The sequence below is a fragment of the Halomonas ramblicola genome (genome assembly GCF_030409215.1).
Lineage (GTDB): Bacteria > Pseudomonadota > Gammaproteobacteria > Pseudomonadales > Halomonadaceae > Halomonas > Halomonas ramblicola.
Genome location: NZ_JAUFPL010000032.1, coordinates 209097 through 315461, shown reverse-complemented (window position 1 = coordinate 315461; position 106365 = coordinate 209097). Strand labels below are relative to the sequence as shown.

At 68.9% G+C, this 106365-nt stretch carries 96 protein-coding genes, 1 other RNA gene and 1 pseudogene (1 of these 98 cut by a window edge); 59 read left to right on the top strand and 39 right to left on the bottom strand.

Annotation, left to right across the window (positions count from 1 at the left end):
* Positions 1–58: 58 nt before the first annotated feature.
* Positions 59–586 (bottom strand): protein-export chaperone SecB, encoded by a 528-nt coding sequence (secB, locus tag QWY80_RS15505; protein ID WP_290233355.1) that lies wholly within the window; start codon positions 584–586, stop codon positions 59–61.
* Between the two features lie 31 nt (positions 587–617).
* Complete coding sequence (locus QWY80_RS15500) at positions 618–1040, bottom strand: rhodanese-like domain-containing protein (protein ID WP_290233352.1); 423 nt, start codon at positions 1038–1040, stop codon at positions 618–620.
* Positions 1041–1325: 285 nt separating this feature from the next.
* On the opposite strand from QWY80_RS15500, the gene gpmI reads away from it, so the two are divergent.
* The 3 genes from gpmI to QWY80_RS15485 all read left to right on the top strand — a co-directional run bounded on the left by gpmI (position 1326) and on the right by QWY80_RS15485 (position 5464).
* Positions 1326–2900: a 2,3-bisphosphoglycerate-independent phosphoglycerate mutase gene (gene gpmI, locus QWY80_RS15495; RefSeq protein WP_290233349.1), complete on the top strand. Its 1575-nt coding sequence runs from the start codon at positions 1326–1328 to the stop codon at positions 2898–2900.
* 8 nt (positions 2901–2908) lie between these two features.
* Complete coding sequence (locus QWY80_RS15490; protein ID WP_290233346.1) at positions 2909–4069, top strand: murein hydrolase activator EnvC family protein; 1161 nt, start codon at positions 2909–2911, stop codon at positions 4067–4069.
* Positions 4070–4153: 84 nt separating this feature from the next.
* Positions 4154–5464, top strand: coding sequence for a S41 family peptidase (locus QWY80_RS15485; RefSeq protein WP_290233344.1), 1311 nt, complete (start codon positions 4154–4156; stop codon positions 5462–5464).
* A 12-nt stretch (positions 5465–5476) separates the two neighbouring features.
* Here QWY80_RS15485 and QWY80_RS15480 read toward each other — a convergent pair whose 3' ends face one another.
* The 4 genes from QWY80_RS15480 to QWY80_RS15465 form a co-directional block, all read right to left on the bottom strand.
* Positions 5477–6769: a UbiH/UbiF/VisC/COQ6 family ubiquinone biosynthesis hydroxylase gene (locus QWY80_RS15480; RefSeq protein WP_290233342.1), complete on the bottom strand. Its 1293-nt coding sequence runs from the start codon at positions 6767–6769 to the stop codon at positions 5477–5479.
* Positions 6770–6807: 38 nt separating this feature from the next.
* Positions 6808–8049, bottom strand: a complete 1242-nt coding sequence (ubiH, locus tag QWY80_RS15475; RefSeq protein ID WP_290233339.1) for a 2-octaprenyl-6-methoxyphenyl hydroxylase — start codon at positions 8047–8049, stop codon at positions 6808–6810.
* Between the two features lie 68 nt (positions 8050–8117).
* Positions 8118–9455: a Xaa-Pro aminopeptidase gene (gene pepP / locus QWY80_RS15470; protein ID WP_290233337.1), complete on the bottom strand. Its 1338-nt coding sequence runs from the start codon at positions 9453–9455 to the stop codon at positions 8118–8120.
* A 34-nt stretch (positions 9456–9489) separates the two neighbouring features.
* Positions 9490–10068: a UPF0149 family protein gene (locus tag QWY80_RS15465; RefSeq protein ID WP_290233335.1), complete on the bottom strand. Its 579-nt coding sequence runs from the start codon at positions 10066–10068 to the stop codon at positions 9490–9492.
* 176 nt (positions 10069–10244) lie between these two features.
* On the opposite strand from QWY80_RS15465, the gene QWY80_RS15460 reads away from it, so the two are divergent.
* The 3 genes from QWY80_RS15460 to QWY80_RS15450 all read left to right on the top strand — a co-directional run bounded on the left by QWY80_RS15460 (position 10245) and on the right by QWY80_RS15450 (position 11436).
* Entirely contained in the window at positions 10245–10544 is a 300-nt protein-coding gene (locus QWY80_RS15460) for a cell division protein ZapA (RefSeq protein WP_290233332.1), read from the top strand.
* A gap of 56 nt (positions 10545–10600) precedes the next feature.
* Positions 10601–10784, top strand: a non-coding RNA gene (gene ssrS, locus QWY80_RS15455) — 6S RNA.
* Positions 10785–10791: 7 nt separating this feature from the next.
* Complete coding sequence (locus QWY80_RS15450) at positions 10792–11436, top strand: 5-formyltetrahydrofolate cyclo-ligase (protein ID WP_290233329.1); 645 nt, start codon at positions 10792–10794, stop codon at positions 11434–11436.
* Positions 11437–11785: 349 nt separating this feature from the next.
* On the opposite strand, the gene ilvA is transcribed toward QWY80_RS15450, so the two are convergent.
* Complete coding sequence (gene ilvA / locus QWY80_RS15445) at positions 11786–13300, bottom strand: threonine ammonia-lyase, biosynthetic (protein WP_290233325.1); 1515 nt, start codon at positions 13298–13300, stop codon at positions 11786–11788.
* Between the two features lie 182 nt (positions 13301–13482).
* On the opposite strand from ilvA, the gene rpiA reads away from it, so the two are divergent.
* Entirely contained in the window at positions 13483–14157 is a 675-nt protein-coding gene (gene rpiA, locus QWY80_RS15440) for a ribose-5-phosphate isomerase RpiA (protein ID WP_290233322.1), read from the top strand.
* Here the strand turns inward: rpiA and waaA are convergent.
* The 3 genes from waaA to QWY80_RS15425 are packed head-to-tail and all read right to left on the bottom strand — an operon-like array spanning position 14146 to position 18030.
* The gene (waaA, locus tag QWY80_RS15435; RefSeq protein WP_290233318.1) at positions 14146–15447 is read right to left on the bottom strand and encodes a lipid IV(A) 3-deoxy-D-manno-octulosonic acid transferase; all 1302 of its coding nucleotides are present in this window, start codon (positions 15445–15447) and stop codon (positions 14146–14148) included. The two genes, rpiA and waaA, sit on opposite strands and share 12 nt — an antisense overlap.
* A 59-nt stretch (positions 15448–15506) precedes the next feature.
* A complete protein-coding gene (gene hldE / locus QWY80_RS15430; RefSeq protein WP_290233316.1) occupies positions 15507–16937 on the bottom strand; it encodes a bifunctional D-glycero-beta-D-manno-heptose-7-phosphate kinase/D-glycero-beta-D-manno-heptose 1-phosphate adenylyltransferase HldE in 1431 nt (476 codons plus the stop codon).
* Complete coding sequence (locus QWY80_RS15425) at positions 16927–18030, bottom strand: glycosyltransferase family 9 protein (RefSeq protein WP_290233314.1); 1104 nt, start codon at positions 18028–18030, stop codon at positions 16927–16929. The genes hldE and QWY80_RS15425 overlap by 11 nt, the downstream gene beginning before the upstream one ends.
* Between QWY80_RS15425 and QWY80_RS15420 the strand changes: the two genes are divergently transcribed.
* Positions 18029–18766, top strand: a complete 738-nt coding sequence (locus QWY80_RS15420; protein WP_290233312.1) for a 3-deoxy-D-manno-octulosonic acid kinase — start codon at positions 18029–18031, stop codon at positions 18764–18766. The genes QWY80_RS15425 and QWY80_RS15420 overlap by 2 nt on opposite strands.
* Here the strand turns inward: QWY80_RS15420 and QWY80_RS15415 are convergent.
* Positions 18751–19884, bottom strand: a complete 1134-nt coding sequence (locus QWY80_RS15415) for a glycosyltransferase family 4 protein (RefSeq protein WP_290233309.1) — start codon at positions 19882–19884, stop codon at positions 18751–18753. The genes QWY80_RS15420 and QWY80_RS15415 overlap by 16 nt on opposite strands.
* Positions 19885–19920: 36 nt before the next feature.
* Here QWY80_RS15415 and QWY80_RS15410 point away from each other — a divergent pair, with 36 nt between their 5' ends.
* Genes QWY80_RS15410 through QWY80_RS15400 form a run of 3 tightly spaced genes read left to right on the top strand, consistent with a single transcriptional unit; the run spans position 19921 to position 23452 of the window.
* Positions 19921–21012, top strand: coding sequence for a glycosyltransferase family 9 protein (locus QWY80_RS15410; RefSeq protein WP_290233307.1), 1092 nt, complete (start codon positions 19921–19923; stop codon positions 21010–21012).
* Positions 21009–21773: a glycosyltransferase family 2 protein gene (locus tag QWY80_RS15405; RefSeq protein ID WP_290233306.1), complete on the top strand. Its 765-nt coding sequence runs from the start codon at positions 21009–21011 to the stop codon at positions 21771–21773. Before QWY80_RS15410 ends, QWY80_RS15405 begins: the two co-directional genes overlap by 4 nt.
* Complete coding sequence (locus QWY80_RS15400) at positions 21770–23452, top strand: sulfatase-like hydrolase/transferase (protein ID WP_290233302.1); 1683 nt, start codon at positions 21770–21772, stop codon at positions 23450–23452. Before QWY80_RS15405 ends, QWY80_RS15400 begins: the two co-directional genes overlap by 4 nt.
* Positions 23453–23461: 9 nt before the next feature.
* Here the strand turns inward: QWY80_RS15400 and waaF are convergent, their stop codons facing one another.
* Both waaF and rfaD read right to left on the bottom strand, forming a co-directional pair.
* Positions 23462–24517 carry a lipopolysaccharide heptosyltransferase II gene (gene waaF, locus QWY80_RS15395; protein WP_290233299.1) on the bottom strand — a complete coding sequence of 352 codons (1056 nt, stop codon included), beginning with the start codon at positions 24515–24517 and terminating at the stop codon, positions 23462–23464.
* Positions 24510–25466 carry an ADP-glyceromanno-heptose 6-epimerase gene (rfaD, locus tag QWY80_RS15390; protein WP_290233297.1) on the bottom strand — a complete coding sequence of 319 codons (957 nt, stop codon included), beginning with the start codon at positions 25464–25466 and terminating at the stop codon, positions 24510–24512. The genes waaF and rfaD overlap by 8 nt, the downstream gene beginning before the upstream one ends.
* Positions 25467–25563: 97 nt before the next feature.
* Between rfaD and glyQ the strand changes: the two genes are divergently transcribed.
* The 3 genes from glyQ to gmhB all read left to right on the top strand — a co-directional run bounded on the left by glyQ (position 25564) and on the right by gmhB (position 30848).
* Complete coding sequence (glyQ, locus tag QWY80_RS15385; RefSeq protein WP_290233295.1) at positions 25564–26508, top strand: glycine--tRNA ligase subunit alpha; 945 nt, start codon at positions 25564–25566, stop codon at positions 26506–26508.
* A gap of 2 nt (positions 26509–26510) precedes the next feature.
* Entirely contained in the window at positions 26511–28577 is a 2067-nt protein-coding gene (gene glyS / locus QWY80_RS15380) for a glycine--tRNA ligase subunit beta (RefSeq protein ID WP_290233292.1), read from the top strand.
* 1704 nt (positions 28578–30281) lie between these two features.
* Entirely contained in the window at positions 30282–30848 is a 567-nt protein-coding gene (gene gmhB, locus QWY80_RS15375) for a D-glycero-beta-D-manno-heptose 1,7-bisphosphate 7-phosphatase (protein WP_290233289.1), read from the top strand.
* 208 nt (positions 30849–31056) lie between these two features.
* Here gmhB and gyrB read toward each other — a convergent pair whose 3' ends face one another.
* The 4 genes from gyrB to dnaA form a co-directional block, all read right to left on the bottom strand.
* The gene (gene gyrB, locus QWY80_RS15370; RefSeq protein ID WP_290234180.1) at positions 31057–33477 is read right to left on the bottom strand and encodes a DNA topoisomerase (ATP-hydrolyzing) subunit B; all 2421 of its coding nucleotides are present in this window, start codon (positions 33475–33477) and stop codon (positions 31057–31059) included.
* Positions 33478–33488: 11 nt separating this feature from the next.
* Positions 33489–34604, bottom strand: coding sequence for a DNA replication/repair protein RecF (gene recF / locus QWY80_RS15365; RefSeq protein ID WP_290233286.1), 1116 nt, complete (start codon positions 34602–34604; stop codon positions 33489–33491).
* 44 nt (positions 34605–34648) lie between these two features.
* A complete protein-coding gene (gene dnaN / locus QWY80_RS15360; RefSeq protein WP_290233283.1) occupies positions 34649–35752 on the bottom strand; it encodes a DNA polymerase III subunit beta in 1104 nt (367 codons plus the stop codon).
* Between the two features lie 111 nt (positions 35753–35863).
* Complete coding sequence (dnaA, locus tag QWY80_RS15355; RefSeq protein ID WP_290233281.1) at positions 35864–37333, bottom strand: chromosomal replication initiator protein DnaA; 1470 nt, start codon at positions 37331–37333, stop codon at positions 35864–35866.
* A gap of 521 nt (positions 37334–37854) precedes the next feature.
* On the opposite strand from dnaA, the gene rpmH reads away from it, so the two are divergent.
* The 4 genes and pseudogenes from rpmH to mnmE all read left to right on the top strand — a co-directional run bounded on the left by rpmH (position 37855) and on the right by mnmE (position 41762).
* On the top strand, positions 37855–37989 hold the full coding sequence (gene rpmH, locus QWY80_RS15350; protein WP_290233279.1) for a 50S ribosomal protein L34: 135 nt from the start codon (positions 37855–37857) through the stop codon (positions 37987–37989).
* 13 nt (positions 37990–38002) lie between these two features.
* Positions 38003–38374, top strand: a pseudogene (rnpA, locus tag QWY80_RS15345) (ribonuclease P protein component); the annotation flags it as partial.
* A 231-nt stretch (positions 38375–38605) separates the two neighbouring features.
* Positions 38606–40294, top strand: a complete 1689-nt coding sequence (gene yidC, locus QWY80_RS15340) for a membrane protein insertase YidC (RefSeq protein WP_290233277.1) — start codon at positions 38606–38608, stop codon at positions 40292–40294.
* Between the two features lie 100 nt (positions 40295–40394).
* The gene (gene mnmE / locus QWY80_RS15335; RefSeq protein WP_290233274.1) at positions 40395–41762 is read left to right on the top strand and encodes a tRNA uridine-5-carboxymethylaminomethyl(34) synthesis GTPase MnmE; all 1368 of its coding nucleotides are present in this window, start codon (positions 40395–40397) and stop codon (positions 41760–41762) included.
* A gap of 83 nt (positions 41763–41845) precedes the next feature.
* Here the strand turns inward: mnmE and QWY80_RS15330 are convergent, their stop codons facing one another.
* From QWY80_RS15330 to rdgB, 4 genes are all read right to left on the bottom strand, one after another.
* Positions 41846–42697, bottom strand: a complete 852-nt coding sequence (locus tag QWY80_RS15330; protein WP_290233271.1) for a 23S rRNA (adenine(2030)-N(6))-methyltransferase RlmJ — start codon at positions 42695–42697, stop codon at positions 41846–41848.
* A 78-nt stretch (positions 42698–42775) separates the two neighbouring features.
* Positions 42776–43468, bottom strand: a complete 693-nt coding sequence (locus QWY80_RS15325) for a YiaD family glycine zipper/OmpA-like lipoprotein (RefSeq protein WP_290233268.1) — start codon at positions 43466–43468, stop codon at positions 42776–42778.
* Between the two features lie 82 nt (positions 43469–43550).
* Positions 43551–44720, bottom strand: coding sequence for a radical SAM family heme chaperone HemW (hemW, locus tag QWY80_RS15320; protein WP_290233266.1), 1170 nt, complete (start codon positions 44718–44720; stop codon positions 43551–43553).
* The gene (gene rdgB, locus QWY80_RS15315; RefSeq protein WP_290233263.1) at positions 44720–45328 is read right to left on the bottom strand and encodes an RdgB/HAM1 family non-canonical purine NTP pyrophosphatase; all 609 of its coding nucleotides are present in this window, start codon (positions 45326–45328) and stop codon (positions 44720–44722) included. Before rdgB ends, hemW begins: the two co-directional genes overlap by 1 nt.
* A gap of 324 nt (positions 45329–45652) precedes the next feature.
* On the opposite strand from rdgB, the gene QWY80_RS15310 reads away from it, so the two are divergent.
* A complete protein-coding gene (locus QWY80_RS15310) occupies positions 45653–46351 on the top strand; it encodes a LuxR C-terminal-related transcriptional regulator (protein WP_290233260.1) in 699 nt (232 codons plus the stop codon).
* Positions 46352–46370: 19 nt separating this feature from the next.
* On the opposite strand, the gene QWY80_RS15305 is transcribed toward QWY80_RS15310, so the two are convergent.
* The 5 genes from QWY80_RS15305 to QWY80_RS15285 all read right to left on the bottom strand — a co-directional run bounded on the left by QWY80_RS15305 (position 46371) and on the right by QWY80_RS15285 (position 52212).
* Positions 46371–47624, bottom strand: coding sequence for a P-loop nucleotide/nucleoside kinase family protein (locus tag QWY80_RS15305; RefSeq protein WP_290233256.1), 1254 nt, complete (start codon positions 47622–47624; stop codon positions 46371–46373).
* Between the two features lie 36 nt (positions 47625–47660).
* Complete coding sequence (gene hemL, locus QWY80_RS15300; protein WP_290233253.1) at positions 47661–48950, bottom strand: glutamate-1-semialdehyde 2,1-aminomutase; 1290 nt, start codon at positions 48948–48950, stop codon at positions 47661–47663.
* A gap of 155 nt (positions 48951–49105) precedes the next feature.
* On the bottom strand, positions 49106–49954 hold the full coding sequence (gene thiD / locus QWY80_RS15295) for a bifunctional hydroxymethylpyrimidine kinase/phosphomethylpyrimidine kinase (protein ID WP_290233250.1): 849 nt from the start codon (positions 49952–49954) through the stop codon (positions 49106–49108).
* A complete protein-coding gene (gene hemJ / locus QWY80_RS15290) occupies positions 49954–50385 on the bottom strand; it encodes a protoporphyrinogen oxidase HemJ (protein ID WP_290233248.1) in 432 nt (143 codons plus the stop codon). Before hemJ ends, thiD begins: the two co-directional genes overlap by 1 nt.
* A gap of 39 nt (positions 50386–50424) precedes the next feature.
* Entirely contained in the window at positions 50425–52212 is a 1788-nt protein-coding gene (locus QWY80_RS15285) for a chloride channel protein (protein WP_290233246.1), read from the bottom strand.
* 118 nt (positions 52213–52330) lie between these two features.
* On the opposite strand from QWY80_RS15285, the gene argC reads away from it, so the two are divergent.
* From argC to QWY80_RS15160, 25 genes are all read left to right on the top strand, one after another.
* Positions 52331–53365 carry an N-acetyl-gamma-glutamyl-phosphate reductase gene (argC, locus tag QWY80_RS15280; RefSeq protein WP_290233244.1) on the top strand — a complete coding sequence of 345 codons (1035 nt, stop codon included), beginning with the start codon at positions 52331–52333 and terminating at the stop codon, positions 53363–53365.
* 129 nt (positions 53366–53494) lie between these two features.
* The gene (gene erpA, locus QWY80_RS15275; protein ID WP_290233242.1) at positions 53495–53848 is read left to right on the top strand and encodes an iron-sulfur cluster insertion protein ErpA; all 354 of its coding nucleotides are present in this window, start codon (positions 53495–53497) and stop codon (positions 53846–53848) included.
* A 115-nt stretch (positions 53849–53963) separates the two neighbouring features.
* The gene (locus QWY80_RS15270) at positions 53964–54752 is read left to right on the top strand and encodes a transporter substrate-binding domain-containing protein (protein ID WP_290233241.1); all 789 of its coding nucleotides are present in this window, start codon (positions 53964–53966) and stop codon (positions 54750–54752) included.
* A gap of 109 nt (positions 54753–54861) precedes the next feature.
* Positions 54862–55533 carry an amino acid ABC transporter permease gene (locus tag QWY80_RS15265; RefSeq protein WP_290233239.1) on the top strand — a complete coding sequence of 224 codons (672 nt, stop codon included), beginning with the start codon at positions 54862–54864 and terminating at the stop codon, positions 55531–55533.
* Between the two features lie 11 nt (positions 55534–55544).
* Positions 55545–56318, top strand: a complete 774-nt coding sequence (locus QWY80_RS15260) for an amino acid ABC transporter ATP-binding protein (RefSeq protein WP_290233236.1) — start codon at positions 55545–55547, stop codon at positions 56316–56318.
* Positions 56319–56853: 535 nt separating this feature from the next.
* Positions 56854–58749: a tRNA uridine-5-carboxymethylaminomethyl(34) synthesis enzyme MnmG gene (gene mnmG, locus QWY80_RS15255; RefSeq protein ID WP_290233234.1), complete on the top strand. Its 1896-nt coding sequence runs from the start codon at positions 56854–56856 to the stop codon at positions 58747–58749.
* Positions 58746–59396, top strand: coding sequence for a 16S rRNA (guanine(527)-N(7))-methyltransferase RsmG (rsmG, locus tag QWY80_RS15250; protein WP_290233233.1), 651 nt, complete (start codon positions 58746–58748; stop codon positions 59394–59396). The genes mnmG and rsmG overlap by 4 nt, the downstream gene beginning before the upstream one ends.
* A gap of 31 nt (positions 59397–59427) precedes the next feature.
* The gene (locus QWY80_RS15245; RefSeq protein WP_290233230.1) at positions 59428–60198 is read left to right on the top strand and encodes a ParA family protein; all 771 of its coding nucleotides are present in this window, start codon (positions 59428–59430) and stop codon (positions 60196–60198) included.
* A 22-nt stretch (positions 60199–60220) separates the two neighbouring features.
* Positions 60221–61132, top strand: coding sequence for a ParB/RepB/Spo0J family partition protein (locus QWY80_RS15240; RefSeq protein WP_290233228.1), 912 nt, complete (start codon positions 60221–60223; stop codon positions 61130–61132).
* A gap of 179 nt (positions 61133–61311) precedes the next feature.
* Positions 61312–61716, top strand: a complete 405-nt coding sequence (locus QWY80_RS15235; protein WP_290233225.1) for an ATP synthase subunit I — start codon at positions 61312–61314, stop codon at positions 61714–61716.
* A 7-nt stretch (positions 61717–61723) separates the two neighbouring features.
* Entirely contained in the window at positions 61724–62551 is an 828-nt protein-coding gene (gene atpB, locus QWY80_RS15230; RefSeq protein WP_290233222.1) for a F0F1 ATP synthase subunit A, read from the top strand.
* A 79-nt stretch (positions 62552–62630) separates the two neighbouring features.
* Entirely contained in the window at positions 62631–62858 is a 228-nt protein-coding gene (gene atpE, locus QWY80_RS15225) for a F0F1 ATP synthase subunit C (RefSeq protein ID WP_290233219.1), read from the top strand.
* A gap of 76 nt (positions 62859–62934) precedes the next feature.
* On the top strand, positions 62935–63405 hold the full coding sequence (locus tag QWY80_RS15220) for a F0F1 ATP synthase subunit B (RefSeq protein ID WP_290233216.1): 471 nt from the start codon (positions 62935–62937) through the stop codon (positions 63403–63405).
* A gap of 11 nt (positions 63406–63416) precedes the next feature.
* A complete protein-coding gene (locus QWY80_RS15215) occupies positions 63417–63953 on the top strand; it encodes a F0F1 ATP synthase subunit delta (protein ID WP_290233212.1) in 537 nt (178 codons plus the stop codon).
* A 16-nt stretch (positions 63954–63969) separates the two neighbouring features.
* Positions 63970–65514, top strand: coding sequence for a F0F1 ATP synthase subunit alpha (gene atpA, locus QWY80_RS15210; RefSeq protein ID WP_290233208.1), 1545 nt, complete (start codon positions 63970–63972; stop codon positions 65512–65514).
* Between the two features lie 68 nt (positions 65515–65582).
* A complete protein-coding gene (atpG, locus tag QWY80_RS15205) occupies positions 65583–66467 on the top strand; it encodes a F0F1 ATP synthase subunit gamma (RefSeq protein ID WP_290233207.1) in 885 nt (294 codons plus the stop codon).
* Between the two features lie 100 nt (positions 66468–66567).
* A complete protein-coding gene (gene atpD / locus QWY80_RS15200; protein WP_290233205.1) occupies positions 66568–67944 on the top strand; it encodes a F0F1 ATP synthase subunit beta in 1377 nt (458 codons plus the stop codon).
* 27 nt (positions 67945–67971) lie between these two features.
* Positions 67972–68400 (top strand): F0F1 ATP synthase subunit epsilon, encoded by a 429-nt coding sequence (locus QWY80_RS15195; RefSeq protein ID WP_290233202.1) that lies wholly within the window; start codon positions 67972–67974, stop codon positions 68398–68400.
* A 138-nt stretch (positions 68401–68538) separates the two neighbouring features.
* Positions 68539–69912, top strand: a complete 1374-nt coding sequence (gene mgtE / locus QWY80_RS15190; protein WP_290233199.1) for a magnesium transporter — start codon at positions 68539–68541, stop codon at positions 69910–69912.
* A 104-nt stretch (positions 69913–70016) separates the two neighbouring features.
* A complete protein-coding gene (locus tag QWY80_RS15185; protein ID WP_290233196.1) occupies positions 70017–70814 on the top strand; it encodes an undecaprenyl-diphosphate phosphatase in 798 nt (265 codons plus the stop codon).
* Positions 70815–70841: 27 nt separating this feature from the next.
* Entirely contained in the window at positions 70842–71963 is a 1122-nt protein-coding gene (locus QWY80_RS15180) for an FAD:protein FMN transferase (protein WP_435389378.1), read from the top strand.
* Positions 71964–73328 carry a bifunctional UDP-N-acetylglucosamine diphosphorylase/glucosamine-1-phosphate N-acetyltransferase GlmU gene (glmU, locus tag QWY80_RS15175; protein ID WP_290233190.1) on the top strand — a complete coding sequence of 455 codons (1365 nt, stop codon included), beginning with the start codon at positions 71964–71966 and terminating at the stop codon, positions 73326–73328.
* An 11-nt stretch (positions 73329–73339) separates the two neighbouring features.
* Positions 73340–75175 carry a glutamine--fructose-6-phosphate transaminase (isomerizing) gene (gene glmS, locus QWY80_RS15170; protein ID WP_290233188.1) on the top strand — a complete coding sequence of 612 codons (1836 nt, stop codon included), beginning with the start codon at positions 73340–73342 and terminating at the stop codon, positions 75173–75175.
* Between the two features lie 9 nt (positions 75176–75184).
* Positions 75185–76057, top strand: a complete 873-nt coding sequence (locus tag QWY80_RS15165) for a DUF72 domain-containing protein (protein ID WP_494337377.1) — start codon at positions 75185–75187, stop codon at positions 76055–76057.
* A gap of 342 nt (positions 76058–76399) precedes the next feature.
* Positions 76400–77743, top strand: a complete 1344-nt coding sequence (locus QWY80_RS15160; protein ID WP_290233186.1) for a sodium-dependent transporter — start codon at positions 76400–76402, stop codon at positions 77741–77743.
* A gap of 94 nt (positions 77744–77837) precedes the next feature.
* On the opposite strand, the gene QWY80_RS15155 is transcribed toward QWY80_RS15160, so the two are convergent.
* On the bottom strand, positions 77838–78053 hold the full coding sequence (locus tag QWY80_RS15155) for a PA3496 family putative envelope integrity protein (RefSeq protein ID WP_290233185.1): 216 nt from the start codon (positions 78051–78053) through the stop codon (positions 77838–77840).
* 264 nt (positions 78054–78317) lie between these two features.
* Here QWY80_RS15155 and hexR point away from each other — a divergent pair, with 264 nt between their 5' ends.
* From hexR to QWY80_RS15140, 3 genes are all read left to right on the top strand, one after another.
* Entirely contained in the window at positions 78318–79175 is an 858-nt protein-coding gene (hexR, locus tag QWY80_RS15150; RefSeq protein WP_290233182.1) for a transcriptional regulator HexR, read from the top strand.
* 278 nt (positions 79176–79453) lie between these two features.
* Positions 79454–81655, top strand: a complete 2202-nt coding sequence (uvrD, locus tag QWY80_RS15145) for a DNA helicase II (RefSeq protein ID WP_290233179.1) — start codon at positions 79454–79456, stop codon at positions 81653–81655.
* Positions 81656–81857: 202 nt separating this feature from the next.
* Positions 81858–82958 (top strand): TRAP transporter substrate-binding protein, encoded by a 1101-nt coding sequence (locus tag QWY80_RS15140; RefSeq protein WP_290233175.1) that lies wholly within the window; start codon positions 81858–81860, stop codon positions 82956–82958.
* Between the two features lie 28 nt (positions 82959–82986).
* Here the strand turns inward: QWY80_RS15140 and QWY80_RS15135 are convergent, their stop codons facing one another.
* Positions 82987–83388: an acyl-CoA thioesterase gene (locus tag QWY80_RS15135; RefSeq protein ID WP_290233172.1), complete on the bottom strand. Its 402-nt coding sequence runs from the start codon at positions 83386–83388 to the stop codon at positions 82987–82989.
* 128 nt (positions 83389–83516) lie between these two features.
* Here QWY80_RS15135 and QWY80_RS15130 point away from each other — a divergent pair, with 128 nt between their 5' ends.
* From QWY80_RS15130 to QWY80_RS15100, 7 genes are all read left to right on the top strand, one after another.
* On the top strand, positions 83517–84476 hold the full coding sequence (locus tag QWY80_RS15130) for a PstS family phosphate ABC transporter substrate-binding protein (RefSeq protein ID WP_290233170.1): 960 nt from the start codon (positions 83517–83519) through the stop codon (positions 84474–84476).
* A 44-nt stretch (positions 84477–84520) separates the two neighbouring features.
* Positions 84521–85744 carry an ABC transporter permease subunit gene (locus tag QWY80_RS15125; RefSeq protein ID WP_290233165.1) on the top strand — a complete coding sequence of 408 codons (1224 nt, stop codon included), beginning with the start codon at positions 84521–84523 and terminating at the stop codon, positions 85742–85744.
* Between the two features lie 5 nt (positions 85745–85749).
* A complete protein-coding gene (pstA, locus tag QWY80_RS15120) occupies positions 85750–87282 on the top strand; it encodes a phosphate ABC transporter permease PstA (protein ID WP_290234175.1) in 1533 nt (510 codons plus the stop codon).
* 68 nt (positions 87283–87350) lie between these two features.
* Complete coding sequence (pstB, locus tag QWY80_RS15115) at positions 87351–88124, top strand: phosphate ABC transporter ATP-binding protein PstB (protein ID WP_290234172.1); 774 nt, start codon at positions 87351–87353, stop codon at positions 88122–88124.
* Positions 88125–88149: 25 nt separating this feature from the next.
* The gene (gene phoU / locus QWY80_RS15110) at positions 88150–88878 is read left to right on the top strand and encodes a phosphate signaling complex protein PhoU (protein ID WP_290233162.1); all 729 of its coding nucleotides are present in this window, start codon (positions 88150–88152) and stop codon (positions 88876–88878) included.
* Positions 88879–89121: 243 nt separating this feature from the next.
* Complete coding sequence (gene cysZ, locus QWY80_RS15105; RefSeq protein WP_290233159.1) at positions 89122–89853, top strand: sulfate transporter CysZ; 732 nt, start codon at positions 89122–89124, stop codon at positions 89851–89853.
* Positions 89854–89914: 61 nt separating this feature from the next.
* Positions 89915–90400, top strand: a complete 486-nt coding sequence (locus tag QWY80_RS15100) for a copper chaperone PCu(A)C (protein WP_290233156.1) — start codon at positions 89915–89917, stop codon at positions 90398–90400.
* 12 nt (positions 90401–90412) lie between these two features.
* Here QWY80_RS15100 and phoR read toward each other — a convergent pair whose 3' ends face one another.
* The 4 genes from phoR to QWY80_RS15080 form a co-directional block, all read right to left on the bottom strand.
* A complete protein-coding gene (gene phoR, locus QWY80_RS15095) occupies positions 90413–91741 on the bottom strand; it encodes a phosphate regulon sensor histidine kinase PhoR (protein WP_290233154.1) in 1329 nt (442 codons plus the stop codon).
* A gap of 1 nt (position 91742) precedes the next feature.
* Entirely contained in the window at positions 91743–92432 is a 690-nt protein-coding gene (gene phoB / locus QWY80_RS15090) for a phosphate regulon transcriptional regulator PhoB (protein WP_290233150.1), read from the bottom strand.
* 147 nt (positions 92433–92579) lie between these two features.
* Positions 92580–93473 carry a 4-hydroxybenzoate octaprenyltransferase gene (gene ubiA / locus QWY80_RS15085; RefSeq protein WP_290233147.1) on the bottom strand — a complete coding sequence of 298 codons (894 nt, stop codon included), beginning with the start codon at positions 93471–93473 and terminating at the stop codon, positions 92580–92582.
* Between the two features lie 258 nt (positions 93474–93731).
* Positions 93732–94298 carry a chorismate--pyruvate lyase family protein gene (locus QWY80_RS15080; RefSeq protein ID WP_290234168.1) on the bottom strand — a complete coding sequence of 189 codons (567 nt, stop codon included), beginning with the start codon at positions 94296–94298 and terminating at the stop codon, positions 93732–93734.
* A gap of 58 nt (positions 94299–94356) precedes the next feature.
* Between QWY80_RS15080 and QWY80_RS15075 the strand changes: the two genes are divergently transcribed.
* From QWY80_RS15075 to yccS, 4 genes are all read left to right on the top strand, one after another.
* Entirely contained in the window at positions 94357–95517 is a 1161-nt protein-coding gene (locus QWY80_RS15075; protein ID WP_290233144.1) for an NAD(P)/FAD-dependent oxidoreductase, read from the top strand.
* 165 nt (positions 95518–95682) lie between these two features.
* A complete protein-coding gene (locus tag QWY80_RS15070) occupies positions 95683–95958 on the top strand; it encodes an HU family DNA-binding protein (protein WP_290233143.1) in 276 nt (91 codons plus the stop codon).
* Positions 95959–96037: 79 nt separating this feature from the next.
* Complete coding sequence (locus QWY80_RS15065; protein WP_290233140.1) at positions 96038–96394, top strand: hypothetical protein; 357 nt, start codon at positions 96038–96040, stop codon at positions 96392–96394.
* 15 nt (positions 96395–96409) lie between these two features.
* Positions 96410–98575, top strand: a complete 2166-nt coding sequence (gene yccS, locus QWY80_RS15060) for a YccS family putative transporter (protein WP_290233138.1) — start codon at positions 96410–96412, stop codon at positions 98573–98575.
* 19 nt (positions 98576–98594) lie between these two features.
* Here the strand turns inward: yccS and recG are convergent, their stop codons facing one another.
* Both recG and QWY80_RS15050 read right to left on the bottom strand, forming a co-directional pair.
* Complete coding sequence (recG, locus tag QWY80_RS15055) at positions 98595–100688, bottom strand: ATP-dependent DNA helicase RecG (RefSeq protein ID WP_435389374.1); 2094 nt, start codon at positions 100686–100688, stop codon at positions 98595–98597.
* Complete coding sequence (locus tag QWY80_RS15050) at positions 100685–101605, bottom strand: hydrogen peroxide-inducible genes activator (RefSeq protein WP_290233136.1); 921 nt, start codon at positions 101603–101605, stop codon at positions 100685–100687. The genes recG and QWY80_RS15050 overlap by 4 nt, the downstream gene beginning before the upstream one ends.
* Positions 101606–101672: 67 nt before the next feature.
* Here QWY80_RS15050 and QWY80_RS15045 point away from each other — a divergent pair, with 67 nt between their 5' ends.
* Entirely contained in the window at positions 101673–102545 is an 873-nt protein-coding gene (locus QWY80_RS15045) for an SDR family oxidoreductase (RefSeq protein WP_290233133.1), read from the top strand.
* On the opposite strand, the gene thpR is transcribed toward QWY80_RS15045, so the two are convergent.
* The 5 genes from thpR to gmk all read right to left on the bottom strand — a co-directional run.
* The gene (gene thpR / locus QWY80_RS15040) at positions 102546–103055 is read right to left on the bottom strand and encodes an RNA 2',3'-cyclic phosphodiesterase (RefSeq protein WP_290233131.1); all 510 of its coding nucleotides are present in this window, start codon (positions 103053–103055) and stop codon (positions 102546–102548) included.
* Between the two features lie 142 nt (positions 103056–103197).
* Positions 103198–103587 (bottom strand): RidA family protein, encoded by a 390-nt coding sequence (locus QWY80_RS15035; protein WP_290233127.1) that lies wholly within the window; start codon positions 103585–103587, stop codon positions 103198–103200.
* Positions 103588–103668: 81 nt separating this feature from the next.
* The gene (locus QWY80_RS15030; protein ID WP_290233124.1) at positions 103669–105804 is read right to left on the bottom strand and encodes a RelA/SpoT family protein; all 2136 of its coding nucleotides are present in this window, start codon (positions 105802–105804) and stop codon (positions 103669–103671) included.
* A gap of 66 nt (positions 105805–105870) precedes the next feature.
* Positions 105871–106128: a DNA-directed RNA polymerase subunit omega gene (gene rpoZ / locus QWY80_RS15025; protein WP_290233122.1), complete on the bottom strand. Its 258-nt coding sequence runs from the start codon at positions 106126–106128 to the stop codon at positions 105871–105873.
* 88 nt (positions 106129–106216) lie between these two features.
* A protein-coding gene (gmk, locus tag QWY80_RS15020; protein WP_290233118.1) for a guanylate kinase crosses the window boundary here: on the bottom strand, positions 106217–106365 show its end. Its footprint extends 484 nt past the window's final position; 149 of the gene's 633 nt are visible here — the last part of the coding sequence; the start codon falls outside the window, past its right edge; it ends in the stop codon at positions 106217–106219.

The window sequence follows — 106365 nt, the reverse complement described above, 5'->3', positions numbered from 1 at the left end:
GAGGGGGAGGCCGGCGGCGACGTGGATACGGGGTGCCTTCACGGCCACGGGGTCGGCCTCACTGGGTGGTCTGGGCGCCCGGCTGCTGCTGGGCCTGCTCGGCCTGGCGCTTCTTCTTCTGGGCGTAGATCGCCTCGAAGTTGACCGGCGCCAGCATCAGGGGCGGGAAGCCGCCGCGGTTGACCAGGTTGTCGATGCACTCGCGGGCGTAGGGAAAGAGCACGTTGGGGCAGAAGGCGCCCAGGGTGTGGTCGAGCTGCTCCCCCTCGATGCCGGCGATACGGAACAGCCCGGCCTGCTCGATCTCGGCCAGGAAGGAGGTGGTGCCCTCCTCGCTGTGGGTCACCTGGGCGGTGACCTTGATCACCACCTCGTAGAGGTCGTCGCCCACCTTCTCGCTGGAGGTGTCGAGGTTCAGGCCCACCTTGGGCTTGAAGGGCTGCTGGAATACCCCCGGCGAATTGGGCGCCTCGAAGGAGATGTCCTTCACGTAGATGCGCTGCAGGGCGAACTGCAGCTGCGGCTTGTCCTGCTGCCCGGCCGCCTGGTTGCCGGCGCCGGCGTTCTGGTTGTTGTCTTCCGCCATGGGAAAGATCCTTTGAAACGATGAACGATACTTACTTCTTGACGACGGGCAGGCCATCGGTCTGCCACTGCATCATGCCGCCCCTGAGCTTGAGCACCCGAGGGTAGCCGGCCTTGGCCAGTTTGGCCACGGTCGCGCCGGACGACTGGCCGTGCTTGCAGACCACGATGATCGGCTTGTCCTTGACCTTCTCGAGCTCGCCCAGGCGCTCGTCGATGCGGCTCTGGGGAATGTTGCGGGCACCGGCGATATGGCCGGCCTTGAAGTCGCCGGCCTCACGGGTATCCACCACCACCGCGTCCTCGCGGTTGATCAGCTGGGTCGCCTCGCCGGCGGTCACGCCGCTGGCGGTGCTGTTGCGCACCTCGTAGGCGATCCAGGCGGCCAGCACCAGGAGGAAGGCGCCCACCAGCAGCGGGTGGTTCTGCACGAATTCAAACAGCTGATCGGTCATGGGTGCGAATAACTCTTGTCTCGGTGCACGAAATGGGAGGCCGGCGCCGCGAGGCGCGGCCCGGAGCACGGCGCCCAGTATACACGACGTCGCACCGTCCGCGGCCGAACCATGACGCGCCAGGGCGCCTTGCGATATGATGCCGCAAGACGTTTCCCGCCGCGACCCCGGACGCCCCGTCGTCGACAACCTCGCCGACCGAGCAGGGTTCGACACGATTCAGCGATGCAGAGTGCCGCCTTCCTGCGTCATGGTCGCGCCATCAACGCCTCGAGGACACACCCCATGACCGAGACAGCCAACAAGGCCCCGCGCCCCGTCGCCCTGATCATCCTGGACGGCTACGGCCACAACCCCGATGCTGCCCACAACGCCGTCCATGCCGCCCGCACCCCGGTGATGGACCGCCTGCAGCAGGCGCATCCCACCACCCTGATCCATACCGACGGCCGCTACGTGGGCCTGCCGGACGGCCAGATGGGCAACTCCGAGGTGGGCCACATGAACCTGGGCGCCGGTCGCATCGTCTACCAGGACTTCACCCGCATCACCAAGGCGATCGAGGACGGCGAGCTGGACGCCATCGCGGCCCTGACCACCCCCATCGACGCCGCCGTGGCGGCGGGCAAGGCGGTACACCTGCTGGGCCTGCTGTCGCCAGGCGGCGTGCACAGCCACGAGGACCACCTGCTGGCCATGGCCGAGCTGGCCGTCCGCCGCGGCGCCCGCCGGATCTACCTCCACGCCTTCCTCGACGGCCGCGACATGCCGCCCAAGAGCGCCCTGGCCTCCATCGAGCGCGCCAACGCCCGCCTGGCCGAACTGGTGGGCGCCGACAACGGCTTCGTCGCCTCGATCATCGGCCGCTACTTCGCCATGGACCGCGACAACCGCTGGGATCGCGTGGAGAAGGCCTACCGCCTGATCACCGAGGGTGAGGGCGAGTTCGAGGCGGCCAGCGCCGAGGAGGGGCTCGCGCGCGCCTACGAGCGTGACGAGACCGACGAGTTCGTCGCCGCCACCAGCATCCGCCCCGCCGGCACCCCGGCGGTCACGGCGGATGGCGATGCCGCCATCTTCATGAACTTCCGTGCCGACCGCGCCCGCGAGCTGACCCGCGCCTTCGTCGAGGATGGCTTCGATGGCTTCGCACGCCGCGTGCGCCCGACCCTCGCCGCCGACGGCCTGGTGACGCTGACCCAGTACGCCGCCAACATCCCGGCCCCGGCCGCCTTCCCCCCAGTGGAGCTCTCCAACACCTTGGGCGAGGTGATGGAGAACCGCGGCCTGACCCAGCTGCGCATCGCCGAGACCGAGAAGTACCCCCACGTCACCTTCTTCTTCTCCGGCGGCCGCGAGGCCGAGTACGCCGGCGAGGAGCGGATCCTGATACCCTCGCCGCGTGACGTGAAGACCTACGACGAGAAGCCGGAGATGAGCGCCGTCGAGGTCACCGACAAGCTGGTGGCGGCCATCGATTCCGGCGAGTTCGACCTGGTCGTCTGCAACTACGCCAATGGTGACATGGTCGGCCACTCCGGCGACTTCGACGCCGCCGTCAAGGCCATCGAGGCGGTGGACGCCTGCCTCGGTCGCGTGGTGGAGGCCATCGAGCGCGCCGGGGGCGAGTGCCTGGTCACCGCCGACCACGGCAACGCCGAGCAGATGGTCAACCCCGAGACCGGCGCCCCCCAGACCGCCCACACCACCTTCGAGGTGCCGCTGGTCTACGTCGGCTCGCGGCCTGCCCGGCTCCACGACGACGGCAGCCTGTGCGACATCGCCCCGACCCTGCTGACCCTGATGAACCAGTCCATCCCCGAGGAGATGACCGGTCGCCCGCTGATCGACTTCGGCTGAGGCCGGGCATGGCGGAGCGGCGTCGCCCGGGAAGGCGCATCGCGGGGGCCGGCACCCTGCTGCTGGCCCTGTGCCTGGCCCCCCCGCTGGCCGCCCAGCCCGACGAGCGGGAGGCCCGCGAACGGCTGGACGCCATCGGCGAGGCGATCCAGGACGTCTCGGGCCGGCTGTCGGCCACCCGCGAGGCGCGGGACACGGCCGAGCGCCGCCTGGAGGAGGTCGAGACCGCCCTGGCGGCGACCCACCGCCGCCTCGACGCCCTGCAGGCCAAGCGGCGCGAGCTCGGCGACGAGATCGCCGAACTCGAGGCGCGGCGCGACGACCTGGAGGCCGAACGCGCCGACCAGGTGGCGGCCCTGGAGACCCAGCTCGATGCCCTCTATCGCCTGGGCGAGAGCCCCCAGCTCAAGCTGCTGCTCAACCAGGACGATCCGGCCCGCCTCGACCGCCTGCAGCATTACCTGAACCACCTGGCCCGGGCACGCAATGCCCGCCTCGACGAGCTGGCCCGCCTCGACGCAGCGCTGGCCGAGACCCGCGGCGAGCTGGCCCGCCGCGGCGAGCGCCTCGACGCCCTGGCCGCCGAGCTCGCCGCGCGCAGCAGCGAGCTGGCCGAGCGGATGCGCGAGCGTGGCGAACTGGTGGCCCAACTGGATGCCCGCCACGAAGACGAGGCGGCCCGGCTGGCATCCCTGGAGCAGGACCGCGAGCACGCCGAACGGGTGCTGCGCGAGGTCCAGGAGCAGCTGGCCCGCCTGCAGCGGCCGCCGCCCTCCACCGCCATCGAGCAGACCCGCGGCGAGCTGCCCTGGCCGGTGCAGGGCCGCATCGCCTCGCGCTTCCACGCCGGCGACGGCGTGCACCGCAACGGCATGCTGATCCAGGCCGCGGAGGGCACCCCGGTGAACGCCGTGCACGCCGGCCGCGTGGTGTTCGCCGACTGGATGCGCGGCTTCGGCAACCTGCTGATCGTCGACCACGGCGACCAGGTGATGACCCTGCACGCCCACCTCCAGCACTTCGCCGCCGAGGTGGGTCAGGCGGTGTCGCGGGGCGACACCCTGGGCGCGGTGGGCATGAGCGGTGGCCAGGACGGTCCGGCGCTCTACTTCGAGGTACGCCGCGGCGGGGAACCCATCGATCCCGACGCCTGGATCGCCGCCCGCTGAGCGCCGGCCGGCAGGCGCCGCTATTCCCATGCCCGCCACCGCCGGGCTATGCTGACCCATCACGTTGCGAACAGCGGAGATCGCATGACCCCACGTTCCGCCGGCCCCCGTTTCCTGCCTCGTCGCCTGCTGGCAAGGCTGTTGTCCGTCACCCTGCTCGCCCTGCCCCTGGCGGCCGTGGCGCAGACGCCCGACGACCTGCCGGCGACGCCCGACGACGACCTGCCGGTGGAGGAGATCCAGACCTTCGCCGAGGTCTTCGAGCGCATCAAGCGCGCCTACGTGGAAGAGGTCGACGACGCCACCCTGCTGCGCAACGCCATGCGCGGCATGCTCAGCGAGCTCGATCCCCACTCCGCCTACCTCGACCGCGAGGAGTTCGAGAGCCTGCGCGAGTCCACCCAGGGCGAGTTCGGCGGCATCGGCATCGAGGTGGGCCTGGAGGATGGCCAACTGACGGTGATCACCCCCATCGACGACACCCCGGCCTCCCGCGCCGGCCTGCAGGCTCGTGACCGGATCCTGCGCATCGACGACACCCCCACCGAACGCATGTCGCTGCAGGAGGCGGTCGACCTGATGCGCGGCGAGCCGGGCAGCGAGGTGGAGCTGACCATCCTGCGCCAGGGCGAGAGTTCGCCGCGCAGCCTCACCCTGACCCGCGAGAAGATCCGCACCGAGAGCGTCAAGAGCGAGCTGCTGGAGGAGGGCTACGGCTACCTGCGCGTCAGCCAGTTCCAGACCCGCACCGGCGACCAGGTCGGCGAGCAGATCCGCCGCCTGGAGCGCGACGGCCCCCTGAACGGCCTGGTGCTGGACCTGCGCAACAACCCCGGTGGGGTACTGCAGGCCGCAGTGGCGGTGGCCGACGCCTTCCTGGAGGAGGGCCTGGTGGTCTACACCGAGGGGCGCCTGCCGGACACCGAGATGCGCTTCTCCGCCGGGGCCGAGACCGCCGCCCCCGAGGTCCCCCTGGTGGTGCTGATCAACGGCGGCAGCGCCTCGGCGGCGGAGATCGTCGCCGGCGCCCTCCAGGACCAGCGCCGCGGCGTGGTGATGGGCACCGAGAGCTTCGGCAAGGGCTCGGTGCAGCAGGTCATGCCGCTGGGCAACGGCGAGGGCCTCAAGCTGACCACGGCGCTCTACTTCACCCCCGGCGGCCGCTCGATCCAGGCCCAGGGAATCGAGCCGGACGTGCGGGTGGTGCGCGGCCGGGTCGAGGTCACCGAGAACGGCCGCAACCTGCGCGAGGCGGACCTGGAGGGCCACCTGGAGTCCCGCGAGGCGCCCCGCGAGCGCACCGAGCTCAATGAACGCCTGCGCGAGGACTACCAGCTCGGCGAGGCGCTCAACCTGCTCAAGGCGCTGAACGTGATCAGTCAGCGCCAGCCCTGAGCCGCGGCCTCGCTACCGGCAGGAGGCCGGCAGCCGCCCGCGATGGCCGGTGGCCTGGCGCATCAGCAGGCGCTTGAGCGGCGCCAGGCGATCGACGCCGCCCATGCCCAGGTTGCGGGCCAGCACCGGCAGCGGGCGGCGAGTCGCGAACAGCAGCCGGAAGCCATCCATCAGCGCCAGCATCGCCGCGTTGTCGCCGCGCCGCCGCCGGGCGTAGCGGGCCAGCACCCGCTCGTCGCCCAGGGACAGGCCACGGCGGCGCGCCGCCAGCAGCTCCTCGGCGAGTACCGCCGCATCCATCAACCCCAGGTTGACCCCTTGGCCCGCCAGGGGGTGGATGCCGTGGGCGGCGTCGCCCACCAGGGCCAGGCCGGGCCGGACATAGCGGCTCGCATGGCGCTGGGCGAGGGGCACGCTCAGCACCCGGTCGACCACCGTCACCTCGCCCAGACGCCCGGCGAAGGCCGCGGCCAGCTCGTGGCCCAGCGCCTCGGCCGGCAGCGCCGCCAGGCGTTCGGCCTCCGCCGGCGAGGTGGACCAGACGATGGAGCAGTGGTGCCGCCGGCCATCGACGGCCAGCGGCAGGAAGGCCAGGGGCCCGTGGGGCAGGAAGGCCTGGCGCGCCACCTCGCCGTGATCCCGCTCGACGCGCACCGTGGTCACCAGGGCCAGATGGCCGGTGTCGTGCTCGCGGGTGGCGATGCCGGCCATCTCGCGCAACGGCGAGCGGGCGCCGTCGGCGGCCACCACCAGCGGGGCGGCCAGGCGCCGGCCATCCGCCAGACACACCCGGTACCCGTCCGGGGTCGCCTCCAGGTCGGCGACCCGCGTGCCCAGGCGCCAGGTGACACCGGGCAGGGTCGCCAGGCGGCGCTCCAGGGCCGCCAGGGTCACGTCGTTCTCGACGATATGGCCGAGTACCGGCAGCCCCGCCTGGTCGGCCGAGAAGCCCACCTCGCCGCTGCCTTCGGCGTCCCATACCGCCATGCCCCGGTAGGGACTGACCCGGCGCGCCGCCATCCACGCCCAGGCGCCCAGGTGCTCCAGCAACCGCTGGGAGACCGGCGTCAGGGCGCTGACCCGCAGCGCCGGACGGCCGCGCCCCACCGCATCCGCCTCGAGCGGCGCCGGGCGGGCGTCGACCAGGGCCACCTCCAGGCCCGCCTCGCCCAGCAGGCCGGCCAGGGCGGCGCCCACCAGCCCCGCCCCCACGATCACCGCCTGGTGGTGCTCCACCGCCTCGTCGCCCGGACCGGGCCCCGGGGCCGAATCCGTCGTGACATCCGCTGCCGGCGTCTCCGTCATGGGTTGCGCTTCCTCGCTCGTCGGCCGTTCATGTCGCCTCATCGCTCCAGCCCCATGGCCCGCCGCGCCAGGCCACGGCGCAGCGGGCCGGCCAGGTTGAGGCCCACCAGGCCCGCCGCCCGGGCGTGGGAGAGCAGGGCGCTGTCGATGCCGAACAACCGTACCAGGCCGTCGCTGAAGCGGACCACGTTGTGGCGGTCGGCGGCGCGCCGCGCCTCGAAGTCGGCCAGCACCCGGCTGCTGCCGGGCGACTCGTCCGCCCCCAGGCCCGCCTCCAGTGCCGCTACCAGGTCCATCACCCCGCGCAGCGCCAGGTTGAAGCCCTGGCCGGCCACCGGATGCAGGGCGTGGGCAGCGTTGCCCAGCACCGCCAGCCCCGGGCGCACCGTCTCCCTGGCGGTGACCAGGCTCAGCGGATAGGCGTGGCGGCTACCGACTCGCCGGAAACGCCCGGCGCGATCGCCGAAGGCGCGCTGCAGCTCGGCCAGGAAGTCGCCGTCGGGGAGCGCCAGCCGGCGCTTCTCCCGGCCGGCGGCGTGGGTCCAGATCAGCTCCATGGCCTGGCCACGCAGCGGCAGCAGGGCGATGGGCCCCTCGGCGGTGAAGCGCTCCCAGGCCACCCCGCGATGGGGTTCGCTCATTTCCACGCTGGCGATCAGCGCCACCTGGTCGTAGGGGCGGTGGTCACTGTCGATCCCCAGGCGCTCCTTGAGCCCCGAGCGACCGCCGTCGGCCAGCACGGTGAGGCGGGCCCGCAGCCGTCCGCCGTCGGAGAGGCGCAGCCGATAGCCCGTCGGCGAGGGATCGATCGCCGCGACCCGGGCGGGGCAGTGCCACCCCAGGGGCAGTTCGGCGAGGCGGCGATGCAGCACCCGCCCCATCCAGGCGTTGGGGATGACGTGCCCCAGCGCCTCGACCCCCAGCTCCTCGCCGCGCAGCCGGGTGACCCCGAAGCGCCCCCGCTCGCTGACATGGATGCAGCGGATGGGGGCGGCCTGTTCGGCCATGGCCGGCCACAGGCCCAGGTCGGCGAAATGGCGCGCCGAGCCCTGGGCGATGGCGCTGGCCCGGGCGTCGAAGCTCGGCTGCCAGGGTTCGGCCGCCCGTTCACGCACCGCGGCGGCCTCGATCACCGCCACCGACAGGCCCTCGCGCTGGATCAGCGGCGCCAGGGCAGCGCCCAGGCTGGCCCCCACCAGGCCCCCGCCGACGATGGCGATATCCACCTCATGTTCTGCCTCGGGGCCATCGGCGGCCGACGCGGCGTGTCTCTCATCCATGGGCATTCTCGCCATACAGTACCGTAACGTACATTACATAAACCCTTCAGACAGAGCGAGCCACCTGCTCACTCCTTGGCCATCAGCGCTTCGATACCGGCCACCCGCTTGGGCACGCCGGCGGTCAGCACCTCATGCCCCTCGGCGGTGACCGCCACGTCGTCCTCGATGCGAATGCCGATGCCACGGAAGGCCTCGGGAATGTCGTCGTCGGCGGGCACGTAGAGGCCGGGCTCTACGGTCAACACCATGCCCGGCACCAGGGGGCGCGGCTCCCCGTCGCGGCGGTAACCGCCCACGTCGTGGACGTCCAGCCCCAGCCAGTGGGAGGTGGAGTGCAGGTAGAAGCGCTTGTAGCTCTCGTCGTCGATGCGCGCCTGCACCTCGCCCTCGAGCAGGCCCAGGCCGATCAGTCCCTCGGTGAGGCCGCGTACCACCCCAGCGTGGATCTCGGCGAGTGTCATGCCCGGCGCCACCGCGGCCACGGCCCGCTCCTGGACGCCCAGCACCACCTCGTAGAGCGCCCGCTGGGGGTCGGTGAAACGGCCGTCGACCGGGAAGGTGCGGGTGATGTCGCCGGCGTAGAGGTCGAACTCGGCACCGGCGTCGATCAGCACCAGCTCCCCCTGCTTGAGGGGATCCCGATTCTCGATGTAGTGCAGCACACAGGCGTTGGGCCCGCCACCGACGATGCTGGCGTAGGCCGGGCCACTGCCGCCCTGCCAGCGGAACTCGTGCTCCAGCTCGGCCTGGAGGTGGTACTCGGCGAGGCCGGGGCGGGCGGCGCGCATGGCGCGCACATGGGCGCGGGCGGAGATCTCGGCGGCGTGGCGCAGCAGCGCCAGTTCGGCCTCGCTCTTGACCAGGCGTGCCTCGTGGAGCAGCGACGCCACGTCGGCGAAGGCCTCCGGCGGCCGTGCCCCGCGCCGCACCCTGGCCCCCAGGGTGGCGCGCACCGATTCGGCGAGGGTCATGGCCTCGGCGCTGTCCAGCGGCAGGTAGAGGGTCCGGCGGCCGTCGAGCAGTTCCGCGAGGCGCGCGTCGCGCTCGGCGTTCTCGAAGGCCTGGTCCACGCCATGCTCGCGCACCGCCCCCTCGGCGCCCAGCCGGATGCCGGTCCAGGCCTCCAGGGCGGGATCGCGATCCTGACAGAACAGCACCGCCTCGCCCTCGGCCCGGCCCGGCAGCAACAGCAGCAGGGCATCGGGCTCGGGAAAGCCGGTGAGATAGTGGAAGTCGCTGTCCTGGCGAAAGGGAAATTCGCTGTCGCGGGAGCGGGTCACCAGGGCGGCACCGGGCAACAGCACGGCGCCGTCGGCGGGCAGGGCCTCCATCAGCGCCCGGCGCCGGGCGCGGTACTCCGCGTTGGCGATCGGGGCCGGGCGGGGCAGGATCTCGGGCAACATGGCGTCTCCTGGGGTCTGGTGGGCGGAACGGAATTCAGTGGTGGGTCGGGTCGTCGGTGCTCTCGACCTGGGGCTTGCCGGGATGCTGCTCGGTGTAGAGCAGCATGGCGGCCATGCGCACGTGCTCGGCCAGGGCGAAGAGATCCCCTTCGTTCTCCGGGCTCTCCTCCAGATCGACTTCCATGGCGGCGATCCCCTCCAGGTCATCGAGGGCCTCGCGCAGCGCCGGGGACCACGCCTCGCGCGGGGTCTCGCCGGCGTCCCGGAGCACCTCCAGGAAACCCTGGGTCCACTCCTTGAGCCCCTGGGCCCGCTCGGCGAGCGAGAAGAGGTCGTCCGGCAGCAAGGGCTCGTAGCCGAGTTCGCTGCCGGAGAGGGCCTCCAGGGTCTGGCGGCGCCAGGCCAGGAAGCGCTCGGCCGAGGCCTCGTCGTGGGGCTGCTCGACGCCGAGCGTCAGGCACACCTGCTCGAGCCACGCCTCGGCGGAGAGGTCGTGCAGGGCCAGCCCGGCACACAGGCGGCCGTCGAGGAAGGTCGGCGACTGCATGCTGCCGTGAAGCAGGAAGAGGTCGGCGATGGTGGAGAAATCCTGGCGTTCGTTGATCAATGACATGGGGAAACCCGTGATGGACGCTGGTAGTGGGCGAGCCCCCGGGCACGGCGCGCGTTGACCGCCCGAGAAGGGCTCTCTTATAGTGGACTGGCAAACCTTTCTTGACTGAATGTTAACGCATCGGCCCCCAGGGACGCGCGGCCACGCCGTCCGGCCGGGTCGAGCCGGAGCCCCCGATGAGCGACGCCACACGGCCGACCACCGACATCACCCTGCTGGGACGCAGCTACGTCATCGCCTGCGAGCCCGACGAGCAGGACAAGCTGGAACGCGCCGCGCGCTACCTGGACCGCGCCATGAGCGGCATTCACGCCCAGAACAACCTGCTGGGCACCGAGCGCATCGCCATCATGGCGGCGCTGAACATCACCCACGAGCTGCTCGAGGCCCTGGAGGCTCGGCGCGACGGGGAGCGCAGCCTCGACGAGCTCAGCGAGCGCCTGGAACGGGCCCTGACCGACGTCCCGCATCGCTGATGCCATTCCGAGCGGAATGGCGTTGGCCCGCTCCCGCGGCTCTGTTAGGATGAAGGTGTTCCCTGGGATGTTTGCCAGTCGTTATCGTCCCTCGAGCCTATGCGCAGTACCCAGGGGGCCAAATGCTAGCCGGACCCGTGTGCATGTCCGTGCGACGGAAAGCCTGACGGTTCGGCTGCGGCCACCCACCTTGAACCACCGGTTCAAGGGCCAGAACGACAGCGGCATTCTGGGGAACCTCGTCCACATGACCCGCCTCATGCCGACATCCGCCGCCCCCCTGTCCCTCGAGGCCTGCGACGGCTCCCGACGTGAGCTGCGTCGTGCATTGCGCCGCCGCCGCCGCATCCTGACGCCCGAGCAACGGCGGGATGCCAGCCAGCGCCTGTGTCGTCGTTTGCGCCGGCTGCCCGAGCTGCAGCGCGCCCGGCGCGTGGCGCTCTACCTGCCCAATGACGGCGAGATCGATCCCACCCCGCTGATCGCCTGGCTGGAATGGCGCAACGCCCGTGTCTACCTACCGGTGCTCCGGCCGCTCACCCATAATTCCCTGTGGTTCGTCCACTACCATCGCGGCACGCCCATGGTGACCAACCGCTTCGGCATCCCCGAACCCACGACCCGTCACGGGGCGCATCGCGCCCGCCGACGCCCGGCCTGGGCCCTGGACCTGATCCTGCTGCCGCTGGTGGGCTTCGATGATGCCGGCCAGCGGCTGGGCATGGGCGGCGGCTTCTACGACCGCACCCTGGCCTTCACCCGTCGCCCCGGGCCCAGGCCACGCCTGATCGGCCTGGCCCACGACTGCCAGCGGGTCGAACGGTTACCCGCCGCCCCTTGGGACGTGCCACTGGACGCCATCGTCAGCGACGCCCGGGTGGTGCGGCCCTGAGTGAAGCGGTGCCCCCGCGACCGGACGACAACGAAAGGGGCCGATGCCTGCAGGCATCGGCCCCTTTCGCTGATCATTTCCGAGCCCTGGCAGCGTCGACGCCATCTCGACTCAGCTGCCCACCAGCGCCTGGGCATAGCCGGTCGCCACGACGCCGATACCGAACAGCAGCACCAGGGCCATGACCAGATCGGGCTTGCGCTTCATCGTCGTCGACTCCATGCGAGGTTGGAAGGCTACGGCGGTGACTATAGGGCCAAGGCCGGTGGTATGACAACTGCCATGCTTCAACGCTTACACAATGAAACACACGGCTGGCCAGGCCTTCACGGCGAGTCAGCGCTTACCCTCAGGCCATGAAGAGGCGATAGGCGGCGTTGTCCGATTCCTTCCAGTAGCGGTAGCCGATGGCATCGAAGTACTGCTCCACGTGGGAACGGTCGCCGTTGGGCACCTGCATGCCCACCAGCACCCGGCCATAGGCGGCGCCATGGTTGCGGTAGTGGAAGAGCGAGATGTTCCAGTCCGCGGGCAGGTGGGTGAGGAAGTTCATCAGCGCCCCCGGGCGCTCCGGGAACTCGAAGCGATAGACCTCCTCGGCGAACTGCTCCTTGGGTCGGCCACCGCCCAGATGGCGGATGTGCAGCTTGGCCAGCTCGTTGTCGGTGAGGTCCTCCACCGGATAGCCGGCATCGCGCAGCTTGTCGAGCACTACCTGGCGATCCTCGCCACCCGGCTTGACTTGGACGCCGACGAAGATATGCGCCTGCTCCGGGTCGGCGTAGCGGTAGTTGAACTCGGTGACCATGCGCTTGCCGATGGTCTTGCAGAACTTCTTGAAGCTGCCGGGGCGCTCGGGGATGGTCACCGCCAGGATCGCCTCGCGCTGTTCGCCGAGTTCGGTGCGTTCGGCGATGTGCTGCAGGCGGTCGAAGTTGGTATTGGCCCCGGAGTTGATGCACAGCAGGGTCTGGCCCTCGGCACCAGTCTGCTGGACGTACTTCTTGAGCCCCGCCAGGGAGAGGGCGCCGGAGGTCTCGGAGACCGCCCGGGTATCCTCGAAGATGTCCTTGACTGCGGCGCACATCTCGTCGGCGTTGACGGTGATGACGTCGTCCACCAGATCGCGCAGGATGGAGAAGGGCACCTTGCCGATCTGGGCCACGGCGACCCCCTCGGCGAAGACGCCGACCTGATCCAGGGTGACCCGCCGGCCGGCCCCCAGGGCCGCCTTGAGGCAGGCGCTGTCCTCCGACTCGACGCCGATCACCTTGATCTCGGGACGCAGGTACTTGACGTAGGCCGCCACCCCGGCGATCAGGCCGCCGCCGCCCACCGGCACGAAGATGGCGTCCAGGCGCCCGGCATGCTGGTGCAGGATCTCCATGGCCACGGTGCCCTGGCCGGCGATGACGTCGATGTCGTCGAAGGGCGGGATATAGGTGTAGCCGTGCTCCTTGATCAGCGCCTGGGCATGCTCCGCGGCGGCGGCGAAGGCGTCGCCCTTGAGCACCACCTTGGCACCCCGGGCGCGCACCGCGGCGACCTTGATCTCCGGGGTGATGCGCGGCATCACGATCACCGCCTTGACGCCCATCTGCCTGGCCGCCATGGCCAGTCCCTGGGCGTGGTTGCCCGCGGAGGCGGCGATCACCCCCTTGGCCTTCTGGGCATCGCTGAGCTGGGCCATCTTGTTGTAGGCACCGCGGATCTTGAAGGAGTGGACCGGCTGCAGGTCCTCGCGCTTGATCAGGATGGTGTTGCGGAAGCGGCGGGAGAGGAGGGGGGCCGGGGAGATCGGCGTTTCCCGGGCGGCTTCGTAGACCCGGGCCTGGAGAATCTTCTTGACGGTGGCTTCTAGCATTCCGGTATCCCAGAAGGGTGGCGCGAGAGGATGCAGCGCGCGTGCTGCGGTGCAGGGAACCCCTATTGGTAGCATTCCCGCGGCCCCGGCGTCCAGCGTACGGCATCGGCAGGCGGGGCCCGGCTGGCCTATAATGGCGCCCGATTTCCCGCTCCATTCATCCCGTCACCGGAGAGCGACCCATGACCCAGGACGAACTGAAGGATGCCGTGGCCGCGGCCGCCATCGACGAGGTCCGCCCCCATCTCCACCGCGACACCGTGCTCGGCATCGGCACCGGCTCCACGGCCAACCGCTTCATTGACCGCCTGGCCGCGCTGCGCCACGACTTCGCCGGCGCCGTGGCCAGCTCCGAGGCCAGCGCCGAGCGGCTGCGCGGCCACGGCATCGAGGTCTTCGAGCTCAATTCCGTGGGCACCGTGCCCGTCTACGTCGACGGTGCCGACGAAGTGAACGCTCACTTGTATATGATCAAGGGCGGCGGTGCGGCGCTGACCCGAGAGAAGATCGTCGCCGCCTGCGCCGAGCGCTTCGTGTGCATCGCCGACGCCTCCAAGAAGGTGGAATGCCTGGGCGGCTTCCCGCTGCCGGTGGAGGTGATCCCCATGGCGCGCTCCTACGTGGCCCGGGAGCTGGTCAGGCTGGGCGCCGACCCGGTCTATCGCCAGGGCGTGACCACCGACAACGGCAACCAGATCCTCGACTGCTTCGACTTCATGATCGACGACCCGCAGGCCATGGAGGCGCGCCTCAACGCCATCGTCGGGGTGGTGACCAACGGCCTGTTCGCCGCCCGCGGCGCCGATGTCCTGCTGCTCGGCACCGAGCGCGGCGTGGAGCGCCTGCTACCGGCCTGACGCCGATAGTGAGCACTCACTCGGCAGGAGGTAATCCAGCCCGGCCAGGGTGCGCGCCAGGGCGCCCCGCCGGGTCGCCACCAGCGCCCGGCCCGCCTCGCCCAGGCGGCGCCGCTCCGCGGGGTCGTCGAACAGCCGTCCCAGGGCCGCGGCCAGGGCCGCCTCGTCGGCCACCTCCACCAAGGCATCGGCCTCGCGTAGCGCCTCGGCCACGTCCTCGAAGTTGGCCAGCGCGGGGCCGCTGAGCACCGGCACCCCCAGGGCGGCCGGTTCCAGCAGGTTGTGCCCGCCCACCGGCACCAGGCTGCCGCCCACGAAGGCGAGATCCGCCGCGCCATAGAGGGCCAGCAGCTCGCCCATGGTGTCGCCGAGGTAGACGGCCGCCTCGTCCCCCGGCCACTCGTTCCGGGAGCGTCGCGCCGCCGCCAGCCCCGCCTCCGCACAGAGTTCGGCGACGGCATCGAAGCGCTGGGGATGGCGCGGCACCAGCACCAGCAGTGCCTCGGGATGGCGCTCGCGCAGCCGGGCATGGGCGGCCAGCAGGCGTGCCTCCTCGCCCTCATGGGTGGAGCCCGCCACCCAGACGGAGCGCCGCCCCAGGTGGGTGCGCAAGCGCTCACTCACCCCCGAGGCCTCGTCATCCGGGGCGATATCGAACTTCAGCGAGCCCACCACCGTGGTGCGCGCCGGTGCCATGCCGAGCGCCCGGAAGCGCTCGGCATCGGCCGGCGACTTGGCGGCCAGCCAGTCGACCTCGGCCAGGGCCTCGCGCATCAGCGGCCGCAGCCGCCGGTAGCCGCGGAAGGCGCGTGGCGAGAGGCGACCGTTGATCACCGCCACCGGCACGCCGCCGGCGGCACAGGCGTGGAGCAGGTTGGGCCACAGCTCGGTCTCGAAGAACAGCGCCAGCTCGGGCCGCAGCCGCACCACGAAGCGCCGCGCCGCGGCGGGAAAATCGAGCGGCACGAAGCGATGCGCCAGGCGTTCGTCGCGGCGCCCCTCGGCCAGGGCCCGGACGCGTTCCGCCCCGGTGGCGGTCATGGTGGTGACGGTGAGCCGGTGGGCGGGATGGCGCTCAAGCAGGGCGGCGATCAAGGGACGGGCCGCCTGCACCTCACCCACCGAGGCGCAGTGCAGCCAGAGCATCCGCTCGCCGGCCGGCGTGGCGGGGATGCGTCCCAGGCGCAGCGGCCGGGGGTCGGTGAGCCCATGCTCACGACGCAGCCGGCGCCATGCCAGGGGCGCCAGCAGCTGCAACGCCGCCGAATAGAGGCCGCGGGCCCAGCCCATCAGCCCGCCCCTCCCGAGGGCGGGTCGACACGCTGCATCACAAGCGGGCGCGGCAAGGCTCAGGCCTCGCGATCGAGGATGGTGGAGATCATCGCCGTGGTGGAGACGCCGTCCTCGAAGCCGAGCACCCGCACCTCGCCGCCTGCCTCGCGCACTGCCTCGCCGCCGGCGATCTGTTCGGGACGGTAGTCGCCGCCCTTGACCAGGACGTCGGGCAGCACCGCCTCGATCAACCGCTGGGGGGTGTCCTCGGCGAAGGGCACCACCCAGTCCACGGCCCCCAGGCCGGCCAGCACCTGCATGCGCCGCATCAGGGGGTTGATCGGACGCTTGGGGCCCTTGAGGCGGGCGATGGAGGCGTCGTCGTTGACCGCCACGATCAGCCGATCGCCCAACTGGTGGGCGTGCTCCAGATAGGCCACATGGCCGGCGTGGAGGATGTCGAAGCAGCCGTTGGTCATCACCACGCGCTCGCCGCGGGCCTGGGCGGCACGCACCGCCTCGATCAGCGGCGCCTCCTTGATCACCCCGAACTCGGCCAGCTTGTCGCCGTGCAGGGCGGTGTAGAGTTCGGCGATGGAGAGCGTCGCGGTGCCCGGCTTGGCCACCACCAGGCCGGCGGCCAGGTTGGCCAGGGTCATCGCCTCGGCGAAGCCGTGGCCGGCGGCCAGCGCCAGGCCCAGCACGCCGATCACGGTGTCGCCGGCGCCGGTGACGTCGAAGACCTCCCGGGCCCGGGTCGGCAGGTGCAGCGGCTCGTGCCCCTCGCGGATCAGGGTCATGCCCTTCTCGCTGCGGGTGATCAGCAGCGCCTCCAGCTCCAGCTCGACGCGCAGCGCCTCGCCCCGGGTGGCCAGTTCGACGTCGTCGCGGCAGTGCCCCATCACCGCCTCGAACTCGGTCAGGTTGGGGGTGATGACGCTGGCTCCGCGATACTTGCGGAAGTCGCCGCCCTTGGGGTCGACCAGGACCCGCTTGCCGGCGCCACGCACCAGGCGGATCAGTTCGGGCACACGGTTCAGGGTGCCCTTGCCATAGTCGGAGAGGATCACCAGGTCGCAGTCGGGCAGGGCCGATTCGACCCTCGCCAGCAGGCCGCTGGTGTCCAGTTCGCCGAGCCCCTCCTCGAAGTCCAGGCGAATCAGCTGCTGGTTGCGACTCATCACCCTGAGCTTGGTGATGGTGGGCAGGCCGGGGTTTCGCTGGAAGTGAGTGCTCACTCCGGCGTCTTCCAGGCGGGTCACCAGGCGGTCGGCGTTGGCGTCGTCACCCACCACGCCGGCCAGGGCGGCCTGGGCCCCCAGGGAGGCGATGTTGAGCGCCACGTTGGCGGCGCCACCGGGGCGATCCTCGCTCTCCTCGACACGCACCACCGGCACCGGCGCCTCGGGGGAGATCCGCGAGGTGCCGCCGTGCCAGTAGCGGTCGAGCATGACGTCGCCCACCACCAGCAGGCGCGAGCGTTCCAGGGCGGTCAGGTCAAGTTTCATCGTCGGGAAGCTCCCTTTCCGGAATGGGGCCGGTGGCGTGGGCCAGCACCGCCTCGAGGCGTTCGATCACGTCCTCGGCGCGGATCAGCGACATGGCATCGGGGTGGCGCACCCGCTGCCCCCAGGGGATCTCGTCGGGCGCCTGGTGCAGGAAGGTGCGCACCGCGTCCGGGTAGCGGTCGACCACGAAGTCCCGCCACAGGTAGGGGGCGGCGCGATCCGGGTTGGTGGTGGCATAGAGGCCCACCACGGGGACGCCCAGGGCGTTGGCCATGTGCACCGGACCGGAGTCGGGGGCGATCACCCCCTGGGCCCCCGCGATCAACGCCAGCAGCCCCTTCAGGGAGGTATCGCCGATGGCGTCGACCACCGCCGCGGGCTCGCACAGGCGACGGATGCGTTCGCCCATCTCGCGCTCCTGGGTGCTGCCGCCGCCGGTGAGCACCGTCTTCAGGCCGCGCTGCCGCCAGGCGTGCTCGATCACCGCCGCATAGCCCTCGGCGGACCAGTTGCGGAAGTTGCGCAGCCGCGGGTTCGAACAGGGGCTCACCAGCAGATAGGGGGACTCGCCGACAAGGCCATGCGCCTCTTCCCGGGCCGCAACGGGTACCGGCAGGTCCCACTCGAGGGAGAGATCCGCCACCCCCAGCAGGCGGGCGAAGTCGAGGAAGGACTCCAGCACGTGGGCATGTGGATGGGGCGCCAGCCGGCGATGGGTGAACCAGTGCTGGGCGTCCTTGGCACGGGCCTTGTCGTAGCCCACCCGCACATCGGCCTTGAGGCCCAGGGAGAGCACGCTGGCGCGCAGCGCCTGTTGCATGTGCAACAGGACGTCGAAGCGGGTGTCGGCCAGCTCGCGCCACAGGGCCCGCATGCCGGCCAGGCCCGAGGCCTTGTCGTAGACCACGAACTCGACCCCGGAGAGGCCTGCCAGTAGACTGTGCTCGCCCCTGCCGATGATCCAGGTGATGCGCGCCTCGGGCCACTGGCGCTGCAGGGCGCGGACGGTCGGCACCAGGTTACACACATCGCCCAGGGCGGAGAGTCGCAGCACGCCGATATGGCGCGGTTGGGCGGGCAGAGGATGCTTCATGCGCTTGGCAACGTTTCGAGCGGGAAAGGCCCATATTCTATATGATGCGGACAGTTTATGTGACGCCGATGCGGCGCCACAAATCGGCCCGCACAGCTTCGATCCAGCCCACTGGCAGCGGGCCGCTCGCGTGACCGGCGAGGCACCGGGACGCGGCGCCAGCCTCTTCCTCGATGCCGGCGACGCGGAGTGGGTGCTGCGCCCCTACCGCCGCGGCGGCCTGATCGCCCGGTTCTGTGAGCGCCGCTACCTGTGGACCGGCCTGGAGCGCACCCGCGCCTTCCGCGAACTGCGCCTCACCGCCGAACTGCATGCCCGCGGCCTGCCGGTACCCCGCCCGGTGGCCGCCGCCGTGACGCGCCACGGTCTCACCTACGAGGCCGCCCTGATCACCGTGCGCCTCCCCGCTACCCGCGCCCTGGCCGGCCTGCTGGAGGGCGGCGGGGCCGACGACGGCCTGCTGGAGGGCGGCGGGGCCGACGACGGCCTGCTGGAGCGCGTCGGCCACACCCTGCGCCGCTTCCACGACGCCGGCCTCGACCACGTCGACCTCAATGCTCGCAACCTGCTGGTGGACGCCGAGGGGCGGGTCTGGCTGATCGACCTGGATCGTTGTCGACTGCGCCGTGACGGGGCCTGGAAGCGCGCCAACCTCGAGCGCCTGGCCCGCTCGCTGGCGAAGTTCGCGGCGCCCGAGGCCATGGACCCCATCCGCCGCGGCTACGGCGCCGCCTGACCGGCGTACTCCGCGACCAGCGCCGCGACGTGCGCGTCCAGGGTGAAACGCTCCACGACACGCGCCCGTGCCGCTTTCCCCAGCCTCTCGCGCAGGCCGGCATCCTCCACCAGCTCGGCCAGGCGCTCGGCCCAGTCTTCCGGGTCCTCCGCCGCCGGCAGTCGGCCGGTATCGGCATCGAGCAGCTCGGGGAGCGCCCCGCTGGCGCTGCCCACTACCGCCTTGCCGGCGGCCATGGCCTCGATCACCGTCAGGCCGAAGGCCTCGTTGCGCGAGGGCACGCAGACCACGTCCAGGGCTTCGAAGAGCCGCGGCAGGTCGCGGCGGAAGCCGGCGAAGGTGATCCGGGAATCGAGCCCATGCTCGGCGACGCGGTCGCGCAGCTCGGCCACGAAGGCCGGGGCGCTGCCCTCCTCGGCCGTCAGGCCGCCGATCAGCACCCCGTGCCAGGCGAGGCGCGGATAGCGCCGCGCCAGCCCGGCCAGGGCTTCCACCCACACCGCCTGCCCCTTGCCGGGCGTCAGGCGCCCCGGCAGGCCGATGGCCACGGCAGCGTCGGGGATACCCAGCTCGTGGCGCAGCCCGGCGACCGCCTCCGGCGCCAGCCGCGGCGCATAGGGCGCCGGGTCGATGCCCAGGTAGAGCCGCCGGATGCGCTCGGCGGGCAGCGGGAAGGCCGCCAGGTTGCGCGCCCGGGTCGCCTCGCTGATGGAGAACAGCCGGGTCACCCGGCCATAGGCCCAGCGATGGTAGGGATCCTTCTTGGGCCGGGTCACGCCCATATGGTCGGTGAAGAACAGCTTGAGCGACGGCCTCAGGGTGGCCAGCAGCGCCCCCAGCCGCAGGTCGCTGGACTTGTGGCAGTGGAGGACCTCGATACCCTGGGCCTTCAGGTAGGCCAACAGGCGGCGTGCGGCCAGGGGCGCCCGGCCCTTCGAGGACAGGGTGAGCGGCTCGACCCCGGCCTCCCGGAAGCTCTGTGCCACCCGCGACCCGGCCAGCGCCAGGCCATGGACATCCCACCCCTGGCGGGCGAGCTCGGGTATAATCCGTGACGGATACATTTCCAGTCCGCCCCAGCCGGTCGAGAGGCAGATGTGCAGGACCTTGCGCGTCAAGGCTGACTCCTTCGGTAACGGGGCTCGGGAGCCCGGATGACGTTCGATTCCACGGCCTCGAGCACGGCGCCGCGCCTGCTGGTGGTCCGCAACGACAAGCTCGGCGACTTCATGCTCGCCTGGCCGGCCCTGGCGCGGCTCAAGGCGGCGACCCCTGTGCCACGCATCAGCGTGCTGGTGCCGGCCTATACGGCCCCCATGGCGCACCTCTGCCCCTGGATCGACGAGGTGTTGATCGACCCGGGGGAGGGTGCCGACCGTGAAGCCCACCAAGCGCTGCTGGCCACCGTGCGCGAACGGCGCTTCGATGCCCTGCTGACGCTGTTCTCCACGCCACGCATCGGCTGGCTCGGCTGGCGGGCCGGCATTCCGCTGCGCCTGGCCCCGGCCACCAAGTGGGCGCAGCTATTCTACAACCGTCGGGTCACCCAGCGCAGGTCTCGCTCGCGACGCCCCGAGTACCGCTACAACCAGGAGCTGGCCGAGGCCTTGCTGGACGCCTTGGGCCTGACACCGAACGGCTCTCCGGCGCCGCCATACTGGCCGCTCGCCGAGGCGGAGCGACGGACCCAGCGCCGTCGAATCGCCACCGAGCTGGACCTCGACCCGGCCACCCCCTGGTGTTTCCTGCACGGCGGCAGCGGCGGCTCGGCAGTCAACCTGTCGCCCGAGCGCTACGCCGAGCTGGCCCGGGCCATCGACCGTCGCCTGGAGGACGAGCAGCGCCCGACCTGGATCCTCACCGCCGGTCCCGGCGAAGAGGCTACTGCCGAGGCGATCCGCGCTTCCCTCGCCGCGGCCGGCGTCCCGGTCCACCGGCTGCCGCCACGCGATGGCCTGGACGACTTCGCCCTGTCGCTGGCGGCGGCCGACCTCTTCGTCGCCGGCTCCACCGGGCCACTGCATATCGCCGGCTGCCTGGACATCGCCACCGCGGGCTTCTATCCGGCGCGACGCTCCGCCACGCCGCTGCGCTGGCAGACCTGCAACCGTCAGGAGCGCCGCCTGGCCTTCCGCCCACCGTCCGATGCCGGCCAGCAGGACATGTCGCGCATCGACCTCGAGGACGCCGCCGACGCGATCGGCGACCTGCTGCTGTCGTTCACCCATCTAGGCACCCCGTCATGAAGCCCATCACCGGTATCGTCATCACCCTCAACGAGCAGGAAGGCATCGCCGACTGCATCGACTCCCTGAAGGCGGTTTGCGCCGAGGTGATCGTGGTCGATTCACTCAGTCAGGACGACACCGTCGAGATCGCGATCCGCCAGGGGGCACGGGTCCTTCACCAGGAATACCTGGGGGACGGGCCACAGAAGGCCTTCGGCGTCCCCTATGCCAGCCATGACTGGATCCTGTCGCTGGATGCCGACGAACGGCTGGACGAGGATGCCATCCGGGAGATCGGCAAGCTTCCCCTGGATGACGCCTCGATCGCCTACCGCTTCAACCGGCGTAATTTCTGCGGCAACCACTGGATCAGGGCGGCGGGCTTCTACCCGGACAGGGTCGTGCGCTTATATAACCGCACCACTTCGGGCTATCTTCCCAAGAAGGCCCACTCATCGGTCCAGGCGCCCAGGACGGTGGATACCGGCGCCCACATCCGCCACTTCACCTACGACAACCTGTCGCACTGGATGCAGCGCATCGACCAGTTGTCGACGCGGGACGCCTGGGCCATGAAGGAACGCGGCATCGCGCCATCCCCCTACCGGCCGGCGATACACGCCCTCAGCGCCACCTTGCGCAAATTGCTCCTCAAGGGGGGACTCTTCCAGGGCAGCGATGGCCTCACCGTTGCCATGACCACCGCCTTCCATGCCTACATGAAGTACGCCAAGCTCAACGAACTCCACGAAGACGAGCGGCCAAGCGAGCGCCCATGATTCGCCACCTGCTCCCCCTGCTGCGCCAACCCCGCTGGTGGGCCCTGCTCGTGATGGGGCTCTGCCTGGGGCATGCCGTCACCACGGTGGCCCTGCTGTCCGACTGGGGCATCGTACCCATCGCCGCCGCCTGGCTGGGGCTCGGCTGGCTGCTGCGCTGGGGTGCCCCCGCCGACCACCCCCCACCGCCGGGCCGGGTCTGGCCCTGGTCGCTGATTCCGCTCATTCTCTGGGGAGTCTACGTCTATCTGGCGGAGAGCTTCGGCATCGTCGAACTCGGGGCGATCTTCTTTCACCTCCAGGCCGGCATGCAGGGACATGGCGGCATCAGCCGCAGCCTGGCGGCCATCGCCTACACCCTGTCCATGCTGGCCTTCCTCGTCGCCTTCATCTGGCTGGTGCGTCACGACCACCGCTGGCGCCGCTTCGAATGGCTGCTGGCGGTCGTCCTGCTGGCCAGCAACCCGCTGTTCTACGGCGTCGGCCAGCGCGGCGCCGCCATCGTCACCGATGACGGCGCCTGGCTCGACCGCCGCTACGTGGAACCGACCATCCGCCGGGCCCCCGAGCGCCCTCCCAACCTGCTGCTGCTCTATCTGGAGAGCATCGAGCGGACCTACGCGGACCGCGAGCGCTTCGGCGATGCCTACGCCTTCCTCGACGCCATCGGGCGACGCGGCCATGTCTTCGAGGGCGTGCGTCAACTCGAGAACACCGGCTGGACCATGGCGGGGATGATCGCCAGCCAGTGCGGCGCCCCGCTGATGCCCGCCGGCCTGCTGCACGACACCCAGTTCGAGCCGCTGGGCCGCGTGGTGCCCGGCGTCGAATGCCTGGGCGACCTGCTCGCCGACCAGGGCTACCGACTCACCTTCATGGGCGGGGCCAGCACCGACTTCGCCGGCAAGGGCATCTTCTACGAGGACCACGGCTTCCAGGCCGTGCTGGGCCGCGACGACCTGGAGCCACGCCTGGAGGATCCCGACTACGTCAACAACTGGGGCCTGTTCGACGACTCGCTCTACGACATGACGGTGGAGAGGATCCGCCGCCTCGAGGCCGCGGGCGACGCCCCCTGGGGCCTGGTGAGCCTGAGCCTGGCCGGCCACGCCCCCAACGGCTACCCGGCGCGCGCCTGCGAGGAGCGCCAGGGCGAGTTCGACGGCGAGGACATCCTCTACGCGGTGGAGTGTTCGGCCTGGCTCACCCACAATCTCCTCGAGCGTCTCGAAGCCGAGGGGCTGCTGGCGAACACCCTGGTAGTGATCGCCAGCGATCACCTGTCGATGAAGGTATCGGCCTGGGAGGATCTGGTCGCCGGGGAGCGTGCCAACACCTTCATGCTGCTGGGTCCCGGCATCGAGGCCGGACGACGCACTCGCCGCGAAGCGTCTACCATCGACCTCTTCCCCACCATTCTGGAGGCCATGGGCTTCACCATCGGTGGCCACCGTGCCGGCCTCGGCGTCTCACTGCTCTCCGACGAGCGAACCCTGGTGGAGCGCCACGGCACCGCCGACATCGCCGCGCGCATGCACGAGGAGACGGCCCTGCAGCAGCGCCTCTGGGAGGGCCTGGTGCCGGAGAGCCGGCGCAAGGAACTGGAGCCCTCGCCCCCCGAGCAGGTCGTGGAAACGCCCGAGGACGAGGCCGATGAACTCGAGCCGGGCATGCAATGAACGTCGCCGTCAGCCCTTGGCGATGAGCGGCCGGGAGGCGAGAACCGCCGCCAATATCCGCTGGGGCGTCAGCTCGTTGAGGCAATTGGTATGGCCCAGCGGGCAGGTGCGCTGGAAGCAGGGGGAGCAGTCGAGGGCGAGATAGTGGATCTCGGCCTCGTCGGTCAGCGGCGGGGTATAGGCGGGCGAGGAGGAGCCGTAGATGCCATGCACCCGGGTGCCCACTGCCGCCGCCACGTGCATCAGCCCCGAGTCGTTGGTGACCACCTGCTCGCAGTCCGCCAGCAGGTCCACGGCGTCGGCCAGCCGGGTCCTGCCGCAGAGGTTGTGGACGTGATCCAGTCCCGCGGCGATCGTCTCGCCGGCCTCGACGTCCTTGGGGCCGCCCAGCACCCGCACCTCGTACCCCTCGACTTCCAGGGCGCGGGCCAGGGCGCGGAAGTACGCCAGGGGCCACTGCTTGGCGGGGCCGTACTCGGCGCCGGGCATCATGCCGATGGCCGGCCGCCCGGAAAGGTCGAGGGCGTCACGCAGCACCGCCTGATTGGCGGCATCCACCGAGAGCCGTGGATGCGGTATGGCGAAGTCACCGTCGGCGGCCTCCTCGGCGGCCAGCCCCAAGGCCACGAAGCGCTTCACCGTCTGGTCGAGCCGCGTCTTGTCGAGACGGCGGCGGTCATTGAGAAGCCAGAGACGCTGCTCGCCGGTGAAGCCAGTACGCCGCGGGATGCGCGCCAGGAAGGGCACCAGGGCCGACTTCCAGGAGCGCGGCAGCACGATGGCACGATCGAAGCGGCCGTGCAGCCCGCCGGCCAGCGCCCGCCGCGGGGTCCAGCCGAACTCGCCATGTCCCACGTCCAGGGGCACCACCTCGTCGACCTCGGCCATGCGCTCGAGGATCGGCTGCGACCAGGCCGGCGCCACCACGGCGATACGACAGCCGGGGTGACGCGCCTTGAGGGTCATCAGCAGGCTCTGGGCCATGACCATGTCGCCGACCCAGGAGGGGCCGACCACCAGGATCCGCTCGCCGCCATCCGCCGGCGCGGGCGCCGGTTCAGCCATTCAGCCGCTCCAGGTAGTCGCGTACCCCCTCGGCCACGGTGCGGAACTCGCGGTCGTAGCCCGCCGCGCGAAGCCGCGAGATATCGGCGCGGGTGTAGCTCTGGTAGCGCCCCTTGAGCTCTTCGGGAAATTCGATGTACTCGATGGCACCGCGGCCGTAGTAGTCGATCACCGCCTCGCCGATCGCCTTGAAGGGCTCGGCACGCCCGGTGCCCAGGTTGAAGATGCCGGAGCGCTCGGGGTGGTCCAGGAACCAGAGGTTGACGTCCACCACGTCGCCCACGTAGACGAAGTCGCGGCTCTGCATGCCCGCCTCATAGCCGTCCCAGGCGCCGAATAGCTTGAGATCCGCCCCGGCGCTGATCTGGGTGTGGTGGTGGTAGGCGACGCTGGCCATCTTGCCCTTGTGCTGCTCGCGGGGGCCGTAGACGTTGAAGTAGCGAAAGCCCACCACCTGGCTCCGGAATTCGCTCCAGCGAGCGCGCACGTACTGGTCGAAGAGCAGCTTGGAGTAGCCGTAGACGTTGAGCGGCTTCTCGTGCTGCGGCGCCTCCACGAACACCTCGCTGCCACCATAGGTGGCCGCCGAGGAGGCATAGAGGAAGGGAATTCCCCTGCGCTGGCAGAAGTGCAGCAACACCTTGGAGTACTCGAAGTTGTTGTCGAGCATGAAGCGACCATCCCACTCGGTGGTGTCGGAGCAGGCTCCTTCATGGAAGATCGCCTCGATCTCGGGAAGCCCCGAGACCTCGCCGCGCAGCTCGGCCTCGACACGACGACGGAAGTCGTCCTTGTCCAGGTAGTCGCCGAGGGCACAGTCGGCCAGGTTGACGAACTTGGTGCCATCGCGCAGGTCGTCGACCACCATTACGTCCCGGTGGCCGCTGTCGTTGAGTGCCTTGACCAGATTGGAGCCGATGAAGCCGGCCCCGCCCGTCACTACGATCATGGAAGAATCCTCTGTCTCTGGGCGTGCGCCTATAACCGATCTGCCTGTGATTGTATACTTGACGGCCTGTGAATTCATGGCCAACGGTGCTTCCGCAATGACTGAGTCGACGCCACACGTGGCAACCTTCCAGGGGCTGATCCTGGCCCTGCAGCAGTACTGGGCCGAACAGGGCTGCGTGATCCTGCAGCCCCTGGACATGGAGGTCGGCGCCGGTACCTTTCACCCGGCCACCTTCCTGCGCTCCATCGGCCCCGAGACCTGGAACGCTGCCTACGTGCAGCCCTCCCGCCGCCCCACCGATGGTCGCTACGGCGAGAACCCCAACCGCCTGCAGCACTACTACCAGTTCCAGGTGGTGATGAAGCCCTCCCCCGCCGAGCTCCAGGAACTCTACCTCGGCTCATTGAAGTGTCTTGGCCTCGATCCCCTGGTGCACGACATCCGCTTCGTCGAGGACAACTGGGAATCCCCCACCCTGGGCGCCTGGGGCCTCGGCTGGGAGGTGTGGCTCAACGGCATGGAGGTGACCCAGTTCACCTACTTCCAGCAGGCCGGTGGCCTGGAGTGCTATCCCGTGACCGGCGAGCTCACCTACGGCCTGGAACGCATCGCCATGTACCTGCAGGACGTGGACAGCGTCTACGACCTGGTGTGGACCGTTGCCCCGGACGGCTCGAAGGTCACCTACGGCGACGTCTACCTGCAGAACGAGCGCGAGCAGTCCGCCTACAACTTCGAGTACGCCGACGTCGACTTCCTGTTCGGCGCCTTCGACCAGCAGGAGCGCGACTGCACCCGGCTGCTCGAGGCCGGCCTGCCACTGCCCGCCTACGAGCAGGTGCTCAAGGCCTCGCATACCTTCAACCTGCTCGACGCCCGCCACGCCATCTCGGTTACCGAGCGCCAGCGCTACATCCTGCGCGTGCGCACCATGGCCCGAGACGTGGCTCACGCCTACTACGAGTCCCGCAAGGCCGCCGGCTTCCCGCTGGCCCCCGAGGCCCTGCGCCGCGAACTGCTTGACGAGGGAGACGCTTGAGCATGGCTGCCAACACCCTACTGGTTGAACTGGGCGTCGAGGAACTGCCACCGGGCGCCATCGACACCCTCTCCGACGCCCTGGCCGACGGCATCCGCCGCGGCCTCGCCGAGGCCGACGTGGCCCACGGCGAGGTTAGCGCCTACGCCACGCCACGCCGCCTGGCGGTACGCATCGAAGGCCTGGCCGACAAGCAGCCCGACCGCGAGGTGGAGCGCCGTGGCCCGGCGCTGGCCGCGGCCTTCAAGGATGGCCGGCCCACCAAGGCCGCCGAGGGCTTCGCCCGCTCCTGCGGCGTCGGCGTGGACGAGCTGATCCATCTGGAGACCGACAAGGGTACCTGGCTGGGCTACCGCGAGCAGCAGCGGGGCGAGTCGACCACCGCCCTGCTGCCGGCGATCGTCGAGAAAGCCATCGCCGCGCTGCCGGTGCCCAAGAACATGCGCTGGGGCGCCTCCCGGGTGGAGTTCTCCCGCCCCGCCCACTGGTTGGTGATGCTCTACGGCAGCGAGGTCGTCGAGGCGCAGGCACTGGGCCTGAAGGCCGGCCGCACCACGCGCGGCCATCGCTTCCACGCCCCCGAGACCATCGAACTCAGCCATGCCGACGACTATCTCGCCGCCCTCGAGAACGCCTGGGTGCTGGCGGATCGTGACGCCCGTCGTGAGCGCATCCGCGAGCAGGTGCTGGCCGAGGCCGAGGTCCAGGAGGCCACCGCGGTGATCGACGAGGACCTGCTGGTCGAAGTGAGCGGCCTGGTGGAGTGGCCGGTGGCCCTCACCGGCAGCTTCGACGAACGCTTCCTCGAGGTGCCCGCCGAGTGCCTGATCTCCTCCATGAAGGCCAACCAGAAATACTTCCACCTGCTGGACGATGCCGGCCATCTCAAGCCGCTGTTCATCACCATCTCCAACATCGACAGCGCCGACCCGCAACGGGTGATCGAGGGCAACGAGAAGGTGATCCGCCCGCGCCTGGCCGACGCCGCCTTCTTCTACGACACCGATCGCAAGCGCCCCCTCGCCTCGCGCATCGACGAACTCTCCGGCGTGGTGTTCCAGCAGCGGCTGGGCACCCTGGCCGACAAGGCTCACCGCAGTGCCGCCGTGGCCGCCTTCATCGCCGGGCGCATCGATGGCGACGTGGGCCAGGCACGACGTGCCGCCGAGCTCGCCAAGTGTGACCTGGTCACCGAGATGGTGCTGGAGTTCCCCGAACTGCAGGGCATCATGGGCCGCTACTATGCCCGGCACGACGGCGAGCCTGCCGAGGTGGCCCAGGCTCTGGAGGAGCAGTACCTGCCCCGCTTCGCCAGCGACGCCATCCCCCAGAGCCGCACCGGCCTGGCCCTGGCGCTGGCCGATCGCCTCGACACCCTGACCGGCATCTTCGGCATCGGTGCCCGCCCCACCGGCACCAAGGACCCCTTCGCCCTGCGTCGCGCCGCCATCGGCGTGCTCAACATCCTGATCAAGGGCGAGCTGGACCTGGACCTGCGCGAACTGCTCGAGCTGGCCAGCGCCCAGCACCAGGAACTGCCCTACGCCGAGGGGCTGGTGGACGAGGTCCTCGGCTACATGCTCGACCGCTTCCGTGCCTGGGGGCAGGAGGAAGGCATCGACACCGAGGTTTACCTGGCGGTACGCGCGCGCCCGGTCACCAAGCCACTGGACTTCGCCCGCCGCCTGCGCGCCGTCCAGGCCTTCGCCGGCCGCGAGGAGGCCATCGCCCTGGCAGCCGCCAACAAGCGCGTCTCCAACATCCTGGCCAAGCAGGACGACGCGCTGGGAAGCGGGATCGACTCCGGTCTGCTCCAGGAAGCCGCCGAGAAGGCCCTGCATGACGCCGTAAGCACCCAGCGAGACCGCGTCATGCCGCTGTTCGCCGAGAATCGCTATCCGGAGGCCCTGGACGCCCTGGCCGGCCTGCGCGAACCCGTGGACACCTTCTTCGACGAGGTGATGGTCATGGCCGAGGACGAGGCGGTCCGCCGCAATCGCCTGGCCCTGCTGGCCGACCTCCGCGCGCTCTTCCTCGAGGTGGCGGATATCGCCCAGCTCCAGCAGTAAGCTCGGCTCGGGTAGCGTCCGCGGTCGGAGAGGCCGGCAGCACAGGCTGCCGGCCTTTTTCATGCCGGGAGGACGGCCCTCCGTCGAGACGCCGGATGTTTCATGTGGAACAACGCCCGACGCTACATCCGCTGTTGACCGGTATCGGGCACACCGGCCTCCCTTTTCGCCAGCGGCAATGCCCGCGATGTTCCACGTGAAACGCCCCCTCTCCCCTCTGGACTGCCCCTGAACTCGTAGATGCCTTGCCGGCAAACCTGGCAGGAAGGTGCAGGGCTATCGCAGTTGCCCAAAGCGAGAGGCGCCGGGGACAGGTCGAAGAGGAGGTCCTACGCCAGGGGTGAGGAGCATTGCTCCGAACGGGCTGGCCATGGATGGCCAGCACCGGTCCTGCAAGCGAAGCGGGACGCGAGAGCGAAGCAGGGCGTCGGTAGCGTCCAGGGAGGGGTTCACAGCGGCCCCCTCGCAGACCTGTCGACGGAACAGCCTCGAGCGGTACCGTCATCTGCCATAGCCCTACAGGAAGGTGCTATGCGCTTGAAAGGCACGACGCCAGTACTCCGAGTTCAAACACCATGTCGTCCGCCACCCTTCTCCGGCGCCCCCCACATCCTGTCAAACGAGGCGGAGGAGGTTCGGGCTGAACCGGGCGATGTTGAGTCGATGGCGGCGAGAGGTCGTGACCACTGACGACCGCCGGCCCACAGGGGGGCCGAAAGCGCTCCCCCATAAGGGCCTGAGTGAGCTGGAGGTGGAAATCTTAGGAAAGCCAACGAGTACTTCGCCAAGACACCGAAGTTAAATTTGTGTTCGGTGGCCTAGATGCTCGACGTGCTCGGTCGACCCTATGGATGACTCGACCGCCCATCGTCGCCTCGGGCGACGGAGCACGGACTTCTGTTGCGCTCCCTGCTGTCCGAGACGGAGCGACAGTCGGGGGTGCCCGGCTATCGGCGGGCAGCTGTCAATCTGAGCGTTGCCTGCACCCGGGAATCGCGTGCAGCGCCTGCTCTGCCGCACGCGGGCTTCGTTCGATGCGGGCTCTGGTCCCGGCTAACGTTGCCCTAAGCGGGGCTACCTGCGCCATCCACACCGGTTGGACCGGGAGTTCGACGTGGCCGAGCCCAATCGGGTCTGGGTCTCCGGTACCATCCAAGCGCTGTCAGGAGGTGTGGTGGTACCTGGCTATCCTCATGGGCCTGTATTCTCGACGGCTCGTGGGCCCTCCACGACGCGACTGCCGTATCGTGCAACGGGCGCCGAACACGATCTGGGAGGCGCGGCAGACTTCAGGCAAAGGCATGCGCTTTCACTCCGACCGGGGCGCTCAGTAGCGTAACGAAAGCGGGAATGCGGTGGCTGTGACAGGGCGAGAGAGCCACTGAGCATGTCCTGCCGTGGCAATTGCCGGGACAACGCCGTGCAGAGAGTTTCTGTGCCTAACGGAAGGAGGAATGGCTCCGGCCACCGGGGCGGCAGAGCCGAGACGAGCTGCAAGCTGAGGCGCAGTACTACATCGAAGAGTATTACGATAAGGTGCGGCTCCATGGCGCCGTGTATAGACTGCCGCCCGAAGCGTTTGAAGCCGCTGCCCAACGAAGGTGTCTACTTCTTCAGGGCGCCACCTCACGCTTGGCGCTTGGCAAGCGATGTTCCACATGAAACACTCCCTGGCAATGAACCGAGCAGCAGGAGCGCCCCCACATGCCTTCACCCGACCGCCTGGTGATCCTCGACCGCGACGGTGTCATCAACCGGGATTCCGACGCCTATGTGAAGTCCCTTGAGGAGTGGCTCCCCTACCCTTCCGCCCTCCAGGCCATCGCCCGGCTAACACAAGCTGGCTGGACGGTGGCGGTGGCCACCAACCAGTCGGGCATCGCCCGCGGCTACTATGACGAGGCCAGCCTGGCAGAGATGCACGCCGAGCTGCGGCGTCTGGTCGCCGAGGCGGGGGGCGAAATCGCCCATATCGCCCACTGCCCCCACGGCCCGGACGACGACTGCGACTGCCGCAAGCCGCTTCCCGGACTTCTCGTGGAGATCCGCGATGCACTGGGAATGACCAGCCTCGAAGGAAGCTGGATGGTGGGTGACAGCCAGCGTGACCTCCAGGCCGGCGAGCCCATGGGCTGTCGACCGGTGCTGGTACGCACCGGCAAGGGAGAACGCACCCTCGCCAAGCACCCCGAGCTGGCAGCGCCCGACCGCCGGACGCATCTCTTCGATGACCTGGCCGCCTTCGTGGACTGGTTGCTCGCTACGCAGTAGCTCGAAGCTCGAAGCCAGTAGCCAGTAGCCAGTAGCCAGTAGCCAGTAGCCAGTAGCCAGTAGCCAGTATGATCACTATCTGTTGCGGTCGGCGGGGAACATTCTTTTCCCCCGAAAAGCGAAACCCCGCGGGTCTCACCTTCGCGGGGTTTCACTTTTTCTAGGCGCTCAGTAGTGTTTCACATGAAACACGTCACGGCGGCATTGATCATACGTCCAGATTGGCAACCAGGGCATTCTGTTCGATGAAGTCGCGCCGTGGCTCCACCTCGTCGCCCATCAGGGTGTTGAACATCATGTCCGCGGCCACGGCATCCTCGATGGAGACCCGCAGCATGCGGCGGGTCTCGGGGTTCATGGTGGTCTCCCAGAGCTGTTCCGGATTCATCTCGCCCAACCCCTTGTAGCGCTGGATCGACAGGCCGCGCTGGGCCTCGGCCATCAGCCACTCCAGGGCGTCGTAGAAGCTGGCCACCGGCCGCTGGCGTTCACCACGAGCCACGAAGGCGCCCTCCTCCAGGAGGCCGTCGAGCGTCTCGCCGAGTCCGGCGATGGCGCGGTAATCGGCGCTTGTGAAGAAGTCCATGCCCCAGACGTAGTCGGTGGTCACGCCGTGAGCGGCGAGGGTCACCGCCGGCAGGAAGAGGTTGCGTTCGGTGTCCTCCTCGAGACGGAAGGTATAGCGCGGCCCTCCCTCGTAGGCGACCAGGGCATCCATCTCCGCCTGCAGATAGTCGATCCATTTCTGCATGGTCACCCGATCACGCAGGCTCTCTTCGCCGTGCAAGTGAGCGGCATGCACGATCTTGCGCAACACCTCGTTGGGATAGACGCGCGACAGCCGGTCGATGCGCCGCATGACGTCGCGATACTCGTTGACCAGCGCCTCCAGCTGGGAACCGCTGATGGCCGGGGCATCGGCATTGACGTAGAGGCGCGCCCCATCCAGGGCACTGCTGGTCAGGTAATCGGTCATCGCCTGCTCGTCCTTGAGGTAGAGCTCCTGCTTGCCGCGCTTGACCTTGTAGAGCGGCGGCTGGGCGATGAAGACGTGACCGCGTTCGATCAGCTGCGACATCTGGCGGAAGAAGAAGGTCAGCAGCAGGGTGCGGATGTGAGAGCCGTCGACGTCGGCGTCGGTCATGATGATGATGGAGTGATAGCGCAGCTTGTCGGGGTTGAACTCCTCCCGGCCGATGCCGCATCCCAGGGCGGTGATCAGGGTGCCCACCTCCGCCGAGGAGAGCATCTTGTCGAAGCGTGCCTTCTCCACGTTGAGGATCTTGCCCTTGAGCGGCAGGATCGCCTGGGTGCGGCGATCACGCCCCTGCTTGGCACTGCCGCCCGCCGAGTCGCCCTCCACCAGGAACAGCTCGGAAAGGCTGGGATCCTTCTCCTGACAGTCGGCCAGCTTGCCCGGCAGGCCGGCGATGTCCAGGGCGCCCTTGCGCCGCGTCATATCGCGGGCCTTGCGTGCCGCCTCGCGGGCCCGGGCGGCCTCCAGCATCTTGTTGACGATCGACTTGGCCTCGTTGGGCTTCTCGATCAGGTAGTCCGAGAACAGGCGGCCCACCTCCTGCTCCACCGCCGTCTTCACCTCCGAGGAAACCAGCTTGTCCTTGGTCTGGGAGGAGAACTTGGGATCCGGCACCTTGACCGAGATGATCGCGGTCAACCCCTCCCGGGCGTCATCACCGGAGGTATTCACCTTGGCCTTCTTCAACAGGCCTTCGGACTCGATATAGCCGTTCAGGGAGCGCGTCAGCGCCGCCCGGAAGCCCGCCAGGTGGGCTCCGCCATCGCGCTGGGGGATGTTGTTGGTGTAGCAGAAGATATTCTCCGAGAAGGAGTCGCTCCACTGCATCGCCACCTCGACACCGACGCCATCCTCACGCTCGATGTTGAAGTGGAACACCGGATTGAGCACCGTCTTGTTGGTGTTCAGGTGATCGACGAAGGCCATGAGGCCCCCCTCGTAATGGAACAGTTCCTCCTTGCCGCTGCGCTCGTCGATCAGGCGAATGGCGACGCCGGAGTTGAGGAAGGAGAGCTCGCGCAGGCGCTTGGCCAGGATGTCGTAGTGGAACTCGATGTTGGCGAAGGTCTTCGGCGAGGGCCGGAAGTGCACACGAGTGCCGGACTGCTCGGTCTTGCCGACCACCGACAGGGGGGCGTCGGCTACCCCGTGGTGGTAGACCTGTTCATACACATCGCCGGCCCGCCAGATGGTCAGCTTGAGCTCCTCGGAAAGGGCATTGACCACCGAGACGCCGACACCGTGCAGGCCGCCGGAGACCTTGTAGGAGTTGTCGTCGAACTTGCCGCCGGCGTGCAGCACGGTCATGATCACCTCGGCCGCCGACACGCCCTCCCCCTCGTGGATATCGGTAGGGATGCCGCGACCGTTGTCGCTGACCGTGATCGACTCGTCGGGATGGATGATGACGCGGATCTCGCTGCAGTAACCGGCAAGCGCCTCGTCGATGGAGTTGTCCACCAGCTCGAACACCATGTGGTGCAGGCCCGTGCCGTCATCGGTATCACCGATGTACATGCCGGGACGCTTGCGTACGGCATCCAGCCCCTTGAGTACCTTGATGCTCGATGAGTCGTAGGCCTGTTCGCTCATTGACTGCTCCGTCATGAAGTCTGTCGTTCCAGTGGCACCAGCTCGCCGTCTCCCGATCTCGCACGTTTCACGTGAAACATGGAGACCGGCGTATCGGCCTGCCACAGATCTGCCAGGGGATCGTGATCGATACTGGTGATGAACACCTGGCAGTGCATGTTTTCCAGCCAGCGGCAGAACAGCCGCCGATGGGCGCTGTCAAGCTCGGCCGGGAGGTCGTCGATCAGGTAAATGCAGCGTCGTCCCGTGCTGGCCTCCAGCAGGCGGCCCTGGGCCAGCTTGAGGGCGCTGACGACCAGCTTCTGCTGACCGCGGGACAACACCTCGACGGCCGGCCGGCGTCCCATTCGAATCGCCAGGTCCGCCCGCTGGGGTCCCTGTTGGGTGAACCCCATCTGCCGATCCACATCCCTCCCCTGGCGCAGCAACTCGCCCAGCGCGCGACGCCGGTCCCAGCCACGGGAGTAGCGAAGCCGAAGTCCCTCCAGCGGCAGCAATCCGGCCAGCGTCTCCTCGAACACCGGGAGGAAGGCCTCGACCCAGGCGCTGCGCAAGGCATCGATGCGCTCGCCCCAGTGCGCCAGCTCGAGCTCCCAGGCCGACAGGGAAATGTCATCCATTCTACCATGCCTGAGTAGCGCATTCCGATGTTTCAGGGCGCGTCGAGCGCGTTGCCAGGCCTCGAGGAAATCGTGTTTCACGTGAAACACGCCCCAGTCGAGGAACTCGCGACGCCCGGCAGGAGGACCTTCCAGCAAGCGGAAGGCATCGGGATTGATGAGCTGGAGGGGAAGATTCTCGACCAGCCGGGACAGGCGACCGACACGCTCGCCGGCCAGGCGAATCTCGAGCTCCGACTCGCTGCGCAAGCGCCTGACGCCAAAGGGAATCGGGGGATCGCCGACCAGCCGGCCATGCAGAACCAGGCCATCCGCCTCATGGGCGATGGCATGGCGCATGTTGCGGGTGCGAAAGGAGCGCCCCATGCCGAGGATATGGATCCCCTCGAGCAGGCTGGTCTTGCCGCTACCATTCTCGCCGACGAGCAGGTTTACCCGGGAACATGGTTTAAAATCAACGGGTTGAAGATTTCTTAACCCATTGAAGACGAGGCGATCGAGAGGCATGACAGGCAAGGGGCGGGCGGCCCGCTGAAGGCCGCCGGCCGCTATCAGAGACGCATGGGCATGACGACGTAGAGGGCATCGCCACCACCCGGCTCCTCCATCAGCGCACTGCTGTTGGGATCGGCCAGGGTCATCTGGACGCGGTCCTCGTCCAGGGCGTTGAGCACGTCGACCAGGTAACCGACGTTGAAGCCGATCTCCAGGGCGGGGCCGCTGTACTCGATGGCGATGTTCTCCTCGGCCTCCTCCTGCTCGGGGTTGTTGGCCATGACCCGCAGGTTACCCTCCTCGAGGTGGAGGCGAACACCGCGATACTTCTCGTTGGAGAGGATGGCGGTACGCGAGAGCACCTGGCGAAGTTCGGCTCGATCGGCGATGAACACCTTGTCGCCGCCCTTCGGCACGACCCGATCGTAGTCGGGGAACTTGCCGTCCACCAGCTTGGAGGTGAAGGTGAAGTCCCCGGTATGGGCGCGGATATGACTGGCCCCCAGGGTCAGGCTCACCGGGTCGTCGCCATCGTCGAGAAGGCGCACCAGCTCCAGGATGCCCTTGCGTGGCACGATCAGCTTCTGGGCCGGCTCGACCGGCACCTCTGCCGGCCGGGAACAGACGGCCAGGCGGTGGCCATCGGTGGCCACTGCACGCACCAGGTTGGACCGCATCTCCAGCAGCATGCCGTTGAGGTAGTAGCGGACGTCCTGCTGGGCCATGGCGAAGGAGGTGGCATCGATCAACTGCTTGAGCACCCCGCGCGGCAGGCTCAGCTCGGTGCTGCCCTGGCTGTCCTCGATGCTCGGGAACTCCGCGACCGGCAGGGTCGAGAGCGTGAAACGCGAGCGCCCGCTGCGCAGCACCGCCCTGCCCTCCTCCAGGGAGAGCTGGATCTCCGCCTGGTCGGGCAGGGACTTGCAGATGTCCATCAGCTTGCGCGCCGGCATGGTGGCGGCCCCGGGGGCCTCCACCTGGCTGGCCACGGTGCGTCCGATCAGTTCCACTTCCAGGTCGGTGCCGGTCAGCGCCACCTCGTCCTGGTCGACCTGGATCAGCACGTTGGAGAGCACCGGCAGGGTCTGGCGTCGCTCCACCACGCCGGCCACCAGCGTCAGCGGTCGCAGCAGCGCTTCACGGGAGATGGAAAATTTCATGTCGGCTCCACGTCTTGTCCTGAAGGGTTGCAGCCGGCGCGGCACGGGCCGAACGGCATGGCGGTCATTAAACCACAAGCTGACGATGGGTCAGAGGGTGGGCGAAGCCGATCAGCTCGTCAGCAGCCGCAGCAGGTTCTTGTAATCCTCGCGGATATCGGCGTTCTCCTCCTGCAATGCCTGCACCTTGCGGCAGGCATGCAGCACCGTGGTGTGATCCCGACCACCGAAGGCGTCGCCGATCTCCGGCAGGCTGTGGTTGGTCAGTTCCTTGGCCAGCGCCATGGCCACCTGGCGGGGCCGGGCCACCGAGCGGGAACGCCGCTTGGAGAGCAGGTCGGCGAGCTTGATCTTGTAGTACTCGGCCACGGTGCGCTGGATGTTGTCCACGCCCACCTGCTTGTCCTGCAGCGCCAGCAGGTCCTTGAGCGACTCGCGGATGAAATCCTGGGTGATCGGCTTGCCCATGAAGTGGGAGTCGGCGATCACCTTCTTCAGCGCCCCTTCCAGCTCGCGAACATTGGAGCGGATCTTCTGGGCGATGAAGAAGGCGGCATCGTGGGGCAAGTCCACCTTCGCCTGATCGGCCTTCTTCATCAGGATCGCCACCCGGGTCTCCAGTTCCGGCGGTTCGATGGCCACCGTCAGCCCCCAGCCGAAACGCGACTTGAGGCGCTCCTCCACACCGCTGATCTCCTTGGGGTAGCGATCCGAAGTGAGGATCATCTGCTGGCCGCCCTCGAGCAGGGCGTTGAAGGTGTGGAAAAACTCCTCCTGGGAGCGCTCCTTGCCGGCGAAGAACTGGATATCGTCGATCAGCAGTGCATCGACGCTGCGATAGAAGCGCTTGAAGTCGTTGATGGCATTGAGCTGGAGTGCCTTGACCATGTCGGCCACGAAGCGCTCCGAGTGCAGGTAGACCACCCGAGCATTCTCGCGGCGCCCGGCCAGGGCGTTGCCCACAGCATGCATCAGGTGGGTCTTGCCGAGGCCCACGCCGCCATACAGGAACAGCGGGTTGTAGGCACCGCCGGGATTCTCGGATACCTGCCGCGAGGCCGCCCGGGCCAACTGGTTGGACTTGCCCTCGACGAAGGTCTCGAAGGTGAAGTTGGGATTGAGGCCGCTGTTGTGCTTGAGGCTGCCCTCGACCTGGACCTGACGCTCTCCGGCGGGACGACGGGGGGCCGCGACTTCCTCACCCGACGACTCGATCTCCCCCTCGTCGGCGACGTCGCCGCGCGGTGGGGCATGGACCGCCGGCGCCATCGGCCGGCGATGCCCGGCGGAGACCGGGTGGCCCAGCTCGCGGGGCTGAGGCGTGGGGGCGGCACGGCGGCTGCCGACCGAGAGCACCACCTTGGGTGGCCTGGCCGGCGACAGCTCGCGCATCAGCTCGCCGATGCGCTTGGCGTACTTGTCACTGACCCAGTCCCGGACGAAGCGATTGGGTGCCAGCAGGCACAGTTCGCCGGCATCCCCCTCCTCCGCCTGGAGTGGACGGATCCAGGTATTGAACTGCTGCGAGCTCAGCTCGTCCTGCAGGGTATCCAGACACTGTTGCCAGAGAGCCAGCGACACGCGACCTCACCATCTGTTCGTGGAACGACCGGGCATTGTATCGCCCCGCAGGATGGTTATCCACACCCCGGGCGCGCCACCTGCAGGCTGTGGAAAAAATAGCGAAAGCCGGGGGATGGTCAGGGGACACCGAGCCGCATGGTTCGCTCCTGTGGATGGGTCGGGTAGCCATCCACCGCCCATGCAGCCTTTATCCCGCCTCGACACAAGGCTTGTCCACAGTATTAACATGTGCAGTTGTGATTGATATGGAAGACTTATTGTGAATTTTCCACAGAAAGCATCCCCACCATTAATCACAACGGGTTCAAGAAGAACATTATTCTGTTGTTATATCGTCACGCCTGTGGCCGTCCCTGGTGAATCCCGCCGCCTCGTTCCGGCGCAAGGAAAAATTGCACCGGGCCCGCGAAATCACTACAATTTCCGGTCTTGAACCGAATACGCCCGGCTTCCCTGTGGAGCCCGGGCGCCGAGAAATCGTCGATTTGTCCTGAAAAACCACGTGGGAATAACGAGTTATGAAACGCACCTTCCAGCCCAGCGTTCTCAAGCGCAAGCGCACGCACGGCTTCCGTGCCCGTATGGCCACCAAGAGCGGTCGTGCCATCCTGGCGCGTCGTCGCGCCAAGGGACGCAAGCGCCTGAGCGCCTGATCACGGACCCTGCGTGTCCCGACAGGCGTTCCCCCGCCGTCTGCGCCTGCTGACGGCCGGGGATTACCGACAGGTCTTCGAGACCGCCGTCTTCAAGGTCCATGGCAAGGGGCTGCTGGCACTGGCGGTACCCAACCGGCTCGGGCATCCGCGCCTCGGCCTGGTCGTCAGCAAGAAGAGCCTGCGCCGTGCCGTCGATCGCAATCGTCTCAAGCGACTCGTTCGGGAATCGGTGCGGCTGCGCCAGGAGCAGCTTCCGGACGTCGATATCGTGGTCCTCGCCCGACGCGGCGTAGGGGAACTGGACAACGCCGTCCTGCATCGCCAGCTGCACGGCATGTGGAAGCGCCTGGCGCGCGAGGCGCGCAAGCGAGACGGCCAGCCCATCGCCACGCCGGGGACCGCCGACGCGCCCGACGCCAAGGACCGCCGGCCAGCCAGGAGCCCGCGACACCATGTCCGCACCTCTCCTCAAGGCGATGCTTGACGCCGCCGGGGCCGACGTCGAAAGTCCGTGTCCGGAACACAGCCTGCCGTCGGCAGGCTTTTGTCTATCTCGGGCGGATGATTCCCCTTCCACCCTTGGCATGTTCACCACCCATCGGGCAGAACCCTCATGGACGTAAAACGACTCCTATTGCTGATCCCACTGGCGGTGCTCGCCTACCTGATCGTCGTGCAGTGGAATCAGGACTATGGCCAGACGACCCCGCAAGCGGAGGCTCCCTCCATCACCAGCAGTTCGGACGGGGCAACGCAGCCCTCCGCCGACGACGACGATGGCCTCTCGGTACCCACGGCCGGTGCCCAGGGCGACGACATGGCGGAGACCATGCCCGGCGACGGCGAGGCCTCGGACAGCCGTGACCTGATCGCGGTGATCACGGATGTCCTCGACCTGCGCATCGACCCGCAGGGCGGCGACGTCGTCTACGCCGCCCTGCCCCAACACAAGCTCACCCAGGACTCGGAGCGCCCCTATGTGCTGCTCTCCGATGGCGAAGGGCGCAGCTACGTGGCCCGCTCCGGCCTCCAGCTGGACGGCCACTCCGGGCGTATCGCCTATTCCCCCGAGCAGACCGAATACCGCCTGGCCGAGGACGACGAGCGGCTGGAGGTGGACCTGCATGCCGAGGTCAACGGCGTCGAGGTCATCAAGCGGTTCGCCTTCGAGCGCGGCAGCTACGCCGTGGACGTCGAGTACTACCTCGCCAATGGCACCGAGGAGCCGGTGACGGCGCGCTTCATCGGCCAGCTGGCCCGGGACGACAGCCCGGATCCCTCCAGTGGTCCGGCGCTGGGCATGAGCTCCTACCTGGGGGCGGCCTACTCCACTCCCGAGGATCGCTACCAGAAGGTCGACTTCGACACCATCCAGGGCGGCAACTTCGAGAACCGCGAGGCCGAGGGCGGCTGGGTGGCCATCATCCAGCACTACTTCGTCAGCGCCTGGGCCCCGCCCCAGAACCAGCAGAACCTCTATTACGCCTCCACCGACTCCCGCGATCGCAACGTGGCCGCCTTCGCCGGGCCCATGGCCAACGTCGCCGCCGAGGGGGAGGCACGCCTGGGCGCGACCCTCTACATGGGCCCCAAGGTGCAGGACTACCTGGAGGCCGTGGCCCCCGACCTGAAGCTCACCGTGGACTTCGGCTGGCTGTGGTTCATCGCCAACCCGCTGTTCTGGCTGCTGGACAAGATTCAGGACGTGATCGGCAACTGGGGCTGGTCCATCGTGCTGCTGACCCTCCTGGTCAAGCTGGCCCTGTGGCCGCTTTCCGCCAAGGCCTACAAGTCGATGGCCCGCATGCGCAAGCTGGGCCCGGAGATGCAGCGCCTCAAGGAGCAGTACGGCGATGATCGCCAGAAGATGTCCCAGGAGATGATGAAGTTCTACCAGAAGGAGAAGATCAATCCCCTGGGCGGCTGCCTGCCGATCCTGGTGCAGATGCCGGTCTTCATCGCGCTCTACTGGATGCTGCTGGAGTCCGTGGAACTGCGCCATGCGCCCTTCATGTTCTGGATCCAGGACCTGTCGGTGAAGGATCCCTTCTTCATCCTGCCGATCCTGATGGGGGCCTCCATGTTCGTGCAGCAGTTGCTGAACCCGACGCCGCCGGACCCCATGCAGGCCAAGATCATGCGCATGCTGCCGGTGGTCTTCACCTTCTTCTTCCTGTGGTTCCCCGCGGGCCTGGTGATCTACTGGGTGGTGAACAACATCATCTCCATCGCCCAGCAGTACGTGATCACCCGACAGATCGAGAAGGATCCCAGCATCGGCAAGGGCATGAAGACCAAGTAGGCGCAACCCGTGCCTTCCCCCGGACCCCCGCCCCGTGCGGGGGTCTGGCGTTTGTGGGAGGCGCGACGGACAATATCCCCGTCATCGCCAGGAGGACCCCATGGCCCTGCTCCACGACCAGGACACCATCGCCGCGCTGGCCACCCCGCCGGGTCGCGGCGGGGTCGGCATCATCCGCGTCTCGGGGCCGCTGTGCGCGACGATCGCCGAGGCCATGGTCGGGCACTGCCCGGCCCCACGATACGCCCACTACGGCCCCTTCCGCGGCGAATCCACGGTGCTCGACGAGGGCCTCGCCCTGTTCTTCCCCGGCCCCCACTCCTTCACCGGCGAAGACGTGCTGGAGCTGCAGGGCCACGGCGGCCCGATGATCATGGACCTGCTGCTGGAGCGCTGCGTCCAGTTGGGCGCGCGGCCGGCCCGACCCGGCGAGTTCTCCGAGCGTGCCTTCCTCAACGACAAGCTCGACCTGGCCCAGGCCGAGGCCATCGCCGACCTGATCGATGCCAGCTCGCGGAGCGCCGCCGAGAACGCCCTGCGCTCGCTGCAGGGCGATTTCTCGCGGCGTGTCGAGGCCCTGGTCCAGCGGCTGATCGAGCTGCGCATGTACGTGGAGGCGGCCATCGACTTCCCCGAGGAAGAGATCGACTTCCTCGGCGACGGCAGGGTCGCCGAGATGCTGGCCGCCGTGACCCGTGAGCTCGAGGCGGTGCGCCGCGCCGCCGGACAGGGCGCGCTGATGCGCGAGGGCATGAGCGTGGTGATCGCCGGACGGCCCAATGCCGGCAAGTCGAGCCTGCTCAATGCCCTCACCGAGCAGGAGACCGCCATCGTCACCGACATCGCCGGGACCACCCGGGACGTGTTGCGCGAGCACGTACACATCGACGGCATGCCCCTGCACGTCATCGACACCGCCGGCCTGCGTGACACCCCTGACGCCGTGGAGAAGATCGGCGTGGCGCGCGCCTGGGCGGAAATCGAGAAGGCCGACCGGGTGCTGCTGATGGTGGACGCCGCCGCCACCGACGCCATCGACCCCATGGCGATCTGGCCCGAGTTCGTCGCCCGCCTCCCGGACGCCGCGCGTTTGACCCTGGTGCGCAACAAGATCGACACCAGCCACGAGCCCCCCGGGCTCGATGCCGCCACGACCCCGCCCATCGTGCGGCTCTCCGCCAGGACCGGCGAGGGGGTGGATGACCTGAAGGGGCATCTCAAGGCGGTGATGGGCTACACCACCCACACCGAGGGGCGCTTCTCGGCGCGCCGCCGCCACCTGGTCGCCCTGGACCGGGCGCAGCGGGCCCTGGCCAACGGCGAGGCCCAGCTGTCCGGCTTCGGCGCCGGCGAGCTGCTGGCCGAGGACCTGCGCGACGCCCAGCAGGCGCTGGGCGAGATCACCGGCGAGTTCAGCGCCGATGACCTGCTGGGCGAGATCTTCGGCAGCTTCTGCATCGGGAAGTGATACTGCCGGCGCTGACGCGCCGGCCTACCCGACGGCAGCTGGGCGAGATCTTCGGCAGCTTCTGCATCGGGAAGTGACCCGCCCTACTCCCCGACCCACCAGCCGCTGCGGTAGTTCGCCTCCCGGCCCAGCAGCGGCACCACCCGGGCCATGGCCTCCCCCAGGCGTTCGTCGAGCCCCCAGGGCGGGTTGATCACCAGCATGCCGCTGCCGTGCATGCCCCGCTTCCCGTCCGCCGGCGCGTGGTGGTCGAGCTCGGCCCGCCAGACCTTGCGCAACCCCCCGTCGCGCAGTCCCTCCAGCAGGGCCCGATGGCGTCCCTCGGGCAACAGCGGATACCACACCAGCACCACCGCATGTCGGGCCTTGCGCATGGCCGCCAGCAGCGTCTCCGCCACCTCCGCATACTCCGCCTTGCGCTCGTAGCTGGGGTCGACCAGCACGCAGAGCCGTGGTGTGGGCACGGGCAACCTTGACAGCAGCCCCTGCAGGCCATCGCCATGGATGCGCCGCGCCTCTCCGGAGAGCCGCTGGTCGGTCAGGTGATCGTGCTCGCCGGGGTGCAACTCGAAGAGGAGCAGGCGGTCCTGGGCGCGCAGGCGGCGACTCAGCCACCAGGGCGAGCCGGGATAGTGGGTCAGGCGCTCGGCATCGGGCTGGGCCTGCGCCAGCGCCGCCAGCCATTCCGCCAGCACCCCGCCGCCTTCCATGAGGCCGGCTCGCCGCGTCCACAGGGGGGCCACCCCCTGGCGGTACTCCCGGAGCCTTGCGGTCTCCTCGGCGGCCAGTGGGTAGCGCCCCCGCCCGGCATGGGTATCGATGAACGTAATAGCGGACTTCTTACGTAACAGGTGGTCCGCGACGGCATGCAGGGTCAGGTGCTTGTGGACGTCGGCGAAGTTGCCGGCATGGTAGGCGTGCTGGTAGGAAAGCATGGATCCGGATCCGCGACTCGACAAGGAAAAGGGCCCGCCACCTCGCGATGACGGGCCCCGGGCAGGTATCGACGAGGCTTACTGTTGTTGTTGCTGCTGGATCTGTCCCTCGATGGGCGAGAGGGTGATCTCCACTCGCCGGTTCTGGGCGCGCCCTGCCTCGCTGTCGTTGCTGGCGACGGGCTGGGTCTCGCCATAGCCGGTCATGTTGAGTCGGCCGCCCGCGACGCCGGCCTGGGCCAGGTAGTTGCCGACCGCCGAGGCGCGCTGCTCGGAGAGGCGCTGGTTGTAGTCGGCGTTACCGGTGCTGTCGGTATGGCCGGCGATGTTCACCCGCGTATCGGTGTACTGGGTGAGTACCGAGGCTACGTCGTTCAGGGCGCTGCGCGCGCTCGAGGTCAGCGCGCTGGAATCGAAGTCGAAGGTCACGCTGCTGGGCATGTTGAGGACGATATCGTCACCACGACGATCCACGTCGATGCCGGTGCCCTGCATGCTCTGGCGCAGTTGCTCCTCCTGGCGATCCATGTAGGCGCCGATGCCGCCCCCGGCGGCGGCGCCCACGGCGGCCCCGATCAGGGCCCGATCGCGGCGGCTGGTGCTGCCGTCACCGCTCAGCGCCCCCGCGGCGGCACCCACGGCGGCGCCGATGGCCGCCCCGGTCCCCGTCTTGCTGCGCTGGGTCTGGCCGGTGTTGGGATCGGTGGTCGCACAGCCGGCCACCAGGATGGCCGCCGCCAGCGGGGCGAAGAGGCGAAATGGCTTGGTCATCGGTTATGTCTCCTTGGTTCGGAAGGCCCGAAAATTCGTCCCTGGGGCCGTCAATGGCATGGATTGCGATGAGAAAGCGACATCAGCCTTCGCTGATCGACGCCAATAACTCGTTCAAGAATAGTAGACCCCGGGGCGAGGCCTGAAGGCGTTCGGCATCTTCCACGAGAAGTCCTTTTTCCCTGGCCGCCGCGAGGCGCGAGGCGAGCTCCCGACGCGGCAGGCCGGTGGTCTCGTCCCACGCCGCGATCGATACCCCCTCGGGCAGGCGCAGGGCGTTCATGGCGAACTCCAGCGGCAGTTCCTCGGCCCGCACGCGCCGATGACCGGCGACGAAGCCGCGGGGATCATGCCGACGCCTGAGGTAGGCATCGGGCTGGCGGCTCTTCCAGCGTCGCTCGATCCGCAAACCGCCGCCGTTCGCCGACGGCTGACTGAGCTTACCATGGGCGCCGGCACCGATGCCCAGGTAATCGCCAAAGCGCCAGTAGTTGAGGTTATGTCGCGAACGCCGGCCGGGGCGCGCATAGGCCGAGATCTCGTAGCGGGCCAGGCCGGCGGCCTCCAGGCGTTCATGGCCCAGGTCCTGGATATCCCAGAGGATCTCCTCATCCGGCAGGCACGGCGGATGGCGGTGGAACTCGGTGTTGGGCTCCAGGGTGAGCTGGTACCAGGAGAGGTGCTCCGGCCCGAGCGCCAGGCCGCGCTCCAGGTCCTGGAGCGCCAGCGCCGGCGTCTGGCCGGGCAGGCCGTGCATCAGGTCCAGGTTGAGGTTGTCGAAGCCTGCCTCGCGCGCCTCCCGCACCGCCGCCTCGGCGTCCTCGCCGCTGTGGATCCGGCCCAGCGCCTCGAGCTGGGCCGCCTGGAAGCTCTGGACGCCGAGCGACAGGCGATTGATGCCCGCCTCGCGGTAGCCGGCGAACCGGCCGCGCTCGAGGGTACCGGGGTTGGCCTCGAGGGTGATCTCGATGGCCTCCGCCAGGGTCAGTCGAGCGGCGATCCCCTCCAGCAGGCGGCGGTAGAAGTCGGCCGACATCAGGCTCGGGGTGCCACCGCCGATGAAGATGCTGACCAGCTCGCGACCGGCGGCCAGCGGCAGGTCGGCGTCGAGATCGGCCAGCAGCGCCTGCAGGTACTCGGCCTCCGGCAACTCGGCCCGACGACCCACGCCATGGGAATTGAAGTCGCAGTAGGGACACTTGCGCACGCACCAGGGCACGTGCACATAGAGGGCCAGCGCCGGCAACACCATCAATCCTCCCCGCTCGGACGAGGCAGGTGCTCCGCCAGGGCCTGGAGGGCACGCCCGCGATGGCTGAGACGATTCTTCTCCGCCGCCGGCAACTCGGCCACGCTCATGCCCCGGTCGGGCAACCAGAACAGCGGATCATAGCCGAAGCCGTCCTCGCCACGCGGATGGGCGAGGATCTCCCCCTCCCAGCTACACTGCACGATGCGCGGCACTGGATCCTCGGCATGGCGCAGGAAGACCAGCACGCACCAGTAGCGTCCTCTGCGCCGCCCTTCGGGCACTTCGGCGAGGGCCTCGAGCAGCCTGGCATTGTTGCGCTCGTCGCTCTTCGGTTCACCGGCATAGCGGGCGGAGTAGATGCCTGGCGCCCCGTCCAGGGCGTCCACCTCCAGGCCGGAATCGTCCGCCAGCGCCGGCAGGCCGCCGACGCGGCTCGCCTGGCGAGCCTTGAGCAGGGCATTCTCCACGAAGGTCAGCCCCGTCTCCTCGATCTCGGGGACCTCGAAGGCGGACTGAGGATGCACGTCGTAGCCCAGTGGCCTCAGCAGCTGGTCGAATTCGCGCAGCTTGCCGAGATTACCGCTGGCCAGGATCAGACGATTGGACATATTGGCCCCTCAATCAGGCAGAATCGGGAATCAACACCGGTGGTGATGATAAGCGAAGCAGGAGAACACCAGGCTCCTCATACTGCTGGGGTTGATTTTTTGTCGTCTCACGCAGAACCATACCCGCACAACCCCTATGCAAGTATTTGATGCAGGGAGATAAAGCTCTTCATATATTCAAAATTCTTATAAGCATATTTCAAAATAATTGGCCGAGGCTGTAACTAAAATTTACAAAGTGTTCGACACTCCTAGGGTGTCGACCGCAATCTTCTCATCCCTTGCAGCTTAGTTGCTTGACGAGGTTTCCTCAGGGGGACGGACATGGAACAAGCCAGAGGAACGTTGCTGCTAGTCACGGCCAGCAATCCCCAATCCCAGTTGTTCATCGACTACCTGCACGAAAAGCTGGACCGACAGGTTTCGGTGTTGGCACCCGGACAGACGTGGAAACCCAAGGAGGCCGGCAAGACCCTGGTCCTGCTGGATGCCGACCATATGGGCGAGGACGCCATGCAGCAGTGGCATGCCCAGGCGATGGAAAACGACCAGCTCGCCCTCGCGGCCTTCAATCTCAAGGATGAGGACCATGCGGTTGCGACCCTGTCGGCTCTCCATCTGCACGGCGTCTTCTATCGCAGCGACAGCCTGCCCATGATCTGCAAAGGGTTGGAGGCCTTGATGTCGGGCGAGCTATGGATGTCACGCTCCCTGATGACGCGCATGATCTCCTTCCTCAGGCGTCAGCAGCTCAACTCCTATCGTCCGGTATGCGGCCTGACCCACCGGGAACTGGAGATCATCGGCCTGCTGGGGTCGGGGGCATCCAACAACGACATCGCCGACCGCCTCTTCGTCAGTGAACATACGGTGAAGTCCCACCTTTATAACATCTTCCGCAAGATCGACGTCCACAACCGCATCCAGGCCGTCAACTGGGCACGCGAACACCTGGGGGTTCCGCCACCTCTCGAACTCACGCAACGCCGGCGTGCGGCCGAACGCTCCCACCGCAGCGACTGAGAGGCCGACGGCGATTCCATCAGGCGAGCTTCACGTGTTCCGCGATCAGGCCCACCAGGGTCTCGGCGGCGTTCTCCGCGGTGGTGTCGAGGTGGACCAGATTCATGCGCTCCTCGTCGCCGAAGGGTTGGAAGGCATGCCGCTGGTGCGCCAGGATCGCCAGGCTCTCCGCCACCGGCACCCCTTGCTGCCTGGCGCGTTTCTCGATGCGTCGCCGCAGGGTCGCCTCGTCGGCCTCGAAGCTGACCATCAGGCAGGGCAGCCCACGCGCCTCGGCCTGCTGGCGGAGCAGGTCGCGCTGCCAGCCGACTAGGCAGGTGGCATCCACGCAGGCCGGGATCCCCGCATCCAGCAGGGCGCCGGCACAGCCGGCGAGGTGCCGATAGGTCTCGCCGGTGGCCGCCTCGCCGAAGATATCCACAGGCGCATCGCCCGATTGACCCTGTGGATGGGGTGGCGCGGAGTCCGGCTCGAAGAGGCGTCGCCGTTCGGCGTCCGAGCTCACGCGGATCGCTCCCAGGCGGGTCACCAGCTCCCGGGTGAAGCGACTCTTGCCGCTGCCGCAGACCCCTACGGCGATCACCAGCGGGGGGAAGCGGAACTCGGCGATCCGTTCCGCCAGGGCCAGGTAGCGACGACACTCGGCCATGCTCTCCGCCAGCAGGGCGGGGTGCTCCGGGTCGCGCCCCGGCGCCGGACGGCGCTCCAGGGCGCGCCGCGCCGCACTCAGTGCATGGCAGGTGCCGAACAGCGAAAGCAGGCGGGCCTGCGGGTAGTCACCGGAGCGCCGCAGGTAGCGATCCAGGGCATAGCGCGTCTGTGCCGATGCCTCGCGCCCCTCCAGGCCGACCAGCAGGGCCGCCACGTCACTGGCCGGATCGGCGTGCAGCTCGGCCCCCGGCACGGAGAGGTCGCGACCGATGGCGTTGGCCAGCAGGGTGCGGCCTGCGTGGCGGAGTCGACTGCCAGGATGCTGCACCGCCCAGCTGACGACACGACGCCTGCGCCGCTCTTCCAGCAGTGGGCGCAGGCGCACCAGATCCTGCTCGAACCACTCGCCGAGCCGGTCGAGGCGACGACGCTCCTCGTCATCGAGCAGCGCGGCACGAATCGCCGGCAGCTCATCCGCCACGGCCATCTCCAGCGGACGCGCGGGGTCGCCGCCGGCATCCGTCGGGTGCCGTGCCGCGGAGGCGTGATAGGCCACCAGGGAGTCGACCAGCGAATCGAGGTCCTCGCTGGCGGGCTGGCCGGCATCGGTGGATTGGCGCATGGCGGTTCTCCCGGTCGTCAGTCGGTCAGGTGGCAATCAGGCCTGCTGCATGGCCAGGAAGGCTTTCTCCGCGGCATCCAGGGTGAACTGGATGTCCTCCGGGGAATGGGCGCTGGACATGAAGCCCGCCTCGAAGGCCGAGGGCGCCAGGTAGACCCCCTCGTCGAGCATCGCCGAGAAGAAGCGGCGGAAGGCGTCGGCATCGCAGGCGGTGGCCTGGGCGAAGTTGTCGACCCGGCTCTGGCCGGTGAAGAACACCCCGAACATGCCTCCCGCCCGCTGGGTGATCATCTCCACCCCGGCGGCGTCGGCGCGTTCCTGCAGGCCATGGCAGAGGGTCTCGACGCGCTGCGCCAGGGCGTCGTGGAAGCCGGGCTCGCGCACCTTGCCGAGCAGGGCGATGCCGGCCGCCATGGCCAGCGGGTTCCCGGAGAGGGTCCCCGCCTGGTAGATGGGGCCCAGCGGCGAGATGTTGGACATCAGCGTCTCGCTGCCGCCGAAGGCCCCCACCGGCATGCCGCCCCCCACGATCTTGCCCAGGCAGGTGAGGTCGGGTTGGATGCCGTAGTGGGCCTGGGCGCCGCCCATGGCAACACGGAAGCCGGTCATCACCTCGTCGAAGATCAGCACGCTGTCGTGGGCATCGCACACCTTGCGCAACGTCTTCAGGAAGCCCGGCTGCGGCGGGATGCAGTTCATGTTGCCGGCCACCGGCTCGACGATGATGCAGGCCACCTGGTCGCCGATCTCCTCGAAGCACTGTTCGACGGCGTCGAGATCGTTGTAGGACAGGGTGATGGTGTGCTCGGCCAGGGATGCGGGTACCCCGGGGGAACTCGGCTGGCCGTGGGTCAGGGCGCCGGAGCCCGCCTTGACCAGCAGGGAGTCGGAGTGGCCATGGTAGTTGCCCTCGAACTTGACGATCTTGTCACGCCCGGTGACGCCGCGGGCCAGGCGGATGGCCGACATGGTCGCCTCGGTGCCGGAGTTGACCATGCGCACCATCTCGATGGACGGGATCATCTCGCAGATCAGCTCGGCCATGGTGGTCTCGATGGCGGTGGGCGTGCCGAAGGAGAGGCCGTTGTCGAGGCGCTCGCGCACGGCCCCCAGGACGTCGGGGTCGGCATGGCCGGTGATCATCGGCCCCCAGGAGCCCACGTAATCGACGTAGCGCTTGCCCTCCACGTCGTACAGGTAGGCGCCTCGGGCACGCTCCATGAACAGTGGCGGACGCTGCAGCCCCTTGAAGGCGCGCACCGGCGAGTTGACGCCGCCGGGGATGTGTCGACAGGCCTGTTCGAAGAGCTGGGCGGAGGTGGTCATGTCGTGTCTGGTCCTCGGAAGCTGTGGATAATTCTCTGGATAAACTATTCACAGGGCGTGAAATGGCCGTGAATCTCGGCCAAGAGGCCGCCTCGGCAACATCCCTGCATTCTTGCCCCATTCTCGGTGCTCCGGCCACCAAAGGCCATACCCCGTCAGGGGGGGAGCTCACCGGGAGGTGTCGTCGGCCCCATGGGCAGACGCCACAACCGACGCGGCAACGCCTGGCCAGGTCCCGGGCGCCAGGCGTGACACAGGGCCTGCCAGGTGAAGGCCTGGGCCTGCTCGCAGGCCGTCACCAGCGTCTCGCCGGCCGCCAGCCGCGCCGCCAGGGCCGCGGCGAGGGTACAGCCCGAGCCGTGGTACTGGCCTTCGAGGCGTGGCCAGCTCCAGCGACGACTCTGGTCCGGGGCGTGCAGGGTATGCACCACCCGATCCGCCGGGAGCTCCGGTGCCGGGCTGTCGGTACCGGTGACCAGCACCGCCTGGCAGCCCAACCGCATCAGCGCCACCGCCCGCTCGGTGTCGTCCTGCAGGCCGGGGGAGAGGCGCGCCAGTTCCTGCCGGTTGGGGGTGAGGATATCCACCAGCGGCAGCAGCCGCGCCCGGTAGGCGTCCACCAGCTCGGTTGTGGATAACTCACTGCCGCCACCGGCCTTGAGTACCGGGTCGGCCACCACCGGGACCCCGGGGAAGCCCCGCACGATGTCGGCCACCGCATCCAGGCTGCCCAGGTCGGCCACCAGGCCGACCTTGATGGCCGCCACTTCGAACTCGCCCAGCCCCGCGACCGTGGCGCGCATGGTGTCCGGATCGCCGGGATACACCGCGGCGACGTCGTGGCAGTCCTGTACCGTCAGGGCGGTGGGCACGCTCAGCGCCCAGCCACCGCAGGCGACGATCGCCTCGGCATCGGCCACCAGGCCGGCGCCACCGGTGGGGTCGTGGCCGGCCAGTACCAGCACCACCGGCAGGTGAGGATCATGGGTCGCGGACATGGCCATCAGAACGGCTTCAGCACGGCCAGGAAGACGATCAGCAGCAGGGCGATCACCGGCAACTCGTTGAACCAGCGGAAGAAGACGTGGCCGCGTCGGCAGCGCGCCTCGGCGAACTGCTTGAGGTAGATCAGGCACAGATGGTGATAGCCCACCAGCAGCGCCACCAGCAGTAGCTTGGCGTGGATCCATCCCTGGGTGAGCCAGCCGGGACTGAGCACCAGCAGGGTGCCGCCGAAGACCAGCACGGCGATCATCGAAGGCGTCATGATGCCGCGATACAGCTTGCGCTCCATCACCAGGAAGCGATCGATGGCCTGCTGCTCACCGCGATCCCGCGCCATGGCGTGGTAGACGTAGAGCCGAGGCAGATAGAAGAGGGCGGCGAACCAGGTCACCATGGCGATCAGGTGCAGCGCCTTGATCCACAGGTACATTCGGGCTCCTTGCGATCGAGAGTGGCAATGGCGGCGCCGCTAGTCACCGACGCGGTAGAACCGCTCGATGGCGCCGCGGGTGATGATACCCGAAATCCGTTTCTGCTTCGGGCGATGGCCATGCTCCACGTAGAGGGCGTCCAGCATGGAGTCGTTGAGCTTGCCGAAGGCCTCCGAGAGCGTCGCCTGCAGGCCGATGGGGGCGAGCTCCAGGCGCACCCCGGGAATCTCCATCAGATCCACCGGGGCCTCCTCGCCCTTCTTCATCCCCTCCAGGGCCCTGTCCCCGGGGGCGGGATGCTCGGTCAACCAGCGCGCCAGGTCGGCTGCCTTGAGGGCCAGCATCGGCTTGTCGTCGCTGGAACGCTCGATGAGGATCCACACCGGCTCGGGCTCCAGCAGGGCTCGGGCGCGCCGGTGGCTGACCATGCGCGGGGTACGCACCAGGCGACGCTCCATGACCGCCGGTACCGAGACGCGGGAGAGGGCCTGCATCAGCGGCTGCTGCAACGGGTGCAGCCCCTGGCGAGTGAGGCTGATGAAGAAGCCCCTGCAGCCACACAGCTGGCGGGCGGTCAGGCAGGAGACCACCACGGCCAGCATCCCCGGCAGGATGATGTTGGGGTTGTGGGTCAGTTCGAGCAGCGCCATCAGTGCCGCCAGCGGCGCCTGCAGCACCGCTCCCATCATCGCCGCCATGCCCAGCATGGCATAGAGGGCCGGGTCCGACGCCTCGATGGGCAGCAGCCACTGGCCGGCCAGTCCACACAGGGTCCCCGCGGCGCCGCCGATCACCAGCACCGGGCCGATGATGCTCACCGGAATGCCGCAGGCCACGGTGCCGGCGGTCAGCAACAGCTTGCCGATGGCCACGGCGAGCAGCACGTCCACCGCCACCGAGCCGCTCAGGGTGGCCTGCAGGGTGTCGTAGCCCATGCCCTGTACCTCGGGGTACCACCAGGCCACGGCGGCCACGGCGCCGCCCGCCATCAGGAAGCGCAACGCCATGGGTAGCTTCTCGAGCCGCGGCCCCTGGCGCGACACCCTGACGAAGAGGCCGGCCAGCAGGCCGATCGCCAGGGCGCTGGCGATGATCCAGGGCAGGTCGAGCAGCGAGGCGAGGTGTAGATCGGGCACGCCGATGGCGGGATGGGACCCATAGACCAGCTGGGCCACCACCGCCCCCATGGTCGAGGCCAGGATCACCGGCATGAAGCCGACGATGGTGTACTCCATCATCACCACTTCCATGGCGAAGATCACGCCGGCCACCGGCGTGTTGAAGGAGGCCGCGATGCCCGCCGCGGTGCCGCAGGCCACCAGCACCCGCAGGCTGTTGTGGGGCAGGCGCAGGCGCTGTCCCAGGCCGCTTGAGGCCGCCGCCCCCAGGTGAATCGCCGGCCCCTCGCGACCGGCGGAGAGCCCGCCCACCACCGAGACCAGCCCCACCCACCACTGGGTCAGCCAGTTGCGCAGCGGAAAGCGCCCCTGATGGTAGGTGAGGCGGTCGATGACGTGCATGACCCCGATCTGGCGGCCGGCCGCCGGCATGCGCCACATCCATATCCCGATCAGCACCGCCGCCAGCAGGGGCATCAGGCTGCGCCATTGGGGGGGCAGGGCCTCGAAAGCCTCGGGGCTGCCGCCCGGGAAGAGCCACAGCCCGCCCAGCTCCAGCAGGCTGCGGAACAGCACCATCAGGGCCCCGGTCAACAGCCCGGCGACGACGCCCAGGACGCAGAGTTGCGGCAGGGCATCCACGTTGGCAAGCTGTTGACGAAAGCGCTCCAGTCCATGACCGGCATCGAGGCGTGGCAAACGCGGCACGTCGCGGTTTCCTGTACGACTGACGAACGACCCTTCCGGTCCGCTTCCTGTGTATCATATTCCCCCAGGGCGATGACAGCCCGGCACCTTCCCGTCCCCGACAACCAAGGAGTCTCAAGTGATCAAGGTCGGAATCGTCGGCGGCACCGGCTACACCGGCGTCGAACTGCTCAGGCTACTGGCCCAGCATCCCGAGGTGGAGGTGGAGGCCATCACCTCCCGCTCCGAGGCCGGCCTGGGCGTCGCCGAGCTCTATCCCAACCTGCGTGGCCACTACGACGGCCTGGCGTTCAGCGAGCCCGACGCCGAGCGCCTGGGCGGCTGCGACGCGGTGTTCTTCGCCACCCCCCATGGCGTGGCCCACGCCCTGGCCGGCGAACTGCTCGAGCGCGGCACCCGGGTCATCGACCTCTCCGCGGACTTCCGCCTGCGCGACGCCGAGGAGTGGGCCGCCTGGTACGGCCAGCCGCACGGTGCCCCCGAGCTGCTCGACGAGGCCGTCTATGGCCTGCCCGAGGTCAACCGCGAGCGCATCCGCCGGGCACGCCTGATCGCCGTGCCGGGTTGCTATCCCACCGCCGTGCAGCTGGGCCTGCTGCCGCTGCTCGAGGCCGGACTGATCGATGCCGACCGGATCGTGGCCGACTGCAAGTCCGGCGTTACCGGCGCCGGACGCGGTGCCAAGGTGCCCTCGCTGCTGGCCGAAGCCAGCGAGTCCATGAAGGCCTACGGCGCCAGCGGCCATCGCCACCTGCCGGAGATTCGCCAGGGCCTGGGCGACGCCGCCGGCCGTCCGGTGGGCCTGACCTTCGTGCCGCACCTGACGCCGATGATCCGCGGTATCCACGCCACCCTCTACGGCCAGCTCACCGGCGAGGCCGGCGACCTCCAGGCGCTGTTCGAGAAGCGCTTCGCGGGCGAGCCCTTCGTCGACGTCATGCCGCCGGGCAGCCACCCGGAGACCCGCAGCGTCAAGGGCGCCAACCTCTGCCGCCTCGCCGTACACCGCCCCGGCGACGGCGACACCCTGGTGGTGCTGTCGGTGATCGACAACCTGGTCAAGGGCGCCTCCGGCCAGGCCGTACACAACCTCAACCTGATGTTCGGCTTCGACGAGACCGCCGGCCTCGCCGCCCCGGCGCTGATGCCCTGATCCCCTTTCGCAGTTGCCTACAGCGAGGGATGCCGGCGACAGGTCGAAGAGAGGGCTTCACAAAGTTGACCAATTTGCTGGGGATTGGGGATAATGGTGGGTCACACTTCCTTCCCCCTGGAGTCATCCATGAGCGGAGCTGAATCCTTCGTCCCCACGCCCCTGCTATTGTCGGACGGTGCGCGTGCCCGCCTCGAGGCGCTGATCGCGGAGGAGGGCAACCCGGCGCTGAAGCTGCGCGTCTACGTGACCGGAGGCGGCTGCTCGGGCTTCCAGTACGGCTTCGACTTCGCCGAGGAGATCGCCGAGGACGACACCCTGGTGGAATTCGGCGGGGTGGGCCTGGTGATCGACCCGCTCTCCTACCAGTACCTGGTCGGCTCCACCGTGGACTACGAGGAGGGCCTGGCCGGCGCCCGCTTCCTGGTCCAGAATCCCAACGCCACCACTACCTGCGGCTGCGGGGCCTCCTTCATGGTATGACGCCACGTCCGTGGCGACGCGGATCGTGAGATTGCCCAACTTGACGCTCTGGGGGATTCTCGCCAAGGTTAAAATGGCGAGTCCCATCAGATAAGTCCCAAGAACGGGGAGTCCCATGAAACGCTCAACTCTGGCTTCACCCCTGCTGAAGCAATCCGCCCTGGCCGCCACCCTGGCGCTGGGCCTCGGCGCGGCCGCCACGGCCGGCGCCCAGGAGCCCACCGTCAACGTGGTCACCGACCCCAGCTTCGTGCCCTTCGAGATGATGGATGCCGATACCGGCGAGATGATCGGTTTCGACATGGACATGATCAACGAGATCGCCGAGCGGGCGGGCTTCGAGGTCAACCTCACCACCATGGAGTTCAACGGCATCATCCCGGCCGTCCAGACCGGTAGCCAGGAGATCGCCATCGCCGGGATCACCATCACCGAGGAACGCGCCGAGATCGTCGACTACTCCGACCCCTACTACGATTCCGGCCTGCGCATCATGGTGCGCGCCGACAACGACGAGGTCGAGACCCTCGAGGACCTCGAGGGCATGACCATCGCCACCAAGATCGGCTCCACCAGCTACGACTTCCTCCAGGAAACCTTCGGCGAGGATACCGAGATCACCCCCTATCCGGGCACCTCGGACATGTACATGGCGCTGCTCGGTCGCAACGTCGACGCCGCCTTCTACGACGCCCCCAACGTCTCCTACTTCGCCCAGACCCGTGGCGAAGGGCGCACCAAGGTGGTGGGTCCACTCTACGAGGGCCAGCAGTACGGCATCGTCTTCCACCAAGGCAGCGAGTGGGTCGAGCCGGTCAACCAGGCGCTGGCCGAGATGCGCGAGGACGGCACCTACGACGAGATCTACGAGAAGTGGTTCGGCGAGGCACCCAGCGACGACTGAGACGGTACCCTCCCGACACTCGTCGCCCCGACGGCGACGCGCGAGTCCGCGGGGCCGGGTGGCATGACCTCCCGGCCCCGCGTCGTTCAACGCTCCCGGAGACCTTCTCGTGGATGTGACCTTTCAATTCGACTGGGCGGCCGCCTTCAGTTCCATTCCCCACTTACTGCCGGGCATCCCCTGGACGCTGCTGATCTCCTTCGGCGGCCTGGCCATCGGCTTCGTAATCGGCATCATCTTCGGCCTGATGCGCATCGGCCCCGTGAGCTGGCTGCGCCTGCCCGCTTCCGTCTACATCGAGGTGTTCCGCGGCACCCCCATCCTGGTGCAGGTGCTGTTCATCTTCTACGGCCTGCCGCAGATCCTCGGCGGCCCCATCAACGCCCTGACCGCCGGCATCGCCGCCATCGCCGTCAACTCCGGCGCCTACATCTCGGAGGTGGTGCGCGGCGGCGTGCAGTCCATCGAGCGCGGCCAGCGCGAGGCCTCACTGTCGCTGGGCCTGTCCCGCGTCCAGGCGTTCCGCTACGTGATCTGGCCCCAGGCCTTCCGGCGCATGATCCCGCCGCTGGGCAACCAGGCCATCATCAGCATCAAGGACACCTCGCTGTTCTCGGTGATCGGGGTCGGCGAGCTGGTCCGCCAGGGCCAGATCTACATCGCCACCACCTTCACCGCCATGGAGGTCTACCTGATGGTGGCCCTGCTCTACCTGGCGATCACCTGGACCCTGTCGCTGCTGCTCAGCCAGCTCGAGCGCCGCGGCCTGGTCGGACAATAAGGGAGCGCGACATGAACTCAGAACAGTCGCCGGGCGGCAACGAGCCCATCGTGAACATGGAGAAGGTCAACAAGCACTTCGGCAGCCTGCACGTCCTCAAGGACATCGACCTGGAGGTCAATCCCGGCGAGGTGGTGGTGATCATCGGCGCCAGCGGCTCGGGCAAGTCGACGCTGATCCGTTGCATCAACGGCCTGGAGGAGTTTCAGGACGGCCATATCGTGGTGGACGGCAACGAGCTGCTGCCCCATGGCAAGAGCGGCAAGGCGCTGCAGAAGATCCGCACCGAGGTGGGCATGGTGTTCCAGCAGTTCAACCTCTTTCCCCACCTGAGCGTGCTGGACAACGTCATCCTGGCGCCCATGAAGGTACGCGGCTGGAGCCGCGAGGACGCCGTCGAGATCGCCGAGCGGCTGCTCGAGCGCGTCGGCATCGCCGACCAGGCCGCCAAGTCACCGACCCAGCTCTCCGGCGGCCAGCAGCAGCGTGTGGCCCTGGCCCGGGCGCTGGCCATGGAGCCACGCCTGATGCTCTTCGACGAGCCCACCTCGGCGCTGGATCCGGAGATGATCGGCGAGGTGCTCGACGCCATGCGCGAGCTGGCCAGGGAGGGCATGACCATGATCATCGTCTCCCACGAGATGGGCTTCGCCCGCGAGGTGGCCGACCGGGTGATCTACGTCCACAAGGGTGAGATCGCCGAGGAGGCGCCACCGGAGACGATCTTCGACGCTCCCGCCGACGAGCGGACTCGCAGCTTCCTGTCGCGGGTGCTCCAGCACTGAATCGCCGTGCGTCGCCGCGCATGGACGGGCCCTGTCGTTATCGACAGGGCCCTTTTTCTGCCTGTGGACAGAAAATTCGCCTCGGACTCCCCATTCGCCGTCCGAGGCCCATGGTCAGGGGCCTGGCGACGTATCGCGAGGGTTGTTCACAGTCACGGGCACAAGCCCGGTAGCCGGCGGTGGAAAAGCGGTGCAGTCCCGGGGCTGTGGGCAAGTCGCGGTTCCGTCCACAGGTTCGCGACACCTCGTCCGCAGGTCGTCAGCCCCTTGTCCCGGTTTTGGTTAACAGCGGATCCTGTTGATAGGAAAGAGACTTTTCCACTTATCCCCGGGTTTTGTCCACACCAGTAATTACTACCACAACAGAACTTCTATTCTAATACTCTGTTTTTTATTGATAGGAGATGGAGAGGCGCGAAGATGGCGATCCCGGTGTGGAAAACCCTGACGATTACCCACAGGGGGTTTATACTGGCGGGCTGATTTCATCCCCCTTGACCGCAAGACAGGCGCCACGGCGCCATCGAGGTGCACCTTGGATTACCCCGACCGCTTCGACGTCATCGTCATCGGCGGTGGCCACGCGGGAACCGAAGCCGCCCTGGCCTCCGCCCGCATGGGCTGTCAGACCCTGCTGCTGACCCACAACATCGAGACCCTCGGCCAGATGTCCTGCAATCCCGCCATCGGCGGGATCGGCAAGAGCCACCTGGTCAAGGAGATCGATGCCCTGGGCGGTGCCATGGCCAGGGCCACCGACCTCGGCGGTATCCAGTTCCGTGTCCTCAACGCCCGCAAGGGCCCCGCGGTACGCGCGACCCGGGCCCAGGCCGACCGGGTCCGCTACAAGGCGGCGATCCGCGGCCTGCTGGAGAACCAGCCCAACCTGACGCTCTTCCAGCAGGCCGCCGGCGACCTGATCGTCGACGGCGACACCGTGCGCGGCGTGGTCACCGAGACCGGTATCCGCTTCCACGCCGAGAGCGTGGTGCTGTGCACCGGCACCTTCCTCGGCGGGGTCATCCATATCGGCCTCGACCGCAGCCGCGGCGGCCGTGCCGGCGACCCGCCCTCCAACGCCCTGGCCGAGCGGCTGCGCGCCCTGCCGTTCCGGGTCGACCGGTTGAAGACCGGGACGCCGCCGCGGCTGGATGCCAGGAGCCTCGACTTCGCCAAGCTCGAGGAGCAGCCGGGCGATACCCCGACACCGGTGATGTCCTTCCTGGGCGATCGTGAGCGGCATCCGCACCAGGTGAGCTGCCATATCGCCCACACCAATGCGCGCACCCACGAGATCATCTTCGCCAACCTCGACCGCTCGCCCATGTACTCCGGGACGATCGAGGGGGTCGGACCGCGCTACTGCCCGTCGATCGAGGACAAGGTGCACCGCTTCGCCGACAAGGCGAGCCACCAGGTGTTCATCGAGCCGGAGGGTCTGGACACCCATGAGCTCTACCCCAACGGCATCTCCACCTCGCTGCCCTTCGACGTCCAGATCGAGGTGGTACGCTCCATCGCCGGCCTGGAGAACGCCCATATCACCCGGCCGGGCTACGCCATCGAGTACGACTTCTTCGATCCCCGGGACCTCAGGCACTCCCTGGAGACGAAGTTCATCCACAACCTGTTCTTCGCCGGGCAGATCAACGGCACCACCGGCTACGAGGAGGCCGGCGCCCAGGGCCTGCTCGCCGGCCTCAACGCCGCCCGACGCGCCCGGGGACTCGAGGCCTGGTGGCCGCGCCGCGATGAGGCCTACCTGGGCGTACTGGTGGACGACCTGATCACCCTGGGCACCCGGGAGCCCTATCGGATGTTCACCTCGCGGGCCGAGTACCGCCTGCTGCTGCGCGAGGACAACGCCGACCTGCGCCTCACCGAGGCCGGACGCGAGCTGGGCCTGGTGGACGACGCCCGCTGGGCGGCGTTCAGCGCCAAGCGGGAGGCGATCGAACGCGAGAACGCCCGCCTCGAGACCAGTTGGGTGCAGCCCGGCAGCGACGCCGCCCAGGTGGTGGCGGCGAAGACCGGCAAGGCGCCCGCCCGGGAGTACCGCCTGCTGGATCTGCTCAAGCGCCCCGAGCTCTCCTACGCCGACGTGGCCGGCCTGGTCGGCGAGCCGGTGGCGGATCCGGCGGTGGCCGAACAGGTGCAGATCCAGGCCAAGTACCAAGGCTACATCGACCGCCAGCAGGACGAGATCGACAAGCTCAAGCGCCACGAGGCCACGCCGCTGCCGACCGATCTGGACTATGCGCGGGTCGAGGGGCTCTCCCACGAGATCCGCCAGAAGCTAGCCGAGGCTCGGCCGGCGACCCTGGCCCAGGCCGCACGCATCTCCGGGGTCACGCCGGCCGCCGTGTCGATCCTGTTGATCCACCTCAAGAAGCGTCGCCTGCTCGATGACCAGCAGGCGGCCAGCGCGTGACGGTGCCGTCCGATGGGGTCGGGGCGCGGCTCGACCAGGGGCTCGCGCGGCTGGGCATCGCCATCGACGCCGAGCAGCGCCGCCGCCTGCTGGAACTGGTGGGGCTGTTGCAGAAGTGGAACCGCGCCTATAACCTCACCGCGATACGTGCGCCCGAGGAGATGGTGGCCCGCCACCTGCTGGACAGCGCCGCCGTGCTGCCCCACGTCGCCGGTCCGCGGCTGCTCGACGTCGGCGCGGGCCCGGGGTTTCCGGGGCTGGTGCTGGCGATCCTGGCACCCGAGTTGGCGGTGACCCTGCTCGACAGCAACGGCAAGAAGGTACGCTTCCAGCGGCAGGCGGTGATGGAATTGGGGCTCGACAACGTCACCCCGGTGCAGGCGAGGGTCGAGGCCTTCGCGGGCCGCTTCGACCAGGTGATCTCCCGGGCCTTTGCCGGCCTCGGCGACTTCGTCGCCCTGACCCGGCCGCTGGTCGCCCCCGAGGGGCAGTGGTTGGCCATGAAGGGGCCCGCCGTGGAGGAGGAGCTGGCCGACCTGCCCGAGGAGGTCGTGCCGGTGGCCCGCTACGACCTCGAGGTCCCCTTCGAGGTCGGCAGTCGGCGGCTGGTGGTACTCGAGCGCCGGGGCGCCGGACGGACCCCATGATAATTCGCGTTTCCCAGCAAGGGAGTTGCCCGTGACCAAGATCATCGCCTTGACCAACCAGAAGGGTGGCGTCGGCAAGACCACCACCGCGGTGAACCTCGCCGCCAGCCTGGCGGCCCTGGATCGCCGCGTGCTGCTGGTCGACCTCGACCCCCAGGGTCATGCCACCATGGGTAGCGGCGTCGACAAGCACGAACTGGATGGCAGCGTACTGGAGGTGCTGCTCGGCGATCGCGGTGCCGCCGAGGTGATCCTCGACTGCCCCGCGGCGGGCTATGCCCTGCTGCCGGGCAACGGCGACCTCACCGCCGCCGAGGTGGCGCTGCTGGATCGCAAGGCCGGTCGCGAACGCTGCCTGGACCGCTCCCTGGGCGACGTGGCCGGGGAGTACGACGTGGTGCTGATCGACTGTCCGCCGTCGCTCAACATGCTCACCGTCAACGGCCTGACCGCCGCCCACGGGGTGCTGATCCCGCTGCAGTGCGAGTTCTATTCCCTGGAGGGGCTCTCGGCGCTGCTCGACACCGTGGAGCAGATCAAGGACAGCGTGAACCCGTCGCTGGAGATCTATGGCATCCTGCGCACCATGTTCGACAGTCGCAACAGCCTGACCCGCGACGTCACCAAGCAGTTGCGCGACTACTTCGGCGACACCCTGCTCAAGGCCACCATCCCGCGCAACGTGCGGGTGGCCGAGGCGCCGAGCCACGGCCTGCCGGTGACCAAGTACGCGCGCTTCTCGCGGGGCAGCCAGGCCCACCGGGTGCTGGCCAAGGAGTTGATCCGCCGGCTGTCGCTTTAACCGCTGTGATGAGGGAATCTCGATGACGCGTAAACCCGCCCTGGGACGTGGACTGGATGCGCTGATCGGCGCCGGTGCCCGGCGCCGTGAGAGCCTGGACCTGCCGGACCTGGGCGTCGACGCCGACGAGGCGGCCCCGGCGACCGCGCCCGAGTCGGGTGATCGCCTCGAGCGCCTGCCGCTGGGCCAGCTCACCCGCGGCAAGTACCAGCCGCGCCGCGATATCCAGCCCGAGGCCCTGGAGGAGCTGGCCGACTCGATCCGCGCCCAGGGCGTGATGCAGCCCATCGTGGTGCGTCCCGTGGGCGAGGAGCGCTACGAGATCATCGCCGGCGAGCGGCGCTGGCGTGCCGCCCAACTGGCCGAGCTGGACGTCATCCCGGCGGTGGTGCGCGACGTCAGCGACGAGGTGGCCCTGGCCCTGGCGCTGATCGAGAACATCCAGCGCGAGAACCTCAATCCGGTGGAGGAGGCCCTGGCCCTCAAGCGGCTGATCGACGAGTTCGAGCTGACCCAGCAGCAGGTGGCCGACACCGTGGGCAAGTCCCGCGCCCAGGTGGCCAACCTGTTGCGCCTGCTGGCCCTGGACCCGGAGGTGCAGACCCTGCTGGAGCGCGGCGACCTGGACATGGGCCACGCCCGGGCGCTGCTGGCGCTCTCCGGGGCCAAGCAGCGCAAGGCCGCCCACGAGGTGGTCAACCGCGACCTCACCGTCCGCGACACCGAGGCGCTGGTCAAGCGGCTCACGGCCGGGGCGCCGGAGAAGGCCGAGAAGCCGGCGTCCAGCCCCGACGTGGCGCGTCTGGAGACCCGCCTCGGCGAGCTGTTGGGGGCCCCGGTGCGGATCCAGCACGGTCGCGGCGGCAAGGGCCGGGTGACCATCCGCTACTCCAGCCTCGACGAGCTGGACGGGATCCTGGAGCACATTCGCTAGTGGTGATCCCTGCCGACGGCGACGCTTGTCGACAATCCTTGCATCTTTGGTCGAAAAATGCGCCGATAAGCTGGCGAAACGGTGTTGCTTTAGTTGAAGCCCCCGAGGGGGTTCCCTATAATCCGCGGTGGTTTTTCCTGCGCCCCCGGCAGGTCCAGCCGACCGATACGGAGGGCGTGATGTCGACGAAGCCTGCCGCCAGAGGACGCCCGCTCGGCTGGCGTCTGTTGCGGCTCCAGGTCCTGGCCGTGGCGGCGGTGCTGCTGCTGGCCACCGGCCTGGCGGGCCGCGAGGGAGCGTTGTCCGCCCTGGCCGGCGGGGTGACCTGCCTGGTGCCCCAGGCCTTCTTCGCCTGGCGCACCGGCCAGGCGCGGGGCGGCAGGCAGGCGCGGCGGTTCGTCATGAACCTGTACCGCGCGGAAGCGGGGAAGTTCGGTTTGACGGTGGCACTGCTGGCGATGATCTTCGTCGCCGTGCCCCCCTCAAACCCGATTTCATTCTTCAGCGCATACGTGGCGGCTCAACTCATGCCCTGGCTGGCGACCTGGCTGTGGCGTGACGGGTCGACCCCCGAACCGAGGTGAACTTCGCATGGCAGCAGGCAGTGACGTAACGGCAGCGGGTTACATACAGCACCACCTCCAGAACCTGACTTTCGGCTACCACCCGGAGAACGGCTGGTCGCTGGCGCATGGCGCCGAGGAGGCCCGGGAGATGGGCTTCTGGGCCATCCACCTGGACACCATGGGCTGGTCCATCGCCATGGGCGTGCTGTTCATCTGGCTGTTCCGCAAGGCCGGCAAGCTGGCCACCACCGGGGTGCCCGGGGCGCTGCAGAACGCCGTGGAGATGATCATCGAGTTCGTCGAGCTCACCGTGCGCGGTGCCTTCCACGGCAAGAACCCGCTCATCGCTCCCCTGGCCCTGACCCTGTTCGTCTGGATCTTCCTGATGAACCTGCTCAAGCTGGTTCCGGTGGACTATGCCCCCGAGCTGTTCGCCCGCATGGGCATCGAGTACATGAAGCTGGTGCCCACCACCGATCCCAACGCCACCCTGGGCATGGCGATCGGCGTGTTCTTCCTGATCATCTACTACAGCTGCAAGGTCAAGGGCGTGGGCGGCTTCGCCAGGGAGCTCTCCCTGACGCCGTTCAACCACTGGTCGCTGATCCCCTTCAACCTGGTCATGGAGATCATCGGCCTGCTGGTGAAGCCACTCAGCCTGGGCCTGCGTCTGTTCGGCAACATGTTCGCCGGCGAGGTGATCTTCATCCTGATCGCCCTGCTGCCGTTCTGGGCCATCTGGTTGCTGGACGTGCCCTGGGCCATCTTCCACATCCTGGTCATCACCCTGCAGGCCTTCATCTTCACGGTGCTGTCGGTCGTCTACCTCAGCCAGGCGCACGAGCACCACTGAAGTCAGCAACGTCGAAACCCCTTTTCTCTCACCCCCTAACCCTTAACCCAAAACTCGAAACTCACTAGGAGCACTAACCATGGAACTCGTCTATATCGCTGCTGCCCTCATGATCGGCCTGGGCGCTCTGGGTACCGGCATCGGCTTCGCCATCCTGGGCGGCAAGCTGCTCGAGTCCACCGCCCGCCAGCCGGAGCTGGGCGACCAGCTGCAGACCAAGACCTTCCTGATGGCCGGCCTGCTGGACGCCGTGCCGATGATCGGCGTGGGCATCGCGATGTACCTGATCTTCGTCGTCGCCGGTTGAGGAACGACAGCACCGAGCGCTCCGCGCTCGGTTTGCTTGTTTCCGGTCGCCACGAACCTGTCAGAGGTACCGCCCCGTGAATATCAACATGACGCTGATCGGACAGACGATCGCCTTCGCGATCTTCGTCTGGTTCTGCATAAAGTACGTGTGGCCGCCGATCAGCAACGCGCTCCACGAGCGCCAGAAGAAGATTGCTGATGGCCTGGATGCGGCCAGCCGTGCCTCGCGTGACCTGGAGCTCGCCCAGGAGCAGGCCGAGCAGACGCTGCGCGAGAGCAAGGAGCAGGCCTCCCAGATCCTCGAGCAGGCCCACAAGCGCTCCACGCAGATGGTCGAGGAGGCCCGCGAGCAGGCCCGCGCCGAGGGCGAGCGTATCGTCGCCTCGGCTCGTGACGAGATCGAGCAGGAAATCAACCGCGCCAAGGACGATCTGCGCGCCCAGGTGTCGCGCCTGGCGGTCACCGGCGCCGAGCGTGTCCTGGAAGCCTCCGTCGACGAGAAGGCCCATCGCAAGCTGCTCGACGAGCTTGCCGCCGAACTGTGAGGAGGTGATCCATGGCGGAACTGTCTACCGTCGCCAGGCCCTACGCCAAGGCGGCGTTCGAGTACGCACGCGATCACCAGACGCTGGACAGCTGGTCCGAGTGGCTGGGCAAGCTGGCCATGGTGGTATCGAGCCGTGAGGCGCTCAAGCTCCTCTCCAGCCCCAGGCTCGACGCCGAGCGCAAGGTGGCCCTGGTCACCGAGCTGGCGGAGGTCGAGCTCGATGAGGCGGCGCGCCGCTTCCTCGACACCCTGGGGGAGAAGGGGCGCCTGTCGGCGTTGGTCGCCATCGACGCACAGTTCGAGACGCTGCGCGCCGAGTACGAGAAGCGGGTCGACGTCACCGTGGTGTCGGCCTACAAGCTCACCAAGGCCCAGCAGGACAAGCTCGCCCGCGCGCTCAAGAAGCGCCTGAATCGCGAAATCTCCATTACCACTCAGGTGGATGCCGAGCTTCTCGGCGGGGTCATCCTGCGTGCCGGCGATACCGTCATCGACGGGTCGGTGCGCGGTCGACTGGCACGCCTCTCCGAAGCCCTAACCGCCTGAGTCTGAGGGACATGGCATGCAGCAACTGAATCCTTCCGAGATCAGCGACATCATCAAGCAGCGTATCGAGAAGCTTGACGTCGCATCCGAAGCCCGCAACCAGGGCACCATCGTCAGCGTCTCCGACGGCATCGTGAAGATTCACGGCCTGGAAGAGGCGATGTTCGGTGAGATGATCGAATTCCCCGGCGGCATCTACGGCATGGTGCTCAACCTCGAGCGCGACTCCGTGGGCGCCGTGGTGCTGGGCGACTACCTGCAGCTCGAAGAGGGCATGACCGCCCAGTGCACCGGCCGCATCCTCGAGGTGCCGGTGGGCCCCGAGCTGTGCGGTCGCGTGGTGGATGCCCTGGGCAACCCCATCGACGGCAAGGGGGACCTCGACACCAAGCTGACCGATGCGGTCGAGAAGGTCGCGCCGGGCGTCATCACCCGCCAGTCGGTGGATCAGCCGATCCAGACCGGCTTCAAGTCCATCGATGCCATGGTGCCGATCGGCCGCGGTCAGCGTGAGCTGATCATCGGCGATCGCCAGATCGGCAAGTCGGCCATCGCCATCGACACCATCATCAACCAGAAGGACAAGGGCGTCACCTGCATCTACGTGGCCATCGCCCAGAAGCAGTCGACCATCGCCAGCGTGGTACGCAAGCTCGAAGAGCACGGCGCCATGGAGCACACCATCGTGGTCGCCGCCGGCGCCGCCGACCCGGCGCCGATGCAGTTCCTGGCGCCCTATGCCGGCTGCACCATGGGCGAGTACTTCCGCGACCGCGGCGAGGATGCCCTGATCATCTACGATGACCTGTCCAAGCAGGCCGTGGCCTACCGCCAGGTCTCCCTGCTGCTGCGCCGTCCGCCGGGCCGCGAGGCCTATCCGGGTGACGTCTTCTACCTGCACTCTCGCCTGCTCGAGCGTGCCGCGCGGGTCAACGCCGACTACGTCGAGAAGTTCACCGACGGCGAGGTCAAGGGCAAGACCGGCTCGCTGACCGCGCTGCCGATCATCGAGACCCAGGGCGGCGACGTCTCCGCCTTCGTGCCGACCAACGTGATCTCCATCACCGACGGCCAGATCTTCCTCGAGACCGACCTGTTCAACTCGGGCATCCGTCCGGCCATCAACGCCGGCCTGTCGGTGTCCCGTGTGGGCGGCTCGGCCCAGACCAAGATCATCAAGAAGCTCGGCGGCGGCGTGCGCCTGGCGCTGGCCCAGTACCGCGAGCTGGCGGCCTTCTCGCAGTTCGCCTCCGACCTGGACGAGGCCACCCGCAAGCAGCTGGAGCATGGTCAGCGCGTCACCGAGTTGATGAAGCAGCACCAGTACTCGCCGATGTCCGTGGCCGAGATGGCGCTGTCGCTGTTCGCTGCCAACGAGGGCCATCTGGACGACGTCGAGGTGAGCAAGGTGCTGGACTTCGAGCGTGCCCTGCACGACTTCATGAAGGCCGAGTACGCCGAACTGCTCGACAAGATCAACCAGTCCGGCGACTACAACGACGAGATCCAGCAGGGCCTGCAGGAGGGTCTCGAGAAGTTCAAGGCCACTCAGAGCTGGTAATCCCCGGGTCCGCCCCTGTCGGGGGCGGACCAGGAGCTTTCTGAGGGCCACGAACGGAGTAGATCGCTATGGCAGCTGCAAAAGAGATACGCACCCAGATCGGGAGCATCAAGAACACGCAGAAGATCACCAGCGCCATGGAAATGGTGGCGGCGTCGAAGATGCGCAGGGCCCAGGACCTGATGAAGGCCAGCCAGCCCTATGCGCGTCAGATCCGCAACGTGGTCGCGCATGTCGCCGATGCCAACCCCGAGTATCGCCATCCGTGGATGGTCGAGCGCGACGCCGAGCGGGTCGGCTACATCGTGGTGTCCACCGACCGCGGCCTGTGCGGCGGCCTGAACGTCAACCTGTTCAAGGCCGTGGCGAAGGACGCCAGGGCGTGGCGCGAGCAGGGCGCCGAGCTGGACTTCTGCGCGCTGGGCTCCAAGGCCGGGGGGTTCTTCCGCAACTACGGGGGCAACCTGGTCGCCGCCAAGAGCGGGCTGGGCGAGTCGCCCGAGATGGAAAACCTGATCGGTAGCGTCAAGGTCATGCTGGATGCGTACAACGAAGGGAGCCTGGACCGGCTGTTCGTGGTGTACAACGAGTTCGTCAACACCATGACCCAGAAGCCGGTGGTCAGACAGCTCCTGCCCGTGTCCCCGGACATGGGCAACGGTGATGCGCACCACGAAGAGCACAAGGGTCCCGGTAGCTGGGACTACCTGTATGAGCCGGATGCCAAGGCGTTGCTGGACAGCCTGCTGGTTCGTTTCATCGAGGCGCAGGTGTACCAGGCGGTGGTCGAGAACGGGGCCTGCGAGCAGGCCGCGCGGATGCTGGCCATGAAGAACGCCACCGACAATGCCGGCGGCCTCATCGACGACCTGGAGCTGGTCTACAACAAGGCCCGCCAGGCCGCCATCACCCAGGAGATCTCGGAGATCGTCGGGGGCGCCGCCGCCGTATAGCGCCAGGAGGGCGAGGCCCTCCTTGGCTCTGCCCGGGACGCTACCCGCACAGGGCCAGGCATGCAGGTTTCATTTGCAGGTACTTTGAGAGGATCGCAAGATGAGCGGACGTATCGTACAAATCATCGGCGCGGTGATTGACGTAGAGTTTCCGCGGGACGACGTGCCCAAGGTCTACGACGCGCTGAAGGTCTCGAACACCGAGACCGTGCTCGAGGTCCAGCAGCAGCTGGGCGACGGCGTGGTACGCACCATCGCCATGGGCTCCACCGAGGGCCTGAAGCGCAGCATGGAGGCCACCAACACCGGGGCCGCCATCTCCGTGCCGGTGGGCAAGGAGACCCTGGGGCGCATCATGAACGTGCTCGGCGAGCCCATCGACGAGGCCGGCGAGATCGGCGAGGCCGAGCGCATGCCCATCCACCGCAAGGCACCGACCTATGCGGAGCAGGCGGTGTCCGACGAACTGCTGGAGACCGGCATCAAGGTCATCGACCTGGTCTGCCCGTTCGCCAAGGGCGGCAAGGTCGGCCTGTTCGGCGGCGCCGGCGTGGGCAAGACCGTCAACATGATGGAGTTGATCCGCAACATCGCCACCGAGCACAGCGGCTACTCGGTGTTCGCCGGCGTCGGCGAGCGGACCCGCGAGGGCAACGACTTCTACCACGAGATGCAGGAGTCCAACGTCCTCGACAAGGTGTCGCTGGTCTACGGCCAGATGAACGAGCCGCCCGGCAACCGCCTGCGCGTGGGCCTGACCGGCCTGACCATCGCCGAGAAGTTCCGCGACGAGGGCCGCGACGTGCTGCTGTTCGTCGACAACATCTACCGCTACACTCTGGCGGGTACCGAGGTGTCGGCGCTGCTGGGCCGCATGCCGTCGGCGGTGGGTTACCAGCCGACCCTGGCCGAGGAGATGGGCGTCCTGCAGGAGCGCATCACCTCCACCAAGACCGGCTCCATCACCTCCGTGCAGGCGGTCTACGTGCCCGCGGACGACCTGACCGACCCGTCCCCGGCCACCACCTTCTCGCACCTGGACGCCACCGTGGTACTGGCGCGCTCCATCGCCGAGCTGGGCATCTACCCGGCCATCGACCCGCTGGACTCCACCTCGCGCCAGCTCGACCCGCTGGTGGTGGGCGACGAGCACTACAACACCGCCCGCGGCGTGCAGGGCGTGCTGCAGCGCTACAAGGAGCTCAAGGACATCATCGCCATCCTGGGCATGGACGAGCTGTCCGACGAGGACAAGCTGACCGTGGCCCGGGCGCGCAAGATCCAGCGCTTCCTGTCGCAGCCGTTCTTCGTCGCCGAGGTCTTCACCGGGGCGCCCGGCAAGTACGTGCCGCTCAAGGAGACCATCCGCGGCTTCCAGGGCATCCTCGACGGCGAGTACGACGAGCTGCCCGAGCAGGCCTTCTACATGGTGGGTACCATCGACGAAGCGGTCGAGAAAGCCAACCAGTCGAAGTAATCGGCGCCCCACCAGGAGGACTTCGCTATGGCGAACAGCTTCAAGTGCGAGATCGTCAGCGCCGAGGAGGGCATCTTCTCGGGCGAGATCGAGCGGGTGGTCGCGACCGGCCGCATGGGCGAGCTGGGCATCCTGCCCGGCCATGCCCCGCTGCTCACCGAGCTCAAGCCGGGGCCGGTGCGGGTCATCCACGACGGCGGCGAGGAGGAGCACTACTACGTCTCCGGCGGCTTCCTCGAGGTGCAGCCCGACGTGGTGACGATCCTGGCCGACGCCGCCGTCCGCGCCCATGACCTGGACGAGGCGGCGGCCGAGGAGGCTCGCCAGCATGCGCTCAAGGCGTTGAGCGACAAGTCCGCGGAGCTGGACTACACCCGCGCCGCGGCGGAGCTCGCCGAGGCCACCGCCCAGCTGCGCACGGTTCAGCAACTGCGCAAGAAGCTCGGCAAGGGGTGATCCCGACGCCGGCGTGAAAGGCGCCCCCCGGCCCGGTCGCAAGACCGGGCCGGGGGGCGTTCGCGTCTCTGCTATCATGCGGCCGGTCACCCCCGACGATTGAGCTCAACCCGCGCCGGCCGGCGTCAGGAGGATGCCATGCCACTCAACGAGGCCCTGCAGGAACACAAGGCGGCGCTGGTCGAGGCGCTGGCGGAAGGGGCGCGCGAACGACTCGATGCCCGGTTGCCCGAGCTGCGTTCCGCGGACCTCGGCGAGATCATCGAGGAGCTCCTCGAGGACGACGACGACCTGCCCCTGGCCCTGTCGCTGCTCGACTGCCTGCCGCTCGAGCGGCGCGCCAACGTGCTCGGCTACCTGCCCGGCGAGGCCCAGCTGGCCGTGGCTGAGGCGATGTCCGACGAGGCCCTGCTGTCGTTGATCGAGGAGATGGGCTCCGACGAGCGCGCCGACCTCTTCAACCTGCTCGGCGAGGATCGCCGCGAGGCGCTGCTGCGGCGCATGGCGCGCCAGGAGCGCGAGGAGCTCATGCGCCTGGCCAGCTACGAGGAGGGCACCGCGGGGGCCATCATGACCGCGGACTACGTGGCCATCCCCAGCGGCATGACCGTCTCCCAGGCGCTGATGCGGGTGCGCCAGACCGCCCCGGACGCCGAAACCGTCTACCAGCTCTATATCGTCGACCCGGACGGCCGGCTGGCCGGCACCCTGTCGCTGCGCCAGCTGATGGTGGCGCGTCCCGGGGCGCGTATCGACGACCTGATGATCAAGGACGTCATCCGCATTCCCGTCGACGAGGCCCAGGAGGAGGTGGCCCGGGTGGTGGCCCGCTACGACCTGCTGGCGTTGCCGGTGGTGGACGCCGACGAGCGGCTGGTGGGCATCGTCACCCACGACGACGCCATGGACGTGGCCGAGTCCGAGGCCACCGAGGATATCCACAAGGGGATGTCGATCGGCGCCCTGGAGGACGGGGTGAGCCGGGTGCCGCTGTGGAGCCTGTATCGCAAGCGGGTGACCTGGCTGGTGCTGCTGGTGTTCGGCAACCTCTTCTCGGGGGCCGGCATCGCCTACTTCGAGGAGACCATCGCCGCCCAGGTGGCGCTGGTGTTCTTCCTGCCGCTGCTGATCGGCAGCGGCGGCAACGCCGGGGCCCAGGCCGCCACCCTGATGGTGCGCGGCATGGCCACCGGGGACGTGGGAGTCAAGGACTGGGGCAAGCTGCTGGGCCGCGAGCTGCTGGTGGCCGGTTCCCTGGGGCTGACCATGGCCTTGGCGGTAGCGCCCATCGGGGTGCTGCGTGGTGGCGAGGCGGTGGCCATGATCGTCGCCTTGAGCATGGTGACCATCGTGCTGTTCGGCAGCCTGCTGGGCATGTGCCTGCCGTTCCTGCTCGACCGCCTGGGCTGGGATCCGGCCACTGCCTCGGCGCCGCTGGTGACCACCCTGATCGACGCCTCGGGGGTGCTGATCTACTTCAGCATCGCCACGGCGATCCTCTCCAGCCTATGAGCGCGCCTCGCCGCGGGGCGGACAGCGGCCCGCCGGATGTGTATGCTCTGCGCGTCGCACCGCCCACGGGCGGTTCCTCCTCTGCATGACGGGAAGCATGCCGCATGGATTGGCTACAGGTCGTCGTACTCTCCATCGTCCAGGGACTGACCGAGTTCCTGCCCATCTCCAGCTCCGCCCACCTGATCCTGGTGCCGGTCCTCACCGCCTGGGAGGACCAGGGCCTGGCCTTCGACGTGGCCCTGCACCTCGGCAGCCTGGCGGCGGTTGTGATCTACTTCCGCCGGGAGCTGTGGTGCATGGCGGGGAGCTGGCTGGGGTCCCTGGGGGGACGCGGCGTGGATCAGGATGCCCGCCTGGCCTGGTGGGTGATCCTGGCCACCGTACCGGTCTGCGTGGTGGGGCTGGCCCTGCACGATACCATCGAGGCGGGCATGCGCTCGCCGCTGATCATCGCCTTCGGGCTGATCGCCTTCGGGCTGCTGCTGGGCTATGCCGACTGGCGCCATCGCGGGGAGCGCAGCGAATACCAACTGGGCCTCGTGGATGCGCTGCTGATCGGCGCCGCCCAGGCCCTGGCGCTGATTCCCGGTACCTCGCGCTCCGGCATCACCATCACCGCGGCCCTGCTGCTGGGCATGAGCCGCGAGGGAGCGGCGCGCTTCTCCTTCCTGATGTCGATCCCGGTGATCGTGCTGGCCGGCGGGCTGGAGACCGTCGGCCTGCTGCGCGAGGCGGTCCGGGTGGAGTGGTTCACCCTGAGCGTCGGCACCCTGCTTTCCGGGATCAGCGCCTACCTGTGCATCCACTACTTCCTGGCCTTCATCCGGCGTGTCGGTATGCAGCCCTTCGTGGTCTACCGGCTGCTGCTGGGGGCCTGGCTGCTGTGGCTATTCTGGTAAGCTTGCCCCATCGTCGTCCGGAGCCCCATCGTGAAGCCGCATCCGCTGTCGTTGCCCGTCCTGATCGTCCTGGCCCTGCTGCTCGCCGCCTGTTCGGAGCGTGACCGCCCCCTGGACTCTCCGGTACGCTTCGAGGGAGGCATCTACGGTACCTTCTACCAGGTGACCATCGCCGACCCGCTCACCCGGGGCGAGGCCCAGGCGCTGGAGGAGGGGATCCTCGCCGAGCTGGAGGCGGTGGACGCCAGCATGTCCACCTACCGGGACGACTCCGAGCTCTCGGCCTTCAACCGGGCGCCGGTGGGCGAGTGGCAGCCGCTCTCCGACGAGCTGATGGAGGTGCTGGCGATCGCCCGCGCGGTGGCCGAGGCCAGCGACGGCGCCTTCGACGTCACCCTGGGCGGCCTGGTCAACCTGTGGAGCTTCGGCCCCGAGGCGCGCCCCCGGGAGGTCCCCGAGGAGGCCGAGCTGGCGGCGCGGCTGGCCGAGATCGGCCCGGACAGCCTGGAGCTCGACGAGGCCGGCCTGCAGGCCCGCCGCCTGCGCGACGTCCAGGTCGACCTGAGCGGCGTGGCCAAGGGACACGCCACGGACCGGGTGGCGGCCCTGCTGGATGCCGAAGGCATCGAGCACTACCTGGTGAACCTGGGGGGCGACCTGATCGCCAGCGGCCATCGCGACGGCGAGGGAGAGGCCTGGCGCATCGGCATCGAGGCCCCCCTGGACGATCGCCAGGAGGCACGGCACGTGGTGCCGCTGCGCGACGACATCTCGGTGGCCACCTCCGGGGACTACCGCAACTACTTCGAGGAGGACGGTCGACGCTTCTCCCATACCCTGGACCCGCGCACCGGCCGGCCCATCACCCATCGGCTGGCCTCGGTGAGCGTCTTCCACCCCTCCAACGCCTGGGCGGACGCCTGGGCCACGGCACTGACGGTGCTGGGCGAGGAGGCAGGCATGACCCTGGCCCGCCGGCAGGGCCTGCGGGTGCTGATGATCGTCCGCGAGGACGATGGCTGGAGCAGCCGGGTGACCCCGGGCTTCGTCGAGCTGTTCGACGACTCGCTGGTGGAGGAACTCGGCCTGGAGATCCAGGGAGGGCGCACGCACCGCTCCGACGACCCACGACAGGACCAGGAGTCATAGATGACGCTAGACGTGGTGATACTGGCGGCCGGGCAGGGCACCCGGATGCGCTCGACCCTGCCCAAGGTGCTGCACCGCCTGGCCGGCAAGCCGATGGTGCGGCACGTGATCGATAACGCCGCGGGGCTGTCCGCCGAGCGTACCCATGTGGTGGTGGGACACGGCGTCGAGCAAGTGCGCGAGGCGCTCGCCGACTGCCGGGTGCGTTTCGCCCTGCAGGCCGAGCAGAAGGGCACCGGCCACGCCGTGGCCCAGGCCCTCGACGGGCTCGGCGACGGCAGGGTGCTGGTGCTCTACGGTGACGTGCCGCTGATCCGCCGCGAGACCCTGGAGGCACTGCTGGAGAGGGTCGACGAGGAGCATCTGGGGCTGTTGACCGTGACCCTCGCGGACCCCAGCGGCTACGGGCGCATCCTGCGCGACGCCGAGGGCCGGGCGGTGGCCATCGTCGAGCAGAAGGATGCCTCGGAGGCCGAGCTCGCGGTGCGCGAATGCAACACCGGCATCATGGCCATGACCGCCGCCCAGCTGCGTCGCTGGCTGCCGCGACTCTCCGCCGACAACGCCCAGGGCGAGTACTACCTCACCGACGTCATCGCCATGGCCGCCGCCGAGGGGGTGAGCATCGTCACCGCCCAGCCCGCCGACCCCCTCGAGGTGGAAGGGGTCAACAACCGGGCCCAGATGGCGCGCCTGGAGCGCGCCCACCAGCGGGGCATCGCCGAGCGGCTGATGACCGAGGGCGTGGCGCTCGCCGATCCGGATAGGATCGACGTGCGCGGCCGCCTGATCTGCGGCCACGACGTGGAGATCGACGTGGGCTGCGTCTTCGAGGGCGAGGTGGAACTGGGCGAAGGGGTGCGCATCGGCCCCCACTGCGTGATCCGCGACAGCCATATCGGCGCCGAGACGCGGGTCGAGCCGCACAGCGTGATCGAGGGCGCTGTGATCGCCGGGCGCAGCACCATCGGACCCTTCGCCCGGCTGCGCCCCGGGTCGCGTCTGGCGGTGGGCGCCAAGGTGGGCAACTTCGTCGAGACCAAGAATGCCGAGGTGGGCGAGGGCAGCAAGATCAACCACCTGAGCTACGTGGGCGATGCCCGCCTGGGGCGCGGCGTCAACGTCGGCGCCGGCACCATCACCTGCAACTACGACGGCGCCAACAAGCACCGCACCGAGATCGGCGACGACGCCTTCATCGGCTCCAACACCGCCCTGGTTGCGCCGCTGAGCATCGGCCAGGGGGCCACCGTGGGGGCCGGCTCCACCATCAGCAAGGACGTGGCCGACAACGCCCTGGCGGTCTCCCGGTCACGCCAGATCGCCAAGGCCGACTGGCCGCGGCCCCGCAAGCAGGACGACTGAGGAGAGACGCCATGTGTGGAATCGTCGGTGCCGTTGCCGAGCGCAACGTGGAAGCCATCCTGCTGGAGGGCCTCAGGCGCCTGGAGTATCGCGGCTACGACTCCGCCGGCATGGCGGTGGTCTCGCCCCAGGGGGCGCTCCAGCGCCGCCGCGCGGTGGGCAAGGTGGCGGCCCTGGCCGAGTGCCTGGGCGACGCGCCGCTGCCCGGGCGCTGCGGGATCGCCCACACCCGCTGGGCGACCCACGGCCGGCCCAGCGAGACCAATGCCCACCCGCACCAGTCCGGCGAGGGCCTGGCGGTGGTGCACAACGGCATCATCGAGAATCACGAGGCGCTGCGTCGCGAACTGGTCGCCGACGGCTACCGCTTCGACTCCGAGACCGATACCGAGGTGGTCGCCCACCTGGTGGCCCGCGAGCGGGGGCGCCATGCCGACCTGCTGGCCGCCGTACGGCATGCCCTGGCGCGCCTCGAGGGCGCCTACGCCCTGGCCGTGGTGAGCGCCGACGATCCCGGCACCATCGTCGGCGCCCGCAAGGGCAGCCCCCTGGTGGTGGGCGTGGGCATCGGCGAGGCCTTCCTGGGCTCCGATCCCCTGGCGCTGCTGCAGGTCACCGACCGCTTCGTCTACCTGGAGGAGGGCGACGTGGTGCGCCTGTCCGCCGGGGGCCGGGTCGAGGTGTTCGATGCCGCGGGCGCGGCGGTGAAGCGCGAGGTGCAGACCTTCGAGCACGGCGACGGGGCGGCCAGCAAGGGCGACTACCGGCACTTCATGCTCAAGGAGATCCATGAGCAGCCGGCGGTGATCGCCGCGGCCCTGGAGGGGCGCCTGGGCGAGCGTGCGGCGCTGGTGGAGAGCTTCGGCCCCGAGGCCGAGGCGCTGTTCTCGCGGGTGCGCCAGGTGCATATCGTCGCCTGTGGCACCAGCTATCATGCCGGCATGGTGGCCCGCTACTGGCTGGAGCGCTTCGCCGGCGTGCCGGTGCAGGTGGAGGTGGCCTCCGAGTACCGCTACCGCCGGGTGGTGGTGCCCGAGGATACCCTGTTCGTCACCCTCTCCCAGTCCGGCGAGACCGCCGATACCCTGGCGGCGCTGCGCTTCGCCCGGGAACGCGGGTATCTCGCCAGCCTGGCGATCTGCAACGTCCCGGGCAGCTCCCTGGTGCGCGAGTCCGACCTCTGCCTGATGACCCAGGCCGGCCCGGAGATCGGCGTGGCGTCGACCAAGGCCTTCACCACCCAGCTCACCGCCCTGATGCTGCTGACCCTGGCGCTGGGCCGCGTCAGGGACCTCGCGGAGGAGACCCAGGCCGAGCTGGTGGCGGCCCTGCGCGGCCTGCCGCGGCTGGTGGAGCGGGTGCTGGCGCTGGACCCGCAGATCGAGGCGCTCTCCACCGCCTTCGCCGAGAAGCACCACGCCCTGTTCCTGGGCCGCGGCGCCCACTTCCCCATCGCCCTGGAGGGCGCGCTCAAGCTCAAGGAGATCTCCTACATCCACGCCGAGGCCTATCCGGCCGGCGAGCTCAAGCATGGCCCCCTGGCGCTGGTAGACAGCGAGATGCCGGTGATCTCGGTGGCGCCCAACGACGAACTGCTCGACAAGCTCAAGTCCAACCTCCAGGAGGTACGGGCGCGGGGCGGCGAGCTCTTCGTCTTCGCCGACGAGCGGGTCGGCATCGAGGAGGCCGAGGGGATCCGCGTGCTGCACCTGCCCCACGTCCACGAGGCACTGGCGCCGATCCTCTACACCCTGCCGCTGCAATTGCTCAGCTACCATGTGGCGGTGCTCAAGGGCACCGACGTGGATCAGCCGCGCAACCTGGCCAAGTCGGTCACCGTGGAGTAGGGCATCGATTTGCGCGCCGCCGTCGCCGAGCCGCGCCTGCACCTGGGCCTGGCCATGTGGGCCAACCCCGACTGGCGCGGCACCCTCTACCCCGCCGGCGGAGGCGGGCTCGAGGAGTATGCCCGGGTGTTCTCCGCCGTGGAGGGCAATACCACCTTCTACAGCGGTGTCCCCCGGCCGGAGACGGTGGCGGCCTGGGCCCGCCAGGCGCCACCGGGCTTCCGTTTCTGCTTCAAGCTGCCCGCTTCGCTGACCCACGAGCGTCGCCTGGTGGGGATCGAGACCGGGTTCGAGGCCTTCCTCGACGCGCTGTCGCCCCTGCATGACCGCCTCGGGCCGATGATGGTCCAGCTGCCCCGGGATTTCGGCAGCGAGGAGCTGCCCCGGTTGGAAGCCCTGCTGACCCGCTGGCCGGCGGGGATCCCCTGTGCCGTGGAGGTACGCCACGCTGAATTCTTCCACAAGGGGAGCGCCGAGGTCGCCCTCAACAGATTGTTGATAAGTCTCGGCGTCGACCGCGTGATGCTCGATGTGAGGCCGCTCTTCTCGACACCGGCCGGCGGCCATCCTGGCCTGCTCAAGGCCCGGAGCGAGAAGCCGAAACGCCCATTACACGTGCTTTCCACGGGGGCGAGTCCGATGGTGCGCTTCATCGGCCACTTCGATGGGGAGATCAATGAGCGTCATTTCGCGCCCTGGATCGAACGCCTCGCCCTGTGGATAAAACAGGGGAAAACCCCTTACCTGATGGTGCATACCCCGGACAATCGGCAAGCACCGGCGCTGGCCCGCCGCCTCCATTCACGGCTTGCCGAACAGTGTTCACTCCCGCCCTTGCCGGCCTTCCCCGGCGAGGCCCAGGCCAGTCTCTTCCCGAGCTGATGCCTACGCCGAAAGGCGGGGGTGAAAACTCTCCCCAACGGCTGGCCATCGAGCGTTTGATCGGATAGTTTTATGGGCCGGTGTGCCAATACCCATGGAATTTGACTGGATCCTGCGCCTATCCCGCGCAGATCTCGCGAATATCGGGCACGCCGGCGTCTCCTTCTCCCGGGGGAACCGACCCGTGAGGCGGAGCACGCGACGCGGCAGCGATCCTGCCTGGATCCTGTCATGCTCTGGATGGCGCCGTGAGACCCATGGCGCCCTGGACGTGGCAATGACAAGCACAAGCCGTCATCGCGCCGGATCGGCCGATGGCGACACGTACACTCAGGGTGAATCATGTCGAAACTATCCCACGCACAGTGGTCATCGAAGATGGCCTTCATCCTGGCGGCCACCGGTTCGGCGGTGGGGCTGGGCAATATCTGGCGCTTTTCCTACATGGTGGGGGACAGCGGGGGCGCGGCCTTCGTGCTCATCTACCTGGCCTGCGTGGCCCTGGTGGGCTTGCCGATCCTGGTGGCGGAGTGGCTCATCGGCCGCCGCGGCCAGGAGAACCCGATCAATGCCATGGCCGAACTGGCACGCAAGAGCGGCCGGCTGCCGGCCTGGGCGCTGGTCGGGGCCAGCGGCGTGCTGGCCGCCTTCCTGATCCTCTCCTTCTACAGCGTGATCGGCGGGTGGTCGCTCTCCTATACCCTGGGCTCGGTGACCGGGGCCTTCTCCGGCCAGGATGCCGATGGCGTCGGCGCGATCTTCAACGGCCTGCTGGGCAATCCCGCCGTGCTGACCCTGTGGCATACCGCCTTCATGGCGCTGGTGATCTTCATCGTCGCCCGCGGCGTCACCAAGGGCCTCGAGGGTGCCGTGCGCACCCTGATGCCGGCGCTGGTGGTGCTGATGCTGGTGCTGGTGGGCTATGGCATGACCACCGGTTACTTCGGCGAGGCACTGGCCTTCATGTTCAGCCCCGACTGGGGCGCCGTCAGCGGCGAGGTGGTGCTGGCCGCCATGGGCCAGGCCTTCTTCACCCTGTCGCTGGGCATGGGCATCATGATGGCCTACGGCTCCTACCTGGGCGCGGACGTCAACCTGATCGGTACCGCCCGCACGGTAATCATCCTGGATACCGCCATTGCCCTGCTGGCCGGCCTGGCCATCTTCCCCATCGTCTTCGCCAACGGCCTGAGCCCGGGCGAAGGGCCGGGGCTGATCTTCGTCACCCTGCCGCTGGCCTTCGGCAACATGGCGGGCGGCACCATCCTCGGCCTGATGTTCTTCCTGCTGCTGACCTTCGCCGCGCTCACCTCGGCGATCTCGCTGCTCGAACCGGTGGTGGAACTGCTGGAGGAGCGCACCCCGCTGTCCCGCGTGGGGGTCACCCTGGTCGGCGGCGTGGCGGTCTGGGCGCTGGGCATCGCGGCGCTGATGTCGTTCAACGTCTGGGACGACTTCCTGATCCTGGGACTGAACGTCTTCGACCTGCTGGATACCCTCACCAGCAAGATCATGCTGCCGCTCACCGGCCTGGGGGCCATCCTCTTCGTGGCCTGGCGACTGGACCGCGAGAGCGTGGCGGCCGAACTGAACCTGTCCGGCGGCCAGGCCCAGCTGTGGCAGCTGGTGTCCCGCTTCGTGGCACCGATCGGCGTGATCCTGGTGTTCGTCACCGGCCTGATGTAGGCCCCGACGAAGCGAGAGACGTTCCCCCGAGCCCCGCCCTGGCGGGGCTCGGTCGTGTCTGGAGGTGGTTCTGCCCGCCGGTGGCGGGCCGGCCTCAGTGCACCTCGTCGTCGGCCGGTTCGTCCTCGGGCAACTCGGCGATATCGCGCGACAGCCGCTTGAACTCCCGATGGAGCTCGATGCCGCGGCGAGCGCGCAGGTGGCGCTGGGCGGCGGTGCGGGAGCGTTGCTCGTGTTCGACGACTTCCATGCTCATGAAGATGTCGAGGAGCTCACTCTTCAGGGAAGTTAACCGTTCGACATTGCGCATGATCGACTCTCCTGTCTTCTGCAGTGAAGGTGCCGGCATCAGGGACGCTGCGCGACACTGCATTTCCTACTATATCGCACTTGACAGAATGATGACGTCATGGGTGTATGGCCACCACGCCCGGTCAACGCAGCCGCCACCCGAGGCGCCGAGGCATCCTGCGCTGCACAACCGCCCCCGCCTTCGGGCATACTGGGGTCCTGAACCCCCAGATCGACCCGTCGCCGCGCCGAGCCGTGGTGGCCGGCAAGCAAGGAGTCCCGCGTGAGTCGTGCCCTGTTCGATGAGATGAGACGCCGCATGGAGCACTTCCGTCGCTCCGAACAGAAGGTGGCGCGGTTCGTGCTGCGCAACCCCGACGAGGTGATCCACATGCGCATCGTCGACCTGGCCACGGAGGCCAAGGTGAGCGAGCCGACGGTGGTGCGCTTCTGCCGTGCCCTGGGCTGCAACGGCTTCCAGGACTTCAAGCTCAAGCTGGCGCAGATGCTGGCCAGCGGCAGCCAGTTCGCCCAGTTCTCGATGAACGACAGCGATTCGGTGGCGGAATTCTCCCAGAGCATCTTCGACTCCACCGTGGGGACCCTGCTGTCGGTGCGTGACCGCCTCGACAACGAGGCGTTGAGCAAGTCGATCAACGCCCTGGCCATGGCCAACCGGGTGGAGTTCTACGGCTTCGGCGCCTCGGGGGCGGTGGCCTTCGACGCCCAGCACAAGTTCTTCCGCCTGCAGATCTCCACGGCCGCCTACGCCGACCCGCACATGCAGAACATGTCGGCGGTGACCCTGAAGGAGGGCGACGTGGTGGTGGCCATCTCCCAGACCGGCCGCACCCGGGCGTTGGTGGCCAGCGTGCGCCTGGCCCGCGAGGCGGGGGCCACGGTGATCGGCCTCTGCCCCAGCGGTTCGCCGCTGGCCGCCGAGGTGACCCTGCCGCTCTACATCGACGTCCACGAGGACACCGAGATCTACACCCCCATGAGCTCGCGCATCGCGCACCTGGTGCTGATCGACGTGCTGGCGGTGGGCGTGGCCAAGACCCGCGGTCCCAAGCTGGCCGAACAGCTCAAGTCGGTGAAGAAGAGCCTCACTCCGCTGCGGTTCCCCGAATCGGAGCCCTAGCCTGAAGCTGGAAGGGTCCGAGCTTCGCCGGGGGATTCAGGGCAATTGCAGTTGCCGATAGCGAGAGGCGCCGGGGACAGGTCGTAGAGGGGGTCCTACGCCAGGGAAGGCGTCGGTAGCGCCCAGGGAGGGGGTTACAGCGCCCCCTCGTAGACCTGTCACCGGAATAGCCTCGAGCGGTGCTGCTAGATGCGAATAGCCCTGCGGGGAGCTGCCGGCTTCGCCGGGCGCGATATGGTAAGCTATCGGCCCATTTTCCGAGCAGCGATGCCTTCCCCATGGACGACGTCACGGCGATCCTCGACCACCTGAACACCGCCCAGCGCGAGGCGGTCAGCGCGCCCCAGGGCAACATGCTGGTGCTGGCCGGCGCCGGCTCCGGCAAGACCCGGGTGCTGGTGCATCGCATCGCCTGGCTGATGCAGGCCGAGGGGCTCTCCCCCTACGCGGTGCTGGCCGTGACCTTCACCAACAAGGCGGCCCGCGAGATGCGCACTCGCCTGGAGGCGCTGCTGGGCCTGTCGCTGCGCCATGTCTGGGTGGGCACCTTCCACTCCATCGCCCACCGCCTGCTGCGCACCCACTGGCAGGACGCCCGCCTGCCCCAGCACTTCCAGATCATCGACAGCGACGACCAGCTGCGCCTGGTCAAGCGCCTGATCCGCGACAACGACATCGATGACGAGCGCTTCCCGCCGCGCCAGGTGCAGTCGTTCATCTCGGGCTGCAAGGAGGAGGGGCTGCGGCCCCACCAGGTGGAGGTCCACGGCGATGCCTACCTGGGCCAGATGGTCGAGCTCTACGAGCGCTACCAGCTGACCTGCGAGCGCGGCGGCCTGGTGGACTTCGGCGAGCTGCTGCTCAGGAGCCTGGAGCTGCTGCGCGACAATCCGGCATTGCTGGCCCACTACCGCGAGCGCTTCGCCCATGTGCTGGTGGACGAGTTCCAGGACACCAATACCCTGCAGTACGCCTGGCTCAAACTGCTCACCGGCATGCGCACGCCGCTGACGGTGGTCGGTGACGACGACCAGTCGATCTACGGCTGGCGCGGCGCCCGGGTCGAGAACCTCCGCCGCTTCGAGAAAGAGTTCTCCGCGACCCGGACCATCCGGCTGGAGCAGAACTACCGCTCCACCAGCGCCATCCTCGAGGCCGCCAATGCCCTGATCGACCACAACGCCGAGCGCCTGGGCAAGACGCTGTGGACCGCCGGCGAGCGAGGCGAGCCGATCTCGGTGTACAGCGGCTTCAACGACCTGGATGAAGCGCGCTTTATCGTCGATACCATCAAGGAGAAGGTCGACGAGGGCCTCAACCGTCGCGAGGTCGCCATCCTCTACCGCTCCAACGCCCAGTCGCGGGTGATCGAGGAGAGCCTGATCCGCCAGGGCATGCCCTACCGCATCTATGGCGGTCAGCGTTTCTACGAGCGCCTCGAGATCAAGAATGCCCTGGCCTACCTGCGCCTGCTGCTCAATCGCGACGACGACGCCTCCCTGGAGCGGGTGATCAATGTGCCGGCCCGGGGCATCGGCACCCGTACCGTGGAACTGCTGCGCACCCGGGCCCGGGAGACCGGCGTCTCGCTGTGGCAGGCGCTGCACGACGGCCTGGCCGACGGCCTGCTCAGGGGGCGTGCCGGCAACGCCGTCCAGGCCTTCGCCGACCTGGTCGAGCGCCTCGACGACGACACCGCGGCGCTGGCGCTGCACGAGATCATCGATCACGTCATCGAGCGCTCCGGGCTGGTGGAGCACCACCGCAGCGAGCGGGGAGAGAAGGGCCAGGCGCGGGTCGAGAACCTGGCGGAGCTGGTCACCGCGGCCCGCGCCTTCACCCAAGGCGAGGCCCTCGACCCGCCCGAGGCCGGCGAGGGCGCCGTGGCCCTGGAGGCCTTCCTCTCCGAGGCGGCGCTCAATGCCGGCGAGCACGAGGCCGACGAGTTCGAGGACAGCGTGCAGCTGATGACCCTGCACTCCGCCAAGGGGCTGGAGTTCCCGGTGGTGTTCATCGCCGGCGTGGAGGAGGGGCTCTTCCCCCACCGCATGTCGGTGGAGGAGCCGGGCCGCCTCGAGGAGGAGCGACGCCTGTGCTACGTGGGGCTGACCCGCGCCATGCGCAAGCTCTACCTGACCCACGCCGAGATCCGTCGCCTGCACGGCAAGGAGACCTTCCAGCGCCCCTCGCGCTTCCTGCGCGAGATCCCCGAGGAGTTCCTCGAGGAGGTGCGGCTGCGCGGCCAGATCTCGCGGCCGGTGACCGCCGGCCGGCCGGCGGGGCTGCGCCAGACCGAGGTGAACGGCGGCGCCGAGCTGCCCTCGCTCTCCCTGGGTCAGCGGGTCAGCCACCCGGTGTTCGGCGAGGGGGTGATCCTCAACGCCGAGGGGGAGGGCGCTCGGGCGCGGATCCAGGTCAGCTTCGAGGGCGAGGGGGACAAGTGGCTGGTACTCGGCTTCGCCAAGCTGACCCCGCTGTGAGGAAGCGGCTGGCTCTGACCTTTACGTAAGATGCGGGATCTTGCCGGCTCCATCGCCGCTGACGCATACTCCTGGCGGACACGCCGCGCCGTCGGGAGCCTGGCGGATCCGGCCCCAAGGGCGGGTTGCGTCGTGGATCGGCGTCGAGTCCGACAGGCTCCCAGGCGCATCACCAGAATAATCCGTTCGGAGTCATGCCCGCATGCAACGCCGTCTCTTTCTGAAGAACAGCCTGAAGACCCTGGGGGCCGGCGCCGCCGGTGTCACTGCCGCGCCCTTCGTCTCCACCGCCAAGGCCCAGGACACCATCACCTGGAACATGGTCACCTCCTGGCCCCAGAACTTCCCGGCGCTGGGCACCGGTGCCAGCGACTTCGCCCGGCGCATCGAGCAGATGTCCGGCGGCCGCATGCGCATCCGCGTGCATGGCGCCGGCGAGCTGGTCCCGGCCCTGGAGGTCTTCGATGCCGTCTCCGCCGGCACCGCCGAGATGGGGCATTCGGCCTCCTACTACTGGAGGGGCAAGGTGGCAGCGGCGCAGTTCTTCACCGCCGTGCCCTTCGGCATGAACACCACCGAGACCAATGCCTGGCTCTATCACGGCGGCGGCCAGGAACTGTGGGACGAGGTCTATGCCGCGCACAACCTCAAGCCCTTCCCGGTGGGCAACACCGGCACCCAGATGGCCGGCTGGTTCAAGCAGGAGATCGACTCCCTGGAGGACATGCAGGGCCTGAAGCTGCGCCTGCCGGGCCTGGCCGGCGAGGCCATGAACCGCATCGGGGTGACCACCGTCAACATGCCGGGGGGCGAGATCTTCACCTCCATGCAGACCGGCGTGCTGGACGCCGCCGACTGGGTCGGACCCTACAACGACCTGGCCTTCGGCCTGCACCAGGTGGCCGACTACTACTACACCTCGGCCTGGAACGAGCCCAGCGCCATCCTCGAGGGGACCGTCAACCTGGAGGCCTGGCAGGCGCTGCCGGACGATCTCAAGGCGGTGGTCAGCGAGGCGGCGCGTGCCTCCAACCTGGCGATGATCAGCGAGTTCGCCTATCGCAATGCCGAGGCCCTGGAGACCCTGGTCGACGAGCACGGCGTCCAGCTGCGCACCTTCCCGGAGGATGTCATGACGGCCCTCTACCAGGCGTCGCAGGAAGTGATCGCCGAACAGGTCGACGACGACCCCGAGTCGAAGCGGGTCTACGACTCCTATGTCGCCTTCCAGAAGCTGGTGCGTCCCTTCAGCGACGTCGGCGAGTTCGCCTACCTGAAGGCCCGGGAAGCGGTCGGCGCCTGAGCGTCCCGGAACCGAGCCCGGTGAGGCATCAGGAGCGGACCGCGCGGATGCGCCCCTTGTCGTCCATGGCCACCATCACGAAGCGCGCCTCGGTGACCTTGTGGAGCTCGTCGGGGGCGCGCTCCTGGGGCTGGCGGATCCATACCTCCACGTCGATCTTCACCGAACTGTGGCCGATCTCGCGTACCTCGGTGAAGACGTTGACCTCCGAGCCGACCCGTACCGGGCAGAGGAAGTCCATGGCCTCGATGGCCACGGTGGCGGTGCGGCCGCGTGCCTCGCGGCCGGCGGCCAGCTCGGCGGCCTGGTCCATGTGGGCGACCAGCCAGCCGCCGGCGATGTCGCCGTGGAGGTTGGTATCCTGGCGGGTCGCCAACAGCTTGAGGGTCAATTGACCCTGCGGGCGGGGGATGTCGTCAAGGTCTGTCATGTGAGCGTCATCTTCCTGGCTTGTTATTGTGGCGCCACGAGAGGAAAGGGCGAACAGGGGAATGCGGGCCATGGTAAACCCGGGCGCGTTCCCCCACCAGCCCGTACGATAAGCGATCGGGGAAACGCATGCGCCGAACGGGCAAGGGGACAGGGAGGCAGTGGCTGGCGCTGCTGCTGGGGCTGGTGATCTCGCTGGTCGCCGCCAGGCTGCCGGCGGACGAGGTGGCCGGCACCCTGGGGGCGGTGGGCTCCGATACCCTGGCGGGGCTGATGTTGCGCTGGGGGGAACAGCTCGCCGAGCACCACCCCGGGGTGCGCCTGCAGCTGCAGGCCAGCGGCTCGGCCAGCGCCCCGCCGGCCCTGACCGCCGGCACCACCCGCCTGGGGCCCATGTCGCGGCCAATGTACGAGGCCGAGCGCGATGCCTTCGAGGCGCGCCATGGCTACCCTCCCGTGGAGCTGGCACTGGCCCGGGACGCCCTGGTGGTGATCGTGCATCGCCATAACCCCCTCGACGGCCTGAGCCCGGCCGAGCTGGACGCGATCTTCTCCGATACCCGCCGCTGTGGCGCCGAGGCGCCCATCGACCGCTGGTCGCAACTCGGCGTCGAGCTGCCCGGGGATCGCATCGTGCTCCATGGTCGCAACGTCGCCTCGGGGACCCATGACCTCTTCCGCCAGCAGGCCCTGTGCGGCGGCAGCTTCCGGTTGCGCCTCAACGAACATCCCGGTTCGGCGGCCACGGTGGCGGCGGTGGCCGCCGAGCCCTCGGCCATCGGCTATGCCGGCCTCAACCACCTGACCCCCAGCGTCAAGGCGGTGAAGCGCCGCGACGCAGAAGGCGAACTCCAGGCACCCACGCCCGAGGCGGTGCGCAGTAGCGACTACCCGCTGTCGCGGACCCTCTACCTCTACGTCAACCTGCCGCCCGGCGGTGGTCTGCCCGGCCCGGAGCGCGCCTTCCTCGAGCAGGTGTTCTCCGCCGAGGGGCAGTCGGTGGTCGAGGAGCTGGGCTTCGTCACCCTGCCCGAGGCGCGGCTCGAACGCCAGCGACGCTGGCTCGAGGCGTTGCCGTCCGCCGAGTGAGCTGTCACGCAATTGTCATCCCAGTGTCGTAGAGTGGAAAGGTGATGATCGACCCCCTTCCCCCAAGGCCGGATCCCGGGCGCCAGCGCTGGCGCCACGGCCGTGATCGCCTGGCGACCCTGCTGATCTCCGCGGGCGGCGTCGGCGTGGTGGCGGCGGTGCTGGCCATCGGGGTCTTCCTCGCCGTGGAGGTGGTGCCGCTGTTCCTGGAGTCGCGCCACGGCATCGACTGGCGGGGGCTATGGCTGCCGCAATCCGTGGAAGGCCATGCCCTGCCCCAGCATCGCTGGCAGCCCGAACCGCTCGCCCCGGGAGAGCCCGCCCACTATGGCATGGCGCCGCTGGCCTGGGGGACCCTGAAGGCGGCCTGCTGGGCGCTGCTGTTCGCCGTGCCCCTGGCCCTGGGGGCCGCCATCCACTCGGCGCTGTACATGCCGCGCCGACTGCGCGCCCGCCTCAAGCCGACCCTGGAATTGATGGAGGCGATGCCCGGGGTGGTGATCGGCTTCGTCGCCGGCCTGGTACTGGCACCCTACGTGGAGCGCCACCTGGCCGGCGCCCTGGCGCTGCCGGTGATCCTGCCGGCGGGAATCCTGCTGGCCGGCGGGCTGAGGACGACCCTGCCGGCCCGGCTGCGGCGCCGGCTGGCGCCGGGCTGGGCGGGGATCTGGCTGATGCCCTGGCTGGCGGCGCTGGCGGCGCTGGTGCTGTGGGGCTCGCCATGGCTGGAGGAAGCGCTCTTCGCCGGCGACCTGCGCGGCTGGCTGGAGGCCACCTTGGGGCTCGACTATGCCGCGCGCAACGCCATGATCGTCGGCATCGCCATGGGGTTCGCGGTGATCCCCGGCATCTATGCACTGGCCGAGGACGCCCTGAGCGGGGTGCCCGGCAGCCTCGGCGAGGGTGCCCAGGCGCTGGGCGCGACCCGCTGGCAGACGCTGTGCAGGGTGGTGCTGCCGGCGGCCTCGCCGGGCATCTTCAGCGCGGTGATGATCGGCGCCGGCCGGGCGGTGGGCGAGACGATGATCGTGCTGATGGCCAGCGGCAACACCGCCCTGATGACCCTCAACCCCCTGGAGGGGCTGCGTTCCATGTCGGCCACCATCGCCATCGAGCTACCCGAGGCCGCGGCGGGAGGCACCCACTATCGGCTGCTGATCCTGGCGGCGCTGGCCTTGTTCGCCTTCACCTTCCTGGTCAATACCCTGGCCGAGCTGGTGCGCACCCGCCTGCGGCATCGCTACCGCCGCCTGGAGGGCACGGCGTGAGCCGCATGGCGGGTCGAGTGGGGCGTAGCGAGGGCCCCTGGCCCTGGCTGGCCGCCGGCAGCGTGGCGCTGTCGCTGCTGCTGCTGCTGGCCCTGCTGACGCTGCTGGCGGTGCGCGGCCTGGGTCACTTCTGGCCCGCGCCGCTGGCCCTGGTGACCCTCGAGGATGGCCAGCGGCTGGCCGGCCGCGCCGTCCACGAGGAGAGCGTTCCGGGCGGCGAGGCCCGCGAGCGGCTCTACTTCACCGGCAACCGCGACCTCGCCGGCGATATCTGGACCTGGGTGCCGGTGGCCGAGATCGCCTCGCGGGCCTTCCCCGAGGAACTGGTGGTGCTGGAACGCCGCCGCTGGGGGGCCTTCCTGGGGCGCCTGGTGGCCCTGGAGGGCGAGGCGGGCCGCCGCGAGGGGCAGGCCGCCTGGCCCGCCCTGCAGGCGCGGCTGGCGGAGCTCGAGGCCCTGCGCGGCGAGCGCGACCGCCTGCGCGAGGCGGTGGTGACGCCCCTGGTACGGCGCCTGGAGCGCGGTCCCGATGCCGCGGCCGAGGCCGAGCTGGCCCGGGCCAACGCACGGATCCGCGAGCTGCAGGCGGACATGGCCGGCGATACCCTGGTACTGGAGAGCGTCGATGGGCGTCGCCTGACCCAGCCCCTGGAGGAGGTGCTGCGCGCCCTGCGGCCCAATGCCATGTCGCCCGTCGACAAGCTCGCCACCTGGGGGCGGGAGGTCTGGCGCTTCCTCTCGGAAGGGCCGCGGGCCGCCAATAGCGCCGGCGGGGTCTGGCCGGCGATCTTTGGTACCGTGCTGATGGTGCTGCTGATGTCGGTGGTGGTGACCCCCTTCGGCGTGCTGGCGGGGATCTACCTCAACGAGGTGGCCCACCAGGGACGCTTCACGCACCTGGTGCGCATCGCGGTGCGCAACCTGGCCGGGGTGCCCTCCATCGTCTATGGGGTGTTCGGGCTCGGCGTCTTCGTCTATGGCATAGGCGGCACCCTGGACGAGTGGTTCTTCGCCGAGTCGCTGCCCTCGCCCACCTTCGGCACCGGGGGCCTGCTGTGGGCCTCCCTGACCCTGGCGCTGCTCACCCTGCCGGTGGTGATCGTGGCCACCGAGGAGGGGCTCGCCCGGGTGCCGGACCATCAGCGCGAGGGGGCCCTGGCGCTGGGCGCCACCCGGGTGGAGATGCTCACCCGGGTGGTGCTGCCGATGACCGCGCCGGCCATGCTCACCGGGATGATCCTGGCCGTCGCCCGGGCCGCCGGGGAAGTGGCGCCGTTGATGCTGGTGGGGGTGGCCAAGCTGGCGCCCCAGGTGCCGGTGGACGGTGACTTCCCCTACCTGCATCTCGACCGGAAGTTCATGCACCTGGGCTACCATATCTATGACCTGGCCTTTCACGGCGGCGATGTCCAGGCCGCCATGCCGCTGGTCTACGCCACGGCGCTGCTGCTGGTGCTGGTGATCCTGGTGCTTAACCTGACTGCAATATTCCTGCGCCATCATCTGAGGGCGCGTCATGGGGCGCTGCCGCGCCACTAGCGGCGGTGCCGGGGAGAGCCTGTTTCGTGTCCGTGTTTTCGTCGCCGCATGCGCTGTCCGACGGTCCGATCCTCGACTTCGAGCGATCGACCTGCTGCCTGGAGATCGAGGGGCTGAGCCTCGCCTACGGCGAGAAGCCGGCGCTGCGCGATCTGACCCTGCGCGTGCCGCGCCACCGCGTGACGGCCTTTATCGGGCCCTCGGGCTGCGGCAAGTCGACCCTGCTGCGCGCCCTCAACCGGCTCCACGACCTCAACGAGGAGGTGGTCCGCGAGGGCAGCATCCGCCTGGAGGGCCAGGACATCCAGGCGCCGGAGGTGGACGTGGCCGAGTTGCGTCGGCGGGTGGGCATGGTGTTCCAGGCACCCAACCCCTTCCCCATGTCGATCTACGACAACGTGGCCTTCGGGCTGCGCCTGCAGGGCGGCATGCGCAAGCGCCAGAGGGACGACGTCATCGAGTGGGCCCTGCGTTCGGCGGCGCTCTGGGAGGAGGTGAAGGAGCGCCTCGGGGCGTCGGCCTGGACGCTCTCCGGTGGTCAGCAGCAGCGCCTGGTGATCGCCCGCACCCTGGCGGTACAGCCCGAAGTGTTGCTGCTCGACGAGCCGGCCTCGGCGCTGGATCCCATCTCGACGCTGAAGATCGAGGAGCTGATCCGCAACCTCAAGTCGCGGCTCAGCCTGGTCCTGGTCACCCACAACATGCAGCAGGCGGCGCGGGTCTCCGACTACACCGCCTTCCTGCAGCAGGGAGAACTGGTGGAGTACGGCCCCACCCAGACGCTGTTCACCAATCCGCGCCTGCGGCGCACCGAGAACTACATCACCGGGCGCATGACCTGAGCGGTCCGGCCCCAAGGAGAGTCCCATGGACATCACCAGCGACATCCACAGCCAGCACATTTCCCGGCAGTTCAACCAGGAGCTCGAGGAGCTCAAGACCCACCTGATGGCGATGGGCGGCCTGGTCGAGAAGCAGGTCCAGGACGCCGTGGCCGCCCTGCTCGAGAGCGACTCGGCCCTGGGCCGCCAGGTGGTCGACAACGACCGGGCCGTCAACGACATGCAGATCAAGATCGACGAGGAGTGCACCCAGGTGCTGGCGCGCCGTCAGCCCACCGCCTCCGACCTGCGCCTGGTGCTGGCGGTGATTCGCGCCGCCTCCGACCTGGAGCGCATCGGCGACGAGGCGAGCAAGATCGCGCGCAACGCCTGTGAGCTGATCGACGCCGACAACGGTAGCCGCGGCTTCGTCGAGGTGCGCATGATCAGCGAGCACGTGCGGCGCATGGTGCGCGACGCCCTGACCTCCTTCGCCCGCTTCGATACCGAGCTGGCGCTGAAGCTGGTCCACGAGGACGAGGAGGTCGACAACGAGTACCAGAGTGCCATGCGCTCGCTGATGACCTTCATGATGGAGGACGCCCGCTCGATCTCCCCGGTGCTCAGCCTGATGTGGATCCTGCGCGCCCTGGAGCGCATCGGCGACCACGCCAACAACCTCGCCGAGTACGTGGTCTACCTGGTCAAGGGCATGGACATCCGGCATACCGACCCGGACGACCTGGACGAGCAGGTGATCACCCACAAGGGTTGACCGCAGGCGGCGATTCGTCGTCAATAGCGCGGGCCACTGCCGAGGCCTATCGAGATGCATCGCTCGAGGCTTTCCCGGCGACAGGTCTACGAGGGGGCGCTGTTAACCCCTCCCTGGGCGCTACCGACGCCATCCCTGGCGTAGGACCCCCTCTACGACCTGTCCCCGGGGCCTCTCGCCTCGAACCGCGGCAATAGCCGAAGGACAGTGGTGTCTTCGTGAGTGTCCCTGCAAGGAAACATCATGCTCGATGCCTTCACGGCCCTGGCCCGCGGCACCCGCCTGGCCTACGGTCCCGGCCTGCGCCGCTACGTCTTCGTGCCGATCGCCATCAACCTGCTGGTCTATGCCGCCATGCTCTGGTATGTGCTGGCCCACTTCGGCGGCTGGCTGGAGGGCTGGATGGCCATGGTGCCGGCCTGGCTCGCCTGGCTGGAGTGGCTGATCTGGCCGCTGTTCGTGGTCAGCCTGGTGCTGGTGGTGTTCTTCACCTTCACCCTGGTGACCCACCTGATCGCCGCGCCCTTCTACGGTTTCCTGGCGGAGAAGGTGGAGGTGGCGGCCACGGGGCGGGTGCCGCTGGACGACCGCGGCCTGGCGAAGACCGCCGTGGATGCCCTGGGCCGCGAGCTGGTCAAGCTCGCCTACATCCTGCCGCGCATGGCGCTGCTCTTCGCGATCAGCTGGATCCCGGTGGTCAACCTGCTGGCCCCGCTGCTCTGGGCGCTGTTCTCGGCCTGGATGATGGCCATCACCTACCTGGACTACCCCATGGACAACAACAAGGTGAGCTTCGCCGACATGCGTCGCCGCCTGGCGGCGCGCTGGTGGCCGACGCTGACCTACGGCGGCGGGGTGACCCTGATCACCTGGATTCCCCTGGCCAACCTCTTCCTGCTGCCCGGTGCCGTGGCCGGCGGGGTGCTGCTGTGGGACCGCCACTATCGCCATCTGCGCGACCTTTCGCCGCGTTGAGGGGCGTCCCCGGGGCGACCTGCTATGCTCAGGAAAACCCAACCGAGACAAGGACCTGTGCATGATGCGCGTGATCGCTTCCCGGCTGCTGGCCGCCGCCCTGACGATACCCACCGTGGCCCTGGCCCACGACTACCGGCTGGAGGACGTGCGGATCGCCCATCCCTTCGCCGTGCCGGCACCGCCCAGCGTGCCCCATGCGGCGGCCTACCTGGACATCCAGGTGGAGGGGGACGATCCCGCCGTGCTGGTGGGCGCCAGCAGCCCGGCCAGCGGCAGCGTCGAGATGCATGACATGGCCATGGATGACGGCGTCATGCAGATGCGTCGGGTCGAGCGCATCGAGGTGGCGGCCGGCACCACCCAGACCATGCGCCCCGGTGGCGGCCATCACCTGATGCTGTTGGAGCTGGTGGCGCCTCTCTCCGAGGGGGACCGCTTCCCGCTGACCCTGGAGTTCGCCGAGCGCGGCGAGATCACCGTCGAGGTCTGGGTGCAGGGAGCCGAGGACGGCGGCGAGGCGGCCGACGCCCATCATTCTCACTAGGCATCCCTGGCGCTAGGAGCCATCTCCGGCCGTTTCGGTCGGCGGGGTCGCGGCGACCGGGGCGAGGCGAGCCTCGGGAAAGATGCAGCGGAAGGTGGCGCCCTGGCGGGGCCGGGAGTCGATCTCCAGCCGGGCGTCGTGGCGCAGCAGCACGTGCTTGACGATGGCCAGGCCCAGGCCGGTGCCGCCGGTGGCGGCGCTGCGCCCCTTGTCCACCCGATAGAAGCGTTCGGTGAGGCGGGGGATGTGCACCGGGTCGATGCCCTCGCCGTCGTCGGCCACCTCCAGGCAGGCGCCCTCGGGGTGGGCCGCCCAGCGCAGCATGATGTGGCTCCCCTCGGGCGTGTAGCGCACCGCATTGAAGGCCAGGTTGGACAGCGCGCTGCGGATCTCCTGCTCGCTGCCGGTGAGGCCTACCGCCTCCTCGACCTCCACGCCGATCGTCTGGCGCCCGGCGGAGAGCGCCTCGGCGTCGCGCCTCACGCTCTCGAGCAGCGGTGGCATGGCCAGGGGGGCATGGTCGGCACCGCCCCGGTCGGTCTCCAGCCGCGACAGCAGCAGCAGGTCGTTGACCAGGTTCTGCATGCGGGTGGTCTGCTCCTGCATCCGGTCGAGCCCGCGGGCGAAGCGCGACGGCAGCTGGTCGGCGTAGGTGGCGTAGGTCTCCAGGTAGCCGGCCAGCACCGTGAGGGGCGTGCGCAGCTCATGGGAGACGTTGGCCACGAAGTCGCGACGCATCTCCTCCAGGCGGTGCAGCCGGGTGATGTCGCGGGCCATCACCAGGCGTTCGTCGTCGCCGTAGAGGGTGATCTGGAACTGCAGCATCATGCGCTCGTCGATGGGCGAGGGCAGGGTCAGGGGCTCGCGGTAGTCGCGGCGATGGAAGTAGTCGACGAAGCGCGGGTCGCGGATCAGGTTGGTGATGTGATGGCCGCGATCGTGGGCCGCCTGGAGGCCCAGCATGCTCTCGGCGGCGCTGTTCCACCACTCCATGTCGCCGTGGCGGTCGAGCATCACCACGCTGTCGCGCATCGCCTCGGAGGACTCCTGGATGCGCTTGAGGATGCCCAGCAGGCGCCGCTGGGTGATGCGCTGGCCCTTCTGGTAGCGGTAGAGGCGATCCAGCAGGTCGCCCCACAGGCCGGCGGCGGCGGGCGGTTCGGACTGGGAGTCGTGGGTGAGCCAGCGGTGCAGGGTGCGCAGCTGGTGGAGGTGGTAGCCCAGGCACAGGGCCAGGCCGAGGGCCAGGCCTGGCGCCGCGTATCCGAGGGGCCAGCCCACCAACAGGCCCAGGCCGGCCAGCAGGGCGAGTCGCCAGAGTTCGCGTCGCCAGAGGCTCACGTCAACCCTTGGCGGAGAACCGGTAGCCGGTACCGCGCACGGTTTGCACCAGGTGCTGGTGGCGACCGCCCAGTGCCTTGCGCAGCCGACGGATGTGCACGTCCACGGTGCGTTCCTCCACGTAGACGTTGCCGCCCCACACCTGGTCGAGCAGTTGGCTGCGGGTGTAGGCGCGCTCCTGGTGGGTCATGAAGAACTGCAGCAGGCGGTACTCGGTGGGGCCCATCTCCAGCGCCTGGCCGTCGACGCTGACGCGGTGGCTCACCGGGTCGAGGCACAGGCCGTCCACCTCCACCGGATCCTCCACGCCCCGCGGTGTGGTGCGGCGCAGCACGGCCTTGAGGCGCGCCACCAGCTCCCGCGGCGAGAAGGGCTTGGTGATGTAGTCGTCGGCGCCGGCCTCCAGCCCCTGGATCTTGTTGTCCTCCTCGCCCTTGGCGGTGAGCATGATGATCGGCAACTCGGCGGTGATCTCCTCGCGCTTGAGCCGACGCGCCAGCTCGATGCCGCTGGTGCCCGGCATCATCCAGTCGAGCAGCAACAGGTCGGGTTGGTGGTCGACCACCATGGCGTGGGCGGCCTGGGCGTTGTCCGCCTCGAGGACGCGATAGTCGGCCATCTCCAGCGCCACCGCGATCATCTCGCGGATCGACGCCTCATCATCGACGATCAGAACGGTCTTGGCGGTCATCCGGAAGCCTCGGGGACAGTGACGGGTCGATGACGATCACACCACGTCATTATGACACTGGGATGACAGGGGCGCCTTGCTCGAACAGGCGATCCTGCACGGGGCTGGTCTCCTCTTCGGCTTGCCCCCAGCGCCCCTTGCTTCACATTACGTTCCTGCGCCCGGCCACAGGCTCAGGGCGATGCCGGCGAACACCAGCAGGCCCGACCAGTGGTTGTTGAGGAAGGCGCGGAAGCAGGGGTCGCGCTCGCGGCTGCGGATCAACCGCTGCTGGTGGACGAAGGTGGCGGCCATGGCCGCCAGCCCCAGCCAGAAGAAGCCGGAGAGCGCCAGACGAGCCCCGGCCCAGGCCAGCAGCAGCAGGGTCAGGCCCTGCAGCAGGCCGATCATCAGTCGGTCGGCGCGGCCGAACAGCACCGCCGTGGACTTGATGCCGATCCGCAGGTCGTCGTCGCGATCGACCATGGCATATTCGGTGTCGTAGGCCACCGTCCAGGCGAGGTTGGCGGCGAACAGCAGCCAGGCCTCGAGGGGCACATGCCCCAGCACCGCGCCGAAGGCCATGGGGATCGCCCAGGAGAAGGCGGCGCCCAGGAACAGCTGGGGCAGGTGGGTATAGCGCTTCATGAAGGGGTAGATGGCCGCCAGGATCACCCCGCCCACCGAGAGCAGCACGGTGAAGGGATTGGTGAACAGCACCAGCACGAAGGCGGTCATCACCAGCAGCAGGAACAGCGCCTGGGCCTCGCCCTCACCGATCCGCCCGGTGGCCAGGGGGCGGCTTCGGGTACGCTTGACGTGGCCGTCGAAGTGGCGGTCGGCGTAGTCGTTGATCACGCAGCCGGCGGCGCGCATCGCGTAGACCCCGGCGACGAAGATCAGCAGGAGCTTGCGACTGGGCAGCCCCTCGGCGGCCACCCACAACGCCCACAGGGTCGGCCACATCAACAGCCAGGTGCCGATGGGGCGATCCAGGCGCATCAGCTGCAGGAAGTCGGGTACCCGGGCGAGCCCCGTGGGGCGCATCAGGGATCGGTCCATCTCTACCTCGCTCGTGGCAGGTTGCGTTTTGCAGATGCGCTGGACGGGGCTGTTCCGGCGACACGCCTTCGAGGAGGCGCTGTGAACCCTTCCCTGGGCGCTACCGACGCTCTGCTTCGCTCTCGCGTCCTGCTTCGCTTGCAGGGCCGGTGCTGGCCATCCATGGCCAGCCCGTTCGGAGCAATGCTCCTCACCCCTGGCGTAGGACCTCCTCTTCGGCGTATCCCCGGCGCCCCTCGGCATCGGGAACCCCAGAGCCTAGCGTGAAGGCAGGCCGAGGTCATCCGCCATGGCCTCCAGGAACCACTCCTGGACCAGCACCCGGAAGCCGCCGTGGCGGAACACCGAGCGCCGTCCCCAGGGCCCGCGGGCGGCATGGAAGCCGGCCGGGTCGCGGGTCACCTCGATGGCGCCGCGCTCCAGGTCCGGCTGGCGGAACAGCCAGCTGCCCAGCGAGCGCTCGCCAAGCTGCGCCAGCTCGTGGGCCGGCAGGCCGTCCAGGGGGGCCACCGAGCGGGCCAGCACCCAGGGACGCGCGTCCAGGCAGAGGGCCACCTCGCGTAGCCAGGCGCGCTGGTCCGGCGGGATGCCGAGTGCCAGGGCCTCGTCGCGACGCGGAGTACCGAGGCGCTGGTCGAGCAGGCGCACCCGGAAGCAGCGTGGCCGGCCTGCCTCGGTGAGGCGGTGGGTCAGGGAGTCCCGGGAGCCGACCCAGTGCCGCCAGGCGGGGCTCATGGCGGGGCGTGCCGCCGCCAGGGGGAGCCAGTGTGCCGGGCATCGCGAGTCGATGGGCGAGGTATCGGGCACGAGGGGCTCCGCATCCATCCAGAGGGGCGGGTAGTGTACCATGCGGGGCATCACGCTTCCCCGACCGAGGAGTCCCATGAGCGCTCCCCTGACCATCATCGGCTCCGGCATGGCGGGCATCGGCCTGCTGCGCCAGCTGCGTGCCCTGGACCCCGATCGCCCGGTGACGCTGATCTCCGCCGACGGCGGCGACGACTACTCCAAGCCGCTGCTCTCCACCGGCTTCGCCAAGGGGCTGCCTCCCGAGCGTCTGGCGACCCGCGATGCCCTGCGGGTGGCCGGCGAACTGAACGCCATGGTGCGCACCCGGACGCGGGTCGAGGCCATCGACCTTGCGGCCCGCACCCTGCGCATCGGCGAGGAGCGCCTGCCCTGGGGGGAGCTGGTGCTGGCCACCGGCGCCGTGCCCACGCGGCCCTTCGCGGTGCCCGAGACGCTGGCCGACCGGGTCTTCACCATCAACGACCTGGACGACTATCGTGCCTTCCACGCCGCCGTGGTGGCCCTGGGTCGGCCGGCGCGGGTGGCCATCGTCGGCGCCGGCCTGGTGGGCTGCGAGTTCGCCAACGACCTGCTGGCCGGGGGCCACCGGGTGACCCTGGTGGCCCCGGAGACTGCCCCCCTGCCGCGGCTGCTGCCCGAGCCCCTGGGGCGGGCCCTGGGCGAGGCCTTCGCCGAGGCCGGCATCGGGCTGCGGTTGGGTACCGGCGTGGCGGGCTTCCGTGCCCTGGGCGGCGACCTGGGCGTGGAGCTCGACGACGGCGCGACCCTGGAGGCCGACCTGGTGCTGCTGGCCACCGGCCTCAGGCCGCGCACGGCACTGGCCGAGGCGGCGGGGCTCGCCGTCGGGCCGGCGGGCATCCAGACGGACCGCCGCCTGGCCACCTCGGCGCCCGGCGTCTTCGCCCTGGGCGATGCGGCCTGCGTCGACGGGGTCAATGCCATGTACGTGCAGCCGCTGCAGGCCAGCGCCAAGGCCCTGGCCCGCACGCTGGCCGGCACGCCCACGGCGGTGCGCTACGGTCCCTGGCCGGTGCTGGTCAAGACGTCGTTGCTGCCGGTGGTGGCACTGCCGCCAGCCCGGGAGCCGTCACGCTGGCGTATCGAGGGGGAGGCGGGGGATCTCGCGGCCCTGGCCGAGGATGAGGACGGACGTTTGATCGGATTTGCGTTGACAGGGGCCTGCGTGCGTCGGAAAGTGGAACTGGCGCGGGCTGCGCCGGCGTTGCTAGGCTAGGTCAGCGATGCCGGGCGGGCGAACCGCCCCGTCGCCACCCGCCGGTGCCATCCGGCTGGCGCCTGGGCAGCGATCAGGCCCCAGGCGAGTGGCGTTTACCGGATGCCATGACAACAACACCCCCGGCGGGTCGCCGGGGTATCGAGCCAACACCAGGAGGGTTGTATGCGTAAGCCAGAACTCGCGTCGGCGATTGCCGAACGTGCCGATCTGTCCAAGGACAAGGCGAGCCAGGTGCTCAACGTCATCCTCGACGAGATCACCGGCAGCGTGTCCCAGGGGCAGGACGTCTCGTTGATCGGTTTCGGTACCTTCACCGTGCGTGAGCGCGCCGCTCGCACCGGCAAGAACCCCCAGACGGGCAAGCCGCTGACCATTCCGGCCAGCAAGACCGTGGCCTTCAAGCCGGGCAAGGGGCTCAAGGACGCCGTGGCCAAGTGAGACAGGGCGGCGCGGCCTGCTCCCGGTGGGCCGCGAGCCCCGGCCTTCCCCCATCCATGGACGCGGTGGTGATGACGACATGAAGCTGAGACTGATGCTCTGGTTGCTGGGCTGGCTGCTCAAGCGCGCCCTGCGCCGCAAGCCCCGCTTCCGTGAGCTGCTCGGCGAGATGCGCGGCCTCGACTGGGGTATCGCCACCGAGGATCTCTCCATCGCCCGTCACTACCGGATGTCGCCGCGCGGCATCCAGGCCGGCCGCGGCCTACCGGTGGACCTGGACCTGGAGCTGCGTTTCGAGGACGAGGCCAGCGCCCTCGAGGTGCTGAGGAGGCCCACCCAGCAGGCCTTCCTCGACGGCATGATGGCCGGCAGGGTACGCCTGGTCGGCGACTCCACCGACCTGCAACGGCTGCAGCGGCTGTTGCGACATCTCTAGGCCTCTTACCCGCCGATGTCCCTCTCCCAAGCCCTGCGGCGCCTGTGGACCCTGGAATCCTTCGCCTACAGTCTGCGGGTGTTCATCGCCCTGGCCGGGGTCACGGCGCTGTGCTGGTGGCGGGATGCCCCGGCCAGCCTGATCCCGCTGTTCCTGGGCGTCATCGCCAGCGCCCTGGCCGAGACCGACGACGACTGGGAGGGACGACTGCGCGCCCTGCTGGTGACCCTGACCTGCTTCGTCGTGGCCGCGCTCACGGTGGAGCTGCTGTTCGATCACCCCTGGCCCTTCGCCCTGGGGCTGGCGCTGTCGACCTTCGCCATGACCATGCTCGGGGCGGTCAACCAGCGCTACGCCACCATCGCCGGCGCCACCCTGATCCTGGCGATCTACACCATGATCGGCCTCGAGCAGCGCGGCAGCCCGGCGCTGGCGGAGCTGTGGCGCGAGCCGGCGCTGCTGGTGGCCGGGGCCGCCTGGTACGGGGGCATCTCGGTGGTGTGGTGCGCGCTCTTCTCGCGCCAGCCCCTCAAGCTGGCCCTGGCCCGGGTGTTCCGCGAACTGTCCCGCTACCTGTCGCTCAAGGCGGCGCTCTTCGAGCCGGTCCGCGACCTCGACGTGGAGGGGCGGCGCCTGGCCCTGGCCCGCCAGAACGGCCGGGTGGTCGAGGCCCTCAACCAGGCCAAGGAGATGCTCTTCCGGCGCCTGGAGGGGCAGGGCGAGGGGGGCAAGCTGGCGCGCTACCTGCGCCTCTACTTCATCGCCCAGGACGTCCACGAGCGTGCCAGTTCCTCCCACTACCCCTATGCCGAGCTGGCCGAGACCTTCTTCCATCACGACGTGCTGTTCCGGATCCAGCGCCTGCTCGACCGTCAGGGGCAGACCTGCCGGGCCCTGGCCCGGGCGCTGCTGCTGAACCGGCCCTTCGATCATGCCCAGAGCGAGCGGGCCCTGGCGGACCTGGACGCCTCCCTGGCCCATCTCCGGGATCGGACGAGCCCGGAGCGGCAAGGCCTGCTGCACTCCCTGGAGGCGCTGGCCGGCAACCTGGCGACCCTGGAGCAGACCCTGGGTGGGGCGCGGCATCCCGAAACCCGCGATGGCGACGGCGACAACGCGCTCTACGACCGCACCCCCCATGGACTGCGCGACGTACGGGAACGCATCCTCGCCCAGCTGACGCCGCGCTCGCCGGTGTTCCGCCACGCCCTGCGCCTCTCCGCGACCCTGGTGGCCGGCTACGGCGTGCTGCACCTGATCCATCCCACCCAGGGCTACTGGATCCTGCTGACCAGCGTCTTCGTCTGTCGGCCCAGCTTCGGTGCCACCCGGCGCTTCCTGTGGCAGCGCATCCTGGGCACGGTACTCGGCCTGGTGGCCGGCTGGGCGCTGATCAGCCTCTTCCCGTCGCCGGCCGTGCAGGCGGCCATCGCGGTGATCGCCGGGGTGGCCTTCTTCGCCCTGCGCGGTAGCCGCTACACCCTGGCCACGGCGGCGATCACCCTGATGGTGTTGAGCTGTTTCAACCAGGTGAGCGACGGCTTCGGCCTGATCTGGCCACGGCTGTTCGATACCCTGCTGGGGGCGGGCATCGCCGGGGTGGCGGTGCTCACCATCCTGCCCGACTGGCAGGGTCGACGCCTGCATCGTCAGGCGGCGGCGACCCTGGCCGCCGGCCGCGACTACCTGGCGGCGATCCTCGACCAGTACACCGCGGACAAGCGCGACGACCTGGCCTACCGGCTGGCGCGGCGCAACGCCCACAACGCCGATGCCGAGCTGTCGAGCCTGCTCGGCAACGTCCTCCAGGAGCCGGGGCCCTTCCGCCGCGATGCCGACCGCGGCCTGCGCTTCCTGCTCCACTCCCATACGCTGCTCAACTACCTCTCCGCCCTGGGCGCGCATCGCGGCGAGGAGCGGGGGAAGGACGCTGCGGTGCAGGAGGCGGCCGAGGCGATCCTGGCCGAGCTGGGACGACTGGCGCGGGCCCTCGAGCGTCGCGAGCCGGTCGCCGAGGACGCCGGCGAGGCCCTGGCGTCGCGGCTGGAAAACCTGGAGGCCACGGACGACGGGGCCTCGCCCCTGCTGCGCACCCAGCTGGCGCTGATCGGCCGTCAATTGGCGCCGCTGCGCGAGGCGGCGGGGAAGTTGACAGCGCCCAGCCCTTCGGGAAGCGCCTAGCGCCCAGCCGCTCGGCGCGCTACACCTGCCCGTAGCGCCCGGCCTCCTCGCCCAGCCAGCGGCGGATCAGCGGTCGGCTGGCCTCGGAGTGGCCGGCCAGCAGCGCCTCGGCCAGGGGGGCGACGCGCTCCAGGAGGTCGGCGTCGCGCTCCAGGTCGGCGATCTTCATCTGCGCCAGGCCCGTCTGGCGGGTGCCCAGCACCTCGCCGGGGCCGCGCAGCTCCAGGTCCTTCTCGGCGATGCGGAAGCCGTCGCTGGTCTCGCGCATCACTGACAGGCGCTCCCGGGAGTGGGCCGACAGCGGGCCGTGATAGAGCAGCACGCAGTAGCTCGCGGTGGAGCCGCGGCCCACCCGGCCACGCAGCTGGTGCAGCTGGGAGAGGCCCAGCCGCTCGGGGTTCTCGATGATCATCAGGCTGGCGTTGGGCACGTCGACCCCCACCTCGATCACCGTGGTGGCCACCAGCAGGTCCAGCTCGCCTTCCTTGAAGGCGTCCATCACCGCGGCCTTCTCGGCGGCCTTCATGCGCCCGTGGACCAGGCCGACGGCGAGTTCCGGCAGCGCCTCGACCAGCTCGTCGCGGGTCGCCTCGGCGGCCTGGCACTGCAGCGCCTCGGACTCCTCGATCAGGGTGCAGACCCAGTAGGCCTGGCGCCCCTCGGCGCAGGCGTGGCGGATGCGTGCCACCACTTCGGGGCGGCGCTCGTCGGGCACCACCACCGTCTTCACCGGGGTGCGCCCCGGCGGCAGTTCGTCGATCACTGAGACGTCCAGGTCTGCATAGGCGCTCATCGCCAGGGTGCGCGGGATGGGGGTGGCGGTCATCACCAACTGATGGGGCGTCAGCCCGCCGGCCTCGCCCTTCTCGCGCAGTGCCAGGCGCTGGTGCACGCCGAAGCGGTGCTGCTCGTCGACGATGGCCAGCCCCAGGCGCTGGAAGTGCACGTCCTCCTGGAAGATGGCGTGGGTGCCCACCACCATGCGCACCCGCCCATCGAGGATCGCCGCCTTGGTGTCCAGGCGTGCCTTGCCCTTGAGCTTGCCGGCCAGCCAGGCCACCTCGATGCCGAGCGGCGCGAACCAGGCGCGGAAGGCGCGGTAGTGCTGCTCGGCGAGGATCTCGGTGGGCGCCATCATGGCCGCCTGGCAGTCGCCGGCGATGGCCGACAGCGCCGCCATGGCGGCCACCACCGTCTTGCCCGAGCCCACGTCGCCCTGCACCAGGCGCAGCATGGGCATCTCCCGGGCCAGGTCGGCGGCGATCTCGTCGAGCACCCGGCGCTGGGCGCCGGTCAGCGAGAAGGGCAGCTGGGTGAGGAAGCGTGCCTGCAGGCCGCGTCCCGAGGGCAGGGCGGGGGCGCCGTCCGCCTGGATGCGCTGGCGCACCGCCTGGAGGCTGAGGCGATGCGCCAACAGCTCCTCCAGGGCCAGGCGGCGGGTGGCGAGGTGGCGGCCGCCGGCGAGCTGTTCGGGGTCGACGTCCGGCGGCGGCTGGTGCAGCACGTGCAGGCAGTGGTGCAGCTCGGGCAGGCGGAAGCGGGCCCGCAGGTCCTCGCCGATCCAGTCGGGGAGCGCCTGCGGGGCGGCATCGAGGTGCGCCAGTGCCTGTTCGATCAGCGCCCTCAGCCGGGTCTGGTGGAGCCCCTCGGTGGTAGGGTAGATGGGCGTGAGGTGGTCCTCCACCGGCGGGGCCTCGGCCCTGAGCAGGCGATACTCCGGATGGTAGAGCTCCAGGCCGGTGGCGCCGGCCCGGGCCTCGCCGAAGCAGCGCACCCGGGTGCCGGCGAGGAACTGCTGCTGCTGGGCCGGCGAGAAGTGGAAGAAGCGCAGGCTGATGATGCCGGTGCCGTCGCGTAGCCGGACCAGCAGGCTGCGACGACGGCCGCGCACCACTTCGGCGGCCACCACCTCGCCCTCCACCACCGCCTCGTGGCCGGCGCGCAGGGTGCCGATGGGGGTGATGCGGGTGCGGTCCTGGTAGCGCAGCGGGAGGTGGAAGAGCAGGTCGGCGACGGCATCGATGCGCAGCCGCGCGAGCTTCAGCGCCAGCGCTTCGCCGACCCCCTTGAGCGACGTGACCGGCGCGTCCAGAGCCTTTATGTCAGTGCTCATGCCGGCGCAACGTCGGCCTCGCGGCAGCGGGCGACGGCGTTGGTGACGGCGTCGATCGCCTTGGGCCGCGGGAAGCTGGCCCGCCAGGCGATGGCCACGGTGCGTGACGGGGCCGGGGCGGTGAAGGGCAGGCTGGCGAGCAGGCCGCTCTCGTAGTGACCGGTGCCGATGGCCGAGCGCGGCAGCACCGTGATGCCCAGCTTGGAGGCCACCATGTGGCGGATGGTCTCCAGGGAGCCGCCCTCGGCGGTGAGGGTGTTGCTGGGGCTGTTGAGCTGCTGGCTGATGGCCGGGCAGGCCTCGAGGATCTGGTCGCGGAAGCAGTGGCCCTCGCCGAGCAGCAGCAGGCGCTCCTTGAGCAGCTCTTCCTTGTGGATACCGTCACGCCCCGCCCAGGCGTGGTCGGCGGGCACCAGTACCTCGAACTCCTCCTCGTAGAGGGCCTTGGTCAGGACATCGGTCTCGGTGAAGGGCAGGGCGACGATGATGGCGTCCAGCTCGCCACTGCGCAGCTTGCGACGCAGGTTGCCGGTGAAGCCCTCCTCGATGTAGAGCGGCATCTGCGGGGCGCTGCGGGCCAGTTCCGGCACGAGGTGGGGGAAGAGGTAGGGGCCGATGGTGTAGATGGCGCCGATGCGCAGGGGACTCGCCAGCTGGTCGCGGCCGGCCGAGGCCAGCTCCTTGATCACGCTGGTCTGCTCCAGCACGCGCTGGGCCTGCTCGACGATCTTCTCGCCCAGCGGCGTAACCTGTACCGTGGACTTGGAGCGCTCGAAGAGCGCCACACCGAGCTCCTCCTCCAGCTTCTTCACCGCCACCGACAGGGTCGGCTGGGAGACGAAGCAGCGCTCGGCGGCGCGTCCGAAGTGACGCTCCTGGGCGAGTGTCACGATGTAGCGGAGTTCTGTTAGAGTCATCGTGGTTGCCTCGACGGCATCCTCTTGAAATTCCTATAGGGACTTTTTATCAGGGGGCAGGGAAAAGGTGAAGACGACGACGCTGATTCTAGGCTGTGGCGATATCGGTATGGCGCTGGGCAAGCGCCTCCAGGAGGCGGGCCAGGGGGTGATCGGCGCGCGCCGCAACCCGAAGGCGCTGGAGGGCAGCGGCCTGGAGGCCGTCGCCGCGGATTTCGCGGACGCGGCCAGCCTGACCACGCTACCGGACGCCGATATCCTGGTCTATGTGGTCAGCGCCGACCGCTTCGAGGAGGCCGCCTACCGCGCCGCCTACCCGGAAGGACTCCAGGCGGTGCTGGCCGAGTTCGCCGCCCGGGAGCGGGCGCCGCGCCACGTCTTCTTCGTCTCTTCCACCAGCGTCTATGCCCAGCAGGCGGGCGAGACGGTGGATGAGACCAGCCTCACCGAGCCCACCGGCTTCTCGGGTCAGTTGATGCGCGAGGCCGAGGACGTCCTGCTGGCCCACGAGCTGCCCGGTACCGTGGTGCGCTTCTCGGGCATCTACGGCCCCGGTCGGGATCGGCTGATCCGCCAGGTGGGCGAGGGGCGCATCGCCCCGCCGAGCCCGGCCATGCATACCAACCGTATCCATCGCGACGACTGTGCCGGGGTGCTGGCCCACCTGATCGGCCGGGTGCTGGACGGTGAGGGCGTCGAGGACCTCTACCTGGCCAGCGACTGCGAGCCGGCACCGCTCCATGAGGTGATGAGCTGGCTGGCCCGACAGCTCAAGGTGGAGGCCTCGGAGACCATCCAGTCGCCGCTGCGCCGTCGCGCCAGCAAGCGCTGCGACAACGCCCGCCTGCTGGCCAGCGGCTATGTGTTCCGCTACCCCAGCTACCGCGAGGGCTATGCCCAGGTGCTCAGGGAAGGCGGCTTCCTGTCCGAGAAGGCCTGATCAGGCCGAGTGCGCCAGGGCCTCGTAACGGGCCCCGGCGTTCTCGGTGAAGGAGCGCAGCAGCGCCAGCCGCCGATAGGCCCATGCCAGGTCGACCGGCGGCAGTCCTTCCATGTCCAGTCGCGCCGCCCGGCGCAGCAGGGTCACGTGGGGCACGAAGCGCCGCGGTCGCCCCGCGAAGCCCAGGGCCTCCAGGCCCTGCCACAGCGATGCCTGCAGCTGCATCAGCGCCGGGTCCGGCGTCCGGCCGCCCACCCAGAGGATGCCTGGCCGCTGGAAGCGGCCCCAGCTGTCCAGGCGCCACTCGCCAGGGGGGATCGCCATGGCGCCGACCCACTGGGCCAGCTCGTCCGCCCGCTCCTCGGCGACCTCGCCGAGGAAGGCCAGCGTCAGGTGCAGGCTCGCGTCAGGCACGCGCCGCCCGCCGCAGCGGGCATGGGCGGCGTCGGCCAGTTCGCCGAGCCGCCCGCGCAGCGCCTGCGGCGGCTCCAGCGCTATAAAGAGTCTCATAAGTGCCAGAATCAATCGCCGAGCAGGATGAAGCACAAGGCGCACAGCGCGCAGGAACCGGAGTGTACAAAGCTGCTACATGAGGATTCCGAGCGCTGTGCAACGCAGTGATTCGCCTGCGCAGGCATTTATTCGGTACTTATCAGTCGCCGATGACCATTACTGCCTCGGCCTCTACCTGCGCCCCCTTGGGCAGCGCCTTGACGCCCACCGCGGCGCGGGCCGGATAGGGCGACTCGAAGAACTCCTCCATCACCTGGTTGACCACGGCGAAGTTGCCCAGGTCCACCAGGTAGAGGTTGAGCTTGACGATGTCCTGCAGGGAGCCGGCGGCCTCCTCGCAGACGGCCTTCAGGTTGGTGAATACCTGGCGCGCCTGGGCCTCGAAGTCGTCGGAGACCAGCTCCATGGTGGCCGGGTCCAGGGGGATCTGGCCGGAGAGGTAGACGGTGTTGCCGGCCTTGATGGCCTGGGAGTAGGGGCCGATGGCGGCGGGGGCCTGGGCGCTGTTGATCACGGCCTTGTTGCTCATGGTGAACTCCATTGGTGGTGTTGCTCGGATGACGGGAACGGCCCGGCCGCCCGCGGGCGAGGCCGGAGCGTCCGGGGAAATTCAGTTGCCGACGCGGGTGATGCGCTCGACGTGGGAGAGGTTGCGCAGGCGCTTGATGATGCGCGCCAGGTGGACGCGACTGCGCACCGCCAGGGTCAGGTTGACCGTGGCCAGGCGGGCGTCGCGCTCCTCGATGCCGATGCGCTCGATGTTGGCGTCGGCGTCGGTGACCAGGCCGGCCAGCTCGGCCACCAGGCCGCGGCGGCTCTCGACCTCCAGGCGCAGGGCCACCGGGAAGTCCTCGTCGATCTGCTCGGCCCACTCCAGGGGGAAGAGTTTCTCGGGGTCGCCTTTCAGCTCCTGGAGGTTCCGGCATTCGGCGCGATGCACTACGATGCCCTTGCCCACCGAGAGGTGGCCGACCACGGGGTCGCCGGGCAGCGGGTGGCAGCAACGCGCAAACTTGATCACCATGCCCTCGGCGCCGCTGATCACGATGGGGCCGTGCTGGCGCTCGGGGTGTGCGCCGGGCGCGGCCGCCTCGCCATGCTGCAGGTCCATCAGGCGACGGGCGATGACATGCGCCACCCGGGTACCCAGGCCGATCGACTCCAGCAGGGTCTCCTCGTTCTTGAGGTCGAGCTCGTCGAGCAGGGTGGTATCCAGTCCTTTCGGCAGCTCCTCGAGGCTGGTCTCGAAGTCGGCCAGCGACTTGTTGAGCAGCCGGCGCCCCAGTTGCACCGCCTCGGTGTGCTGCTGGTGCTTGAGGGCGTGGCGGATCGCCGAACGCGCCTTGGCGGTGACCACGAAGTTGAGCCAGGCCAAGTTGGGCCTGGCGCCCGGGGCGGTGATGATCTCCAGGGTCTGGCCGCTCTCCAGGCGGGTGGAGAGTGGCGCCAGGTGGCGGTCGATGCGACAGGCGATGCAGCCGTTGCCGATGTCGGTGTGCACGCTGTAGGCGAAGTCGATCACCGTGGCGCCCTGGGGCAGCTCCATGATGTCGCCCTTGGGCGTGAACACGTAGATGTCGTCGGGGAAGAGGTCGTTCTTGACGTGCTCGATGAACTCCAGCGAGTCCCCGGCGTGGCGCTGCATCTCCAGCAGCCCCTTGACCCAGGCCCGGGCCCGGGCGTGGCTGCCCTCGGCGATGGGGTGGTCGGTCTGTCCCGCCTTGTAGAGCCAGTGGGCGGCGATGCCGTTGTTGGCCATGGCCTCCATCTCGCGGGTGCGGATCTGCACCTCGATGGGCATGCCACCGCTGCCGAACAGGGTGGTGTGCAGGCTCTGGTAGCCGTTGGCCTTGGGGATGGCGATGTAGTCCTTGAAGCGGCCCGGGACCGGCTTGTAGAGGTTGTGCACCACGCCGAGGATGCGATAGCAGCTGTCGACGTCATCGGTGATGATGCGGAAGCCGAAGACGTCCATGATCTCGTTGAACGACTTGCGCTGGTCGCGCATCTTCTTGTAGATCGACAGCAGGTGCTTCTGGCGGCCGATCACGGTGCCGGGCAGGCGCTCGTCGTCGAGGCTCTGCTGCAGGCTGTTCTGCACCTGGCGGATCGTCGAGCGGCGGTGGCCGCGGGCGCTGGAGACGGCGCGCTTGATGCGCTCGGCGCGCATCGGGTGCAGGGCCTGGAAGGAGAGGTCCTCGAGCTCCACGCGGATGGTGTTGATGCCCAGCCGGCTGGCGATGCGGGCATAGATCTCCAGGGTCTCGCGGGCGATGCGGCGCTTCTTCTCGGGGCGCAGCGCCCCCAGGGTGCGCATGTTGTGCAGGCGGTCGGCGAGCTTGACGATGATCACCCGGATGTCCCGGGACATCGCCAGTACCATCTTCTGGAAGTTCTCGGCCTGGGCGACCGCCTTGTCCTCGAAGGCGATCTGGGTCAGCTTGGAGACGCCGTCCACCAGCTCCGCCACCGGCTTGCCGAACTGCTCGGCCAGGGCCTCCTTGGCGACCCCGGTGTCCTCGATGACGTCGTGCAGCATGGCGGCCATCAGGCTCTGATGGTCCATGTGCATATTGGCGAGGATATTGGCGACGGCGAGGGGGTGCGTGACATAGGGCTCGCCGGAGCGGCGGCGCTGGCCGTCGTGGGCCTGCTCCGCATAGTAGAAGGCGCGCTTGACCTGCTGGATCTCGCTCTGGGGGAGGTAGCCGCCGAGACGGTCGGCCAGGTCATCGATGGTGAACATGCGGCGCGCCCTGATTCCTGCGTGAGTGCCCTGGGGAGGAAGACGGCGGCGGCCCGCCGTCGGGGATCACTCCTCGGCGACGCTGCCGTACTGGGGTTGGGTGGCCCGCACCGGGGCCTCGACCGGTTCGTCGAGCACGCTCTCGTCGACCAGCCCGGCGGCGATCTCGCGTAGCGCCACCACGGTGGGCTTGTCGTTCTCCCACGCCAGTTGGGCGTCGCGGGAGCCGCGAGCCAGCTGGCGCGCGCGCTGGGTGGAGATCATCACCAGCTTGAAGCGGTTTTCGACGTTATCCAGACAATCTTCGACTGTGACTCGCGCCATGGATGCCTTCCTGAAACTGACGGGAACCCGACGTCGAGCACGCGGAGGGCGCAGGGACGGGATTCCACCGATGGGTAGACCCGATAGGTTACTCGACGCCAGGTTGTGGTGACAAGAGGGCCTGCAGCAGGGCGGCGTGGGCCTCGCCGGCGCGCTCGCGGGTCAGGCGACGGGAAATCACCAGCGACTGCAGCTCGCGCAGAGCGGTGGTGAAGTCGTCGTTGACCACCAGGTAGT

Bases quoted from the DNA above. Each gene is read 5' to 3' on its own strand.
- QWY80_RS15050 (WP_290233136.1), bottom strand. From the start codon at position 101,605: ATGACTCTAACAGAACTCCGCTACATCGTGACACTCGCCCAGGAGCGT.
- QWY80_RS15405 (WP_290233306.1), top strand. From the start codon at position 21,009: ATGAAGCCCATCACCGGTATCGTCATCACCCTCAACGAGCAGGAAGGC.
- uvrD (WP_290233179.1), top strand. From the start codon at position 79,454: ATGGACGACGTCACGGCGATCCTCGACCACCTGAACACCGCCCAGCGC.
- rpoZ (WP_290233122.1), bottom strand. From the start codon at position 106,128: ATGGCGCGAGTCACAGTCGAAGATTGTCTGGATAACGTCGAAAACCGC.
- thiD (WP_290233250.1), bottom strand. From the start codon at position 49,954: ATGGCCATGTCCGCGACCCATGATCCTCACCTGCCGGTGGTGCTGGTA.
- QWY80_RS15400 (WP_290233302.1), top strand. From the start codon at position 21,770: ATGATTCGCCACCTGCTCCCCCTGCTGCGCCAACCCCGCTGGTGGGCC.
- yccS (WP_290233138.1), top strand. From the start codon at position 96,410: ATGTCCCTCTCCCAAGCCCTGCGGCGCCTGTGGACCCTGGAATCCTTC.
- QWY80_RS15425 (WP_290233314.1), bottom strand. From the start codon at position 18,030: ATGAAGCATCCTCTGCCCGCCCAACCGCGCCATATCGGCGTGCTGCGA.
- QWY80_RS15035 (WP_290233127.1), bottom strand. From the start codon at position 103,587: ATGAGCAACAAGGCCGTGATCAACAGCGCCCAGGCCCCCGCCGCCATC.
- pstA (WP_290234175.1), top strand. From the start codon at position 85,750: ATGGCGGGTCGAGTGGGGCGTAGCGAGGGCCCCTGGCCCTGGCTGGCC.
- recF (WP_290233286.1), bottom strand. From the start codon at position 34,604: ATGCCTCTCGATCGCCTCGTCTTCAATGGGTTAAGAAATCTTCAACCC.
- QWY80_RS15135 (WP_290233172.1), bottom strand. From the start codon at position 83,388: ATGACAGACCTTGACGACATCCCCCGCCCGCAGGGTCAATTGACCCTC.
- QWY80_RS15155 (WP_290233185.1), bottom strand. From the start codon at position 78,053: ATGCGCAATGTCGAACGGTTAACTTCCCTGAAGAGTGAGCTCCTCGAC.
- atpE (WP_290233219.1), top strand. From the start codon at position 62,631: ATGGAACTCGTCTATATCGCTGCTGCCCTCATGATCGGCCTGGGCGCT.
- secB (WP_290233355.1), bottom strand. From the start codon at position 586: ATGGCGGAAGACAACAACCAGAACGCCGGCGCCGGCAACCAGGCGGCC.
- hemW (WP_290233266.1), bottom strand. From the start codon at position 44,720: ATGGTGTTGCCGGCGCTGGCCCTCTATGTGCACGTGCCCTGGTGCGTG.
- QWY80_RS15140 (WP_290233175.1), top strand. From the start codon at position 81,858: ATGCAACGCCGTCTCTTTCTGAAGAACAGCCTGAAGACCCTGGGGGCC.
- QWY80_RS15075 (WP_290233144.1), top strand. From the start codon at position 94,357: ATGAGCGCTCCCCTGACCATCATCGGCTCCGGCATGGCGGGCATCGGC.
- mnmE (WP_290233274.1), top strand. From the start codon at position 40,395: ATGGCCCTGCTCCACGACCAGGACACCATCGCCGCGCTGGCCACCCCG.
- atpG (WP_290233207.1), top strand. From the start codon at position 65,583: ATGGCAGCTGCAAAAGAGATACGCACCCAGATCGGGAGCATCAAGAAC.
- pepP (WP_290233337.1), bottom strand. From the start codon at position 9,455: ATGTTGCCCGAGATCCTGCCCCGCCCGGCCCCGATCGCCAACGCGGAG.
- QWY80_RS15305 (WP_290233256.1), bottom strand. From the start codon at position 47,624: ATGCGCCAATCCACCGATGCCGGCCAGCCCGCCAGCGAGGACCTCGAT.
- erpA (WP_290233242.1), top strand. From the start codon at position 53,495: ATGAGCGGAGCTGAATCCTTCGTCCCCACGCCCCTGCTATTGTCGGAC.
- QWY80_RS15270 (WP_290233241.1), top strand. From the start codon at position 53,964: ATGAAACGCTCAACTCTGGCTTCACCCCTGCTGAAGCAATCCGCCCTG.
- QWY80_RS15465 (WP_290233335.1), bottom strand. From the start codon at position 10,068: ATGTCATTGATCAACGAACGCCAGGATTTCTCCACCATCGCCGACCTC.
- QWY80_RS15100 (WP_290233156.1), top strand. From the start codon at position 89,915: ATGATGCGCGTGATCGCTTCCCGGCTGCTGGCCGCCGCCCTGACGATA.
- QWY80_RS15125 (WP_290233165.1), top strand. From the start codon at position 84,521: ATGATCGACCCCCTTCCCCCAAGGCCGGATCCCGGGCGCCAGCGCTGG.
- glyQ (WP_290233295.1), top strand. From the start codon at position 25,564: ATGACTGAGTCGACGCCACACGTGGCAACCTTCCAGGGGCTGATCCTG.
- rpmH (WP_290233279.1), top strand. From the start codon at position 37,855: ATGAAACGCACCTTCCAGCCCAGCGTTCTCAAGCGCAAGCGCACGCAC.
- atpD (WP_290233205.1), top strand. From the start codon at position 66,568: ATGAGCGGACGTATCGTACAAATCATCGGCGCGGTGATTGACGTAGAG.
- atpB (WP_290233222.1), top strand. From the start codon at position 61,724: ATGGCAGCAGGCAGTGACGTAACGGCAGCGGGTTACATACAGCACCAC.
- phoB (WP_290233150.1), bottom strand. From the start codon at position 92,432: ATGACCGCCAAGACCGTTCTGATCGTCGATGATGAGGCGTCGATCCGC.
- QWY80_RS15420 (WP_290233312.1), top strand. From the start codon at position 18,029: ATGCGCTTGGCAACGTTTCGAGCGGGAAAGGCCCATATTCTATATGAT.
- QWY80_RS15330 (WP_290233271.1), bottom strand. From the start codon at position 42,697: ATGCTTTCCTACCAGCACGCCTACCATGCCGGCAACTTCGCCGACGTC.
- QWY80_RS15080 (WP_290234168.1), bottom strand. From the start codon at position 94,298: ATGGATGCGGAGCCCCTCGTGCCCGATACCTCGCCCATCGACTCGCGA.
- QWY80_RS15130 (WP_290233170.1), top strand. From the start codon at position 83,517: ATGCGCCGAACGGGCAAGGGGACAGGGAGGCAGTGGCTGGCGCTGCTG.
- QWY80_RS15160 (WP_290233186.1), top strand. From the start codon at position 76,400: ATGTCGAAACTATCCCACGCACAGTGGTCATCGAAGATGGCCTTCATC.
- rfaD (WP_290233297.1), bottom strand. From the start codon at position 25,466: ATGATCGTAGTGACGGGCGGGGCCGGCTTCATCGGCTCCAATCTGGTC.
- cysZ (WP_290233159.1), top strand. From the start codon at position 89,122: ATGCTCGATGCCTTCACGGCCCTGGCCCGCGGCACCCGCCTGGCCTAC.
- QWY80_RS15215 (WP_290233212.1), top strand. From the start codon at position 63,417: ATGGCGGAACTGTCTACCGTCGCCAGGCCCTACGCCAAGGCGGCGTTC.
- ubiA (WP_290233147.1), bottom strand. From the start codon at position 93,473: ATGGACCGATCCCTGATGCGCCCCACGGGGCTCGCCCGGGTACCCGAC.
- gmhB (WP_290233289.1), top strand. From the start codon at position 30,282: ATGCCTTCACCCGACCGCCTGGTGATCCTCGACCGCGACGGTGTCATC.
- rpiA (WP_290233322.1), top strand. From the start codon at position 13,483: ATGACCCAGGACGAACTGAAGGATGCCGTGGCCGCGGCCGCCATCGAC.
- QWY80_RS15070 (WP_290233143.1), top strand. From the start codon at position 95,683: ATGCGTAAGCCAGAACTCGCGTCGGCGATTGCCGAACGTGCCGATCTG.
- QWY80_RS15235 (WP_290233225.1), top strand. From the start codon at position 61,312: ATGTCGACGAAGCCTGCCGCCAGAGGACGCCCGCTCGGCTGGCGTCTG.
- hldE (WP_290233316.1), bottom strand. From the start codon at position 16,937: ATGAAACTTGACCTGACCGCCCTGGAACGCTCGCGCCTGCTGGTGGTG.
- gpmI (WP_290233349.1), top strand. From the start codon at position 1,326: ATGACCGAGACAGCCAACAAGGCCCCGCGCCCCGTCGCCCTGATCATC.
- thpR (WP_290233131.1), bottom strand. From the start codon at position 103,055: ATGAGACTCTTTATAGCGCTGGAGCCGCCGCAGGCGCTGCGCGGGCGG.
- dnaN (WP_290233283.1), bottom strand. From the start codon at position 35,752: ATGAAATTTTCCATCTCCCGTGAAGCGCTGCTGCGACCGCTGACGCTG.
- waaA (WP_290233318.1), bottom strand. From the start codon at position 15,447: ATGGGCTGGGCCCGCGGCCTCTATTCGGCGGCGTTGCAGCTGCTGGCG.
- QWY80_RS15310 (WP_290233260.1), top strand. From the start codon at position 45,653: ATGGAACAAGCCAGAGGAACGTTGCTGCTAGTCACGGCCAGCAATCCC.
- QWY80_RS15450 (WP_290233329.1), top strand. From the start codon at position 10,792: ATGACCCGCCTCATGCCGACATCCGCCGCCCCCCTGTCCCTCGAGGCC.
- phoU (WP_290233162.1), top strand. From the start codon at position 88,150: ATGGACATCACCAGCGACATCCACAGCCAGCACATTTCCCGGCAGTTC.
- ilvA (WP_290233325.1), bottom strand. From the start codon at position 13,300: ATGCTAGAAGCCACCGTCAAGAAGATTCTCCAGGCCCGGGTCTACGAA.
- hemL (WP_290233253.1), bottom strand. From the start codon at position 48,950: ATGACCACCTCCGCCCAGCTCTTCGAACAGGCCTGTCGACACATCCCC.
- glmU (WP_290233190.1), top strand. From the start codon at position 71,964: ATGACGCTAGACGTGGTGATACTGGCGGCCGGGCAGGGCACCCGGATG.
- glmS (WP_290233188.1), top strand. From the start codon at position 73,340: ATGTGTGGAATCGTCGGTGCCGTTGCCGAGCGCAACGTGGAAGCCATC.
- QWY80_RS15410 (WP_290233307.1), top strand. From the start codon at position 19,921: ATGACGTTCGATTCCACGGCCTCGAGCACGGCGCCGCGCCTGCTGGTG.
- gyrB (WP_290234180.1), bottom strand. From the start codon at position 33,477: ATGAGCGAACAGGCCTACGACTCATCGAGCATCAAGGTACTCAAGGGG.
- QWY80_RS15195 (WP_290233202.1), top strand. From the start codon at position 67,972: ATGGCGAACAGCTTCAAGTGCGAGATCGTCAGCGCCGAGGAGGGCATC.
- rdgB (WP_290233263.1), bottom strand. From the start codon at position 45,328: ATGTCCAATCGTCTGATCCTGGCCAGCGGTAATCTCGGCAAGCTGCGC.
- QWY80_RS15240 (WP_290233228.1), top strand. From the start codon at position 60,221: ATGACGCGTAAACCCGCCCTGGGACGTGGACTGGATGCGCTGATCGGC.
- QWY80_RS15260 (WP_290233236.1), top strand. From the start codon at position 55,545: ATGAACTCAGAACAGTCGCCGGGCGGCAACGAGCCCATCGTGAACATG.
- recG (WP_435389374.1), bottom strand. From the start codon at position 100,688: ATGAGCACTGACATAAAGGCTCTGGACGCGCCGGTCACGTCGCTCAAG.
- mgtE (WP_290233199.1), top strand. From the start codon at position 68,539: ATGCCACTCAACGAGGCCCTGCAGGAACACAAGGCGGCGCTGGTCGAG.
- hemJ (WP_290233248.1), bottom strand. From the start codon at position 50,385: ATGTACCTGTGGATCAAGGCGCTGCACCTGATCGCCATGGTGACCTGG.
- QWY80_RS15065 (WP_290233140.1), top strand. From the start codon at position 96,038: ATGAAGCTGAGACTGATGCTCTGGTTGCTGGGCTGGCTGCTCAAGCGC.
- QWY80_RS15325 (WP_290233268.1), bottom strand. From the start codon at position 43,468: ATGACCAAGCCATTTCGCCTCTTCGCCCCGCTGGCGGCGGCCATCCTG.
- QWY80_RS15490 (WP_290233346.1), top strand. From the start codon at position 2,909: ATGGCGGAGCGGCGTCGCCCGGGAAGGCGCATCGCGGGGGCCGGCACC.
- ubiH (WP_290233339.1), bottom strand. From the start codon at position 8,049: ATGGATGAGAGACACGCCGCGTCGGCCGCCGATGGCCCCGAGGCAGAA.
- QWY80_RS15185 (WP_290233196.1), top strand. From the start codon at position 70,017: ATGGATTGGCTACAGGTCGTCGTACTCTCCATCGTCCAGGGACTGACC.
- QWY80_RS15030 (WP_290233124.1), bottom strand. From the start codon at position 105,804: ATGTTCACCATCGATGACCTGGCCGACCGTCTCGGCGGCTACCTCCCC.
- QWY80_RS15460 (WP_290233332.1), top strand. From the start codon at position 10,245: ATGAGCGACGCCACACGGCCGACCACCGACATCACCCTGCTGGGACGC.
- waaF (WP_290233299.1), bottom strand. From the start codon at position 24,517: ATGGCTGAACCGGCGCCCGCGCCGGCGGATGGCGGCGAGCGGATCCTG.
- QWY80_RS15485 (WP_290233344.1), top strand. From the start codon at position 4,154: ATGACCCCACGTTCCGCCGGCCCCCGTTTCCTGCCTCGTCGCCTGCTG.
- QWY80_RS15500 (WP_290233352.1), bottom strand. From the start codon at position 1,040: ATGACCGATCAGCTGTTTGAATTCGTGCAGAACCACCCGCTGCTGGTG.
- glyS (WP_290233292.1), top strand. From the start codon at position 26,511: ATGGCTGCCAACACCCTACTGGTTGAACTGGGCGTCGAGGAACTGCCA.
- atpA (WP_290233208.1), top strand. From the start codon at position 63,970: ATGCAGCAACTGAATCCTTCCGAGATCAGCGACATCATCAAGCAGCGT.
- yidC (WP_290233277.1), top strand. From the start codon at position 38,606: ATGGACGTAAAACGACTCCTATTGCTGATCCCACTGGCGGTGCTCGCC.
- QWY80_RS15480 (WP_290233342.1), bottom strand. From the start codon at position 6,769: ATGACGGAGACGCCGGCAGCGGATGTCACGACGGATTCGGCCCCGGGG.